Source organism: Mesorhizobium sp. M0244 (genome assembly GCF_040321795.1).
GTDB lineage: Bacteria > Pseudomonadota > Alphaproteobacteria > Rhizobiales > Rhizobiaceae > Mesorhizobium.
On the sequence record NZ_JAMYSE010000011.1, the window covers coordinates 1 to 113306 of the forward strand.

General features: G+C 63.5%; 104 protein-coding genes, 2 tRNA genes and 1 pseudogene (1 of these 107 running past the window's edge). 55 read left to right on the forward strand and 52 right to left on the reverse strand.

The genetic code is table 11. The annotated features are described in order from the left end of the window. Positions 1-277 precede the first annotated feature (277 nt). Together NKJ08_RS10680 and NKJ08_RS10685 are read left to right on the forward strand one after the other, a co-directional pair. Positions 278-1267 (forward strand): BMP family lipoprotein, encoded by a 990-nt coding sequence (locus NKJ08_RS10680; RefSeq protein ID WP_352532749.1) that lies wholly within the window; start codon positions 278-280, stop codon positions 1265-1267. Positions 1268-1360: 93 nt separating this feature from the next. Continuing rightward, positions 1361-1822 carry a GNAT family N-acetyltransferase gene (locus tag NKJ08_RS10685; protein ID WP_352781722.1) on the forward strand — a complete coding sequence of 154 codons (462 nt, stop codon included), beginning with the start codon at positions 1361-1363 and terminating at the stop codon, positions 1820-1822. A gap of 14 nt (positions 1823-1836) precedes the next feature. On the opposite strand, the gene NKJ08_RS10690 is transcribed toward NKJ08_RS10685, so the two are convergent. After that, positions 1837-2046 (reverse strand): SlyX family protein, encoded by a 210-nt coding sequence (locus NKJ08_RS10690; RefSeq protein ID WP_352781723.1) that lies wholly within the window; start codon positions 2044-2046, stop codon positions 1837-1839. Positions 2047-2212: 166 nt separating this feature from the next. On the opposite strand from NKJ08_RS10690, the gene NKJ08_RS10695 reads away from it, so the two are divergent. From NKJ08_RS10695 to deoA, 6 genes are read left to right on the forward strand one after another with little or no spacing between them, the layout of a single operon-like run. Continuing rightward, on the forward strand, positions 2213-3745 hold the full coding sequence (locus NKJ08_RS10695) for an ABC transporter ATP-binding protein (protein WP_352781724.1): 1533 nt from the start codon (positions 2213-2215) through the stop codon (positions 3743-3745). Then, complete coding sequence (locus tag NKJ08_RS10700; protein ID WP_352781725.1) at positions 3742-4881, forward strand: ABC transporter permease; 1140 nt, start codon at positions 3742-3744, stop codon at positions 4879-4881. Before NKJ08_RS10695 ends, NKJ08_RS10700 begins: the two co-directional genes overlap by 4 nt. A gap of 1 nt (position 4882) precedes the next feature. Then, on the forward strand, positions 4883-5854 hold the full coding sequence (locus NKJ08_RS10705; RefSeq protein WP_352509889.1) for an ABC transporter permease: 972 nt from the start codon (positions 4883-4885) through the stop codon (positions 5852-5854). Positions 5855-5860: 6 nt separating this feature from the next. After that, positions 5861-6253: a cytidine deaminase gene (gene cdd / locus NKJ08_RS10710; protein ID WP_352524692.1), complete on the forward strand. Its 393-nt coding sequence runs from the start codon at positions 5861-5863 to the stop codon at positions 6251-6253. Then, on the forward strand, positions 6250-7068 hold the full coding sequence (locus NKJ08_RS10715; protein ID WP_352781726.1) for a purine-nucleoside phosphorylase: 819 nt from the start codon (positions 6250-6252) through the stop codon (positions 7066-7068). The genes cdd and NKJ08_RS10715 overlap by 4 nt, the downstream gene beginning before the upstream one ends. Continuing rightward, complete coding sequence (deoA, locus tag NKJ08_RS10720; protein ID WP_352781727.1) at positions 7068-8387, forward strand: thymidine phosphorylase; 1320 nt, start codon at positions 7068-7070, stop codon at positions 8385-8387. Before NKJ08_RS10715 ends, deoA begins: the two co-directional genes overlap by 1 nt. 109 nt (positions 8388-8496) lie before the next feature. Here deoA and NKJ08_RS10725 read toward each other — a convergent pair whose 3' ends face one another. The 3 genes from NKJ08_RS10725 to NKJ08_RS10735 all read right to left on the reverse strand — a co-directional run bounded on the left by NKJ08_RS10725 (position 8497) and on the right by NKJ08_RS10735 (position 10984). Then, positions 8497-9057 (reverse strand): TIGR02281 family clan AA aspartic protease, encoded by a 561-nt coding sequence (locus NKJ08_RS10725; RefSeq protein ID WP_352781728.1) that lies wholly within the window; start codon positions 9055-9057, stop codon positions 8497-8499. Between the two features lie 203 nt (positions 9058-9260). Then, positions 9261-9890 (reverse strand): uracil phosphoribosyltransferase, encoded by a 630-nt coding sequence (gene upp, locus NKJ08_RS10730; protein ID WP_352524688.1) that lies wholly within the window; start codon positions 9888-9890, stop codon positions 9261-9263. A gap of 119 nt (positions 9891-10009) precedes the next feature. Beyond that, positions 10010-10984 (reverse strand): adenosine deaminase, encoded by a 975-nt coding sequence (locus tag NKJ08_RS10735; protein WP_352524687.1) that lies wholly within the window; start codon positions 10982-10984, stop codon positions 10010-10012. 103 nt (positions 10985-11087) lie between these two features. On the opposite strand from NKJ08_RS10735, the gene ubiE reads away from it, so the two are divergent. From ubiE to coaBC, 3 genes are all read left to right on the forward strand, one after another. Next, a complete protein-coding gene (ubiE, locus tag NKJ08_RS10740; protein ID WP_352781729.1) occupies positions 11088-11864 on the forward strand; it encodes a bifunctional demethylmenaquinone methyltransferase/2-methoxy-6-polyprenyl-1,4-benzoquinol methylase UbiE in 777 nt (258 codons plus the stop codon). 13 nt (positions 11865-11877) lie between these two features. Continuing rightward, a complete protein-coding gene (gene ubiB / locus NKJ08_RS10745; protein WP_352524685.1) occupies positions 11878-13452 on the forward strand; it encodes a 2-polyprenylphenol 6-hydroxylase in 1575 nt (524 codons plus the stop codon). Between the two features lie 65 nt (positions 13453-13517). After that, on the forward strand, positions 13518-14975 hold the full coding sequence (coaBC, locus tag NKJ08_RS10750) for a bifunctional phosphopantothenoylcysteine decarboxylase/phosphopantothenate--cysteine ligase CoaBC (RefSeq protein ID WP_352781730.1): 1458 nt from the start codon (positions 13518-13520) through the stop codon (positions 14973-14975). Positions 14976-15126: 151 nt separating this feature from the next. Here coaBC and NKJ08_RS10755 read toward each other — a convergent pair whose 3' ends face one another. The 6 genes from NKJ08_RS10755 to NKJ08_RS10780 form a co-directional block, all read right to left on the reverse strand. Further along, positions 15127-16617, reverse strand: a complete 1491-nt coding sequence (locus NKJ08_RS10755) for an MFS transporter (protein WP_352781731.1) — start codon at positions 16615-16617, stop codon at positions 15127-15129. Positions 16618-17046: 429 nt separating this feature from the next. Next, positions 17047-17520, reverse strand: a complete 474-nt coding sequence (locus tag NKJ08_RS10760; RefSeq protein ID WP_352776732.1) for a DUF992 domain-containing protein — start codon at positions 17518-17520, stop codon at positions 17047-17049. A gap of 135 nt (positions 17521-17655) precedes the next feature. Then, complete coding sequence (locus NKJ08_RS10765) at positions 17656-18501, reverse strand: tetratricopeptide repeat protein (protein ID WP_352781732.1); 846 nt, start codon at positions 18499-18501, stop codon at positions 17656-17658. A gap of 159 nt (positions 18502-18660) precedes the next feature. Continuing rightward, a complete protein-coding gene (gene rpsU / locus NKJ08_RS10770; protein ID WP_023797519.1) occupies positions 18661-18927 on the reverse strand; it encodes a 30S ribosomal protein S21 in 267 nt (88 codons plus the stop codon). A gap of 266 nt (positions 18928-19193) precedes the next feature. Then, a complete protein-coding gene (locus NKJ08_RS10775) occupies positions 19194-19580 on the reverse strand; it encodes an SET domain-containing protein (protein WP_352781733.1) in 387 nt (128 codons plus the stop codon). Between the two features lie 109 nt (positions 19581-19689). Continuing rightward, positions 19690-20448, reverse strand: a complete 759-nt coding sequence (locus tag NKJ08_RS10780) for an SDR family oxidoreductase (RefSeq protein ID WP_352781734.1) — start codon at positions 20446-20448, stop codon at positions 19690-19692. 196 nt (positions 20449-20644) lie between these two features. Here NKJ08_RS10780 and NKJ08_RS10785 point away from each other — a divergent pair, with 196 nt between their 5' ends. The 8 genes from NKJ08_RS10785 (at position 20645) to NKJ08_RS10820 (ending at position 27336) form a co-directional block, all read left to right on the forward strand. Beyond that, a complete protein-coding gene (locus tag NKJ08_RS10785) occupies positions 20645-21199 on the forward strand; it encodes a HEAT repeat domain-containing protein (protein ID WP_352781735.1) in 555 nt (184 codons plus the stop codon). 11 nt (positions 21200-21210) lie between these two features. Further along, positions 21211-21387 (forward strand): hypothetical protein, encoded by a 177-nt coding sequence (locus tag NKJ08_RS10790; RefSeq protein WP_352781736.1) that lies wholly within the window; start codon positions 21211-21213, stop codon positions 21385-21387. Positions 21388-21516: 129 nt separating this feature from the next. Then, a complete protein-coding gene (locus tag NKJ08_RS10795; protein WP_352781737.1) occupies positions 21517-22770 on the forward strand; it encodes a sarcosine oxidase subunit beta in 1254 nt (417 codons plus the stop codon). Next, positions 22770-23192: a hypothetical protein gene (locus NKJ08_RS10800; RefSeq protein WP_352781738.1), complete on the forward strand. Its 423-nt coding sequence runs from the start codon at positions 22770-22772 to the stop codon at positions 23190-23192. Before NKJ08_RS10795 ends, NKJ08_RS10800 begins: the two co-directional genes overlap by 1 nt. Positions 23193-23200: 8 nt before the next feature. Continuing rightward, entirely contained in the window at positions 23201-23497 is a 297-nt protein-coding gene (locus tag NKJ08_RS10805) for a sarcosine oxidase subunit delta (protein WP_352781739.1), read from the forward strand. Continuing rightward, on the forward strand, positions 23494-26487 hold the full coding sequence (locus NKJ08_RS10810; protein ID WP_352781740.1) for a sarcosine oxidase subunit alpha: 2994 nt from the start codon (positions 23494-23496) through the stop codon (positions 26485-26487). Before NKJ08_RS10805 ends, NKJ08_RS10810 begins: the two co-directional genes overlap by 4 nt. Then, positions 26480-27058 carry a sarcosine oxidase subunit gamma gene (locus NKJ08_RS10815; RefSeq protein WP_352781741.1) on the forward strand — a complete coding sequence of 193 codons (579 nt, stop codon included), beginning with the start codon at positions 26480-26482 and terminating at the stop codon, positions 27056-27058. The genes NKJ08_RS10810 and NKJ08_RS10815 overlap by 8 nt, the downstream gene beginning before the upstream one ends. Positions 27059-27111: 53 nt before the next feature. Further along, on the forward strand, positions 27112-27336 hold the full coding sequence (locus NKJ08_RS10820) for a hypothetical protein (RefSeq protein ID WP_352524670.1): 225 nt from the start codon (positions 27112-27114) through the stop codon (positions 27334-27336). Between the two features lie 536 nt (positions 27337-27872). Here the strand turns inward: NKJ08_RS10820 and NKJ08_RS10825 are convergent. Continuing rightward, positions 27873-28514 (reverse strand): TetR/AcrR family transcriptional regulator, encoded by a 642-nt coding sequence (locus tag NKJ08_RS10825; RefSeq protein WP_352781742.1) that lies wholly within the window; start codon positions 28512-28514, stop codon positions 27873-27875. 191 nt (positions 28515-28705) lie between these two features. Between NKJ08_RS10825 and NKJ08_RS10830 the strand changes: the two genes are divergently transcribed. After that, positions 28706-29407, forward strand: a complete 702-nt coding sequence (locus NKJ08_RS10830; protein WP_352781743.1) for a hypothetical protein — start codon at positions 28706-28708, stop codon at positions 29405-29407. 42 nt (positions 29408-29449) lie between these two features. On the opposite strand, the gene NKJ08_RS10835 is transcribed toward NKJ08_RS10830, so the two are convergent. The 3 genes from NKJ08_RS10835 to NKJ08_RS10845 form a co-directional block, all read right to left on the reverse strand. Continuing rightward, positions 29450-29929: a MaoC family dehydratase gene (locus tag NKJ08_RS10835; protein ID WP_502896069.1), complete on the reverse strand. Its 480-nt coding sequence runs from the start codon at positions 29927-29929 to the stop codon at positions 29450-29452. Positions 29930-29969: 40 nt separating this feature from the next. Beyond that, positions 29970-30785 (reverse strand): SDR family oxidoreductase, encoded by an 816-nt coding sequence (locus tag NKJ08_RS10840; RefSeq protein ID WP_352781744.1) that lies wholly within the window; start codon positions 30783-30785, stop codon positions 29970-29972. Positions 30786-31297: 512 nt separating this feature from the next. Further along, positions 31298-32125: a MurR/RpiR family transcriptional regulator gene (locus NKJ08_RS10845; protein WP_352524665.1), complete on the reverse strand. Its 828-nt coding sequence runs from the start codon at positions 32123-32125 to the stop codon at positions 31298-31300. 145 nt (positions 32126-32270) lie between these two features. Between NKJ08_RS10845 and NKJ08_RS10850 the strand changes: the two genes are divergently transcribed. The 15 genes from NKJ08_RS10850 (at position 32271) to NKJ08_RS10920 (ending at position 47971) form a co-directional block, all read left to right on the forward strand. After that, positions 32271-33095, forward strand: a complete 825-nt coding sequence (locus NKJ08_RS10850; protein ID WP_352524664.1) for an N-formylglutamate amidohydrolase — start codon at positions 32271-32273, stop codon at positions 33093-33095. Positions 33096-33117: 22 nt separating this feature from the next. Next, a complete protein-coding gene (locus tag NKJ08_RS10855; protein WP_352524663.1) occupies positions 33118-34680 on the forward strand; it encodes an amino acid permease in 1563 nt (520 codons plus the stop codon). A gap of 93 nt (positions 34681-34773) precedes the next feature. Next, positions 34774-36144, forward strand: coding sequence for a glutamine synthetase family protein (locus tag NKJ08_RS10860; RefSeq protein ID WP_352524662.1), 1371 nt, complete (start codon positions 34774-34776; stop codon positions 36142-36144). Positions 36145-36244: 100 nt separating this feature from the next. After that, positions 36245-36649: a helix-turn-helix domain-containing protein gene (locus tag NKJ08_RS10865; protein ID WP_352524661.1), complete on the forward strand. Its 405-nt coding sequence runs from the start codon at positions 36245-36247 to the stop codon at positions 36647-36649. After that, positions 36639-37058: a type II toxin-antitoxin system VapC family toxin gene (locus NKJ08_RS10870; protein ID WP_352524660.1), complete on the forward strand. Its 420-nt coding sequence runs from the start codon at positions 36639-36641 to the stop codon at positions 37056-37058. Before NKJ08_RS10865 ends, NKJ08_RS10870 begins: the two co-directional genes overlap by 11 nt. Beyond that, complete coding sequence (locus NKJ08_RS10875; protein WP_352781745.1) at positions 37021-38457, forward strand: aldehyde dehydrogenase family protein; 1437 nt, start codon at positions 37021-37023, stop codon at positions 38455-38457. The genes NKJ08_RS10870 and NKJ08_RS10875 overlap by 38 nt, the downstream gene beginning before the upstream one ends. Positions 38458-38502: 45 nt before the next feature. Further along, positions 38503-38994: a DUF2569 domain-containing protein gene (locus NKJ08_RS10880; protein ID WP_352524656.1), complete on the forward strand. Its 492-nt coding sequence runs from the start codon at positions 38503-38505 to the stop codon at positions 38992-38994. Between the two features lie 38 nt (positions 38995-39032). After that, positions 39033-40205 (forward strand): iron-containing alcohol dehydrogenase, encoded by a 1173-nt coding sequence (locus NKJ08_RS10885; protein WP_352454040.1) that lies wholly within the window; start codon positions 39033-39035, stop codon positions 40203-40205. A 241-nt stretch (positions 40206-40446) separates the two neighbouring features. Continuing rightward, positions 40447-41553, forward strand: a complete 1107-nt coding sequence (locus NKJ08_RS10890; protein WP_352781746.1) for an ABC transporter substrate-binding protein — start codon at positions 40447-40449, stop codon at positions 41551-41553. 64 nt (positions 41554-41617) lie between these two features. Beyond that, entirely contained in the window at positions 41618-42532 is a 915-nt protein-coding gene (locus NKJ08_RS10895; RefSeq protein ID WP_023675356.1) for an ABC transporter permease, read from the forward strand. Then, positions 42529-43320 (forward strand): ABC transporter permease, encoded by a 792-nt coding sequence (locus tag NKJ08_RS10900; protein WP_023675357.1) that lies wholly within the window; start codon positions 42529-42531, stop codon positions 43318-43320. The genes NKJ08_RS10895 and NKJ08_RS10900 overlap by 4 nt, the downstream gene beginning before the upstream one ends. 23 nt (positions 43321-43343) lie before the next feature. Continuing rightward, the gene (locus tag NKJ08_RS10905) at positions 43344-44408 is read left to right on the forward strand and encodes an ABC transporter ATP-binding protein (protein WP_352781747.1); all 1065 of its coding nucleotides are present in this window, start codon (positions 43344-43346) and stop codon (positions 44406-44408) included. Between the two features lie 142 nt (positions 44409-44550). Further along, a complete protein-coding gene (locus NKJ08_RS10910; RefSeq protein ID WP_352781748.1) occupies positions 44551-46101 on the forward strand; it encodes a cation:proton antiporter in 1551 nt (516 codons plus the stop codon). A gap of 102 nt (positions 46102-46203) precedes the next feature. Further along, entirely contained in the window at positions 46204-47118 is a 915-nt protein-coding gene (locus NKJ08_RS10915; RefSeq protein ID WP_352781749.1) for an endonuclease/exonuclease/phosphatase family protein, read from the forward strand. A 7-nt stretch (positions 47119-47125) separates the two neighbouring features. Next, entirely contained in the window at positions 47126-47971 is an 846-nt protein-coding gene (locus NKJ08_RS10920) for an EamA family transporter (RefSeq protein WP_352781750.1), read from the forward strand. Here NKJ08_RS10920 and NKJ08_RS10925 read toward each other — a convergent pair whose 3' ends face one another. From NKJ08_RS10925 to NKJ08_RS10985, 13 genes and pseudogenes are all read right to left on the reverse strand, one after another. After that, the gene (locus tag NKJ08_RS10925) at positions 47972-48283 is read right to left on the reverse strand and encodes a Dabb family protein (RefSeq protein ID WP_352781751.1); all 312 of its coding nucleotides are present in this window, start codon (positions 48281-48283) and stop codon (positions 47972-47974) included. A 14-nt stretch (positions 48284-48297) separates the two neighbouring features. Beyond that, on the reverse strand, positions 48298-49962 hold the full coding sequence (locus NKJ08_RS10930) for a GMC family oxidoreductase (protein WP_352781752.1): 1665 nt from the start codon (positions 49960-49962) through the stop codon (positions 48298-48300). A 12-nt stretch (positions 49963-49974) separates the two neighbouring features. Beyond that, positions 49975-50736 (reverse strand): 3-ketoacyl-ACP reductase, encoded by a 762-nt coding sequence (locus NKJ08_RS10935; RefSeq protein WP_352524648.1) that lies wholly within the window; start codon positions 50734-50736, stop codon positions 49975-49977. Continuing rightward, positions 50733-52253 carry a GMC oxidoreductase gene (locus NKJ08_RS10940; RefSeq protein ID WP_352776737.1) on the reverse strand — a complete coding sequence of 507 codons (1521 nt, stop codon included), beginning with the start codon at positions 52251-52253 and terminating at the stop codon, positions 50733-50735. Before NKJ08_RS10940 ends, NKJ08_RS10935 begins: the two co-directional genes overlap by 4 nt. 5 nt (positions 52254-52258) lie before the next feature. Beyond that, positions 52259-53374 (reverse strand): ABC transporter ATP-binding protein, encoded by a 1116-nt coding sequence (locus NKJ08_RS10945; RefSeq protein WP_352524646.1) that lies wholly within the window; start codon positions 53372-53374, stop codon positions 52259-52261. 4 nt (positions 53375-53378) lie between these two features. Further along, a complete protein-coding gene (locus NKJ08_RS10950; protein WP_352524645.1) occupies positions 53379-54323 on the reverse strand; it encodes a carbohydrate ABC transporter permease in 945 nt (314 codons plus the stop codon). After that, positions 54320-55279, reverse strand: coding sequence for a carbohydrate ABC transporter permease (locus NKJ08_RS10955; RefSeq protein ID WP_352524644.1), 960 nt, complete (start codon positions 55277-55279; stop codon positions 54320-54322). The genes NKJ08_RS10950 and NKJ08_RS10955 overlap by 4 nt, the downstream gene beginning before the upstream one ends. 152 nt (positions 55280-55431) lie before the next feature. After that, positions 55432-56685 (reverse strand): ABC transporter substrate-binding protein, encoded by a 1254-nt coding sequence (locus NKJ08_RS10960; protein WP_352781753.1) that lies wholly within the window; start codon positions 56683-56685, stop codon positions 55432-55434. 59 nt (positions 56686-56744) lie between these two features. Next, positions 56745-58256, reverse strand: coding sequence for an aldehyde dehydrogenase family protein (locus tag NKJ08_RS10965; protein ID WP_352781754.1), 1512 nt, complete (start codon positions 58254-58256; stop codon positions 56745-56747). Between the two features lie 25 nt (positions 58257-58281). Next, a complete protein-coding gene (locus NKJ08_RS10970) occupies positions 58282-59058 on the reverse strand; it encodes an enoyl-CoA hydratase/isomerase family protein (protein ID WP_352781755.1) in 777 nt (258 codons plus the stop codon). Continuing rightward, complete coding sequence (locus NKJ08_RS10975; RefSeq protein WP_352781756.1) at positions 59051-60652, reverse strand: acyl CoA:acetate/3-ketoacid CoA transferase; 1602 nt, start codon at positions 60650-60652, stop codon at positions 59051-59053. Before NKJ08_RS10975 ends, NKJ08_RS10970 begins: the two co-directional genes overlap by 8 nt. After that, entirely contained in the window at positions 60649-61665 is a 1017-nt protein-coding gene (locus NKJ08_RS10980; RefSeq protein WP_352781757.1) for a Gfo/Idh/MocA family protein, read from the reverse strand. The genes NKJ08_RS10975 and NKJ08_RS10980 overlap by 4 nt, the downstream gene beginning before the upstream one ends. Further along, positions 61662-62717: pseudogene (locus NKJ08_RS10985) on the reverse strand (LacI family DNA-binding transcriptional regulator). The gene NKJ08_RS10980 and the pseudogene NKJ08_RS10985 overlap by 4 nt, the downstream one beginning before the upstream one ends. A gap of 242 nt (positions 62718-62959) precedes the next feature. On the opposite strand from NKJ08_RS10985, the gene NKJ08_RS10990 reads away from it, so the two are divergent. Both NKJ08_RS10990 and fcl read left to right on the forward strand, forming a co-directional pair. Next, positions 62960-64114, forward strand: a complete 1155-nt coding sequence (locus NKJ08_RS10990) for a dihydrodipicolinate synthase family protein (RefSeq protein ID WP_352781758.1) — start codon at positions 62960-62962, stop codon at positions 64112-64114. Positions 64115-64279: 165 nt separating this feature from the next. Then, on the forward strand, positions 64280-65242 hold the full coding sequence (gene fcl, locus NKJ08_RS10995) for a GDP-L-fucose synthase (RefSeq protein WP_352524635.1): 963 nt from the start codon (positions 64280-64282) through the stop codon (positions 65240-65242). Positions 65243-65332: 90 nt separating this feature from the next. Here the strand turns inward: fcl and NKJ08_RS11000 are convergent. Both NKJ08_RS11000 and cpdR read right to left on the reverse strand, forming a co-directional pair. Then, positions 65333-65407 (reverse strand) — tRNA-Val (locus NKJ08_RS11000). A 104-nt stretch (positions 65408-65511) separates the two neighbouring features. After that, positions 65512-65874 carry a cell cycle two-component system response regulator CpdR gene (gene cpdR / locus NKJ08_RS11005; protein ID WP_006199474.1) on the reverse strand — a complete coding sequence of 121 codons (363 nt, stop codon included), beginning with the start codon at positions 65872-65874 and terminating at the stop codon, positions 65512-65514. Positions 65875-66027: 153 nt separating this feature from the next. On the opposite strand from cpdR, the gene NKJ08_RS11010 reads away from it, so the two are divergent. The 3 genes from NKJ08_RS11010 to NKJ08_RS11020 all read left to right on the forward strand — a co-directional run bounded on the left by NKJ08_RS11010 (position 66028) and on the right by NKJ08_RS11020 (position 68701). Next, on the forward strand, positions 66028-66969 hold the full coding sequence (locus NKJ08_RS11010) for an N-formylglutamate amidohydrolase (RefSeq protein ID WP_352524634.1): 942 nt from the start codon (positions 66028-66030) through the stop codon (positions 66967-66969). Positions 66970-67316: 347 nt separating this feature from the next. Further along, positions 67317-68090, forward strand: coding sequence for a histidinol-phosphatase (hisN, locus tag NKJ08_RS11015; protein ID WP_352524633.1), 774 nt, complete (start codon positions 67317-67319; stop codon positions 68088-68090). Positions 68091-68191: 101 nt separating this feature from the next. Next, positions 68192-68701, forward strand: coding sequence for a DUF1579 domain-containing protein (locus tag NKJ08_RS11020; protein ID WP_352524631.1), 510 nt, complete (start codon positions 68192-68194; stop codon positions 68699-68701). Between the two features lie 20 nt (positions 68702-68721). Here the strand turns inward: NKJ08_RS11020 and NKJ08_RS11025 are convergent, their stop codons facing one another. Beyond that, complete coding sequence (locus NKJ08_RS11025) at positions 68722-69693, reverse strand: alpha/beta fold hydrolase (protein ID WP_352781759.1); 972 nt, start codon at positions 69691-69693, stop codon at positions 68722-68724. 477 nt (positions 69694-70170) lie between these two features. Between NKJ08_RS11025 and NKJ08_RS11030 the strand changes: the two genes are divergently transcribed. Beyond that, positions 70171-70635: an Hsp20 family protein gene (locus NKJ08_RS11030; protein WP_352524628.1), complete on the forward strand. Its 465-nt coding sequence runs from the start codon at positions 70171-70173 to the stop codon at positions 70633-70635. Positions 70636-70730: 95 nt separating this feature from the next. Here the strand turns inward: NKJ08_RS11030 and NKJ08_RS11035 are convergent, their stop codons facing one another. Further along, positions 70731-71783, reverse strand: coding sequence for a threonine aldolase family protein (locus NKJ08_RS11035; protein ID WP_352524626.1), 1053 nt, complete (start codon positions 71781-71783; stop codon positions 70731-70733). A gap of 475 nt (positions 71784-72258) precedes the next feature. Here NKJ08_RS11035 and gltB point away from each other — a divergent pair, with 475 nt between their 5' ends. Beyond that, positions 72259-76971 (forward strand): glutamate synthase large subunit, encoded by a 4713-nt coding sequence (gene gltB, locus NKJ08_RS11040; RefSeq protein ID WP_352524625.1) that lies wholly within the window; start codon positions 72259-72261, stop codon positions 76969-76971. A 143-nt stretch (positions 76972-77114) separates the two neighbouring features. Beyond that, a complete protein-coding gene (locus NKJ08_RS11045) occupies positions 77115-78569 on the forward strand; it encodes a glutamate synthase subunit beta (RefSeq protein ID WP_352524624.1) in 1455 nt (484 codons plus the stop codon). Positions 78570-78663: 94 nt separating this feature from the next. On the opposite strand, the gene NKJ08_RS11050 is transcribed toward NKJ08_RS11045, so the two are convergent. Both NKJ08_RS11050 and NKJ08_RS11055 read right to left on the reverse strand, forming a co-directional pair. Next, a complete protein-coding gene (locus NKJ08_RS11050; protein WP_352524622.1) occupies positions 78664-79914 on the reverse strand; it encodes an SGNH/GDSL hydrolase family protein in 1251 nt (416 codons plus the stop codon). Positions 79915-79940: 26 nt separating this feature from the next. After that, positions 79941-81167 (reverse strand): lytic murein transglycosylase, encoded by a 1227-nt coding sequence (locus tag NKJ08_RS11055; RefSeq protein WP_352781760.1) that lies wholly within the window; start codon positions 81165-81167, stop codon positions 79941-79943. 208 nt (positions 81168-81375) lie between these two features. Between NKJ08_RS11055 and galU the strand changes: the two genes are divergently transcribed. Beyond that, entirely contained in the window at positions 81376-82281 is a 906-nt protein-coding gene (gene galU / locus NKJ08_RS11060) for a UTP--glucose-1-phosphate uridylyltransferase GalU (RefSeq protein ID WP_352524619.1), read from the forward strand. 22 nt (positions 82282-82303) lie between these two features. On the opposite strand, the gene NKJ08_RS11065 is transcribed toward galU, so the two are convergent. Next, positions 82304-84067, reverse strand: a complete 1764-nt coding sequence (locus NKJ08_RS11065; protein ID WP_352524617.1) for an outer membrane beta-barrel protein — start codon at positions 84065-84067, stop codon at positions 82304-82306. A 150-nt stretch (positions 84068-84217) separates the two neighbouring features. Between NKJ08_RS11065 and NKJ08_RS11070 the strand changes: the two genes are divergently transcribed. Then, entirely contained in the window at positions 84218-85219 is a 1002-nt protein-coding gene (locus NKJ08_RS11070; protein WP_352524616.1) for a KpsF/GutQ family sugar-phosphate isomerase, read from the forward strand. A gap of 6 nt (positions 85220-85225) precedes the next feature. Here NKJ08_RS11070 and NKJ08_RS11075 read toward each other — a convergent pair whose 3' ends face one another. From NKJ08_RS11075 to NKJ08_RS11135, 13 genes are all read right to left on the reverse strand, one after another. Next, positions 85226-85690 (reverse strand): NfeD family protein, encoded by a 465-nt coding sequence (locus NKJ08_RS11075; RefSeq protein WP_352524615.1) that lies wholly within the window; start codon positions 85688-85690, stop codon positions 85226-85228. A 10-nt stretch (positions 85691-85700) separates the two neighbouring features. Continuing rightward, positions 85701-86651, reverse strand: a complete 951-nt coding sequence (locus NKJ08_RS11080; protein WP_352776741.1) for an SPFH domain-containing protein — start codon at positions 86649-86651, stop codon at positions 85701-85703. A 135-nt stretch (positions 86652-86786) separates the two neighbouring features. Beyond that, positions 86787-87851 carry a ferrochelatase gene (gene hemH / locus NKJ08_RS11085; RefSeq protein WP_352781761.1) on the reverse strand — a complete coding sequence of 355 codons (1065 nt, stop codon included), beginning with the start codon at positions 87849-87851 and terminating at the stop codon, positions 86787-86789. A 152-nt stretch (positions 87852-88003) separates the two neighbouring features. Beyond that, positions 88004-90103 carry a 5'-nucleotidase C-terminal domain-containing protein gene (locus NKJ08_RS11090; RefSeq protein WP_352781762.1) on the reverse strand — a complete coding sequence of 700 codons (2100 nt, stop codon included), beginning with the start codon at positions 90101-90103 and terminating at the stop codon, positions 88004-88006. Positions 90104-90397: 294 nt separating this feature from the next. After that, positions 90398-90772: an outer membrane lipoprotein Omp10 gene (omp10, locus tag NKJ08_RS11095; RefSeq protein ID WP_352524705.1), complete on the reverse strand. Its 375-nt coding sequence runs from the start codon at positions 90770-90772 to the stop codon at positions 90398-90400. 187 nt (positions 90773-90959) lie between these two features. Beyond that, entirely contained in the window at positions 90960-92405 is a 1446-nt protein-coding gene (locus NKJ08_RS11100) for a homospermidine synthase (RefSeq protein ID WP_352524609.1), read from the reverse strand. Positions 92406-92527: 122 nt separating this feature from the next. Next, positions 92528-93766: a hypothetical protein gene (locus NKJ08_RS11105; RefSeq protein ID WP_352524608.1), complete on the reverse strand. Its 1239-nt coding sequence runs from the start codon at positions 93764-93766 to the stop codon at positions 92528-92530. Beyond that, complete coding sequence (locus NKJ08_RS11110; RefSeq protein WP_352776744.1) at positions 93750-94706, reverse strand: heme-dependent oxidative N-demethylase family protein; 957 nt, start codon at positions 94704-94706, stop codon at positions 93750-93752. Before NKJ08_RS11110 ends, NKJ08_RS11105 begins: the two co-directional genes overlap by 17 nt. Continuing rightward, entirely contained in the window at positions 94703-94990 is a 288-nt protein-coding gene (locus NKJ08_RS11115; RefSeq protein ID WP_352524605.1) for a YciI family protein, read from the reverse strand. Before NKJ08_RS11115 ends, NKJ08_RS11110 begins: the two co-directional genes overlap by 4 nt. A gap of 19 nt (positions 94991-95009) precedes the next feature. Beyond that, positions 95010-95672 (reverse strand): aminotransferase class IV family protein, encoded by a 663-nt coding sequence (locus NKJ08_RS11120; RefSeq protein ID WP_352524604.1) that lies wholly within the window; start codon positions 95670-95672, stop codon positions 95010-95012. Beyond that, positions 95621-96781 carry an aminodeoxychorismate synthase component I gene (locus NKJ08_RS11125; RefSeq protein WP_352524602.1) on the reverse strand — a complete coding sequence of 387 codons (1161 nt, stop codon included), beginning with the start codon at positions 96779-96781 and terminating at the stop codon, positions 95621-95623. The genes NKJ08_RS11120 and NKJ08_RS11125 overlap by 52 nt, the downstream gene beginning before the upstream one ends. A 170-nt stretch (positions 96782-96951) precedes the next feature. Further along, positions 96952-97758 carry a helix-hairpin-helix domain-containing protein gene (locus NKJ08_RS11130; protein ID WP_352524600.1) on the reverse strand — a complete coding sequence of 269 codons (807 nt, stop codon included), beginning with the start codon at positions 97756-97758 and terminating at the stop codon, positions 96952-96954. 372 nt (positions 97759-98130) lie between these two features. Then, positions 98131-99966, reverse strand: coding sequence for a M3 family oligoendopeptidase (locus tag NKJ08_RS11135; RefSeq protein WP_352524598.1), 1836 nt, complete (start codon positions 99964-99966; stop codon positions 98131-98133). 152 nt (positions 99967-100118) lie between these two features. Here NKJ08_RS11135 and NKJ08_RS11140 point away from each other — a divergent pair, with 152 nt between their 5' ends. The 3 genes from NKJ08_RS11140 to NKJ08_RS11150 all read left to right on the forward strand — a co-directional run bounded on the left by NKJ08_RS11140 (position 100119) and on the right by NKJ08_RS11150 (position 104065). Further along, positions 100119-101681, forward strand: coding sequence for a sigma-54-dependent transcriptional regulator (locus NKJ08_RS11140; RefSeq protein WP_352524597.1), 1563 nt, complete (start codon positions 100119-100121; stop codon positions 101679-101681). Between the two features lie 359 nt (positions 101682-102040). Beyond that, entirely contained in the window at positions 102041-103879 is a 1839-nt protein-coding gene (gene mepK / locus NKJ08_RS11145) for a peptidoglycan L,D-endopeptidase MepK (RefSeq protein ID WP_352781763.1), read from the forward strand. 112 nt (positions 103880-103991) lie between these two features. Beyond that, positions 103992-104065, forward strand: a tRNA-Gln gene (locus NKJ08_RS11150). A gap of 59 nt (positions 104066-104124) precedes the next feature. On the opposite strand, the gene NKJ08_RS11155 is transcribed toward NKJ08_RS11150, so the two are convergent. Further along, positions 104125-104763 (reverse strand): 2-dehydro-3-deoxy-phosphogluconate aldolase, encoded by a 639-nt coding sequence (locus NKJ08_RS11155; protein ID WP_352524594.1) that lies wholly within the window; start codon positions 104761-104763, stop codon positions 104125-104127. 169 nt (positions 104764-104932) lie between these two features. Here NKJ08_RS11155 and trhO point away from each other — a divergent pair, with 169 nt between their 5' ends. Further along, positions 104933-105853 carry an oxygen-dependent tRNA uridine(34) hydroxylase TrhO gene (gene trhO / locus NKJ08_RS11160; RefSeq protein ID WP_352524592.1) on the forward strand — a complete coding sequence of 307 codons (921 nt, stop codon included), beginning with the start codon at positions 104933-104935 and terminating at the stop codon, positions 105851-105853. Positions 105854-105876: 23 nt separating this feature from the next. Here trhO and NKJ08_RS11165 read toward each other — a convergent pair whose 3' ends face one another. Further along, positions 105877-106236: a YybH family protein gene (locus NKJ08_RS11165; protein ID WP_352524590.1), complete on the reverse strand. Its 360-nt coding sequence runs from the start codon at positions 106234-106236 to the stop codon at positions 105877-105879. A gap of 276 nt (positions 106237-106512) precedes the next feature. Between NKJ08_RS11165 and NKJ08_RS11170 the strand changes: the two genes are divergently transcribed. Together NKJ08_RS11170 and NKJ08_RS11175 are read left to right on the forward strand one after the other, a co-directional pair. Further along, complete coding sequence (locus NKJ08_RS11170; protein WP_352524589.1) at positions 106513-107259, forward strand: tellurite resistance TerB family protein; 747 nt, start codon at positions 106513-106515, stop codon at positions 107257-107259. Positions 107260-107480: 221 nt separating this feature from the next. Further along, positions 107481-108236: an SDR family oxidoreductase gene (locus NKJ08_RS11175; RefSeq protein WP_352524587.1), complete on the forward strand. Its 756-nt coding sequence runs from the start codon at positions 107481-107483 to the stop codon at positions 108234-108236. Between the two features lie 12 nt (positions 108237-108248). On the opposite strand, the gene NKJ08_RS11180 is transcribed toward NKJ08_RS11175, so the two are convergent. Both NKJ08_RS11180 and NKJ08_RS11185 read right to left on the reverse strand, forming a co-directional pair. Then, positions 108249-108629 (reverse strand): YciI family protein, encoded by a 381-nt coding sequence (locus NKJ08_RS11180; RefSeq protein WP_352524585.1) that lies wholly within the window; start codon positions 108627-108629, stop codon positions 108249-108251. Positions 108630-108663: 34 nt separating this feature from the next. Next, positions 108664-109848: a pyridoxal phosphate-dependent aminotransferase gene (locus NKJ08_RS11185; RefSeq protein WP_352524583.1), complete on the reverse strand. Its 1185-nt coding sequence runs from the start codon at positions 109846-109848 to the stop codon at positions 108664-108666. Positions 109849-109931: 83 nt separating this feature from the next. Between NKJ08_RS11185 and NKJ08_RS11190 the strand changes: the two genes are divergently transcribed. The 4 genes from NKJ08_RS11190 to denD all read left to right on the forward strand — a co-directional run bounded on the left by NKJ08_RS11190 (position 109932) and on the right by denD (position 112874). Further along, positions 109932-110618, forward strand: a complete 687-nt coding sequence (locus NKJ08_RS11190; protein WP_352524581.1) for a GNAT family N-acetyltransferase — start codon at positions 109932-109934, stop codon at positions 110616-110618. Positions 110619-110631: 13 nt separating this feature from the next. Continuing rightward, a complete protein-coding gene (locus NKJ08_RS11195; RefSeq protein WP_352524580.1) occupies positions 110632-111627 on the forward strand; it encodes a cation diffusion facilitator family transporter in 996 nt (331 codons plus the stop codon). A gap of 61 nt (positions 111628-111688) precedes the next feature. Beyond that, positions 111689-111895 (forward strand): hypothetical protein, encoded by a 207-nt coding sequence (locus NKJ08_RS11200; protein ID WP_352524703.1) that lies wholly within the window; start codon positions 111689-111691, stop codon positions 111893-111895. 1 nt (position 111896) lies between these two features. Beyond that, on the forward strand, positions 111897-112874 hold the full coding sequence (gene denD / locus NKJ08_RS11205; RefSeq protein ID WP_352524578.1) for a D-erythronate dehydrogenase: 978 nt from the start codon (positions 111897-111899) through the stop codon (positions 112872-112874). Positions 112875-112899: 25 nt separating this feature from the next. On the opposite strand, the gene NKJ08_RS11210 is transcribed toward denD, so the two are convergent. Further along, positions 112900-113306: the 3' portion of a nickel/cobalt transporter gene (locus NKJ08_RS11210; RefSeq protein WP_352524702.1), read on the reverse strand. The gene runs 757 nt beyond the window's last position; only the last 407 of its 1164 coding nucleotides appear in the window; its start codon lies off the right edge, out of view — the gene reads right to left on this strand; its stop codon occupies positions 112900-112902.

Genomic DNA, 113306 nt, shown 5'->3' on the forward strand with positions numbered 1-113306 from the left:
CGCGCGGGCCGCCCCCCCCCCGGCCCCCCCCGCCCCCCCCCGCGCCCCCGCCGCGCCCGTAACCCCCCCCCCCCCCCCAACGAACGGGGGGGGCCCGCCCCGCCCCCCCCCCACGCCTTTCCAAAAGGTCAAAATTCCACGTGAATTTTGTTTCGGGCCGTGCCAGATTGGCCCGAAGCGGGAGGAAGACACTCCTGCCTGACGCCGTGTGCCTGCCGGAGAACCGGGCCGGCATGCGGTGCATAATGGACAAATAACCGACAGGGGTGTGGATCACATGAAACGTATCGTTCTCGGCCTCATGGCCGCAGCTGCAATGGTTCTTCCGGCCTTCGCCGCGGACATTCAACCCGCGATCCTCTATGATCTCGGCGGCAAGTTCGACAAGTCGTTCAACGAGGCGTCTTTCAACGGCGCCGAAAAGTTCAAGACCGAGACCGGCATCCCTTATGTGGAATTCGAGGTCAGCAACGCCACCCAGCGCGAGCAGGCGCTGCGCCGCTTCGCCGAGGACGGCCGCAATCCGATCGTCATGGCGGGCTTCTCCTGGGCGGATGCGCTGGACAAGATCGCGGTCGAGTTCCCCGACACCAAATTCGCCATCATCGACATGGTCGTCGACAAGCCCAATGTCCGCTCCCTGGTCTACAAGGAGCAGGAAGGCTCCTATCTCGTCGGCGTGATGGCGGCGATGGCTTCCAAGACCAAGAAGGTCGGCTTCATCGGCGGCATGGATATTCCGCTGATCCGCAGGTTCGGCTGCGGCTATGTCGGCGGCGCCAAGGCGGCCGGCGCCACCGACGTCATCCAGAACATGACCGGCGATACGCCGGCAGCCTGGAATGATCCGGCCAAGGGCGGCGAGATCGCCAAGACGCAGATCGACCAGGGCGCCGACGTGGTCTACGCGGCGGCAGGCGGCACCGGTGTCGGCGTGCTGCAGGCAGCGGCCGACGCCGGCAAGCTCGGCATCGGTGTCGATTCCAACCAGAACGGCCTGCAGCCCGGCAAGGTGCTGACCTCCATGGTCAAGCGCGTCGACGTTGCCGTCTACAACACCTTCATGGATGCCAAGGACGGCAAGTTCACCGCCGGCGTCAACGATCTCGGCCTCAAGGAAGGCGGCGTCGACTACGCCATGGACGACAACAACAAGGCGCTTGTCGACGATGCGATGAAGGCGGCGGTCGAAAAAGCCAAGGCCGACATCATCGCCGGCACCATCAAGGTGCACGACTACATGTCGGACAATGCCTGCCCGTATTGATCGACAGACACTGCTGAGCTGACGAGCCGCCGGGTGAAGGCCCGGCGGTTTTGTTTGTGGCCGGCAGGTTCTTGCTCCAGAGACAAGTTGCTGATGCAACCGATAACCGAACCCATACGCGAGCAAGATATCGAGGCAGTCGCAAGACTGCGCCATGCCGCATTCTTCGAGGGAAGCGGGAGGAGTCTCGCAGACGACGTTGCCGACCTGCGCAAACTGCTGGCCGGCGACGGGTTCGAGACTGCGCTGATCGTCCGGGTCGGCGGGGTGCCGGCCGGAACCTGTCTGCTGGTCCGCAATGAACTTGAGCCGGCGCACGATCTGACGCCGTGGCTGGCCGGGCTGGCCGTCGCTCCGGATCATCAGCGCCGAGGGATCGGGACGGCACTGGCCAGGGCGATCGAAGCGCATGCCGCATCGGCCGATGTCAGCGAACTCTATGTCTATACCTGGCAGGCGCGCGACTTTTACGCCACGCTGGGCTGGGTGGCCGTCGAGGAGTTTGAACAGCACGGCGCGCCCATGTTGCTGATGTCGCGCAAACTGCGCCTATAGGCGTTGCTCGCCCCTCACCAGTGCGGCGGCTTGGTTACCGGCACGTCGGGCGCCGCCTGTTCCTCCAGCGCCAGGAAGCGCTCGGCCAACGCGTCGAGCTTGCGCTGCATGCGCTCGATCACCTTCCACTGTTCGGCGATCTGGCCGGACAGTTCCTCGATGGTCTTCTCCTGCTCGGCGGCGCGGATTTCCAGCGTCGTCAGCCGGTCGGTGGGCATGGTCATTTGAAATCCTCGATCAGGCGATTGTGCAGGCTGCGGCCACGTTGGAAATTGACAAGCATGGCGGGATTTGTCGAGAGTGAACCCTGCTCCGGCCAATTGGCACAGACGGGGCGTCATGCTAGGCGTTTGACCAAGCGGTAAAAAAATAACAGTGGGAACAGGCTGCATGGCGCAAGCCGCAATCGAGCTGATCGGCATCGACAAGAGCTTTGGCGCCGTGCGCGCCAACCGCGACATCAATCTGGAAATTATGCGCGGCACCATCCACGGCATCGTCGGCGAAAACGGCGCCGGCAAGTCGACGCTGATGTCGATCCTCTATGGTTTCTACCAGGCCGACGCCGGCGAAATCCGTGTCGGCGGCCAGCCGGCGTCGATCAAGACGCCGAACGATGCGATCGCGCTCGGTATCGGCATGGTGCATCAGCACTTTATGCTGGTCGATAATTTCTCGGTGCTGGAAAACGTCATTCTCGGCGCCGAAAGCGATGCGCTGCTGAAGAAGAGTATCGCCAAGGCGCGTTCCGAGCTGGAGCGGCTCGAACGCGAATACGGGCTCGAGGTCGATCCGGACGCGATCATCGAGGAACTGCCGGTCGGCCTTCAGCAGCGCGTCGAAATCCTCAAGGCGCTCTATCGCGGCGCCGAGATCCTGATCCTCGACGAGCCGACGGGCGTGCTCACGCCGGCCGAGGCCGACCATCTGTTCCGCATCCTCAGGCAGCTGAAGGAGCAGGGCAAAACGATAGTGCTGATCACCCACAAGCTGCGCGAGATCATGGCGATCACCGACACGGTCTCGGTGATGCGCCAGGGCACGATGGTGGCGACACGCGAAACCAGGAAGACCACGGTCGAGGAGTTGGCCGAGCTGATGGTCGGGCGGCGCGTGCTGCTGCGCGTCGAAAAGGGTGAAGCGAAGGCCGGCGGCGTCAAGCTCGCGGTCAAGAACCTGACGGTCAAGGATTCCCGCGGCGTCACCATGGTCGACGACGTCTCCTTCGACGTCCATGCCGGCGAGATCGTCGGCATTGCCGGCGTCGCCGGCAACGGGCAATCCGAACTGCTCGAAGCGATTTCCGGCATCAGGCGCGCCGTGTCGGGCTCGGTCACGTTGGACGGCAAGCCGATCGACCTTACCGGGGCCGCCGATCCCGGCGAGCTGCGCGAGCGCGGCCTCGCCCATGTGCCGGAGGACCGCCATCATGTCGGGCTGGTGCTGGCCTTCGAGGAGAACGAGAATTCGATCCTCGGCTACCAGGACGACGAGCGCTATCTCAAGGGGCCATTCCTCAACATCGACGCGATCCGTAACGATGCCAGGGACAAGATCGTCAAGTACGACATCCGCCCGGCCGACTGCCGTCTCAAGACCGCCAATTTCTCCGGCGGCAATCAGCAGAAGATCGTGCTCGCGCGCGAAATGGAACAAGACCCGGGCGTGCTGATCGTCGGCCAGCCGACGCGCGGCGTCGATGTCGGCGCCATCGAATTCATCCACAAGCGCCTCATCGCCATGCGCGACCAGGGCAAGGCGGTGCTGGTGGTTTCGGTCGAGCTCGACGAGATCCGCTCGCTTTCCGACCGCATCCTGGTGATGTTCGCCGGCCGCATCGTCGGCGAGCGCGGCCCCGAGGCGACCGAGGGCGAGCTTGGCCTGCTGATGGCCGGCGTCGAGCACCGGGAGGCCGCCGAGTGAGCACTCCCTACGCCAAGCTGCCGGCCTGGGCCGACTATGTGCTGATCCCGCTGATCAATCTGTTCGTCGCCTTCGTCGTCGCCGGCTTCGTCGTCATATTGGTCGGCGAGAACCCGCTGCGTGCAGCCGTCATCCTGGTCGAGGGTGCCTTCGGCCGTGGCCAAGGCATCGCGTTCACGCTTTTCTATGCCACCACCTTCATCTTCAGCGGGCTTTCGGTGGCGGTTGCGGCGCATTGCGGCCTGTTCAACATCGGTGGCGAGGGCCAGGGCTATATCGCCGGTCTCGGCATCGGCATCGTTTGCCTGGCCTTCGACAGCGTGCTGCCGTGGTGGCTGACCTTCCCGATTGCCATTGTCGCGGCCGCGACGATGGGCGCGCTGTGGGCGCTGATCCCGGCCTATCTGCAGGCCAAGCGCGGCTCGCACATCGTCATCACCACCATCATGTTCAATTTCATCGCCGCCAGCGTGATGGTCTATGCGCTGGTGGGCATGCTGAAGCCGCCCGGCTCGATGGCGCCGCAGACGCGCACCTTCCTCGAAGGCGCACAATTGCCGAAGCTCAACTGGATCATCGAATTGTTCGGCGCGAAAATTCGTTCGGCGCCGTTCAACGTCAGCTCCCTGCTGGCGCTGGCCATGGCCTTTCTGGTGTGGGTGCTGATCTGGCGCACGAAGCTAGGCTACGAGATGCGCACCTATGGCCACAGCCCAAAAGCGGCGCGCTATGCCGGCATTTCGGAGATACGCATCATCATCATTGCGATGATGATCTCGGGCGCACTGGCCGGCATGATGGCGCTCAACCCGACAATGGGCGACCAGCACAACGTCGCGCTGGAATTCGTTTCGGGCGCCGGTTTCGTCGGCATCGCGGTGGCCCTGATGGGACGCCTGCACCCGGTCGGCATCGTGCTCGCGGCAATATTGTTCGGCATGCTCTACCAGGGCGGCGCCGAGCTCGCCTTCGAGATGCCGGCGATCAGCCGCGACATGATCGTCATCATCCAGGGCCTCGTCATCCTGTTCGCCGGCGCGCTCGAGCATATGTTCCGGCCTTATGTCCAGGCGCTGTTCGCCTCGCTCAGCCCGAGATCGGTCGGCATGGAAGCGATTAAGGGGAAGGGTGCCTGAGATGGATTTCTTCAACGCCATCGTACAGGTTCTGGACTCGACCATCCGTCTGTCGGTCCCCTTGCTGCTCGCCTGCCTCGCCGGCCTCTATTCGGAGCGGGCCGGCGTCTTCGACATCGGGCTTGAAGGCAAGATGCTGGTCGGCGCCTTTGCCGGCGCCGCCGCCGCCTCGGTCTTTCACTCCGCTTATCTAGGCCTCGGCATGGCCATCCTCATTTCGGTCGCCTTCGCGCTGATCCATGGTTTTGCCTCGATCACCCACCGCGGCAACCAGATCGTCTCCGGCGTGGCGATCAATTTCATTGCCGCCGGATCGACGATCATGCTCGGCCAGGCCTGGTTCCAGCAAGGCGGGCGCACGCCGGCACTGGCCGCCGGCGAACGCTTCGAGGCGATCATCTGGCCGGGCGCGGATGCGCTCAGGGGCGTGCCGATCCTCGGGCCGATTTATTCGGAGCTCATCTCCGGCCATTCCGTGCTGGTCTATCTCGCCTTCCTCGCCGTGCCGTTCACCTGGTGGGTGCTGTTCCGCACCCGCTTCGGGCTCCGCCTGCGCGCCGTCGGCGAGAACCCGGCCGCGGTCGATACCGCCGGCATCTCGGTCGCGTGGCTGCGCTACCGGGCACTGATCTGCACCGGCGTGCTCACCGGCATTGCCGGTGCCTATCTGTCGATGGTGCAGAATGGCGGCTTCGTGAAGGACATGACCGCCGGCAAGGGCTACATCGCGCTGGCCGCGCTGATCTTCGCCAAATGGAAGCCGGTCAACGCCATGTTCGCCTGCCTGCTGTTCGGCTTCCTCGACGCGGCGTCGATCCGCCTGCAAGGCACGCCGCTGCCGCTGATCGGCAAGGTGCCGGTGCAGTTCATGCAGGCGCTGCCCTATGTGCTGACCGTCATCCTGCTTGCCGGCTTCATCGGCAAGGCAATCCCGCCGCGCGCCGGCGGCGTGCCGTATGTCAAGGAACGCTGATCTATCATGGCTCATGATCTGTTCGAAGCGGCGAAAGCCGCCATGGCCAAGGCCTATGCGCCCTATTCGAAATTTCCGGTCGGGGCGGCGCTGCGCACCGAGGACGGCCGTGTCTTTGCCGGCGCCAATGTCGAGATCGCGTCTTACCCGGAGGGCTGGTGCGCCGAAACCACCGCGCTCGGCCATTTCATCATGGGCGGCGGCGGCAAGATCACGGAAGTCGCCGTGATCGCCGAACGCGTGGCAAAATGCTCGCCCTGCGGCGGCTGCCGGCAGCGGCTGGCCGAGTTCTGCCGGCCGGAAACGAAGTTCTATCTCTGCGACGATGGCGGCGTGGTCGAGACCGTGACCATGGGCGAGTTGCTGCCATACGGATTCAAAGGCGATGTGCTGAAATGAAGGAAGCGCTCGATCATCTCGTCGAGAAGCTGGATGGGCTGGCGCCGACCACCGCTTTGGTGCTGGGATCGGGGCTTGGCGGGCTTGTCGACAAGGTCGAGGATGCGGTGCGCATCTCCTACGCCGACTTGCCGGGCTTCCCCAGAAGCGGCGTCAGCGGCCACGCCGGCGAGGCGGTGGCGGGGCTCTTTGCCGGCGCCCCGGTGCTGATGCTGTCCGGCCGCGCGCATTATTACGAGCACGGCAACGCAGCGGCGATGCGGCCGGTACTTGAGGTGCTCGCCGGTCTCGGCATCTCCAAGCTGATCCTCACCAACGCCGCCGGGTCGGTCGATCCCGGGATGGGCCCGGGCTCGGTGATGCTGATCACCGACCACATCAATTTCTCGGGCTCCAACCCGCTGATCGGCGAACCGAGCGACCGCCGTTTCGTCGGCCTGACCGAAGCCTACGACGCCAGCCTGCGCGCGGCGATCGAGCGGGCGGCGAAGGCCACCGGTACCGCGCTGCACAAGGGCGTCTACATGTGGTTCTCCGGCCCATGCTTCGAGACGCCTGCCGAGATCCGCATGGCGCGCATCATGGGCGCCAACGCGGTCGGCATGTCGACGGTGCCGGAGGTCATTCTCGCCCGCTTCCTCGGCCTGCGCGTCGCCGCCTGTTCGGTCGTCACCAACCTTGCCGCCGGCATGACCGGAGCCGAGCTGTCGCACCAGGAGACCAAGGACATGGCGCCAGTCGGCGGCGCGCGGCTGGCGACCATTCTGCAGCGTGTTTTTCAGGACGGGTTTCCGGAGCACAAGGTCGACGCCTGATGCTTCCCCAGGAAATCATCCGCCGCAAGCGCGACGGTCAAAAACTGTCGGCTGAGGAGATGGCGGTCTTCATCGAGGGCCTGACCGCCGGCACCGTCACCGACGCGCAGGTCGGCGCCTTCGCCATGGCGGTGTTCTTCAACGGCATGAGCCGCGACGAGGCGGTGGCCTTGACAATGGCGATGCGCGATTCCGGCGATGTGCTCGACTGGTCGGATCTGCCCGGCCCGGTCACCGACAAGCATTCGACGGGCGGGGTCGGCGACAATGTCTCCTTGATGCTGGCGCCGATCGTCGCTGCCTGCGGCGCCTATGTGCCGATGATTTCCGGCAGGGGCCTTGGCCACACCGGCGGCACGCTCGACAAGATGGATGCCATCCCCGGCTACATCAGCCAGCCGGATGTTGCGCGCTTCCGCAAAACGGTGCTCGAAACCGGCTGCGCCATCATCGGCCAGACCGCCGATCTCGCACCCGCCGATGCCAGGCTCTACGCCATCCGCGATGTGACGGGAACGGTGGAATCGGTACCGCTGATCACCGCCTCGATCCTGTCGAAGAAGCTGGCGGCCGGCCTCAATTCGCTGGTGCTCGACGTCAAGGTCGGCAACGGCGCCTTCATGGAGAAATCGCGCGACGCAACCGCGCTGGCCAACAGCCTGGTCGACGTCGCCAACGGCGCCGGCCTGAAGGCCTCGGCGCTGGTCACCGGCATGAACGAACCGCTGGCGTCCGCCGCCGGCAACGCGGTCGAGGTTCGCAATGCCGTCGACTTTCTCACCGGCCGCTTCCGCGACCGGCGGCTGGAGGACGTGACGCTGGCGCGGGCCGCCGAGATGCTGCAATCGGCAGGCTTGGTGTCGTCCAACCAGGACGGCCTGCGCCGCGCCGCCGAGACGCTGGCCGGCGGCCGCGCCGCTTCCATCTTCGCGCGCATGGTGGCGGCACTGGGTGGTCCCGTCGACTTTGTCGACAATCCGGAAAAATATTTGCCGAAAGCGGCAACGGAATTCGCGGTCAAGGCGAGCGCGAACGGCTTTGTCACCGGCATCGCGACCCGCGAGATCGGGCTTGCCGTGGTCGGGCTTGGCGGCGGGCGGACGCGGCCCGACGACAGGATCGATTACGCCGTCGGCATCACCAGGCTGTTGCCGGTCGGCGCTGAAGTGCGGGCCGGCGAAGCGCTGGCGCTGGTCCATGCCCGCAATACCGGGGATGCCGAAGCGGCCGCGGCCGCCGTGCTTTCGGCCTATACGATCGGGGCTTCCAAACCGGCAACGGAGAAAACCGTCATCCGGCGGATCCTGCCGCGCGGGTAGAGCCATTCCGATGGTATCGGATGGGCTCTATCTTTCTTTGGACCACGATCTTGTCCGAAAACCGGTCCCCACTTTTCGCTGACGCGGAGCTGCGGTTCGAGATCACCGTCTACTGAACCAGCAGAAGCGTGCCGTCTTCGACCTGGTATTTTTCGAGCCGCTGAAGAAAGCTCATGCCGATCAGATTGGTGTGCAGCGCCTTGTCGTCGAGCACGACGGCCTGGACGCCCTCGACGGTGATCCTGCCGATCTGCAGGCGGTCGATCGTCACCACGGCGGCTTTGATCGCGCCATTGGCGGTGTTGACCTGATGGCTGAAGTCCGCCGAATTGAGCGAAATGCCGATCCTGCGCGCGGTCGAGCTGTTCAAGGCGACGAGCGTCGCGCCGGTGTCGATCATGCCGTCGACCTGACGGCCGTTCAATTTGAAGGCCGACATGAAATGCCCGCGCGCGTCCGCGGTGACGACGACCTTGCGGCCGAGCGGCTGCGGCGTTGCCGGCCTGTCCGGAACGGCGGCAAGGTTCAGGTCGGTTTGTGTGTCCGCCGGCCTGGCCCCGATGGCGGATTTCAACAGGCGCTCGATCACCTGTGGATTCGACTGATAGACGATCGGAAGCGATGCCGACGTTCCGGCAAACACGCCAAGGATGAGAAGCTTGCGCAGCATGGACCGGCCTTTGTGATTGCCGATCCTTAGTCCGACATAGTGATTGCCGCTTTAACGAATGCGGAAACCAGCCGTTTGCGTAAACAATCGGTAAACGGCGCATGATCCTCTCCGGAACGCAGTCGGTTCTGGAAAGGATAAGGCGCAGATTAGAAGCGTTGGAGCGTCCTTTGCGCGTCCAATCGGACGCGCGGCGCTCTAAACTATTTGGTTCCGTACATGCGGTCGCCGGCATCGCCGAGGCCCGGCATGATATAGCCCTTCTCGTTGAGCTGGCGGTCGATGGAGGCGGTGAAGACGGGGACGTCCGGATGCGCCTGGATGAACCGCTCGAGGCCCTCTGGTGCCGCCAAAAGGCAAAGGAAGCGGATGTTGGTGGCGCCGCGGCCTTTCAGCTTGTCGATCGCCGCGATCGCCGAATTGGCGGTGGCCAGCATCGGATCGACGACGATCACCAGCCGGTCGGCGAGGTCGCCCGGCGCCTTGAAGAAATATTCGACCGCCTCCAGCGTCTCGTGGTCGCGGTAGAGCCCGATATGGGCGACACGCGCCGCCGGCACCAGATCGAGCAGCCCCTCGAGCAAGCCGTTGCCGGCGCGCAGCACCGAGGCGAAGACCAGCTTCTTGCCCTCCAGCGTCGGCGCCTCCATCGTCTCGATCGGCGTCTCGATCGTCGTTGTGGTCAGTTCGAGGTTGCGGGTGACCTCGTAGCCGAGCAGCAGCGAGATCTCGCGCAGCAGCCGCCGGAAACCGGCCGTCGAGGTTTCCTTCTTGCGCATGATGGTCAGCTTGTGCTGGACAAGCGGATGGTCGACGACGGTGACGCCCTTCATGGTGCTCTCCAACTGCGCAGGTGAATAGTGAATAGTGAATAGTGAATAGGTTTGCGAGTCCTGGTTGAGCGGAAAACTCGCGGTTGACGGGCCGAAGCGCCGGGTGAACCATTCACCATTCACCTGCCCTTGACGTCGAGCCTGCCCAGCAGCGCCGCCCTCGTCTTCCTGTCGACGAAGGCTGCATCGATGGCCGTCCTGGTGACGGCGGTGAGCGCCTTGTCGTCCATCGCAAAATGCTCGGCGGCGATGTCGTATTCACGCTTCAGCGACGTCCAGAAATAGGGCGGGTCGTCGGAGTTGAGCGTTACTTTGCAGCTCGCCGCTTTCAGTGCGGGAAAGGGATGGTCGGCGAAACTGTCAAAGATTTTTAGGGCGATGTTGGAGCCGGGGCAGCATTCGAGCACGACGCCTTCGTCGGCGATGCGCCGGACGAGATCGGGGTTTTCGATGGCGCGCACGCCATGGCCGATGCGAGACGGGCGGATGTGGTCGAGTGCCGCCTCGACGCTCTCCCAGCCCATCAATTCGCCGGCATGGACAGTTATGCCGAGGCCGGCCTCGCGGGCGATTTCGAAGGCCCGGACATAGTCTTCCAGATCGCCTATCCGCTCGTCGCCGGCGACGCCGAAGCCGGTGACCAGCGGATGCCCGCTGCGGGCGGCGAAACGCGCCGCCCGCTCGATCGATTCGACACCGAAATTGCGCACGCCAGTGACGATCATGCGGCCTTCGATGCCGGTCTTCGCCTTCGCGCGGGCCATGCCTTCGCCGAGCGCGTCGGTATAGGCCTTCGGCGACAGCCCGGCCTTGCTGGCATGGTCGGGCGAGGTGAAAACCTCGGAATAGATGGCGCCGTCCCGGGCGAGGCTGGTCAGGTAGTGATCGGCCAGCCGCGCATAGTCTTCTTCGGTGCGGAACAGGTCGGAGGAGAAGTCGTAGGCCGCGAGGAAAGAGGTGAAATCGTGCCAGACGAAGGAGCCGTTCTGGATGTAGGGCGAGGCATCCTTGCCGTATTTCTCAGCCTGGCGGAGGACGAGTTCAGGCGCTGCTGCCCCTTCGATGTGGCAGTGCAGTTCTGCTTTCAAAGGCATTCAATTATCCCGTCAGAAGCGCGGCCGAACACCGCGCCTTAAACAATAGCGCCCACACCATCGATCGGCTATGGTCCCGCCGATTTTATGGCGGATCAAAACGATGTCGGTTGAAAGAACCACGGCTGCGGGCGGCATGGAAACCTCCTATGGTTTCAGGCGGGTAGGGTCAGGCGACAAGCAGTCCCTGGTCAATGATGTTTTCCACAAGGTGGCGAACCGCTACGACCTGATGAACGACCTGACGTCGGCCGGGTTGCATCGGTTGTGGAAGGACGCCATGGTCGCCTGGCTCAATCCACCGAAGCGGCCGGGCTGGAGCGTTCTCGACGTTGCCGGCGGCACCGGCGACGTCGCCTTCCGCATCGTTGAGGCGAGCGGCAGGCACGCCCATGCAACGGTTCTCGATATCAACGGCTCGATGCTCGCCGTCGGCCGCGACCGGGCCGAGAAAAAGGGCCTGTCGGCAAATACTGATTTCGTCGAAGCCAATGCCGAGGAACTGCCTTTTGCCGACGCTACTTTCGATGCCTACACCATTGCTTTCGGCATCCGCAACGTGCCGCGCATCGATGTGGCGCTTGCCGAAGCCTATCGCGTGCTGAAGCCCGGCGGACGCTTTCTCTGCCTTGAATTCTCCGAGGTCGACATGCCGCTGCTCGACAAGGTCTATGAGGCATGGTCGTTCAACGCGATCCCCAGGATCGGCAAGGTGGTGACCGGCGACGGCGAGCCCTATTCCTATCTCGTCGAATCGATCCGCAAATTTCCCAATCAGCAGAATTTCGCAGCGATGATTTCCCGCGCCGGCTTCGACCGCGCCTCGTTCCGCAACTACTCCGGCGGCATCGCCGCGCTCCATTCGGGCTGGAAGCTTTGAGGCAACCCCAGCCATGAGCAGCATCGGCGCTGGTTTAAGGCTCGTTCGGGCCGGCTGGGTGCTGGTCCGCGAGGGCGTCATCGCGGCGTTACCCGGCGACGAGCTCTCCGGTCTGCCGAGATTCGGCTGGCGGATGGCCCGGCTGTTCACCCGCCGCCGCGCGCTTGCCTATGAGCGCGGCGACCGGCTGGCCAAGGCGGTCGTGCGGCTCGGCCCATCCTACGTCAAGCTCGGCCAGTTCCTGGCGACGCGGCCGGACGTCGTCGGCAACGATATAGCGCTTGATCTCGCCATGCTGCAGGACAAGATGCAGACGTTTCCGAAGGCCGAGGCCGTTGCCGCGGTAGAAGCCTCGCTCGGACGCAAGGTCGGCGAGCTCTATGTCGGTTTCGGCGAGGCGGTCGCCGCCGCCTCGATCGCCCAGGTCCATACCGCCGAAACCCTGCAGGACGGCGTCGTTACCCGGGTGGCGGTGAAGGTCATCCGGCCGGGCGTGCGCCGCCGCTTCTTTCGCGATCTCGAGAGCTATTTCCTCGCCGCCCGGCTGCAGGAAAAATACATCCCGTCGTCGCGCCGGCTGCGGCCGGTCGAGGTGACCGAGACACTCGCCCAGACCACCAAGATCGAAATGGACCTGAGGCTGGAGGCGGCAGCTTTTTCGGAGCTCGGCGAAAACACCAAGGACGATCCCGGCTTTCGCGTGCCGTCGGTCGACTGGGAGCGCACCGGTCGCGACGTGCTGACCATGGAATGGGTCGACGGCATCAAGATGAACGATATCGCCGGCCTCGCTGCCGCCGGCCATGATCTGAAGGCGATCGCCGCCAATCTGGTCCAGTCGTTCCTGCGCCATACGCTGCGTGACGGGTTCTTCCATGCCGACATGCATCCGGGGAACCTGTTCGTCGAGGCCGACGGCACCATCGTTGCCGTCGATCTCGGCATTGCCGGCCGGCTCGGCAGGAAGGAGCGCCGGTTCCTCGCTGAAATCCTCTACGGCTTCATCACCCGCGACTATCTGCGCGTGGCCGAGGTGCATTTCGAGGCCGGCTACGTGCCGCGCCAGCACAATGTCGCGGCGTTCGCCCAGGCGATCCGGGCGATCGGCGAGCCGATCCACGGCCAGCCGGCCGAGACCATCTCGATGGCCAAGCTGTTGACGCTTCTGTTCGAGGTGACCGACCTGTTCGACATGGCGACGCGATCCGAGCTAGTGCTGCTGCAGAAAACCATGGTCGTTGTCGAGGGCGTCGCCCGCACGCTCGACCCGGCCTTCAACATGTGGAAGACGTCGGAACCGGTGGTCAGCGGCTGGATTGCCCGCAATCTCGGCCCGCGCGCCCTGCTGGCCGACGCGCGCGACGGCGCCAGCGCGCTGCTGGCGCTGGCCCGTCAGGCGCCGGACCTCGCAGCCCGTACCGAGCGGCTGTCGCGTGAGATCGACCTGATGGCCGAAAACGGCCTGCGCTTCGACGAGGGGACGGCGGACGCGATCGGCAAGGCCGAGGCGCGCCACACCCGCTCCGGCCGGTTGGCGCTGTGGGTGATCGCTCTGACGATGGTGTATATTGCCTGGCGTATATTCTAGCGCTTGTTCCAAAGTGATTGCATTGCTATCGTTGCTTTCACCGATTTCGGGCAAAGTGCAATCAGATGGCCAGCATCACGATCCGCAACCTTGATGACGAGGTCAAGGACCTGCTGCGCCGACTTGCGGCGGAGAATGGCCGGTCGATGGAAGACCAGGCGCGGGTGATGATCCGCGCAGCGGTCGAAGGTCAGCTCGGTCCGGTCGGCCGCATCGACCAGATCGAGAAAACACTGCGCGAGCTGACGAGTTCGCAAAGTCCGGCAACGCCGATGGTTGCCGTCTCCAGCGTGCGAGGCATCCTCTCTGGCAAGCGCATCCTGCTAATCATCGGCGGCGGCATCGCCGCCTACAAGGCGCTCGACCTGATCCGCCGGCTGCGCGAACGCGGCGCTGCGGTGCGCGTGGTGATGACCGCCGCGGCGCAGGAATTCGTCACCGCGCTGTCGGCCGGAGCGCTGTCCGCCGACCATGTCTTCACCGGACTCTTCGACCGGCAGGACGAGCACGATATCGGCCACATCAGATTGTCGCGCGAGGCCGCTCTTGTGGTCGTGGCACCCGCCACCGCCGACCTGATGGCAAAGCTCGCCAATGGCCATGCCAACGACCTTGCCTCGACCGTCCTCATAGCCACCGACAAACCGGTGCTGATGGCGCCGGCGATGAACCCGAAAATGTGGTCGCATCCGGCGGTCCGCCGCAACCGTGCGACGCTGAGCAAGGACGGCGTCGGATTCGTCGGCCCGGCGAAGGGCGAGATGGCCGAAAGCAACGAAGCGGGCGAGGGCCGCATGGCCGAGCCGCTGGAGATCGTCGCCGCGATCGAGGCGCTGCTCGACAGCCGGCCAAAGCCGCTGGCGGGCAGGAAGATCATCGTCACCTCCGGGCCGACGCATGAACCGATCGATCCGGTCCGCTATATCGCCAATCGCTCGTCGGGCAAGCAGGGCCATGCGATCGCGGCGGCGCTGGCGAAGCTTGGCGCCGACGTTCGCCTCGTCTCCGGCCCGGTCGGCATTGCCGATCCGGCCGGCGTCGCTACGCTGCACGTCGAAACCGCCGTCGAGATGAAGGACGCGGTCGAGCAGTTGCTGCCGGCCGACGCGGCGGTGTTCGTCGCCGCTGTCGCCGACTGGCGCACTCAAAGTTCAGCCGGGGAAAAGATCAAGAAGGTGGCCGGCGAGGGGCCGCCGGCGCTGCAGATGCTGGAAAATCCTGATATCCTTGCCGGTGTCGGGCATCACAAAAAGCGGCCGATGCTGGTGGTCGGTTTCGCTGCGGAGACACAGGATCTGGTCAGGAATGCCGAGGCCAAGCTTGCGAGAAAGGGTGCCGATCTCATCGTCGCCAATGACGTCTCGCATGAACGCGGTTCCCCCGGCGTGATGGGTGGCGATCGCAACAAGGTGCGGATCGTTTCGAAATCCGGTGTCGAAGAATGGCCCGAGATGAGCAAGGACGAAGTAGCTGCGCGCCTTGCGGCATTGATCACCGAGCGGCTGAAGACGGTTGTGGTTTAGCGATCTCCCCCCTCGTGGGGAGATGCCAAGTGGTGGCAAAGAGGGCAGGCCAGAGGGGGGCGCTGTCCCGCCGACGTTTCGAAGGATCGTCTGCCGCCGCGCTCGAAACAAACAGGATCCCGGGAATCTGCGCGCTCTCGTATCGGGTAGCTTAAGTCCACGTTTGGCGATCCGTCGCGCCCCCCTCTGCCCTGCCGGGCATCTCCCCCACGAGGGGGGAGATCGGCAGCTTCGCCGCCCCGGAAATCCTGAGCGCGGCAAGGCACCCCAGGATGCCGAGCGGTATGAAGGCGAGGAAGAGCCAGGCGGCGACATTTGCCGCGGCCTCGCGGTTCAGGCCCTCGGAAAAGCCGCTGGCGTTGGCGACGATGCCGGTCAGCGCCGCACCCACGGCATAGCCGATGCGCTGCATGGTCGGCACGGCGGCCGAGGCGATCGTCTGCTCGCCCTCCCGCGCCGATGCCACGATGACGCGCGTGACGAACGGCCAGGCAATGCCGAAGCCGCCGCCTTGCAACAGGGCACAAAGCAGGATTAACGGGATCGAGCCAGCCGGAACCGTATAGGCGAAACCGGCGACGCCTGTGGCGATCATCAGCGCACCGCCGACGATGATCAGCCGCTCGCGTTCCGGCGGCGCATTGGCGACGAGGATCGACAGGATCGACCAGGCGATCGATTCGGCGGCGATGATATAGCCGGTGGTCAGGATCGGAATGCCGTGCAGGCTGGTCAGGAGCAGCGGTCCGTAGACGGTAAAGGAGCAGGTCGCCACCGAGAACGCCGCGACCATGGTCATGCCCGCGCCGACCGGCGAGCGCCACGAGAACAGCCGCGACGGGAACAGCCGCGAGCGTGGCTTCAGCGCGTCGATATAGATGAACAGCATCAGGCCGATCAGGCCGAGGGTGAGCAGCAGCGACGAGCGCAGCAGGGCGATGTCGACGCCGGCGGTGGCAATCAGCACGACGCTGACGGCGAGGCAGCCAAGGGCCGCAAACGGGAAGGGCGGCGCCGAGCCGCTGGCCGCCTGTGGCCTTGTCGCCTCCGGCGTGTCGAGCACGATGAAGCTTGCCAGCGCCATGGCCGCGCCGCCGAGGGTGAAGACGCCGAAGGCCCAGCGCCAGGACGAGAATTCGGTCATGGCCGCGCCGAGCACCGGCCCGCTGAAGGCGGCGACGCCCCAGATCGCCGACATGACGCCGAAGAGCTGCGGCCAGATGGCGCGGGCAAACAGCCGCTCGACCGAGACGAAGGCCAGCGACACCAGTGCACCGCCGCCGAGCCCTTCGATCAGACGGCCGGCGAGGAACAGCGGCATCGAAGGCGCGGTGGCGCAGACCAGCGCACCGGCGGCATAGCGCAGGGCCGCGACCATCATGTTGGTGAGCAGCGCGACATAGCTCACCAGCCGTCCCGCCGCAGCACCGGCGACGATGGCGCCGAGCTCGTAGATCGCCAGCGACCAGCCGACCAGCTGCACGCCGGCGAGCTCGCCGACCATGGCCGGCATGACCGTTGCCACCATCGTCTCGTTGGTGGCGTGCAGCAGGATGCCGAGGCTGATGAAGCAGAAGCGCGCCAGGTCGCCGCTCGCCCACAACGCGCGCCAGTCGACCTTGTTCGTGCCGGTCTTGGTCACCCCGTCCTCCCGAATTTCCCATAGCCCAAAATGTTGGAGCGTTCTTCGCGTCCAATGACGCGTGCCGCGGTATCGGGAGGGCTTGTAGAACCTCAACCGTAGTTGAGTTCAAGCGGTTTTTGTTCGCCGTTGGTAGCGGATCCAAAAATCATGCGGGTGAGACGCAAGCAAAACTGGGCTGCTGCACTCCTCAGCCACCGTAACGGTATGGATCTAGGGCGGAGCAGGAGCGGAGCGACGTAGCGGAGACCCTGGGATGCCGTGACTTCCTGAGCGCTGCAACTTTGAACATCAGGGCAGCACATCCTCTGCGGAGTGGGCTTGCCGGAATCCATGGGCTTTCGGCTTCGGCAGCTATTCGCAGGCCGCTTCACCTGAATATCAGCACACCTAGGCTGCCCCGCCGCGCGCGGAGCCACGCTATGCCGCCTATTTGAACGAGTGGATCAGGTCCAGCGAGGTGACGGCGACTGCCAGGTTGACGCCGGTCTGTGCCTGGACGCTGAGCGGCTGCAGCGAAAAGGCGCTGCCGAGGCCGCCGACCAGGAGATTGGCGCCGCCGCCGGTGACCACGCTGGCCTCGGCATTCACGCCATAGTAGGCGCCGGCAAGATCGCCTTCATCGTGGTTGCGGGTTGCCGCCAGAACCGCCCATACCAGCTGGCCCTGATGCGTCCGGCCGACATCGACGCCAAGCTTGGAAATCACCCCGGTATAGACTTCGGAAGGGCCGCCACGATGCGGACGAAAGACACAGGAAACACCCTTGTTGGAGGTGACCAGATAGGCCGTGCCGCCGTCGATGGTGCAGTCGAGCACGCCGAGCTGAAGCTTGCCGGCGCTGGCGGGAGCGGCAAGAACCGTCGTGGCGAGAGCGGCGGCACAGGCGAGTTGCTTGATCATGGGAAGGTCCTTTCGAAACTGCTTTGAACAACGGCTGAGCACGCCGAGCGTTCCGCCGAAACCTTGGCGCCAACAAGGCAAGGGTAAACCAGGGTTGTCGAAGTGCGGAAACGGACGCCCGATAAACCGGCCCGGTCAGCCGGCGCTGGTGCGGGCCAGACCGTCCTTGGCCGGTTGGTAGGTCGGATTGAGGTGCACTGCCTCGCGGTAGGATTTCGAGGCCCTGACCTTGTCGCCGCGCCGCTCGTAGATCAGCGCCTGGTTGGACCAGGCCTCGGCGTTCTTGCCGTCGAGCTTGATCGCCATGTTGAAGTCGGCGAAGGCATTGTCCTCGTCGTTCATGGCAAGGTAGGAGAGGCCGCGTCCGTTGTAGGGCTCGGAGGCGTCCGGCGCCAACGAAATGGCTGTCGAGAAATCCTCGATGGCAAAGGCGTGCTGGCCCTGACTCTGATAGATCAGGCCGCGATTGTGATAGGCGCGCGCGTCGGTCGTGTCGAGCTGGATCGCCTTCTGGAAATCGTTGAACGCGTCCTGGATCCGGCCGGCCCTGCGGTAGAGATTGCCGCGGCCGATATAGGCGGCGTCATAGTTGGAATTGATCTGGATCGAGCGGTTGTAGTCGGCGAGCGCGCTCGCCTGGTCACCAAGGAAGCGCTGGATGAGCGCGCGGTTCGAATAGGCCTGGTAGAAATTCGGATTGAGCTGGATGGCGGTGTTGAAGTCCTTCAGCGCCGCCTGGTACTGGCCGCCGCGGCCATAGGCCGAACCGCGCACATTGTAGGCTTCCGGATCCTGGGGGTTGCGCTGGATCACCGCCGACAGCGAGGAGATGTTCTCGCTCGAGCCTTGCGCCTTGTCGATGTTGTTGAACTCGCCGGTAGGAACCGTCTGGCAGCCGACAAGCGCCAACCCGGAAAGCAGGGCTGCCGTCAGGACGAAGCCGCGCCACGCGGTTCTGCGCTCTACGGTGATTGCGTCCATGTCTGCCCTGCCTCACTGCGCCGTCAGGTCCGGTCCCCCTCCGAACCGGCATCTCTCCGCACCGGCCCTCTCGACCGGGTCGAACTCAAAACAAAAAGGTGGCGGCGATTCCGCATCGCGCCACCTTGGATATCCTTGGAAAAGGACGAAAAATTGGCGTCAGAACCGCGGCGGACGCGGAGCACCGGCAGCACCGGCTGCGACCGGACGCGGCGTCATCGGCAGCAGGCCTTCGCGCTGGGCGCGCTTGCGGGCCAGCTTGCGGGCGCGGCGCACGGCTTCCGCCTTCTCGCGGGCGCGCTTCTCGGAAGGCTTCTCGTAATGTCCGCGCATCTTCATTTCGCGGAAGATGCCTTCGCGCTGCATCTTTTTCTTGAGCGCGCGAAGCGCCTGATCAACATTGTTGTCGCGGACGAGTACCTGCACGGGCAATCCTGTCTTTCGGGTTTGAAATCAACAGGCAAGCGGCCATAGCCACAAGCCTCCGCGGCGCGTTACACCACGAATTGGGGCGGCTGATAGCAGAATCAGGGCGCTCTGTCCACAGCCGATTGAGAGGCGGTGCCGACCCTGAAACGAAAAACCCGCCTCGACGGCGGGTCGTCGGTGTGAATCAGCACCATACGCAAATTACTAGCATAGCTGCCGGCACAAAGCAAGAACAAAATTCGTCTTGGGTCAGATAGGCGCCGCTACGCCGTGGCCAGGTGCAGCTGCTCGAAACCCTCGAAGAACTCGCCGTAGTCGCAGGTTATTTCCTCGCCGGCGGCGATGTCGCGGATGGCGGTGGCTCCGCCATATTGTGAAAAATCGGTGTTCGGCTTGTTGGCATGGTTCATGAAGCGGCCATTGTCGACCTCATAGACCATGAAGCCCGGCCGGTCCGGACTGGGATAGGCATATCTGTCGAGCAATTCCCTGAGATGCGGCGGCGCCGTCTCATATTTTGCCATCGGGATCAGCCGGTCGAGGTCCAGATCGAGCCGCCAGATCGGCGTCCCTTTCCGGACCGGCTCGGCGGCGAATACGCCGACGCCTTCGATTGCGCTCGCAGCGATATAAGTCCTGATCAGCAGCATGTTTCCAACCCGTCTTCGAATGGAAAACGGAATCGTCAAATCGCACCGAAAAGCAAGCCCGGTTTTGCGACATTTTGGTTCACGAGCCTGCGCGCGATCGGGAAACAGGTCACGTCCGGTTGATCGAGACGCCACCATCGGCAAACAGCGCCGTTCCGGTGGTAAAGCTCGACGCATCCGAAGCCAGATAGAGCGCGGACCGAGCGATCTCTTCGGGCTGCGCCATACGCTTCAGGGCATGAATGCCTTCGACGAAAGCCCTGGCCTCCGGCGTGGTCGTCGTCGCGCCCGGCGTGTCGGTGCCGCCGGGCAACAGCGCATTGACGCGCAGCCCTCGCGGTCCGAATTCAGCGGCCAGAACCTGCGTCAATCCAATGAGGCCGGCCTTGGCCGCGGCATAGGCCGCCATGCCCGGCATGCCGGCGGTTCGGCCGACGAAGCTGGAGGTGAAGATCAGTGAGCCGCCACCGCGCTCCAGCATCGCTGGAATCTGGTATTTGGCGCCGAGGAAGGCGCTAGTCAGGTTGGTGTCCATCGTCTCATGCCATGTCGTCGGCAACATGTCGGGAACCGGACCCATCAAACCCACGGCTCCGGCATTGTTGAAGGCGATATCGAGCCCACCGAACCTCTCCAGCGCCAGATCGACAAGTCCTTTCGAATAGGCCTCTTCGGTGACGTCGCCGGCAAGTGCTGCGGCCATCCCGCCGGCCCCGAGGATTTCATCAACGAGGATGTCGAGCTCCGCCTGGCGGCGGGCTGCGACGACGAGCTTGGCGCCTTGCTCGGCAAAGAGCTTTGCGGTGGCGCGGCCGATGCCGGAACTGGCGCCAGTGACGATGGCGATCTTGTTGGCAAGTGCGAGCATTTTTTGCATCCTTTTTTCGCGCCGGCTCTTGCCGGCAATCGGGATGCTTGGTCGCAAATCGGGGCGGTGCGAGCCACCCGATACCTGCGCTCCCTCGATGGTGCTTCTTGACGTCCGCTGGCCACCAGGCTACGGCTCGTCATCCAAAACTCGCGGGTGGACGCGCCACCCATTTGCAATGACCCCCCAAGACATGATGAGCAAGTTGCTGGAGCCCGGCTTCGAGGGCGACGGTGAGTTGACGTGGGCTCTTCGTTCGGAATTTGCCAAAGGCTTTCCGGTAGAAAATCTCCGACCGTTGCTGGTCTCCAGCAATGCCCGGACACAAGCTGCAGCGGTGTTCATAGCGGTCGAAATAGGTTCCAGGCTCCTGAGCTTCAGGCTGAACTGTGTTGTTGCAGAGATAGCCGAACTGCTCGACAGTAAAGAGTCGCGCACCCGGTTCGATGCCATCGAGGCGCTCGGGCGCTGCACCACGCCAGCCGATGGCGCCATTCTCGGTCGCGTGATGCTGCGGCTGGATGACGAACATGCCGGCGTTCGATGGAAGGTCGTTGAGTTCATCTGCATTGCGGAGCGCTGGCAGCTGCGGCTCGCGGTGGAAAATGCCGCCGCGTTGCGTCCGGACTCGGCTTTTGGGGCGTTGGTCAACGCTTACGGCCAGCATTTCATGCCGAGCCCAGGGACCTGCCGAGGTTGCTCAACCACCCGGATGCACTTTTACGGCGCTTTGCAGCCGCAGTGGCTATAAGGCCGCGCGATGTGATCGTCGAGCGCTTCGTGGCCATGGCGGAGCAGTCGGACGATGCTGAAGTTCGTAAAATCGCCGCCGATTGCCGTCAAGGTTATTTGCGGCCGACCTATGCAATCGGGCCGTCAATCTTGAAGCGTGCGTCGTCTGAAACGTCAAAAGGCGAAACTCAGAACAACGGCCGTTGAAGGCACGGCGCAAAACGGCAAGCGCCGTCGCAAACAGTGCAAGGCTGGCAGCGTCGTTTCGCTAGTGATACAGCTTCGCGCGCCGGGGTTCGAGTGGATGCCCGGCCGTCATTTGCGAGGCCTGCGACGTTGAAGAAATACTCGGTATTCGCCATCGCCCGTGAGGCCATGCGCGGGCATAAGGGCTGGGAGGAACAATGGTCCTCGCCGGAGCCGAAGAAGGACTACGACGTCATCATCGTCGGCGCCGGCGGCCACGGCCTAGCCACCGCCTATTATCTCGCCACGGTACACGGCATCACCAACGTAGCGGTATTGGAAAAAGGCTGGCTCGGCGGCGGCAATACCGGCCGCAACACAACCATCATCCGCTCAAACTATCTCTATGACGAGAGCGCCGGCATCTACGACCACGCGCTGAAGCTGTGGGACGGGCTCAGCCAGGAGCTCAACTACAACGTCATGTATTCGCCGCGCGGCGTCATGATGCTCGCCCACAACATCCACGACATCCAGGTCTTGAAACGCCACGTCCATGCCAACCGGCTGAACGGCATCGACAATGAATGGCTGACGCCGGAGCAGGCCAAGGAATTTTGCCCGCCGCTCAACATTTCGCGTGATGCGCGCTATCCGGTGATGGGTGCCGCGCTGCAACGCCGCGGCGGCACGGCGCGGCACGATGCGGTCGCCTGGGGCTATGCGCGCGGCGCCTCGGCGCGCGGCGTCCACATCATCCAGAATTGCGAGGTCACCGGCGTCAAGCGCGCGCCGAACGGCGCGGTCAGCGGCGTCGAGACGACGCGCGGCTTCATCGGCGCCAAGAAAGTCGGCGTTGTGGCCGCCGGCCACTCTTCGGTGATCATGAACATGGCCGGCGTGCGCATGCCGCTGGAAAGCTATCCGCTGCAGGCGTTGGTGTCGGAGCCGGTCAAGCCGGTGGTGCCTTGCGTGGTTATGTCGAACACGGTGCATGCCTACATCTCGCAGTCCGACAAGGGCGAGCTGGTCATCGGCGCCGGCACCGACCAGTACGTCTCCTATTCGCAGACCGGTGGGCTGCACATATTGCAGCACACGCTCGACGCCATCTGCGAGATGTTCCCGATCTTCACGCGCATGAAGATGCTGCGCTCGTGGGGCGGCATCGTCGACGTGACGCCCGACCGCTCGCCGATCCTGGCCAAGACGCCGGTGCCCGGCCTCTATGTCAATTGCGGCTGGGGTACCGGCGGCTTCAAGGCAACGCCGGGCTCGGGCCATGTCTTTGCCCATACGATCGCCAAAGACGATCCGCATCCGATCAACGCGCCCTTCACCATCGAGCGCTTCCGCACCGGCCGCCTGATAGACGAGGCGGCAGCGGCAGCGGTGGCGCACTGATGATGACCGAGATGGCCGTCGCCATGCCGCTGATGCTCGCCGGCGAGCAAGGCCTGTTCCATTTTCCGTCGCCGGACGAGGTGCGCGCGCAGCCGATCAGTCGCGCCGGGAACGAGACCGAATGGCCGTTTTCCATCGACGACGGCATGCTGACCTGCGTCTGGAGCGGCGGGCGAAAGATCGTCGTCTTCTTCGAGGCGCGTCCGTCCGGTCTGGACCCGGACGAACCGTTCCAGCCGCGCGGCGTCATCGTCACTACCAATCCGGTCCAACTGATCCTGGGCAACATGGCCAACCGCGACCTTTTCAGCCCTGCGGCAAGCATCGAGGAGCGCATCCGGCTTGTCGCGCCCTTCGTGGCGATGGGCGAGAGGCTTTGCGACCAACCGGCCGGCGCCCGCGTCGGCCACGGCGAACTGTAGGACCAACCATGCTTCTCATCCGCTGCCCCTATTGCGAGGAAGAGCGCCCTGAGCTCGAATTCCGCAACGCCGGCGAGGCGCATATTGCGCGTTCTCCCAACATCGCCGGCGAGACCGACGACGACTTCGAAAAGTTCTTCTTCATCCGCTCCAACCCAAAAGGCATCATTTATGAGCGCTGGCGGCACATGCATGGCTGCGCGCGGTTCTTCAACGCCGTGCGCGACACCGTCAGCGACAGGTTCCTGATGACCTACAAGGCCGGCGAGCCGAAGCCGGCGAAGCTGCCGGGAGCCGCCAAATGAGCGTGACGTTCCGCATTGCCGGCGCTGGACGGCTCAAACAGGCAAAGATGGCTGGCTTCAGCTTCGACGGCCGCCCCTATACCGGCATCGAGGGCGACACGCTGGCTTCCGCACTGCTTGCCAATGGCGTCCATCTCGTCGGCCGCTCGTTCAAATACCACCGGCCGCGCGGCTTCCTGTCCGCCGGCGCGGAAGAGCCGAACGCACTGGTCGAAATCAAGCGCGATTCCGCCAGGAAGACACCAAATGTCCGCGCCACGGTGCAGGAGCTTTACGACGGGCTGACGGCACAGTCGCAGAACCGCTGGCCGTCGCTCGCTTTCGATATCGGTGCGGTCAGCAACATCGCCTCGCCGATGCTTTCGGCCGGCTTCTACTACAAGACCTTCATGTGGCCGAAGGCGGCGTGGAAAAACCTCTACGAGCCCAAGATCCGGGCCGCCGCCGGCCTTGGCGTCGCCCCCGACCAGCCGGACCCCGACCATTATTCGGCGCGCTTCGCCCATTGCGATGTGCTGGTGCTTGGCGGCGGTGCCGCGGGCATAGCCGCGGCATTGGCCGCGGCCGAGACCGGCGCGCGCGTCATCCTTGCCGACGAGCAGGCGGAATTCGGCGGCAGCCTGCGGTTCGAGAGCGGTGCCAGGATCGACGGCCAGGACGGTTTTGCCTGGGCGCAATCGGCAGTGGCCAAGCTTAAGGCCATGGACAATGTTCGCGTGCTGCCGCGCGCCACCGCTTTCGGCTATTACGCGCAGAATTTCGTCGGGCTGGTCGAGCGCGTCAGCGACCATCTGCAGAACCCCGGCCGCGACCTGCCGCGCGAGCGGCTGTGGCAGGTTCGCGCCAGGCGCGTCGTGCTGGCGACCGGCGCCATCGAGCGGCACATGGTGTTTGCCGACAACGACCGCCCCGGCATCATGCTGGCATCGGCGGCGCGCGCCTATCTCAACCATTATGGCGTCGCCGTCGGCAGGAATGTCGGGGTCTATACGGCGAACGATTCCGCCTATGCGGCGGCGATCGACCTGAAGAAGGCCGGTCTCAATGTGGCGGCCATCGTCGATCTGCGCGACAACCCGACCGGGCCGGTGATCGACGAGGCAAGGGCGCTCGGCATCGAGATCAATTTCGGCCGTGCGGTGATCCGCGCCGGCGGCAAATTGCGGGTGTCGTCGATGACGGTGCAGCCGAAGAACGGCGGCGGCGAGCGCACCATCCCGGTGGACGCCATCCTGATGTCGGCCGGCTGGACGCCGTCGGTGCATCTGTTCTCGCAATCGCGCGGCAAGGTTGCCTTCAACGACGAGACCAAGCGCTTCGTGCCCGGAACTTATGCGCAGGATTGCATCTCGGTCGGCGCCTGCAACGGCACCGACGGGCTGTCGGCGACCATCGACGAAGCCTATGCCGCCGGCGCCAAGGCGGCCAAGGATGCCGGTAGCAAGCCAGCCAAGAGCACCAAGCCGAAGGTTGATGCCGGCGAAAGCTGGTCGCGCGGCATGCTGGGTGCTGCGCCAGGCGCCGGAGCGGACACAACGGTGAAGGCGTTCGTCGATTTCCAGAACGACGTCACCGCCAAGGACATTCGCCAGGCGGTGCATGAGGGCATGCGCTCGATCGAGCACGTCAAACGCTTCACCACCAACGGCATGGCGACCGACCAGGGCAAGACCTCCAATATGCACGGCCTGGCGATTGCCGCCGATACGCTGGGCAAGCCGATCCCGCAGGTCGGCTTAACGACGTTCCGCGCGCCCTACACGCCGGTAACATTCGGCTCGATCGTCGGCCACGCGCGGGGTCCACTGTTCGACCCGACCCGCAAGACGGCGATCCATCCCTGGGCAGAGCGCCAAGGCGCGGTGTTCGAGGATGTCGGCCAGTGGAAGCGCGCCTGGTATTTTCCGAAGGCTGGCGAGGACATACATGCCGCCGTCGATCGCGAATGCGTCACGGTGCGCAAGACGGCCGGCCTGTTCGATGCCTCGACGCTGGGCAAGATCGAGGTGGTCGGGCCGGATGCGGCCAAATTCATGGAACTTCTCTACACCAATCCGTGGGAGAAGCTCGAGCCCGGCCGCTGCCGCTACGGCATCATGCTGCGCGAGGACGGTTTCATCTATGACGACGGTGTCGTCGGCAGGCTGGCGCCGGACCGTTTTCATGTGACAACGACGACCGGCGGTGCGCCGCGCGTCATGAACCATATGGAGGATTACCTCCAGACCGAGTTTCCGCATCTCAACGTCTGGCTGACCTCGATCACCGAGCAATGGGCGGTGATTGCCGTTCAGGGACCGAGCGCGCGGAAGATCATAGAACCCTTGGTCGAGGGCATCGACATGTCGGACGAGGCGCTGCCGCACATGTCGGTGCGCGAAGGCAAGATCTGCGGCGTGCCGACAAGGCTGTTCCGCATGTCGTTCAGCGGCGAGCGCGGCTTCGAGGTCAATGTGCCGGTCGATTACGGCGAGGCGGTCTGGGAAGCGCTATGGGTCGAGGGCCAGAAACACGGCGCTTGTGCCTACGGCACCGAGTCGATGCATGTGCTGCGCGCCGAAAAGGGCTACATCATCGTCGGCCAGGACACCGACGGCACCGTGACGCCGAACGATGCCGGGCTCGACTGGGCGGTCGGCAAGAAGAAGACCGACTTCGTCGGCATTCGCGGCATGGCGCGGCCGGACCTGGTCGCCAAAGGCCGCAAGCAGCTCGTCGGACTGAAGACCAGGGACCCGAAAGTGGTGCTGGAAGAGGGCGCCCAAATCGTCGATGACCCCAAGCAGGCGATCCCGATGAAGATGGTCGGTCATGTCACTTCGAGCTACTGGTCGGAAAATTGCGGCCGCTCCATCGCGCTGGCGCTGGTCGCCGGCGGCCGCGACCGCATGGGCGAGACGCTCTACGTACCGATGCCGAACGGGGTGGTCGAGGTGGAGGTCACCGGCATGGTGTTCTTCGACGAGAAGGGGGAGCGCCTCAATGGCTAAGGCCGCTTTGAAAACTGCCGCCGCCGGGCCGTCGGTCGAACGCCGTCCGGCGCTCGCCGGCCAATCGCTTTCCGCCACCGGTGTCACACTTGCCGGGCTGCCGCCGGCCGAGCGCATTTCGCTGCGCGCGCCGGACGCCTCGATCGCGGCACTCTCGAAAGCACTCGGCGTCGCCCTGCCGCAAAGGCCGAAAACCTCGGCGGCAAAGGCTGGACGCACGGCCTTGTGGCTCGGGCCGGACGAATGGCTGGTCATCGACGAGAGCGGCAAAGATCCGCTCGCCGATTGCGCCAAGATTTCCGTACCGCATTCGGCGGTCGGCATCTCGCATCGCAATGTCGCCATATCGGTCACCGGTCCGGCTGCTGCTGCGACGATCAATGCCGGCTGCCCGCAGGATCTGTCGCTCGACGCCTTTCCGGTCGGGGCGGCGTCGCGCACCATTCTTGGCAAGGTCGAGATCGTGCTGTTGCGCACTGCGGCCGACGCGTTCCGCGTCGAATGCTGGCGTTCCTTCTCCGACTATGTCTTTACTTTTCTGTCGGAGGCAGCGCGCGACGCGGCAGCATAGGAATGTTCGCCGCGCCTGACCGTTCTGCGACAGCGAGCCGAGGGAGAATGCCGATGCCGTCGAAACCCGCGCCGAAGGCGCCGGCTAAGACGCCGGCCGTGCGCTCTTTCGAAGACGAGCAGCGCACTGGAACGGATATTGAAGAGGAACTCGAGGAAGGACTCGAGGATACGTTTCCGGCCAGCGATCCGGTGTCGATCACCGGGACGGCGATTCCCGGCGCGCCGGCAAGACCCGGCAAGCCCAAAAACGTGGTGGGACAGAAGCGCAAGAAGTGATCTGCACGGCGTGATAAAGCAGGGCTGAGGCCGGCAAGAAGGGCGGCCGGAAATTCCTGCCGCCCGTTCGGTTTGTCACCGCGTACTATCGCCCGGTCGGCTCAGAAGCTGCTGGGCACGATCCACGGATCGATGCCGATGCCGAGCCTCGGACCCTTGCTGTCGGACGAGCCCTTGTGGGTCGCGGCACCCGCCTTTCAAGCGATCCGGTCGCGGCGCAATCGAGCTTAGCACCGGTCTTGCTGTCAACGCAGGCCGCTTCTTGCTTGGCTGGCTGACTGCTGCCGGCAAATGAAGCGCCTGAGAGCGCCAGCAGGGCGGCGAGCGCGAGGATTGCCTTCTTCATCGTCTGTCTCCGGTTCATCTACTGCATCTCGTACACGTACGACACTGCGTACAGATATGCCCAGGATTCACGGAGTTCAAGCGAAATCGTACATGTACGGAGAAATTGCGCGCAGGAATTGCCGAACGCTCGGCGCCGGAGCGCGGATCGTTCGGAGAAAGATTTTACAGATCGGGAGGAGCGCCGCTCCTCAGCAGTTGATCGGCGGGGTGAGCGGCGCAATCTCGTGTGCGGCGATGGCTTCGAGCATAATGTCGCCGACCCGCGTGATGAACGTCTTCTGGTCGCCGAACGGGTAGAACGGGAAGGTGATCAGCAGCGAGATGGCGCCGTGGCCGACCGCCCACAGCATGGTGGCGATGGCACGCGGATCGCCTTTGAGCCTACCGGCGGCAACGCAGGCTTCGACCCTGTCGATCAGCACTTTCATCGCCGGGTTGCCGCTCTCCATTTCCGCGAAGGTCTTGCCGGTCGGCGGCTTGACTTTTTCGGTCATGAAAACGGTGCGGTACTCGTTGGGATTTTCCAGCCCGAAGGCGGCGTATTCGACAAGCACAGCCTTGAGTGCCTCGATCGGGTCGTCGGCCGTATGATTTTCGATGCGCCTGGCCAAGGTCTCGAATGCGTCTTCGGCCAGCGCGAACAGGATGTCCTGCTTGTCGGCGAAATAGGAGTAGACCGACATCGGTGCATAGCCGACGCGCTTGGCCAGCTTCCGAATAGTGAGGCCGTCATAGCCTTCTTCCTGGACAAGTTTGTGGGCGGCGTCGACAAGCTCGGAACGCAGTTCGGCCTTTTGTTTTTCGCGGCGCTCCTGGACGCTTAGTTGCAATTTTTCGACTGCCTTATGACTGATGGCTGGGTAAGTCATATATACGCTGTACGGTGTCGGGCAAGGGCGGTGTGGAGCAGAGGCTTGACCTCACAAAACGATGTAACCCGGCAATAAAGCCGGCAACATTGGACTGTTACAGACAAAGGCTAATTCGCGGCTCTGCAAAAATTTCGTTTCGGGAGGCCGTTATGACCGGAACTGAGCTTTCGTCCGGTGTGCCGGACGTGGACCCGCTTTCCCATCGCGCCAGGATGGCGCTCAGGCGCGTCGTCATGGTTGCATGGCTGGCGATCGCGCTCGGCTTCGCCATGGAGGCTCTCATTCTGACCGTCAGATTTGCGGCAGGTTCCTACCCGGCGACGACGCAGATTCTGATCGAACTGGCGCAAGGCGTGACCTGGTCGTTCTTCGTCTGCGCCGGCGTCAGCCTCGGCACGGCGCTCGCGAAGGTGCGAGCCTCGCTCGGCGGCCTGATCGCCGCGATCTCGGCGCCGCTGGCCATGGGCATCGCCAAGGGCACGCAAAAGGTCATGGTCAGCGCGCTGGACGCGGCGGCAAAGCCGGCCATCCTCTCGCTCACGACGCTCGGTGTGCTGCGGGCGATCGAATACGGGCTGCTCGGCTGGATACTGGCGTCGCTGGCGTCGAAGGAAGAACCCCGTCCGCTCCATTTCGCGCTGGCAGGCGCCCTGATAGGCGCGGTATTCGGTGGCGGCATCACGGTGCTGACGATCGAGACGGCCGCGGCGAACGACGCTGCTCTCGCAATGCCACAGGCTATCGCAACCGGTCTCAACGAGATCGTGTTCCCAATCGGTTGCTCACTGGTCGTCTACATTGCGCTGCAGGTCAGCCGGCACATGAAGCTCATCGCCGCCGAAGCCAGATAGATTTGGGCCAGATAGATTTGGGGGTTGTCGGCCTGACGAGAGTCAAACCGCTTCCGGTTGGCGTTCGATCAGCGTCAGCGTCAGCCAGCGCGCAGTCAGCGCCGGTTTTTTCGAACCCTCGATCTCGATGGTCACGTCGTGCGCGGTCTGCACCCAGCCCGACGGCCTGACCTTGACGTCGGCCAGCACGAAGCGGGTGCGGATGCGCGAGCCGGTCTTCACCGGCGCCAGGAAGCGCAGCGAATCGAAGCCGTGATTGACGCCCATCTTGCTGTTTTCAAGCGGCGGCATGGTTTCGAAGGTCATCGCCGACAACAGCGAAAGCGACAGGAAGCCATGCGCGATGGTGCCGCCGAACGGCGTCTCGCGCCTGGCGCGCTCCGGATCGCAATGGATGAATTGATGGTCGTCGGTGGCGTCGGCGAACTGATCGATCATGCGCTGGGTGACCACCCGCCACGGCGACACGCCGACTTCCTTGCCGACGCTGGCCAGAAGCACATCGAGACTGATCGGTTCCACGCTGATGTCCTCCGTTTCGCCCGCCGGATGGCGAGCGGTCTCATTCCTTGAACAATGTCAGCCCGTGCTGCACCGACTGCCCGCCATCGATCGGCAGGATGGCGCCGGTGACATAGCCGCCGGCACGGCTGCACAAATAGAGCGTTGCGCCGGCAATGTCATCCGGTGCGCCGATGCGGCCGATCGGAACATGGTTGCCGACGTGCCTCGCCAGGTCCTCGGTGCCGGTGGCAAAGGCAGTCATCCGGCTCTGGAAAGGGCCGGGCGCAAAGGCGTTGACGGTAATGCGGCGGGCGGCGAACTCGATCGCCAGGATGCGAGTCAGATGGTGAACCGCGGCCTTCGAGGCCGAGTAGGAGTAAGCGTCGTCGGCCAGCGGCTGCGTGCCCATCACCGATCCAAGATTGATCACCCGGGCCGGGTCGGCGTCGCTGGCGGCGGCTTCGAGCAGAGGCAGCAATTCGCGCGTCAGATGGAAGACCGCGGTGACGTTGACGCCGAACACCTTGGCCCAGGCATGATAGGGGAAGCCTTCCAGCGGCGCGCCCCAGGAGATGCCGGCGTTGTTGACCAGGATGTGCAGCCGCTCGGTCCTAGTTTTGACCTCGTCGACGAGCGCCGCAATGCCGGCTTCGCTGGAGACATCGCCGGCGAAGCCCTCGGCCCGGCCGCATGCGCCAAGTCCGTTCAACTCGCCGGCTACCTTGACGCAGTCCTCGCCCTTGCGCGAGGCGATCATCACGGCGGCGCCGGCTTTGACCAGAGCAGTCGCTGCCATGCGGCCGATGCCGGTCGCGGCGCCGGTGACCAGCGCTGTCTTGCCGGCGACTGAGAACAGCTCGTCCAGATAGCTCATCGTACCCTCCGCGCAGTTCACCGCGCTTTTGACTAGTTGTTCAAGCGAGCGGCGTCACGTCGACAAGGCTAGCCGAACTACGATCATCCTTGCCACGGGTAAAATAGCTGGACCGAGGCGATGGTGCGCTTTGCGGCTGAAATGGTTAAGCCCGAACGGCAAGGCGTCCATTTGGGCGTGACATGGGTCGGATGAATGATGCAGCCGTCCCCCTATGCGAGCACCTTGGCTAGCGGTTCATTCGCGCGTGAAGCAAGTCGTCATTACTCCTCCGCCCAAGCCGCAGGCGGGTCTTGAGGAGTTGGGAGGTGGCCGAGCAGTGAGGCGGGACTGACGTTCGTATCGTGGACTATGCTTTCGGGGGAAAGCTATGGGTAAGAAACAACGCACCGTCCTGCTGGCAGCGGTTTTTGCGACTGTCTTTGGCGTCTTTATGCTGATCCTGATCCTGCAGATGATCAGTTTTTTAGTGGACTAGACCGAAGCGAAGAGCGTCTGTTTCCGAATGGGCTCTACCGCAGGCTTTCCAGTTCGCGGATGCGTTTGGCGCCGTCAGCCTCGAGCTGCCTTGTGACGGCGCCGATCAGCGCTTCGGCAACGACGAAAAGCGCAGCAGATGAATCCCAGGCCGACGGAACGGCGGTGCGTCCGGCGATGACATGGCGGGCGAAGCGGGCGATCGGCGATAGCCATTGGTCGGTAAAGAGCACGATCTGCACGCCACGCTGGTTGGCCGTCTCGGCGAAACGGACCAGGCTGTCCTGGTAGCGCCTGATGTCGAAGATCACCAGCACGTCGCGCTTGCCCATGTCGATCAGCCGGTCGCGCCAGACGCTTTCCTGTCCGCCGAGGTGAAAGACGTTGGGCTGGACGATGGCGAGGTGGGCGGCCATGTAGCGCGCCAGCGGGTCGGTGAAGCGGCCACCGATCAGGAATGTCTTGCCGCGCCGGTCGGCCAGCTTGGCGACGATGTCGGCAAGCTGCTTGTCGGAGAGATGTCGGAACGTCTCGCGCATATTGTCGAGCGTCGCCTCCAGCATCGGCGACACGGCACTGCCGCCCTGCGACGAGGAATTGAGCGTCCGTGACGCCGGCGACTGCAATTGCGCCGCCAGCTCGTCTTGCAGCGCCGACTGGAATTCCGGATAGTTCTGGAAGCCGAGCCGGGCGACGAAACGCAGGATCGTCGGCGACGACACGCCGGCCGCGGCCGAGAATTCGGCGACCGTCTTCAGCCCGATCAGCGGATAGCTGGCGATCAGCGTTTGCGCGGCGCGCCGTTCGCCGGCCGGCATCGTGCCGATGCGGTCGGAGATCAGTTCGGCAATGCTGGAAACCATGTTTTTCCCCACCCTGGCCGGGCCGTTACCGCGTTATCCAAATCGCGTTTGACAAAGCCGGCCAAACTGTATGAAATCATCCGCAGGGACGCAATGAGGCAAAATACGTAACATACGGTACAGAGCTCCCCGGGGACGGCAGACAATGGAGACAGCACGGCCCGCCAGCCTTGCATCGTCAAATTCCGTCAGGGTGACGAACCCCGGCGGATCAAGCCCCTTCGTGCTGACCTGCGATCACGCCTCCAATTTCCTGCCGCCGGAATTCGGAACGCTCGGCCTTGCCGCCGAGGATCTTTCCCGCCACATCGCCTGGGATCCCGGCGCCTTGCCGGTGGCGCGCCGCATGGCCGAGGCGCTCGATGCGACGCTGGTCGAAACCTGCATCTCGCGGCTTGTCATCGACTGCAACCGGCCGCTCGATGCGCCGGACCTGATACTGACGGTCAGCGCCAGCGAAAAAACCGTGGTCCCGGCCAACCAGGGACTTTCCGCCGACCAGCGAGAGGCGCGCATCGCGCTGGCGTGGCGGCCGTTTCACGAGCGGATCGCAACGATCATCGACGAGCGCCTGGCGGCCGGGCGCGAGACGCGGCTGGTCTCGATCCATTCCTTCACGCCGCTCTACAAGGGCATGAGCCGGCCCTGGCACATCGGCATCATCCATGACGAGGACCGCCGGCTGGCGGCGCCGCTGATTGCGGCGCTGAAGCCGCTTGCCGGCGTCACCGTCGGCGTCAACGAACCCTATTCGCCGGCCGACCGGGTCTATTTCACGCTGGAACGCCATGCGCGCTCACGCGGGCTGCCTTGCGCGATGATCGAAATCCGCAACGACGAGATCTCCGGCGCAGCCGGGCAGCGGAAATGGGCGGATATGCTCACCGGCATTTTTCTCAATCTGGAGCCCGAGGCGGCCAAGGGCTCCAGACCAAGCGCAGTCGGAAAGTCAGTTCAATCGGCCAGCTAAGAAACCAAAAGGGGACTTCAAAATGGTAGCACCGGGTTACAGCGAAGGTGACAAGAAGGAGGACCTGAAAGTTCTCCACGGAATGGGCTATGCTCAGGAACTGTCGCGAAGCATGAGCCGCTTCTCGAATTTCGCGATCTCGTTCTCGATCATCTGCATCCTCTCAGGCGGCATCAATTCCTTCGCGCAAGCGACATCGTCCATCGGTGGCGCGGGCGCTGGTATCGGCTGGATCGTCGGGTGCATGGTTTCGGGATTTTTCGCGCTCGCCATGGCCCAGATCGCCTCTGCATTTCCGACCGCGGGCGGCCTCTATCACTGGGCATCCATTCTAGGGAACCGGTTCACGGGCTGGCTCACCGCATGGCTCAACCTGCTCGGCCTGATCACCGTGCTCGGCGCGATCAACATCGGCACTGCGTTCTTCTTCGTCGGCACTTTCGGCGGAGCCTTCGGCATGACTGGTACGCCTGGTGAGATCGTCGGGTTTGTCGCGTTCATCACCGTGTTGCAGGCGCTGCTCAACCATTTCGGCATCAAATTGACGGCTATGTTGACGGACGCGTCCGGCTTCCTGATCCTGGCAACGACAGCCGTGCTGATCGTCGCCTGCCTGGTGTTTGCGCCAGCGATCGACATCACGCGGCTGTGGACGTTCACCAACTATTCGGGTGACGCGGGCGGCGGTGTTTTCCCGCAGTCCGATTCCATGACCTATCTCTTCCTGCTCTGCCTGCTGCTGCCGGTTTACACTATCACTGGCTATGACGCGTCGGCGCATACTTCGGAAGAAACGTTGAGGGCGGCGCACTCGGTTCCGCGGGCAATCGTTTCGTCCGTGCTCTGGTCGTCGCTGATCGGCTGGGTGATGCTGTGCGCGATCGTACTGGCGATTCCGGATCTGGCGGCCGGCGCCAAGCAGGGCTGGGGCGTGTTCTTCGCCACGATGGACGCGATCTTGCCGGCGTGGCTGAAGACACTGCTGTATCTGGCCATCCTGATCGCGCAGTTCCTCTGCGGTCTCGCGACAGTCACCTCTGCCTCGCGCATGCTTTTCGCCTTCTCGCGTGACGGTGGCATGCCGGTCGGCTCGGCCTCGCTAGCCAAGGTCAGCCCGGCCTGGCGCACGCCGGTCAATGCGATTTGGACGGCTGCGGTGCTCGAGATCATCTATGTCTTTCTTGCCCAGTTCATCTCGGTCGGTGGCACGAACATCTATACCATCGTCGTCAATTCGACATTGGTGTTCCTGTTCCTGTCCTTCATCATTCCGATCGTGCTCGGCATGATGGCTTTCGGAACGGCGAAATGGCCGAACCCCGGCCCATGGAATCTCGGCGCCGGCCTGTTCAAGTTGTTTTGCATACTGTCGGTCATCGGCATGGCGATCATCTTCTACATCGCCATCCAGCCGCCGAACGACAAAGTGCTCTATATCACCCTGGGCTTCATTGTGCTGACCGCGGTGCTTTGGTTCGGTTTCGAGAACCGCCGCTTCCAGGGTCCGCCCATTGGCGACCAGATCGCAAAGCGCCAGGCGGCGATCAAGGCAGCCGAGCTAGCCATAGGCGAAGCCGGCGCCTGACCCCCTCTCATGACCATGGCCGGCATTGGCGCCGGCCGTGGTTTCCTTTTCAAGTGACAAGCCCGAAACGACAAGCGCTGGAGTGCCGTAAGAATGGCCGGAAATTTCTCGTTCGATCAGTTGAAGCAAGCGGTCTCCAGCGGCGAGGTCGACACGGTGCTGGCCTGCATCGTCGACATGCAGGGGCGGCTCGCGGGAAAGCGGTTCCTGGCCCGGTATTTCGTCGATTCCGCGCATGACGAGACGCATGGCTGCAACTATCTCTTGGCCGCCGACATCGATATGGAACCGGTGCCCGGCTACAAGGCGGCGAGCTGGTCGAAAGGCTATGGCGATTTCGTCATGAAACCGGACCTTGCGACGCTGCGGCGTATCCCGTGGCTGGAGAACACGGCGCTCGTGATCTGCGACGTGCTCGACCACCATACTCATGACGACCTGGCGCATTCGCCGCGCGCCATGCTGAAGAAGCAGGTCAAGCGGCTGCAGGAACGCGGCTATATCGGCTATTTCGCTTCCGAGCTCGAATTCTATCTGTTCAGCGAAACCTATGATTCCGCCCGCAAGAAGCACTGGCAGGGCCTCGACACCGCATCGCCCTATATCGGCGACTACCAGATCGGCATCACCACCAAGGAAGAAGGCGTCATGCGCCGGCTGCGCAACGAGATGGAAGCGGCCGGCATCCCGATCGAGAATTCGAAGGGCGAGTGGGGTCCCGGCCAGGAAGAGATCAACGTGCGCTATGCCGAGGCGCTCGACATGGCCGACCGCCACGTCATCCTGAAGAACGGCGCCAAGGAAATCGCCGAGTCCGAAGGCAAGGCGATCTCGTTCATGGCCAAGTACAATTACGGGCTCGCCGGCAATTCCAGCCACATCCATAATTCGCTGTGGAGCGCCGACGGCAAGACGCCGTTGTTCTACGACAAGAATGCCGAGTGGACGCTGTCGACACTCGGCCAGCAATGGGCGGCGGGCCAGCTCAAATATGCCAAGGAATTCACCTGGTTCCTGGCGCCCTACATCAACTCCTACAAGCGCTTCCAGGCCGGCACGTTTGCGCCGACCAAGATCATGTGGAGCGAGGACAACCGCACCGCCGGTTTCCGTCTTTGCGGCGAGGGCACCAAGGGCATCCGCATGGAATGCCGCGTCGGCGGCGCCGATTTGAACCCCTATCTCGCTTTCGCCGCGCTGATCGCGGCCGGGCTTGCCGGCATCGATGAAAAGCTTGAACTGCAGAAGCCCTTCGTCGGCGACGCCTACCAGGCCTCGCAGCTGCCTGAAATTCCAAAGACATTGCGCGACGCCACCGCGACGCTGGCGGAATCGAAGATGCTGAGGCAGGCGCTCGGCGACGATGTGCTGGAACACTATGTCCACACGGCACACTGGGAACAGTTCGAATACGACCGCCGGATTACGGACTGGGAACTGCACAGGGGGTTCGAGCGGTATTGACGGCGTTGTACTTTATGCAATATCGTTGCGATTATTGCACCGCAACACCTGGGAGGCAGCGTTGCCCAAAGGTAGAGCCCACGTCGATAAGGCGTGGTTCATGAGTCGGATGAAGGAGCGCAAGCTCACGGTACGCAGCATGGCCAGCCGCATGAACATACACTACAGCGCCTTGTCGCGGACACTTAACGGTGAGCGGCGTATGCAGGTCGACGAGATACGCAAGATCGCTGAAATTCTCGACCGGCAGGAAAGCGAGATATTGATGCATCTCGGCAGTTCCAATGATGCGGCGAGGCTGTCGGAGGGTGGCCCCCGGTCTGGTTTCAGGGAGGAGCGAATGGATTTCAACAATGCGCCCGACATGACCGGCGAAGAATACGTCGTGCCGCCTCGGGGTGCCGATCCGTTGTTTGGATGCATGGCCGGGACGCTCACCCTGCTTCCGGATATCGATTACACCGCACCCGCCGATCCGGATTGGGGCAATGTCTATGACGACTGATGGAGTGCTGCTCGACACATGCTTCATGCTGTGGCTGTCAACGGAGCAGCCTGTCACGAGGACTGCGGTCGAGAAGGTGACCAGCGCGCGCAAAAATGGGAGCGTGATCGCCGTTTCCGTGATGTCCGCCTGGGAAATCGGCATGCTTGTCGCCAAGGGTCGATTGCCATTCATCAAGTCGCCGCTCGCATGGTTCGAACGGTTCGTGCAAACCGGGGCAGCGAGCGTCCAAGGGGTCGACAGTGAGCTTTTGGTCGAGTCTTCGTTCCTGCCCGGCGTCGTTCACAACGATCCGACGGACCGGATCATCATAGCCACGGCGCGTTCGAAAAACCTCGAGATCATCACCCGCGATCGCGCAATCCTTGCCTATGGCGCGGCCGGTTACGTCAAAACAGTGCCTTGTTGATTTGGAGACCTTCTTGGAAACCGTGAAAATAAAATCCCCCATCGACGGTTCGATCTATGCGGAACGGCCTCTGGCCACGGACCAGGCGATCGGTGCCGCGGTCGAGCGCGCCAGGGCGGCGCAAGAGAAATGGGCCGAGACGCCGGTCGTCGAACGCGGCAAATACATGCTTGCCATGCTGGAAGCGCTGGTCGTCATGACTGACGAGATCGTGCCGGAGATCGCCTGGCAGATGGGCCGGCCGGTGCGCTATGGCGGCGAGTTCGGCGGCGTCAGGGAACGCGTCAGCTACATGGTCGAGATCGCCGAGGCGGCACTGAAGCCGGTGATGGCCTCCAATCCCAAGGACGGCTTTCGCCGCTACGTGAAGAAGGTGCCGCTCGGCGTGGTCATGGTGATCGCACCGTGGAACTACCCCTATCTCACCGCCGTCAACACCATCGTCCCGGCGCTGATGGCGGGCAGCGCCGTCATCCTCAAACACGCGGCGCAGACATTGTTGGTCGGCGAACGTTTTCAGCAGGCGTTCGACAGAGCGGGCCTGCCCAAGGGCCTGTTCCAGAACCTCATCATGAACCATGCGCAGACCGAAAGGCTGCTCGGCTCGGGCAAGATCGACCACGTCAACTTCACCGGATCGGTCGCCGGCGGCCGCGCCATCGAAAAGGCGGCGGCGGGCACCTTCATGACGCTCGGCCTCGAGCTCGGCGGCAAGGATCCGGCCTATGTCCTGCCCGACGCCAAGATGGACCATGCCGTTGCCAATCTCGTCGACGGCGCCTTCTACAATTCCGGCCAATGCTGCTGCGGCATCGAGCGCGTCTATGTCCACGAGAAGGTCTACGACGAATTCGTCGAAGGCTTCATCGCCGAGACCAGGAACTACGTCGTCGGCAATCCGCTCGACCAGGCAACCACCATGGGGCCGATGGCGCAGGCGCGCTTCGCCGACCTGATCCGCGAGCAGAAGGCCGAGGCGATGCGCAAGGGCGCCGAGGCGCACATCAATATGAAGGTGACTAACGACAAAGAAGGTTCGCCCTATCTGGCGCCGGAAGTGCTGACCCAGGTCGATCACCAGATGAGCGTCATGCGCGAGGAAAGTTTTGGCCCGATCGTCGGCATCATGAAGGTGCACAACGACGAGGAGGCGATCGCGCTGATGAACGACAGCCCCTATGGGCTTACGGCCTCGATCTGGACGCGCGACGCCGAGCATGCGGCGGCGATCGGCGATCGCGTCGAGACCGGCACGGTGTTCATGAACCGCTGCGACTATCTCGATCCGGCACTGGTCTGGACCGGCGTCAAGGACACCGGCAAAGGCGCGGCGCTATCGGCCATCGGCTACGACAATCTGACCCGGCCGAAATCATACCATTTGCGCGAGGCGATTTAACTCGGTGGCGATCGGCAAGCATACGATCGCTTTTGTGGGGGAGTAATGGCGGATACGCAACAATCGGCCCTGCCAGATCGTGAAGGTCCCGAGGGTATCGGCGGATGGCTTGTCCTGCCGATGCTAGGGTTGATTCTCACGCCTATATTAGGGTTGGTACAAATGTATGATGCCGATTATCTCGGCATGGTACAGAACTGGCAAGCTTTCAGCCTTTCTCAAGGTGTGCTGCTTGTTGCCGAACTGGTGATATCCGGCATCCTAAGCCTTACAGTCCCGACCCTATTATTATTCTTCATGTTCAAGCGCTGGCAGATATTCCCCGGCTGGTACATGATTTGGGCAGTCGCGATGCCGGTATTCGCCATTCTCGATTTATGGGCCGTGTATCTAGCTTTTCCCGACGCCTTTCCGACGCTGGATGATGCGTTCGACGGAGAAACGATGCGCGACATTTACCGTTCGGTCTGGGCCGCAGCCATCTGGATTCCGTACATGATGCGGTCAGACCGTGTGGCCAATACCTTTGTGAACTAATGACATCCGAGAGCACGAAAGCAGTCAAGAAGGTCGAAATGACAAAACTCGTTTCCAAATGGAATTACCCGACGACCGTCCGCTTCGGCGCCGGACGCATCAAGGAGCTGCCGGAGGTGCTGGCGGCGACCGGCATCAAGCGGCCGCTGTTCGTCACCGATCCGGGACTGGCCAGGCTGCCGGTGGTGGCCTCGACGCTGAAGATCCTCGACGACGCCAAGGTGCCGTATGGCGTATTTTCCGAGGTCAAGCCGAACCCGGTGGATTCCAACCTGACCGCCGGCATTGCCGTGTTCAAGAAGGGCAAGCATGACGGCGTCATTGCCTTTGGCGGCGGCTCGGCGCTCGACCTCGGCAAGCTGATCGCCTTCCAGGCCGGGCAGACACGGCCGGTCTGGGATTTCGAGGATGTCGGCGACTGGTGGACACGCGCCGATGCCGATGCGATCGCGCCGATCATCGCCGTGCCGACCACGGCCGGCACCGGCTCGGAAGTCGGCCGCGCCGGCGTCATCACCAATGAAGCGACCCATACCAAGAAGGTCATCTTCCATCCAAAGCTTTTGCCGGCGATCGTCATTGCCGATCCGGAGCTGTCGGTCGGCATGCCGGGCTTCATCACCGCCGGCACCGGCATGGATGCGCTTGCCCATTGCCTCGAAGCCTATTGCGCGCCGGGCTATCACCCGATGGCCGACGGCATCGCCGTGGAAGGCATAAGGCTGGTCTTCGAAAACCTGCCGAAAGCCTATGCCAACGGCAAGGATCTGGTCGCCCGCGCTAACATGATGAGCGCCGCTGCCATGGGAGCGGCCGCCTTCCAGAAAGGGCTTGGCGCCATCCATTCGCTGTCGCATCCCATCGGCGCGCTCTACGACACCCACCATGGCATGACCAACGCCGTGTTCATGCCCTATGTGCTGGCCTTCAACCGCGAGGCGATCGAGCCGCGCATCGCCCGGCTTGCCGCCTATTGCGGCATCAAGGGCGGCTTCGACGGTTTTGCCAAGGCGATCATCAAGCTGCGCAAGGAGCTCAAGGTGCCGCATGCGCTGCCCAGCCTGATCAAGGGGCTCGACATGGACAAGAAACGCAAGGGCCTGATCGCCGACATGGCGGTGGTCGATCCGACCGCCGGCGGCAACCCGGTCAAGCTGACCAAAAAGGCGGCGCTGACGCTGCTCGAAAATGCCATCGCCGGCACCGTCTGAGACAATTTTCGCATCGGAAATCGACTTGGGAAAAGAGGCAAGGAAAGGGGGAAAGATGAAAGGCAAGATCGAAACTAGTTAGCCGGAAAAAGAATCGCGAAGCGATTGCTACAGCCGGTTAAAAAGAGTTTACTTTTTCATACTGCGGGGCATCGCTTTCACAAAGCTTTCATCTGGCTGTCACACGAAAACGATACCGCATCGCAGGCGTCCAACGGCGTCAGTTCAACGGAGAGAACACATGTTCAAATTCACGGGAAAACTGCTTTCCCTTTCGGCCGTCGCCCTGATGGCGACCTCTGCCACCTCGTCGGCCCAGTCCATGGATGAACTGGTCGCCGCAGCCAAAGCTGAAGGCCAGCTCACCACCATCGCGCTGCCCCATGACTGGTGCGGCTACGGCGCGGTCATCGACGGCTTCAAGGCGAAATATCCGGAAATCACAATCAACGAACTCAACCCCGATGCCGGCTCCGGCGACGAGGTCGAGGCGATCAAGGCCAACAAGGACAACAAGGGCCCGCAAGCGCCCGACGTCATCGACGTCGGCCTGAGCTTCGGCCCGACCGCAAAGAAGGATGGCCTGATCCAGGCCTATAAAGTATCAACCTGGGACTCGATCCCGGACAGCGCCAAGGATGCCCAAGGCTTTTGGACCGGCGACTATTACGGCGTGCTTTCGTTTCTGGTGAACAAGGACCTGGTCAAGGAAGCGCCGGCCGACTGGGCCGACCTACTGAAGCCGGAATTCGCCAATACCGTGGCGCTCGCCGGTGACCCGCGCGCCTCGAACCAGGCCATCCAGGCAGTCTATGCCGCCGGCCTTTCCGGCGGTGCGGCTGCCGGCGAAGCCGCCGGCACGGCTGGTCTCGACTTCTTCAAGAAGCTCAACGCCGCCGGCAATTTCGTGCCGGTCATCGGCAAGCCCGCGACGCTTGCCCAAGGCCAGACGCCAATCCTGGTGACCTGGGATTATAACGCGCTTGCCGGCCGTGATACGCTGAAGGGCAATCCGCCGGTCGACGTCGTCGTGCCGAAGACCGGTGTCGTCGCCGGCGTCTATGTTCAGGCGATCAGCGCCTACGCGCCGCACCCGAATGCTGCCAAGCTCTGGCTGGAATATCTCTATTCCGACGAAGGCCAGATCGGCTGGCTGAAGGGCTATTGTCACCCGATCCGCTTCAACGACCTCGCCAAGAATGGCAAGCTCCCGGCTGACGTGATGGCCAAGCTGCCGCCGGCCGAGTCCTATGCAGCCGCGGTGTTCCCGACGCTCGACGAGCAGGGCAAGGCCAAGGAAGCCATCACCAAGAACTGGGATGCCGTCGTCGGCGCCAACGTCAAGTAAGACTTGAGATCAGCCGGGCGGCTTAGATCGCCGCCCGGCATACCTCCAGGACGGTAGCCGGCGCATGACCGATATCTCGTTGTCCGATCACGCTGTTGCCGGGAAGACCGCGCCTCCTGCCGACGCCCGCAGCATGAGGCTGCCGACGCAATGGCTTGGCGTTGCGCCTTTCTTCATCTTCGCCATCATGTTCCTGATCCTGCCCACGCTCTATCTGATGCTGGGCGCATTCCGGAACGATGCCGGCGAATTCACTTTCGAAAACATAGCGGCCTTGGCGCAGCCGTCGATCGTTGCCGCCTACTGGATCTCAATCAAGGTCAGCCTCGCCTCGTCGCTGATCGGTGCTTTCGCGGGACTTGCCATTGCCATCGCCATCGTGCGCGGCGGGCTGCCGGAGTGGATACGCTCGGCGACACTGACCTTTTCCGGCGTGGCCTCCAATTTTGCCGGCGTGCCGCTGGCCTTCGCCTTTCTCGCGACGCTCGGCCGGCTCGGGCTCGCCACGGTGCTGCTCAACGTCTTGGTCGGCTTCAACATTTATGCCCATGGTTTCAACATCCTGTCGTTCTGGGGCCTGACGCTGACCTATGTCTATTTCCAGATCCCGCTGATGGTGGTGATCATCGTGCCGGCGATCGATGGGCTGAAGAAGGAATGGGGCGAAGCGGCGGCAACGCTTGGCGCGACCCAGGCGCAGTTCTGGCGCATGGTCGTCATTCCGGTGATCTGGCCAAGTTTCCTCGGCACCGTCATCCTCTTGTTCGCCAACGCCTTCGGTGCCATCGCCACCGCTTACGCTCTGACCGGCTCCTCGCTTAACATCGTCCCTATCCTGCTCTACGCGCAGATCCGCGGTGACGTGCTGCACAATGCCCATCTCGGCTACGCCATCGCCTTCGGCATGATCGTCATCACCGGGCTGGCCAATGTCTTCTACATCTGGTTCCGGACGCGCTCTGAGAGGTGGCTCAAATGAAGTCCGGCAGATTCTGGGCCTGGATCGTCTTCGCGCTGGGCGCGGCCTATTTCTTCATTCCGCTGATCGCGACCGTGGAATTCTCCATGCGCATGCGGCGCGGCGCGTATTCCTTCGATGCCTATCAGGTCGTGCTCGGCGATCCCCGCTTCCAGGCGACCTTCATCTATTCGGTGGTCGCCGCCATCTTCACCATCGTCCTTGGCGTGCTGGTGGTGGTGCCGGCGGCGTACTGGATTCGTCTGCGGCTGCCGCAGCTCAGGCCCGTCGTCGAGTTCATCACGCTGCTGCCGCTGGTCATTCCGGCCATCGTTATCGTCTTCGGCTACATCAGAATGTACGGGTCGAACTCACCGCTGCCGTTCCTGGCCAGCGAGACGGGAGCCAATGCCTTGCTGGTCATCGGTTATGCGACACTGGCGCTGCCCTATATGTATCGCGCCGTCGACACCGGGCTTCGCACAATCGACGTGCGGACACTGACTGAGGCGGCGCAGATCCTCGGCGCCGGCTGGGGCACGATCATCACTCGGGTCATCCTGCCCAACGTGCTGATCGCGGTGCTGTCGGGCGCCTTCCTGACCTTCGCCATCGTTATTGGTGAATTCACCATGGCCAGCCTGCTCAACCGGCCTGCCTTCGGACCCTATCTGCAGAACGTCGGCGCCAACCGCGCCTACGAGCCGGCGGCGCTTGCCATCATCGCCTTCGCCATCACCTGGGGCTGCATGTCGCTGATCCAGATCCTGTCGCGCTTCGCGCCGCGATCGGCGAACCGCCCGAACTGATCGAAAAGCCGAAAGAGAAAGCCATGGCCGAGCCATTCCTCTCCATCCAGCATGTGCAGAAATCCTTCGGCGCCACCACCGTGGTCCAGGATTTCAACCTCGACGTCGAGCCTGGCGAATTCGTCTCTTTCCTTGGGCCATCGGGCTGCGGCAAGACGACGGTGCTGCGCATGGTCGCCGGTTTCGAGGAGCCATCCGCCGGCAAGATCGTGGTGGCCGGCAAGGACATCACCCGGCTGAAGCCCAATCAGCGCAAGGTCGGCATGGTGTTCCAGGCCTATGCGCTGTTTCCGAACCTCACCGTGGCGCAGAATATCGGCTTCGGGCTGAAGGTCGCCGGCATGCCAAAGGCCGATGCCGACAGGCGCATTGCCGAAATGCTCGACATCATCAAGCTGCCGCAGATGGGCGACCGCTATCCCTACCAGCTTTCCGGCGGCCAGCAGCAGCGCATTGCGCTGGCGCGGGCGATTGCGCCGAAGCCGAAGCTGTTGCTGCTCGACGAGCCGCTGTCGGCGCTCGACGCCAAGGTGCGCGTGTCGCTGCGCGAGGAAATCCGCTCGATCCAGAAGAAGCTCGGCATCACCACCATCTTCGTCACCCACGACCAGGAAGAGGCGCTGTCGATTTCCGATCGTATCGCGGTGATGTATGGCGGCAAGGCCGAGCAGGTCGGCACGCCTTTCGAGATCTACAACCGGCCGGCAACCAAATTCGTCGCCAATTTCGTCGGCACGCTGAACGTGCTCGAAGGCACCGTCACCGACGCGGCTTCGGGCAAGGTTCGCGTCAATTCACAAGAGGTCTCGCTCAAGGGCAAGCTCAACGGCTCGAAGTCCGGCGACACGCTGTCGCTGGCGCTGCGGCCCGAGGCGATCTCGCTCGGCCGCCACCCCGGCCGCGACTCCAGCCTTTCGGGCGAAATCGCCGAGGTGCATTTCCTCGGCTCGGTCATCCGGGTTCGCGTCGGCATCGGCGGCAGCACGGTCTCGCTCGACACGTTCAACAGTCCGGCCACACCGCCGCCGGCCGTCGGCGAAAAGGCCGAGATCTCCTTCTCGTCGGGCGATATGCTGGTGCTGCATTAAGGGAAGAGTGAATGGTGAATAGTGAATAGTGAATGGAACAAGCGGAAGAATGCGCTTTACGTACTCAAACTCTTCTGAAGATAGCCATTCACCATTCACCATTCACCATTCACCATTCACCATTCCGCCGCTACGATAGGGCATGGCGCTTTTCGAACTGACCCTTGTTCTTCTCCTGGCTGCCGTTGCTTTGACGGCGGTGTCGCGGCGTCTGCAGATTCCCTATCCTTCGTTGCTGGCGCTGGCCGGCGCCGGCATCGCCTTCCTGCCGTTTGCACCGACCATCGAGATCGACCCGGAACTGGCGCTCGCTCTGTTCATCGCGCCGGTGCTGCTCGACGCGGCCTACGACACGTCACTGCGCGATCTCAACCGCTACAAGGTTTCGCTCATCCTGCTGGCGCTCGGCGCCGTCGTCTTCACCACCGTGACCGTGGCGTTGGTCGGCTGGACGATGGCAGGCCTGCCGCTTGCCGCGGCCATAGCTCTTGGGGCGATCGTGGCGCCGCCGGATGCCGTGGCAGCGGCGGCCGTGCTCGGACAATTCAAGGTGCCGTACCGCATTACCGCCATCCTGCAAGGCGAGAGCCTGCTCAATGATGCGACCGCGCTGCTGATCTACAGGATGTCGGTTTCCGCCGCCGCCGGCTCCATTCTGCTGAGCAGTGCCGTTCCGATGATCCTTCTGTCGACGGTCGGCAGCCTTGCAGCCGGCTATGTGCTCGGCCGGCTGTCTCACGCCATGCTCAGCCGCATCGACGACCCGGCGAGCGGCACCGTGGTGCAATTCGCCACGACGTTCGGCGTCTGGATCCTGGCCGACAAGATAGGACTTTCCGCGATCATCACGATCGTCGTCTATGCGATGACCATCGCCCGCACTGCGCCGCGCCGCATGCTGGCGAGAAACCGCATCAGCTCCTACTCGGTGTGGGAGACGGCGGTGTTCGTGCTCAATGTCCTGGCCTTCGTCCTGATGGGTCTGCAGGCGCGATCGATCGTCGGCAGGCTTGCCCAGCAAGGGCAGAACGAGGCGTTCGTCTTTGCCCTGGCTGTGCTGGCCGTCGTCATCGTCTCGCGGCTTGTCTGGGTGTTGGGCTGCGGTGCGGCGCTGAGACGGCTGGCACGCTCCGGCGATGAGGAGAGGCGCAAAGACGCCCCGACATTTCGCGGCGGTGTGCTCATCGGCTGGTGCGGCATGCGCGGCCTGGTGACGCTCGCGGCAGCATTCGCGCTACCTGCCGACTTTCCGGGCCGTGACCCGATCGTGCTCGCTGCTTTTACGGTCGTGCTCGGCACGTTGGTGCTGCAAGGCGTCAGCCTGAAGCCGTTGCTGCGCTTGCTCAATCTCGACCCCGACCAGACCGTCGACCGGGAGGTGGCGCAGGCGCGTGTCGCCGTCATGCAGGCCGCGCTGGACGTGCTCAGCGGCAAGACGTCGAGTGCCGCTGGGGCGGTGCGCGAACAATATGCCGCCCAGCGCGCGATCGCCGAAAATCCGGAGGATGCCCAGGCGGCGACCGAGTATGACAGGCTGCGCCTTTATGCCATCAAGAGCCAGCGCGATGCGCTGGAGCAGCTGCGCGTCGACGGAACGATCGGCGACGAGGCCTATCACCGCCTCGAGGAAGAGATCGACTGGTCGGAACTGGCTGCATCCCCACCCGGACGGTTCCAGCCGCTGACGACTTAGCGCGCCCTAAGCGCCGCTGGCCCAAGCCCGCTGCGTCTCGCTGCACATTGCAAGGCTGTCAGTGAACCGCTACTGCCACTAGGAAATTGAGCCGGATAAGCAATGAAGCTGGTCAGCTACAACATCCAATACGGCTTCGGCAGCGATGGCCGCTACGACCTAGCGCGCTGTGCCAATGTCGTCGCCGGCGCCGACATCATCGCCTTGCAGGAAGTCGAGCGCCACTGGCTGCGCAGCAACGAGGACGACCAGCCGGAACTTCTTTCGCAATTGCTGCCCGATTATTATTGGGTCTATGGGCCGGCCTTCGACATGGAAGCCAGCCAACGGCATGAAGGCCGCATCGTCAACCGGCGGCGGCAATTCGGCACCATGGTGCTGTCGAAGCTGCCGGTCGTCTGGTTGCGGCTGCACACGCTGCCGCTCAGGCGCACGCTGCGTCCGCTCAACACCCGCAATGCCGCACTCGAATGCATGATCAGCACCCCTGCCGGCCCGGTGCGGTTCTTCTCGCTGCATCTGGCGCATATCGCCGCCGAGGAGCGGCTTGAGCAGATCGACTACCTGCTCGCCGAGCATCGCCGCGCGCCGTCCGAAGGCGGCCCGTGGAGCGGCACCGACGATGAGCCGGCGCGCAACTGGAGCAATGGCGAGCCGGAGCCGGAAAACCCGCTGGCGGCGATCTGGATGGGCGACTTCAACATGGAGCCGGACAGCGCCGAATACCGGCGCATCGTCGGCAGCACGCCCTATCATCGTGGTGCCGCCTATCTCGACGGTTTCGTCGATGCCGCCGCCGTCGCCATCGAACCGACGTCGGATTTCCACACCCATGTGAAGACCATCGACGGCAGGCTGGCAAAGCGCCGGCTCGACCACTGCTTCGTCGGCGGCATTTTTGCCGGGCGCGTGCGCTCGGTCAGTGCCGATATTGGCGAAATCGCCTCCGACCATTTTCCGCTCAGGGTCGACATCGACCTGGAAACGCCGATCGCCGTCGGGACCGGCAGCGGATGAACCGGCGATGAGCCTATTTGTCTTTTTCGCGGTGCTTGCCGCCGCTTCCATGCATGCGATCTGGAACGCGCTGGTCAAGGTCCATCTCGACCGGTTCCTGTCGATCACCCTGATGACGCTCGGCATGGGCGCCGTGGCACTTGTGGCATTGCCTTTTGTCGAGGTGCCGAAGGCGGAGGTGTGGCCCTTTATCCTCGCCTCGGTGATCTTCCACATGGGCTACAGGACGTTCCTGATCGGCGCCTACAAGGCCGGCGATTTCGCCCAGACCTATCCGCTGGCGCGCGGCACCGCGCCGTTGCTGGCCGCTTTGGGAGGCATTGTGGTGGTTGCCGAAATGCCGGCGCCGCTCGCCATCGTCGGCATCGTTTTGTTGTCGGCGGGCACGCTGGTGCTGTCGTTTCGCGGCGGCGCACATCTGGAGAGATTGAACCTGCGCGCCGTCGGCTTCGCGCTGGGCACATCGATCTTCATCGCCAGCTACACGCTGTCGGACGGCAGTGGCGCGCGGCTCGCCGCCACCGCGTCGAGCTATGCGGCGTGGTTGTTCGTCTGCGATGCGCTGTGGGCGCTGGTGCTGTGCGTCATCTTTCGCGGCCCATACGCGTTGCCGGTGCTGGCGCGCGACTGGAGAGCGGGAGCCTATACCGGCGTACTCAGTGGCGCCGCCTACTGGATCGTGATGTGGGCGATGACCAAGGCGCCGATCGCCTCGGTGGCGTCGCTGCGCGAAACATCGATCCTGTTCGCCATGATGATCTCGGTGTTCGCGCTGGGCGAGAAGATGACGGGATGGCGAGGGGCGGCGGTGCTCAGCATCGTCGCCGGCGTGGTCGCGCTCAGGCTCGGGTAGTTACGCAATCTCCAGGTCGAACACCATCAGCCCGTCCGTGCCGCCTTGAAGCGCCGCGACCAGTCTTGCGCCGGCTTGCTGGTGCGCCTCATGCACGAGATAGGCGTCGCGCGCCGCGGCCTCGCGGAAATCGATGGTGAAGCCGTGCGTGAAGCCGCGGGCGAACGGTTCGGGACTGGCATTGGCGCTGAATTCGACCTTGCCCATGCCGTCGACCAGCCGCCGCAGCGCTTCGAGATCGGCATGGATCGCCGCGCGCTCGGCGTTAGCGACATCGTTGCGGAATCTGACGAAAACACAGTGCCTGATCATTCTTTGTCCCTCAATCAAAGTTCCGCAACATCCCTTGCACGGCCAGCCGACGCGGCGCTGTAGTTGCCTGAGAACACCGCCGGCGGCAGCGGCTCGCGGCCAAGGATCAGATCGGCGCCCTTTTCGCCGACCATGATCGTCGGCGCATTGGTGTTGGAGGAGGGGATGCGCGGCATCACCGAGGCGTCGCAGACGCGCAGGCCCTCGATACCAGGTAGCCTGAGATCCGGCGTCACCACGCTCATCGCATCGTAGCCCATGCGGCAGGTGCCGACCGGGTGGTGGTCGGTCTTGGAACTGCGGCAGGCGTAGTCGAACAGCTCGTCGCCGCTCTGCAGGTCGGATCCCGGCAGTACCTCGCGCAACACATAGGGCTGCAGCGCCTTCTGCCGCATGATCTCGCGCGCCAGCCTCAGCCCTTTGATCGACATGTCGCGGTCATAAGGATCGGACCAATAGTTCGGATCGATCAGCGGGCGGTCGGCCGGGTCGGCACTGTGCAGCCGCACCGTGCCGCGCGAGCGCGGACGCAGGAAGGCCGAGTTCAGTGTCACGCCCGGATTGTTCAGCTTCTCGACGCCGGCCTCAATGCCGGAGCCGAGGCCGAGATGCAACTGGATATCGGGAGAGGCGGCAGTCGGATCGGCGTACCAGAAGCCGCCGGTCTCAAACAGGCTGGAAGCCACCGGGCCTTTCTTCAGGAGCAGATATTGCAGGCCGGCCCACGCCGTCCAGTGCAGCTTGGCATAGTTGTCGTAGGTGTGGTCTCCGGTGCATTCGGCGATGACGAACAGGTCGAGGTGATCCTGCAGGTTGGAGCCGACACCGGGCAAATCGTGCACCGGTGTCACGCCGATCGACTTCAGATGGTCGGCCGGGCCGATGCCCGACTGCAGCAAAAGCTTCGGCGAGCCGATGGCGCCGGACGAGACGATCACCTCGCGTTCGGCGCGCAGGATCGCCAGCTGGCCGCCCGGCCTGTCGACGATCTCGACGCCGACGGCGCGGCCTTTGTCGATGACGATGCGCGTCACCAGCACGCCTGTCTTGACCGTCAGGTTCTTGCGTTCGCGGATCGGCCTGAGATAGGCGACCGAGGCCGAAGAGCGTTTTGCGTCCTTCTGCGTCAATTGGTAATAGCCGACACCCTCCTGGGTGGCGCCGTTGAAGTCGGGATTGAAGGGAATGCCCAGCTCCTGCCCGGCGCGGAAATAGGCCTCGCAGATCGGCAGCGGCGCGATCGGGTTTGACACGCCAAGCAGGCCCTGGTCGCCGTGAAAATCGTTGGCGTAACGTTGGTTGTTCTCGGCGCGCTTGAAGTAGGGCAGCACGTCGCGATAGCCCCAGCCGGCAAGGCCGTCTTCCTTTTCCCAGGCGTCGTAGTCGCGGGCGTTGCCGCGCGTGTAGATCTGGGCGTTGATCGATGAGCCGCCGCCGATCACCTTGGCCTGCGTGTACCGGAAGACGCGGTCCTGCATGTGCTTTTGCGGCACGGTCGACCAGCCCCAGGAGGCGATCCCCTTAGTCATCTTGGCAAAACCGGCCGGCATGTGGATCAGCGGATGCCAGTCCTTGCCGCCGGCTTCGAGCAGCAGCACCGAATTTGACGGATCTTCGCTCAGCCGGTTGGCAAGCACGCAGCCGGCCGGACCGGCGCCGACAATGATGTAGTCGGTCATGGCGTCACCTGTTCATAGCCTCGGCACCGACAGCGCGCCGTCGACATTGATGATCGAGCCGGTCGAAAAGCCGAGCTTGCCGCTGGCGAGCGCCGCCACGGCGGCACCGATATCTTCGCTTTCGCCCCAGCGCATTGCCGGCACCAGGCCGCCGTCGATCAGCCCGTCATATTTGGCGGTGACACCCGCGGTCATGTCGGTGCGGATGATGCCCGGCCGCACTTCGAACACGGCGATGTTTTCGATGGCAAGGCGCAGCGCCAGGTTCTTCACCCACATCGAAAGCCCGGCCTTGGAAATGCAGTAATCGGAACGTTCTGGCGAAGCCATCGCGGCGCTGACCGAGGTGATGGTGATGATCGATCTCGCACCAACGCTCGGCTGGCCGAGCATCGCTTTGGCAACGGCCTGGCTGAGGAACACGGTGCCGCGCAGGTTGATGCCGAGCACCCGGTCGAAATTTTCCGGCTTGAGCTCCAGCAGGTCGCCGCGTTCGACGGCGCCGATGCCGGCATTGTTGACCAGGCAGTCAATGCGACCGAAGGCGCCTGTTGCAGCATCGACCAGCGCGGCGTGGTCGTCGAGTTTGGCGATGTCGCTGCTGACATAGGCGAATTTCGCGCCGCGCGCGGTGATGTCGGCGGCGAGCCCGTCGGCGGCTTCGTCGGCAAGGTCGGCCACCAGAATATCGAAGCCGGCGCTGGCCAGCGCCTCGGCGCAGGCAAGGCCGATGCCGCGCGCACCGCCGGTGACGATCGCTGCCGGGCGGTTCATGTTGCGAACTCCGTCTTGCGGATGTGGTCGGCGACGCGCAGCGCCTGTGCGGCGATCGACAGCGCCGGATTGACCGCGGCCGAGTTCGTCAGGAAGCCGCCATCGACGACGAAAAGGTTGGTGTGGTCGAAAGAGCGGCAGAACGGATCGAGTGGCGAGGTCGCCGGATCGTTACCCATCTTTACCGTGCCGCACTGATGCGAGGGCGTGCGCTTGTCGAACGGCCGCGACAGCACGATCGGATAGCCGCAGGCGCGGAAATTCTCGCGCATCACCTTGGTCAGCCCGTCGAGCGACTGCATGTTGGAGCGCCGCCACTGCATGACGATGTCCGTGCCATCGACCATGATGCGGCTTTCGGCATCGGGCAGGTCCTCGCACATCAAATACCAGTCGACGGCGTGGCCGGCCATGAAATCCAGCGCGAATTTGGGCGCGCGCCTGACATTGGCCTTGAGGATGTTGCCGTCGATCTTGCCTAGAAGCTGGACGTTGCCGAGCGGTTTGCCGCCCTTGCCGTCGGATAGATAATAGTCGTTCAGCATCAGCGTCTTCTGGTAGACGGATTTGTTCCTGCGGCGCGGATCGATCGCCAGCATGGCGCTCGAATTGTGGTTCATGAAGTTGCGGCCGACCTGGTCGGAACGGTTGGCCAAGCCTTTGCCACCTCCTTTGCCCTTGGAAGAAGGGGAAGGCGAACGCAGCAGGATGGCGGCGGAATTGACCGCGCCGGCCGACAGGATGACCAGCTTCGGCGCGACTTTCTTCAGCGCACCGTTCTGGCGGTAATGGACGGTCTCGATCGTCCTGGCGTCCGGCGATGCCTCGAGATATTCGACATGGGCGCCGGTCTCGAGCCTGATGTCCTTGTCGGCAAGGGCAGCCGCCAACGGCCCGGATTGCGCGTCGATCTTCCCGGTCCCGGTGTTAGGAAACGCGTCCCACGGCGTGCTGCCGTCTTTCAGCCAGGCTTCGATGTCGACGCCGAGCGGCAGCGATGCCGGATGCAGGCCCAGGCTCTTCAACTCGGCGCGCGCACGCGCGATCGGCGGCTCGTCGGGTACCGGCCCGAAAGGGTAGGGCGTCGAGTGGAACGGCTCGGTCGGGTCTTCGCCGAGTGCACCGCGCACGCGGAAAAGCTGCTCGGCCTTGGAATACCAGGGTTCGAATTCCTCATAGGAGAACGGCCAGGCCGGCGAGATGCCGCCATAGTGCTCCATCTCCGAAAAGTCTTCCCTGCGGTAGCGGATCAGCACAGCGCCGTAGAATTTCGAATTGCCGCCGACATAGTAGTAATTGCCCGGGTTGAAAGGCGCTCCGCCGGCCTCGAGCCACATCTCCTTCGGCCGATAATGACCATCGACGAAGATGGCTCGGGTGTCGCGCGTGTGCGGCGTCGCCGGCAGCGGTTCGCCGCGCTCCAGCATCAGGATCGAGGCGCCGCTGCCGGCAAGGCCGGAGGCGATCGTGGCGCCGCCTATGCCGGAGCCGATGATGACGATGTCTGGATTTGTCATGGTCGTCAGACGATGCGTTTCTCGGTCGCCGGATCGAAGAACACCGCCTTGGTCAGGTTGAAGGCGAGCGGGGTGACCGTGCCCGGCTGGATATTGGCGTCGGCGCGCAGCCGCGCCACCACCGCCTTGCCGCCGAGATTGGTGACCGCGAAAGTATCCGAGCCGGCCGGCTCGATGACCTCGATGTGACAGTCGGCGCTGGCGATGTTCGAGGCGTTGCGTTCGGCGCCCTCGGGATCGGTCAGTGCTTCGGGGCGGACGCCGAAGATGATCGGTTTTCCCTGGAATGCCGACAGGCCGGCCGGCGCATTGGCCAGCGGCAGCGAGATCGGCTGGCGAGCCTCACGCTCCAGGACGACGGAGAAGCCGCTGCCGTTGCTGCCGATCGTCGCCGGGATCAGGTTCATCGCCGGCGAGCCCATGAAGTCGGCAACAAACAGGTTGGTCGGATTGTTATAGATTTCGGCCGGCGTGCCGAACTGCTGTACCTCACCGTCGCGCATCACCGCGATCTTGGTGGCCAGCGTCATCGCCTCGATCTGGTCGTGGGTGACGTAGACGATGGTGGTGCCGGTGGTGGCGTGCAGGCGCTTGATCTCGATGCGCATGTCGACGCGCAGCTTGGCGTCGAGATTGGACAGCGGCTCGTCGAACAGGAACAGCTTGGGATCGCGCACCAGCGCCCGGCCCATGGCGACGCGCTGGCGCTGGCCGCCGGAAAGCTGGCTTGGCTTGCGCTTCAGCAAATGGCCGATCTGCAGGACCTTCGCCACCTTGTCGATCGCCTTCTGGCGCTCGCCGGCCGGCACGCCGCGCATCTCCATGCCGAAGGCGATATTCCCGGCGACCGTCATGTTCGGATAGAGAGCGTAGCTCTGGAAGACCATGGCGATATCGCGCTTGGAGGGGTGGAGATCGTTGATCGTGCGTCCGTCGACGCGAATTTCGCCTTCGGTGATGGTTTCCAGGCCGGCAATGGTGTTGAGCAACGTGGACTTGCCGCAGCCGGAAGGCCCGACCAGCACGAGGAAGCCGCCCTTTTCGAGGTCGAGGTCGATGCCTTTCAGGATCTCGACCGATCCGAAGCGCTTCTTCAGCCCATCAATTTCCAGAAAAGCCATCCGATTATCCTTTAACGGCGCCAGCCATCAGGCCGCGCACGAAATAGCGGCCGGCGAGCACATAGACGAGGAGCGTCGGCAGCGCGGCGATCATGGCCGCCGCCATGTTGACGTTGTATTCGACGACGCCGGTCGAGGTGTTGACGACGTTGTTCAGCGCCACCGTCATCGGCATCACGTCGCCGGAGCCGGCATAGGCGGAGGCGAAGAGGAAGTCGTTCCAGATGTTGGTGAACTGATAGATCACCGTCACCACGATGATCGGCAGCGAGTTGGGCAGCATGATGCGCCGGAAGATCTGGAAGAAGCTGGCGCCGTCGATCTGCGCCGCCTTCACCAGCTCGTTCGGAAACGCTTCGTAATAATTGCGGAAGAACAGGGTCGTGAAGCCGATGCCGTAGACGACGTGGACGAACACCAGGTTCACGGTCGGATTGCCGAAGCCGAAGGTAAGGCCGGTCGCATTCTGCAGCTTGACGCCGAACCGGCCGAAGCTGCCGAGGATCGTTGCCATCGGCAAGAGGACCGACTGGAACGGGATGAAGCAGGCAAACAGCATCAGCCCAAACACCAGCGTCGCCCCGCGAAAGCGCCACTTCGTCAGCACATAGCCGTTGAGCGCGCCGAGCAGGGTCGAGATGATGACGGCCGGAACCACCATCTTGATCGAGTTCCAGAAATAGCCCTTCATGCCGACGCAGGTGAGACCCGAGCAAACTTCGCTCCACGCCCTTATCCAGGGTGCGAAGGTCGGCGCTTGCGGCAGCGCCAGCATGTTGCCGTTCTGTATCTCGTCCATGGTCTTGAACGAGGTCACCAGCATGACGAACAGCGGCATCAGGTAGAACAGCGCAAACAGCGCCAGCAGCCCGTAGATGACGATGCGATTAATAGTCCTGGCGCTGATACCGCCAGTGCCCTGGCGGGCAGGCGTTGCCAAGGCGCTCATCGCGGCTTCTCCCTGAGCTCGGAGTAGAGGTAGGGAACGATGATCGCGGTTATGGTCATCAGCATGATCACGGCGCTGGCCGAGCCGACGGCCATTTCGTTGCGTTTGAAGGTGTATTCATACATGAAGTTCGACGGCAGCCAGGCCGAGCCGCCAGGCCCGCCGCTGGTCAGCGCGACGACCAGATCGTAGGACTTGATGGCGAGATGCGCGAGCACGATCAAGGCCGAAAGGAAAATGGGCCGCAGCAGCGGGATGACGATGCGGCGGTAGAGCTGGAAGGTAGTGGCGCCGTCGATCTGCGCCGCTTTCATGATCTCGCCGTCGATGCCGCGCAGACCGGCCAGGAACATCGCCATGATGAAGCCCGACGCCTGCCAGACGCCGGCGATGACCACGGTGTAGATGACGAAATCCTTGTTCTTGATCCAGTCGAAATGGAAGCTCGTCCAGCCCCATTGGTGCAGCGTCTGCTCGAGGCCAAGGCCGGGGTCGAGGAACCATTTCCAGGCAACGCCGGTGACGATGAAGGACAGTGCCATTGGGTAGAGATAGATCGGCCGCAACATGCCTTCGCCGCGGATCTTCTGGTCGAGCAGGATGGCCAGGAACAGGCCGAGCGCCAGGCAGATGAAGATGTAGAGAAAGCCGAAAATGCCCATATTGGTGATCGACGTGTACCAGCTCGATGGCGGGTCGATGTCGAAGGTCCAACGCCACAGCCGCTGGTAGGCGCGCGGGCCGGTGATGGCATAGGACGGGAAGGTCTTGGAATTGGTGAAGGACAGATAGATCGTCCACAGGATGAAGCCGTAGACGAAGACGATGGTGATGGCGAAACTCGGCGCCAGCACGATCTTCGGCAGCGCATCCTGCAGGCGCGAACGCACCGAGGCGCGCGGACGAGCATTGTGCTCCGGCGTCAGCTTGATCTGGCTTGTCGCAACCGTACTCATGAGCTCCTCCCGTTCTGGGTCGTCCGTGCTTTCACCGCCAAGCGGGAAGACGGCCCGGTGCAGACGGGGTTTTGATCGACCGCGTGGTCGACCATATCTGCGGATTGGAACCTTCCCCGCCGGAGCGGGGAAGGTCTTTTTCGTGCGTGGCCTTACCTGGCGTCGTCGATCGCCTTGACCAGTTCGGTCACGGCCTCGTCCGAGGTCTTGATCTGGCCGTGGACGAACTTGGTCACGATATCCTTGTAGGCATTGGCGATCGCGGGCGGGGCGCCATAGCCCTGGGCCAGCGAACCGAACAACGTGCCCTTCTCGTTGGCGGCCTTAAGGTCGGCGATGCCCTTCTTGCCGCAGGCGTCGAAGTCGGTGTCCGGTACGTCGGTGCGGGCCGGAACCGAGCCCTTGACGACGTTGAAGGCCGACTGGAAGCTCTTCGACAAAGTGGCGGTGGCAAGTGCGGCTTGGGCGGCCTTGCGGTCGTCAGATACGTCGAACATGCCGAACACGTCGGAATTGTAGACGACGCTGCCGTCGGTGCCCGGGAAGCGGTAGCACAGGAAATCGGTACCCGGGATCTTGTTGGCGGCGTGGAACTCGCCTTTGGCCCAGTCGCCCATGACTTGAACCAGGGCATCCCCCTTGATGACCATGGCGGTGGCGAGGTTCCAGTCGCGGCCCGAGAAGTTCGGGTCGACATAGGTGACCAGCTTGGCGAGGTTGTCGAACGACTTCTTCATCGTGTCGGACTTGAGCGATGCGTCGTCGAGGTCGTTGAAGGCCTTCTTGTAGAACTCAGGTCCGCCGGTCGACAGCACGACCGAGTCGAACATGGTGGCTTCCTGCCAGTTCTGGCCACCGAGGGCGAGCGGAATGACGCCGGCCGCCTTGGCCTTGTCGAGCAGCGCAATAAGGTCGTCGAAGGTCTTCGGCTCGGTGCCGCCGATCTTGTCCATCACAGCCTTGTTGATCCACAACCAGTTGACCGAATGGACGTTGACAGGCACCGCGACCCATTTGCCGTCATAGACGGTAAACTTCTGCAGCGCCGCGGGAACAGCCTTGTCCCAGCCCTCCTTGACGGCGATAGCGGTGATATCGCCCATCTTGCCGGCCGCCGCATAGTCGAGCGCGGTGTAGCCGAGCATCTGCGAGGCGGTCGGCGGATTGCCTGCAGCCACCATTGCCTTCAGCGCAACCATTGCGGGGTCACCGCCACCGCCGGCCACCGGCACGTCCTTCCAGGCAAAGCCTTCCTTGGCCAGATCCTGCTTGAGCACGTTCAGAGCGGCAGCTTCGCCGCCCGACGTCCACCAATGCAGCATCTGGACTTCCTTGACGTCCTCGGCATGGGCCGCGAACGCAACGCCCGATGCGAGAGCCGTCCCGATAAGCAGTTTGCGCAACATGTACTTCCTCCCTTGTTGAACTTACACGACCGGCGGATGCCCACCGGGTTCTTCCCAACTCAGCCGACCCACCATCCGGTGCGCTGGCCGCGATGAAACTGGATTGTCTTTTCCTCGGTATAATCCTCGACGGCGCGCTTGCCGAGTTCGCGTCCGAGACCGGACTGCTTGTAGCCGCCGAAAGGCAGCTCGGGATAACCCTCCATGAACGTGTTCACCCAAACGGTTCCCGAACGCACATTCCGCGCCACCGACATGCAGGTATCGATGCTGGCGCTCCACACGCCCGCCGACAGACCATAGGGCGTGTTGTTGGCGATGTGCAACGCCCTTTCAATCGATTCAAAAGTCAGCACCGAGAGCACCGGACCGAACACTTCCTCGCGCGCAATGGCCATGTCTTCGGTGACGTCGCGAACGATGGTCGGATCAAGATACTGGCCGGCGCTCGAAGCAAGCTGCTTGCCGCCGCTATAGATCCGGCTGCCCTCGTTTTCCGCTGCCGTCACGTAGCCGGTGACCTTGGCCACATGGTCGGCGGAGATCATCGCGCCGACCTTGGTGCGATCGTCGAGCGGGTCGCCGACGGTCACCTTGGCAGTCAGCGCCTTTACTGCGCCGAGGAACTCGTCGGCGATCGCCTCATGGACGATCAGCCGGCTGCCGGCATTGCAGCATTCGCCGGCGTTGAAGAAGCCGCCGAATACCGCCGCGTCGGCGGCGGCTTCGAGGTCGGCATCGGGAAAGACGATCTGGCCGTTCTTGCCGCCGAGCTCCATCGAGACTTTCTTCAGCGAGTTGGCGGCAGACGCCATGGTCATCTTGCCGACGCGGGTGGAGCCGGTGAACGACACCATCTCGACCAGCGGGTGGCTGACCATCGGTGCGCCGACATCGGTGCCCAGCCCGGCAAGGATGTTGACGACGCCGTCCGGCAGACCGGCCTGCATCAGGATCTCGCCGAGAACGAACGTCGAGGCCGACGTCATTTCGCTCGGCTTGACCACCGCCGTGCAGCCGGCAGCGAGCGCGAAGGGCAGTTTCTGGCTGACGATCAGGAAGGGAAAATTCCACGGCGTGATGATCGAGACGACGCCGATCGGTTCGCGCAGCACGACACCGAGCATCGCATCGCCGAGATTGGCGTAGCTTTCGCCGTGAAGCGTGCGGGCGAGTGCCGCGGCATAGCGCCAGATGTCGACGGCGCCGCCGATCTCGCCGCGCGCCTGGGCGATCGGCTTGCCGGATTCCAGTGCATCGAGCCGGGCAATGTCCTCGAGCCGCGCCTCGATCAGGTCTGCCGTTTTGAGCAGGATCGCGGCGCGCTCGCCGGCCTTCACGCGCGGCCACGGGCCGGTCTCGAAGGCCTTGTGCGCGGCCTGTACCGCCGCCTCGACGTCCGCCGCGCCGGCTTGCGCATAGCGCGAAACGGTGAAGCTGTGGCCGGGGCTGCTGCGCTCCAGCGTGCGGCCGTCCTGGGCATCGACGAACTTGCCGTCGATCAGCAACCGGTAGCTTTTCGGCGCTGCGGCTGCCTCGGCGGGCATAGCAATGTTGAGGGGCGCGTTCATGTGATTTCCAGGTTCTGCTCGCATTTTATGATCTCGAGAACGGCGGCTTCTGCTTGGCTTTGAAAGCCTCGACGCCGGCCCTGAGATCGCTTGTCAGCGCGATGAAGCCGCTGGCCAGCGCTTCGGTCGCGGCAGCACTCTCTTCGCCTTCGGCAATGGCAATCATCAGCTTGGCGGCCTCGGTCGCCAGCGGCCCGCGCTCGGCGATCTTGCCGGCCCAGGCCCTGGCTTCGGCGAACGCCTTACCGGTCTCAACCACCCGGTCGACGATCCCCAGAGTCATCGCCTCGCTTGCCAGAAACACCTCGCCGCCGAGCGCCATCCGCCGCACCGCCTGGGCGCCGAAGCGGCGCACGGCGCGCTGTGTGCCGGACCAGCCGGGAACGACGCCGATCGAGGTCTCGGGGAAACCCAGCTTCACCTGTGTTTCCGCTACGCGGAAGTCGCATGCAGCCGCCAGTTCCAGCCCACCGCCCAGCGCATGGCCGGCAAGCACGGCGATCGTCGGCTGCCGCAGCCGCGCCAGCCGATCGAAGACGCGGTGACCGTAGCGCACCCATTGCACCTGGAAATCGACAGCGCTCATGGCTGCCCAAGCCTCGACGTCGCCACCGGCGCAAAAGCCCTTGCCCTCGCCGCAGATCAGCACGACGCGGACGCCTTCCGCCGTCTCGGCCTCGTCGAGTGCTTCTTCGAGCGCCCGCAGCATCGGGATGTCGAGCGCGTTGAATTTCTCCGGCCGGCGCAGCGTGACAATGCCGATGGCGCCGTCAGTTTCAAAGGTGACGAGACGCTCAGCCATGCGCGCCTCCAAGCGAGGCGCCGCCATTGAGCGACAGGCCGATCGGCCGGTCCCGGTAGAGCGCCTCCGGCGTCGTCTTCAGATCGTTGGCGACGGCGAGTGGGATCTCGGCCTGCGCCAGCACATCGCGCTCCAAGTCTACACCTGGCGCCAGCTCGGTCACCATCAGCCCTGCCGGCGTCAGCTTCATCACGCAGCGCTCGGTGACATAGGTGATGTCCTGTCCCTGGGCGACGGCACGCTTCCCGGAGAATGAGATGTGCTCGACCTCGCCGACGACTTTCTTGACCTTGCCTTCCTGGTCGATGCGGATGCCGCCATCGGCTAGCGACAGCTTGGCGCCGGCATTGAAGAAACCAGAAAAGACGATCTTCTTCGCCCGCGCGGTGATGTCGACGAAGCCGCCGGCGCCGGCGGTGACATGCGGCCGCGCCGAAAGCCTGGAGACGTTGACCGAGCCGTGGCGGTCGATCTGCAGGAAGGACAGCAGCGAGGCGTCGAAGCCGCCAGCCTGGAAATAGATGAACTGGTGTGGCGAGGGCATGAAGGCGTCGGCGTTCGACGAGCAGCCGAACTTGAAGTCGAGCAGCGGCACGCCGCCGACCGCGCCCTGTTCGATGACCCAGGTGACCTTGCCGTGCTGGCCTTCCTCGAGCAGGATGCGCGGCACATTGGCCGAGATGCCGAAGCCGATATTGACCGCCATGCCGTCGGCAAGCTCCATGGCGACGCGCCGGGCAATGACCTTCTGGACATTCATTTCGGCGTTGCGAAAGCTCGACAGCGGCCGGAAGATCTCGCCGGAGATGGCCGGATCGTAGGGCGTCAGCGTCGTCTGCAACTGGTCGGGTGCCACGACGATATGGTCGACCAGCACGCCGGGCACGCGCACATCGTGCGGCTTCAGCGTGCCGTTCTCGACGACGCGCTTGACCTGCGCGATGACGATACCGCCATTGTTGCGGGCGGCCAGCGCCTGTTCGAGGCCGCCGAGATAGGCGCCTTCATGCTCATAGGTGAGGTTGCCGCGCTCGTCGGCGGTGGTGGCGCGAATGATCGCGACCTGAGGTACGATCGAGCGGAAATAGAGCCACTCCTCGCCATCGAACTGCTGCACCGAAACGATCGGCTCGCTGGCGGCAGCATTCATGCCGCAGCCCTGGTGGCGCGGGTCGGCAAAGGTGTCGAGCCCGACCTTGGTCAGCACGCCGGGGCGCTTGGCGGCGGCCTCACGATGCATGTCGAACAGGATACCGGACGGCACGTTGTAGGCGGCGACCGTATTGTTGCCGATCATCTTCCAGATCTGCGGCGGTTCGGACGATGACGGGCCGGACGGATAGGAACCGCACAAAGTGCGCTTCAAAAGGCCGGGCTTGGCCAGGTGATCAATGCCCTTGATGCCGTACATGTCGCCAGCGGCGATCGGGTGCAGCGTCGTGATATCCTTGGGATGGCCTTCGACGTTGAAGCGCTCGCCGATCGCGGCAAGCACTGCATCCGGGCAGCCGAGGCCGCTCGATGACGACACGGAAACGATCATGCCATCTTTGATCAGGCCGGCAGCGTCAGCCGCGGAGACGAGCTTGCTCACGCGGCGCTCCCGAGCTTCGGGTCGGTGGCGACGGCCTTGCCGGACCTGGCCGACTGCAATGCCGCTTCGGCCGCGGTCAGCGACCAGACGCCGTCCGCGCCGGTGGCGGACGGCTGGCCCTCGCCGCGGATCGCCGCGTGGAATTGGCGCAGCGAACGGGCATAGAGGTCTTCGCGGTCGAAGCTCAATTCCTCCTCGCCCGTTGCCGTTCGCAGCAACACCGAGCCGACCGGCTTCTGCGTCATCACGTCCCTGGCGATCAGCGAGCCTTCGCTGCCATGCACCTCGAAGCCGGTGCCGGCGAATTTGGTGGTGAAGCCCTCATGCGACTGGGCAATGACGCCCGATGCGAAGCGCCAGAGGCACATGGCACCGTCTTCCAGCCCGCCGGCGGCCATGCCGGCCGATTGCGTGAAGGCCGAAATCTCCACCGGATCGTCGCCGAGCACGAAGCGCAGCGTGTCGGCATCGTGGACGGTGATGTCGAGCACCACGCCGCCGCCGGCGTCCGGCCTGGTGATGCGCCAGCCCTGCAGGTTTTCCGGCAGATAGACAGAGTGGAAGACGCGTGCGGCGATCGGCCCGCCGATGCGGCCGGCGGCGATCGCTGCGCGCATCGCCCGATGCGAGCCGGCATTGCGCAGATGGTGATTGGTGCCGAGCACGACGCCGGCAGCCCTGGCGGCGGCGACCATCTTGCGGGCGTCGGCGCTGGTCAGCGCCAGTGGTTTTTCGCAAAGCACATGCTTTCCCGCCTCGATGGCGGCGAGTGCCTGTTCGAGATGCAATTCGTTGGTGGTCGAGATGTAGACGGCGTCGATATCGGATTTGAGCAGGGTGTCGAGCGCCGAGACCGCCGCCGGAATGCGGTTTTCGCTGGCGTAGGTGGCGGCGCGCTCCGGGCTGGAGCTCATCACCGCGGCGATCTCGCCGTCCGGCTGCGCGCGGATGGCGCCGATCATGAATTGCCTTGCGATCGTGCTGGCGCCGATCAATCCCCATCGGACGGTCATGCCGCGTCTCCCATTCCCGCACGCCGAGTTCCATCGCGATCGGGGCCGCAGCTTTCCCTGACCACGAGGTTGACGGCGCCGATATGATCCTCGGCGCGCGTGGTGCGCGACTGGATCATCTTCAGCACGACATGGGCGGCGCGCTCGCCGAGCCCGGCGGTGTTCACCGAGACGCTGGTCAGCGCCGGCATATAGTGCTCGGCCTCGGCGACGTCGTCGAAGCCGACGACGGCAAAATCCACACCGGGTTCCAGGCCACGCTTGCGCAGGGCCAGCAAGACGCCGAAGGCGACCGCATCGTTGAAGCAAAGCGCCGCGGTCGGCGGCTCGGCCATGGCGAGCGCGGTTTCCAGGCAGGCAATGCCGCCCTTGCGGCTGGTTTCGCCCTCGAAGACGAGCCTGTCGGCCGGTGCGATGCCGAGCGCTTCACAGGCCTCGCGAAAGCCGCCCAGCCGCTCGTGATAGACGACAAGATCGGGCGAGCCGCCGAAGAAGGCCAGCCGGCGATGCCCCTTGCCAATCAAATGGGCGGTGGCAAGATAGGCGCCGCGATGGTTGTCGGGCGCGATCACCGGAATGCGGCTTTCAGGAAGCCGGCGCATGACGAAGACGACCGGAACGCCCGCGGTCTCAAGCCGGCGGAAGGCGCCAGGCGCGGTGCCGCGCGCCGGCGACACGACGAGCCCGGCGCCACCTTGCTCCATCAGCTATTTCAACACCTCTTCCTGGCGCACCGGGCTCTCCGCCGTGTTGGCGATGAAAGGCACGATGCCGGCCGACTGGAAGACGCGCTCCATGCCGACCGCCATCTCGGCGAAAAACGGATTGGTGAGGTCGTTGATGACCATGCCGATGACATTGGAATGGGCCTTGCGCAGATTGGCGGCGCCGCGATTATAGACATAGCCGACATCCTCGATCGCCTTGCGAACCTTGAGCGCGGTTTCGGGCCGGATCAGTCCGCTGCCTTGCAGCACGAGCGAGACCGTCGATTTGGACACGCCCGCCTCGCGAGCGATGTCGAGTATCGTTGCCTTGGCCCGGCTGGCCATCCAGATCTGTCCTCCCGGTGGTTTCTTGTATGAATTTATTGGAACGTTCTAATCCCTGCTATGGATTTGAGTCAATCGCGTTTTTGGGAATTCGGAGAAATGCGTAATCTGCAGCGGGATTCGGCGCAGCACGGGGCTTCTCCTGCTGCAATGCAGCAATCCAGCCCGTGCGAGACAGGGCGACAAAATATCTTGATTTATTGGAACGTTCCATTTAAGGCAGCCGTGAAGGGAGAGGAGCCATGGACATCACCTTGCCCGGGGAGGGCGGCCGCCGCACCCGCTACCGGCTCGTCGGCCAGCCGGTGCAGCCCGTGGCCGGCGCGCGGTTCTCGCGCATCGCCTACGCTGCCGCCCATGTTGTCGCCGATCCGCTCGCCATGACCGATCCGTGGTCCAGGCCCGCGGTCGACTGGGACAAGACGATGGCGTTTCGCCATCATTTGTGGCGGCTCGGCTTCCGCGTCGCCGAAGCGATGGACACCTCACAGCGCGGCATGGGTTTCGACTGGGCAAACGCCAGGGAATTGATCCGCCGCTCGATTATCGCGGCGCAAAGCGTCGAGGGCGCCGATCTCGCGTCGGGCGCCGGCACCGACCATCTGGTGCCGGGGGCCGCGAGCACGCTCGACGATGTCGTCGCGGCCTATGAAGAGCAGTTCGGCTTCATCGAAGGCCTTGGCGGCAAGGCGATCATGATGGCCAGCCGGGCGCTGGCGGCGGTCGCCAAAGGCCCCGACGATTATATCGGCGTCTACGACCGAATCCTGTCCCAGGCGTCCGGCAAGGTCATCCTGCACTGGCTGGGCGACATGTTCGACCCGGCGCTGAAAGGCTACTGGGGGAGCAAGAATTTCGAGACCGCGCTCGATACGGTGGTCGCGCTCGTCGGACACCATGCCGGCAAGGTCGAAGGCATAAAGATATCGCTGCTCGATGCCGGCAAGGAGATCGCGCTCAGGGACCGGCTGCCCGACGGCGTGGTGATGTTCACCGGCGACGACTTCAATTACCCCGAGCTGATCGCCGGGGACGGCGAGAGACATTCGCACGCGCTGCTCGGCATTTTCGATGCCATCGCGCCGGTCGCCAATGCGGCGCTGGCAAAGCTGGCCGCCGGCGACCGCGCCGGCTATGACGCGCTGATGGCCCCGACAGTGCCGCTGTCGCGCAAAATCTTCGAGGCGCCGACCGAATATTACAAGGCCGGCATCGTCTTCATGGCATGGCTGAACGGCCACCAGGAGCATTTTTCGATGGTCGGCGGCATGCAATCGGCGCGCGGCATCCGTCACTATGCCGATGTCTTTCGACTTGCCGATCAGGCGGGGTTGCTGGCCGAGCCGGAACTCGCCATCGCCAGAATGACAAGCCTCTGCGCGGTAGCGGGCGTCTGATTGCAAGACGTTGCAGCGTGCGATCCATAAGCCTGGTTTGGGTGGTTTTGCGATTTGCCTTGTCTGGGCAAATCTGTATGCGGTATGCGTCCGGCAGGCAGAGAAGCCGATCCGGCGCTCTGCCGGCCAACTGGCATAGCTGCCGTTCTGCATTGGGGTAAGCTGATGACCTTCGACCTTCAGGGCAAGCGCGTTTTCGTGGCCGGACATCGCGGCATGGTCGGCTCGGCCATCCTGCGCAGATTGGCCGACGAGGATTGCGAGGTCTTGACCGCCTCGCGCGCCGAGCTCGATCTTCTCGACCAGGCCGGCGTGCGGCGCTGGATGGCCGACCACAAGCCGGATGCGGTGGTGATGGCGGCGGCCAAGGTCGGCGGTATCCTGGCCAACAACAGGCTTCCTGTCGATTTTCTGCAGGACAACCTCGTCATGCAGAACAATGTCATCGAGAGCGCCTTTCGTAACGAGGTGCAGAAGCTGCTGTTTCTCGGTTCCTCCTGCATCTATCCCAAATTCGCAGCGCAGCCGATCTCCGAGGACGCCTTGCTAACCGGCCCGCTCGAACCCACCAACGAATGGTATGCGATCGCCAAGATCGCCGGGCTGAAACTGTGCCAGGCCTATCGGCGCCAATACGGCGTCGACTACATCTCGGCGATGCCGACCAATCTCTACGGTCCGGGCGACAATTTCGACCTCAATTCCAGCCATGTCGTGCCCGCTCTGATGCGCAAGGCGCACGAGGCCAGGCGCGCCGGCCGCAAGACCTTGGAGGTGTGGGGCTCGGGCACGCCGATGCGCGAGTTCCTGCATGTCGACGACGCTGCCGACGCTCTGGTCTGGCTGCTGAAGAATTATGCGGGCGACAGCCACATCAATGTCGGTTCGGGGCAAGACATCACCATTGCCGACCTTGCCCGCACCATCGTGTCGGTCGCCGGCGCCGATGCCACAATCACATTCGATCCGACGAAGCCGGACGGCACGCCGCGCAAGCTGATGGACGTGTCGCGCCTGTTCGCCACCGGCTGGCGCCCGCGCCACTCACTGCGCAGCGGATTGGAACAGACCTATGCCTGGTTTCTTGAGCACGTCGAAACCGGCGATCTCCGCCTCGGCGCTGCCTGAGGCTGGTATTGGCGAGCTCGGCATCAGGACTGATGAGCCGGAAACGCCCGCCGATGAGAATACTGACGGCCAATTGACGGATTATCTGGATGGTGGGCGTGACAGGGATTGAACCTGTGACCCCTGCAATGTCAATGCAGTGCTCTCCCGCTGAGCTACACGCCCATCCGAAGCCGCGCATACACCATTTTTGGTTCAGCGCGTCAATAGCGGGAAAAGGGAAAGAATGACCGGCTTGTCGCGTCGGTTAAAGACGCGACAAAAGCGCGTCAGGCGGCCTGCAGCATCTTTTCGACTTCGTTGACGAGGTCGCGCAGATGGAACGGCTTCGATAGTACCTTGGCGTCTTTCGGCGCCTTGGAATCGGGGTTCAGCGCAACGGCGGCAAAGCCGGTGATGAACATCACCTTGAGGTCGGGATCGATCTCGGTGGCGCGGCGGGCGAGCTCGATGCCATCCATCTCCGGCATGACGATGTCGGTCAGAAGCAACGAAAAGGGTTCCTCGCGCAGCCGCTCATAGGCGCTGGCGCCATTGTCGAAATCGCTGACCTGATAACCGGCGCGCTCCAGCGCCTTGACGAGGAACCGGCGCATGTCGTCGTCGTCTTCCGCCAGCAGAATGCGTGCCATCTTGTCCCGTCCGAATCACCCAACCGACAATGCCGTTCGGCAAGCCCGTTAACCATGCTGTATATGAGGAGGCGACGGTAAACATCAAGTGAACGTTGGGCGCACAATCCTGTTTTGGCTTGCGCTTCGGCGGCTGGACATGCGGGCGGCGAGGTGGCACTTTCCTATCATGATGCATTGGTATTTCCGGGTTCGTTCAAATTGAAAACGGCAGCCGAGGATTTTTCGGTCGTTCCACCCTTCGAAATCCGATCGGGCGCCGAACAGCGCGTTCCCTTCCTCTTCAACTCGCCGCATAGCGGCCGCTACTATCCGGACCGGTTCATGGCGATGGCCAAGCTGGACCGCAACGCCATCCGCCGCTCCGAGGACTGCTATGTCGAGGAATTATTCGGCGGTGCCGTCGCGCTCGGGGCGCCGATGCTGGCGGCAAACTTCCCGCGCGCCTATCTCGACGTCAACCGGGAGCCGTGGGAACTCGACCCGCGCATGTTCGCCGAACCGGTGCCATCCTTCTGCAACATCCGCTCGGCGCGGGTGGCCGGCGGGCTCGGCACCGTGCCCAAGCTGGTCGGCGAGGGGCTTGACATCTATTCCGGCCGCTTGCCGCTGGCAGAAGCCGTCGCGCGCATCGAAGCGGTCTACAAGCCCTATCACGAGACGCTGAAGCGGCTCTTGACCAGAACGCATGCGCGCTTCGGCTACGCCGTGCTGATAGACTGCCACTCGATGCCGGCAAGCATAAGAGTTGGCGACAGCGGATTGCGGCCGGACTTCATCGTCGGCGACCGTTTCGGCATCTCCGCCGCGGCGGCGTTGACCGAGACGGCGATCGGCCTGCTCACCGGCATGGGCTACAGCGTCGCCCACAACAAGCCCTACGCCGGCGGCTTCATCACCGAGCATTATGGCCGTCCGGTGCGGCATCTGCATGCGCTGCAGATCGAGGTCAATCGCGGGCTCTACATGAACGAGCGGACGTTCCAAAAGTCGGCCGGGTTCGATGCGCTCGCCGACGACCTGGCACGGTTTTCGGCCGAGCTGATGGCGATGCCGGATCACCATTTCGTCGATCTGCCGTTGGCTGCCGAATAGCGCCGAATCGCGGCATTCGCCGCTCATGAGGCAGCGTAAAAAAAGACCGTATCGTTTGCACGACACGGTCGAAGTCTAGGGAGGAAACGCCCAAGGAGGGCATGGACAGGAACCCCTGTCCGAGAACAAACGTATTGTGCGCTGCACAAATGTCAAGGCGCGTTCCGGCTTTTTAATTCACTGTGAAGTGGAAATTGCATTTCCGTGATGACTGCGTTGCATTTGAGCAACAGTTGACACTGCGCGAAAGTCTCTGAACGCCCTTGTTTCGGCAAAAAACCCCCTTGTTTCGGCATAAAACCATGGGGCAAACGGGCATCTCAGACATGCTGGAGCGGGAGAATCAGTTGGACATCAGCATCGAGTTCATGCGGCGCATTGCGCGTGCCGCCGCAGCCGAGACCTTGCCGCGCTTCCGCAATCAGGGCGCGGTCGCCAACAAGGAGCATGGCAGCTTCGACCCGGTCACCGAGGCCGACCGTGAGGCCGAGCGCGCCATCCGGGCGCTGATCAACGCGCAATACCCCGATCACGGAATTCTCGGCGAGGAACATGGCAGCGAAAACATCTCCAGCCGGCATGTCTGGGTGATCGATCCGATCGATGGCACACGCGCCTTTATTTCCGGCCTGCCGGTATGGGGCACGCTGGTCGGGCTGACGGTCGACGGCGATGCCGTCGCCGGCATGATGTCGCAGCCCTTCACCGGCGAGCTGTTCTACGCCAATGCCTCCGGCTCGCATTATGAGGGCCCGGGCGGCCCGCGAAAACTCACGACGCGCAAGACGACAAATCTCGCCGAGGCGACGCTGTTCACCACCACGCCGGCTCTGTTCAAGGGCGACGCGCGTCTGCGCTATGACCTGTTCGAGAAACAGGTCCAACTCGCCCGCTACGGCACCGACTGCTACGCCTTCGCCATGGTGGCGGCGGGCAGCGTCGATATCGTCGCCGATCCCGGATTGAAGCCCTACGACATCGTGGCGCTGATCCCGATCATCGAGAAGGCGGGCGGCGTTGTCACCACCTTCGAAGGCGGGCCGGCGGAAAAGGGCGGCGACATCCTGGCGGCGGCGACACCGGAGCTGCACGCGGCAGCAATGGCGGCGCTGCGCGGCTGAGATTGGGCATTGCTGCCCAGGCGAGATCGTTGCCATACCTCCTAACAGGATGATGTCAGTTGGCATGCGCTATGGAACGCTGTCAGCGGGGAGGACAATAGATGCCGAGGCAGCCAGCAGCCAGCCATTCCGATGCTCCGGCGGACGGGCGGAGCGATTTCGACTTCTTCTTCGGGCGCTGGACCGTCGGCCATCGAAGGTTGCAGAAGCGGCTGCAGGGCGACAGCAACTGGGATGTGTTTGGCGGCACGTGCGACGTGCGGGCGATCCTTGGCGGCCTCGGCAATGTCGACGACAATTGGATTGAATTGCCCGGCGGGCCCTATCGCGCCGCCACCCTGCGGACCTTCGACCCGGCGGCGAGGCAATGGTCGATCTGGTGGATCGACGGCCGCAATCCGTCGACCATCGATGTTCCGATGCGCGGCACTTTCGTGGCGGGCGTCGGCACGTTCCTGTGCGAAGATGTCTTCGACGGCCAGCCGATCCAGGTCCGCTTCCTGTGGTCGCGGATCACGGACAGGTCGGCACGCTGGGAGCAGGCCTTTTCGCCGGACGGCGGCAAGACATGGGAGACCAACTGGATCATGGATTTTGCCCGCATGGCCTGAAGCCGGACAAGGTATGTGGCTCAGACGTCCCCGGTTCCGGGGATGAAGGCGTCAAATGCCGCAAGCAGCTGCTCGCGATAGAGGTCGGCTTCCTGGAGGATCTCATGGCGGGCGCCGTCGATCATCAGCAACGAGCCGACACGCAGACGTCTGGCATAGGCTTCGACTGCCCTGGTCGAGACGACCTGGTCGGCGCCGGCGGCGATCATCAGCAAGGGAACCTGGATCTTGGCCATGAAATTCGGGTCGCTGACGATTAAGGACGCCTCCGTCGCCGCCCTCAGCCAGCGGATCGTCGGCCCGCCGAGCGCCAGCTGCGGATAGGTTTCATAGATCAGCGTGTTGCGCCGATAGCGCGCCGGGTCGCTGGTCAGCTTGTTTATGGCGAAGGGCACTGTTTCCTTCGGCCGCGGACCCCATGCGGCATAGAGTCGGCCAAGGCCGAGCAGACAGAACAGCGAACAGATGCGGCGAACGGTTTTTATCGAAGCCGGCAGGTCGGGTACGGTGAAGAACGGCGCGATCAGCACCATGCGGCGCACGCGGTTCGCCATTGAGGGCGCAGCGAGTAGCGCAATCACCGCCCCGGCCGAATGGGCCAGTATGTAGTAGGGTCCCCGGCAATCGGGCAGCACGATCTCCTCGAAGAACTGCTCCAGATCGCCGGTATAGTCGAAGAAGCTCCTGACGTAGCCGCGCTGGCGGTCGCCGATCAGCCGGTCGGAAGCGCCCTGGCCGCGCCAGTCAAGGCTCGCCACGCCGAAGCCCCGGTCGGCAAGGTTGCGAATAGTCTCGAAATGCTTCTCGATGCACTCGTTGCGGCCGGTCAGGACGACCACGGTGCCCTTCATCGGACGGCTGACCGCGGCAAACAGCCCATAGCGGATCTTCTTGCCGTCGCGCGTGGTGAAGAAGCCGCCGACTGCGTTTTCCGGCAGCGGATTGCCTGGAGTCTCATGGAAGGGCGGGGTCTGGTGGAAGAGATCGGTCATACGGTGTTTGGTTTGGGGTCGGTGCCGGCATGGGCGCAAGTTAGGCATAGACGCCCATGCGCCAAAAGCAAAGGAATTCGGGACGCCGGGGAGGTCGACCCAGGCAGCAAACAAGTTAGACCGGAAGCAGCCTTGGGCATGCTTCCGGCCTCTGTCGACCCGGGAGGAAGGGACGTTACACCCGGTTCGGCCTCGTCGCGTCGCTTTCTCCGGCGACCTGTTCCTGATCTCGAGAACAGTTTTAGTGCCGCCTGGCTGAACGCTCGCCGAAGCCGCGGTTCATCTGCCGTTCATCGGCTTCGGGACGGTCCGGGAGCGCGATCCGGTTCGGTCGCTCGAAAATCTTGAAATGCCTTCGCCCGCTTCCCAAATTTATCGTGCGGCCGCCAATGTCGGGGCCGCTGGCCTATCCGGAACGCCGTCACGGGTTTCGCACCGGCCATACGCAAACCTTGTTGCTCAACAGGAGAACACACTATGCGTCACGTTGATTTTTCCCCACTCTACCGTTCGACCGTCGGTTTCGACCGGCTGTTCACAATGCTCGATTCGCTTGCGCAGCCGGAAGGCCAAACCTATCCGCCCTACAATATCGAACGCACGGGCGAGGATGCCTATCGCATCTCGATGGCTGTGGCCGGCTTCTCGGAAGATGAGATTTCGATCGAAGCTCACCGCAATGTGCTGACCGTCAAGGGTGAGCGCAAGGAGGAAGGCAATGGCGAAGGTTCCGAACTGCTCTATCGCGGTATCGCCAGCCGAGCCTTCGAGCGCCGCTTCCAGCTTGCCGATCACGTCGAGGTCATCGGCGCCGCGCTGAAGAACGGCCTGCTCTTCGTCGACCTCAAGCGCAACATTCCCGAAGAGCTGAAGCCGCGCAAGATCGCGATCACCTCGGCTCCGGCCAAGGCCAAGCAGATCGAGGCTAAGACCGCCGCCTAAGTCAGGCAGCTAAACTCCTCCTGGGACGCCAACTCCCCGGGAAAAAGGGGCGGTGCAGCAATGCACCGCCCTTTTTTGCTGGCGGGTAAGGCTTGCTATCCGGCGAGCAGGTAGCCGAAACGGTCGACCTCATCGGCCGTGGTCGCGAAGCTGGTGACGAAGCGATAGAGCGCTTCGTCCTCGCCGATATGGCCGTCGTAGCCGAGCGGCCTGTGCCAGTCGTAGAAAGCCGCGCCTGCCGCTTGCACTCTTTCGGCCTCGGACTTTTTCATGACCGCGAAGACCTCGTTTGCCTGCGGCAGCCAAGCCAGACGCGCTGAAGGGGAATCCTCGATCGCCGCGGCAAGCCGTGCCGCCATGGCATTGCCGTGCCGTGCCGTGTTGAGCCATAGCCCACCCCTAAAATAAGCATCGAATTGCGCGGCGATGAAGCGCGATTTCGAGAAGAGCTGGGCGGCGCGCTTCCGCAAAAAGGCCAATTCCTTGGCTCGCTCGAGATCGAACAGCACGATCGCCTCGGCGCACCAGCAGCCATTCTTGGTGCCGCCGAAGGAGAGGATGTCGACGCCGTGCTTCCAGGTCATCTCCGCTGGCGTTGTTTCCAGAGCGACGAGCGCATTGGCAAAGCGAGCACCGTCCATATGTAGCGGCAGCCTGTGCTGCTTTGCGATCGCCGAAATCCTGGTGATTTCGTCAAGTGTGTAGACGGTGCCGACCTCGGTCGACTGGGTGATCGAAACAGCCATCGGCCGCCCGGAATGGACGTTTTCGGATGCGAAACGGTCCACCGCCCTTTCCAGATTGCCGGCATCGATCTTGCCGAGTGCGCCGTCGACTGTATAAAGCCGCGAACCGCCCGTGAAATATTCCGGTGCACCGCATTCGTCCTCGATGACATGCGCTTCGCGATGGCAGAAGGAAATGCCGCCTGGCTTGTGGTAGGCGGTCAGCGACAGCGAATTGGCAGCGGTGCCGGTGGCCACAAAAAACACCGCGACCTCGCGTTCGAAGATTTCATTGAAGCGCTGGTGAACTGCCGTGTCGAGGGCACCGTCGCCATAGGCGGTGGAGAAGCCGTCGGCATGGGCCGACAGGCCGGCAGCGATACGGGGATGGGCGCCTGCCCAATTGTCGGAAGCGAAAATCATGCGTCTGCCTATGCTGGGGAAATCAGTGCGAGCTTGGCCGCTTTCGCATGCCGGCCGCAAGGGGCAGATACCGAAAATCCGCTAAAGCCTGCGAAACGCATGAGCGTACATGCAGCGCCTGAAGCTTACGCTGTCGCCGCGTTTTGCGCAATTTTCTGTCGCCAAAGCCTCAAGAATTTTGTGAATCGGTCTTGTATGCGCCGCAGATTTCTGTCATAAAAATTTAGGACAGTAGTGCTGTCTTATTTTGTCGCACAAAACTGGCCGCATTGGCATATGATTGGCCTCTGCGGCCGTTGCTGCGAGCGACAGCTAGACAGCCTGGCTCTGGCCTGTACGAATACCATATGCGAACCATGCGGAAAGCCGCACGGTCGGCAAGAATTTCGCAAGACGTGCCGCAAGATTGAAAAGGAAGCCACGCGCTTCCCGACGGAAACCAGCGCCCGAAGGGGACGGAACGGAGGACAGGACGATGACGGACATGACGCCATCTGCGACGAAGGCCGCGCAGACGAAAGCGGCAGCCGTCAAAAATCTGCGAACCAACACCGGCTATGCCGCGCACGGCCTCTACGATCCGCGCAACGAGCACGATGCCTGCGGCGTCGGCTTCATCGTTAACATGAAGGGCGTGAAGTCGCATCAGATCGTGGAGGACGGCCTTGCCGTGCTCGAAAACCTGACGCATCGCGGCGCCGTCGGCGCCGATCCGCTGATGGGCGACGGCGCCGGCGTGCTGGTGCAACTGCCGGACCGCTTCTTCCGCGAGGAGATGGCCAAGCAAGGGGTCGAACTGCCGAAGCCCGGCCACTACGCCGTCGGCCATGTGTTCATGCCGCGCGACCCGGAGCTGCAGGCGCATATCGAAGGCATCATCGCCGAGGTGGCACAGCTCGAGGGCCAGCCGCTGCTCGGTTTTCGCGACGTGCCGGTCGACAATTCGTCGCTGTCCAAGGCGGCCGACATCGCCGCTTCCGAGCCGGTGCACCGGCAGGTGTTCCTGGGCCGCGGCGCCGAGATCGAGAACGACGATGATTACGAGCGGCGGCTCTACATTCTGCGCAAGGTCATTTCCGGCCGTATCCACGAGGAGACCAAAGGCGTCGACAACGGCTTCTATGTCGTCTCGATGTCGTCGCGGACCATCGTCTACAAGGGCATGTTCCTGGCCTATCAGGTCGGCGCCTATTACAAGGACCTGACCGACCCGCGTTTCGAGACGGCGCTGATCCTGGTCCACCAGCGCTTCTCGACCAACACGTTCCCGTCGTGGAAGCTGGCGCATCCCTACCGCATGGTCGCCCATAATGGCGAGATCAACACGCTGCGCGGCAACGTCAACTGGATGGCGGCGCGCCAGGCCTCGGTCGATTCCGAACTGTTCGGCAACGACATCTCGAAGCTGTGGCCGATCTCCTATGAAGGGCAGTCGGACACTGCCTGCTTCGACAATGCGCTCGAATTCCTGACGCAGGGCGGCTATTCGCTCGCCCATGCCATGATGATGCTGATCCCGGAAGCCTGGGCCGGCAACAAGCTGATGGGGCAGGACCGCAAGGCCTTCTACGAGTATCACGCAGCACTGATGGAGCCGTGGGACGGGCCGGCGGCGGTTGCGTTCACCGACGGCCGCCAGATCGGCGCCACGCTCGACCGCAACGGGCTGCGGCCGGCGCGCTACATTGTCACCGACGACGACCGCGTCATCATGGCCTCGGAAGCCGGCGTGCTGCCGGTGCCGGAGGAAAAGATCGTCAAAAAGTGGCGGCTGCAGCCCGGCCGCATGCTGCTGATCGACCTGGACAAGGGCCGCATCGTTTCCGACGAGGAGATCAAGTCGGAGATCGCGACCAGGCACCCCTACAAGAGCTGGCTCGCCAACACCCAGCTCATCCTCGAAGATCTGAAGCCGGTCGAGCCGCGCGCCCTGCGCAGGGACGTCAGCCTGCTCGACCGTCAGCAGGCGTTCGGCTACACTCAGGAAGACACCAAGCTGTTGATGTCGCCGATGGCGACCACCGGCCAGGAAGCGGTCGGCTCGATGGGTACCGACACCCCGATTTCGGCAATGTCGGACAGATCGAAGCTGCTCTACACCTATTTCAAGCAGAATTTCGCACAGGTCACCAACCCGCCGATCGACCCGATCCGCGAGGAGCTGGTGATGAGCCTCGTGTCCTTCATCGGGCCAAGGCCGAACATCTTCGACCTGGTCGGCAATTCGCGCCGCAAGCGGCTCGAAGTGCGCCAGCCGATCCTGACCAATGGCGATCTGGAGAAGCTGCGCTCGGTCGGCCACACCGAAGACCGCTTCGACACCAAGACGATCGACATCACCTATGCTTCGAGCGAGAGTGCTGCCGGCATGCTGGGCGCCATCGACCGGCTGTGCGAGCGCGCCGAGGCGGCGGTCGCCGGCGGCTACAACATCATCATCCTGTCCGATCGTCAGCTTGGTGCGGACCGCATCGCCATTCCGGCACTGCTGGCGACGGCCGCCGTGCACCATCATTTGATCCGCAAGGGATTGCGCACGTCGGTTGGGCTCGTCGTCGAATCCGGCGAGCCGCGCGAGGTGCATCATTTCTGCTGTCTCGCCGGCTACGGCGCCGAGGCGATCAATCCCTATCTCGCTTTCGATACGCTGCTCGACATGCACAAGCGTGGCGAATTGCCGGCGGAGGTCGATGCGTACGAAGTCGTCTCCCGCTACATCAAGTCGATCGGCAAGGGCATCCTCAAGGTCATGTCCAAGATGGGCATCTCGACCTACCAGTCCTATTGCGGCGCGCAGATATTCGATGCCATCGGGCTGAAGTCGGACTTCGTGCAGAAGTACTTCACCGGCACGGCGACGCTGATCGAAGGCGTCGGGCTGGACGAGATCGCCGCCGAAACGGTCAGCCGCCATACCGACGGCTTCGGCAACGACCCGGTGCTGCGCAACAGCCTCGAGGTCGGCGGCGAATACATGTTCCGCATGCGCGGCGAGGCCCACATCTGGTCGCCCGACGCAGTGGCGACCTTGCAGCACGCCGTGCGCCAAGGCTCGTGGGAGACGTTCAAGGACTATTCCGCCCAGATCGACAGCGACACGGCGCAGGCGCAGACCATTCGCGGCCTGTTCAAGATCAAGCTTGCCGAAGAGACCGGGCGCAAGAAGGTCAAGCTCGACGAGGTGATGCCGGCGGCCGATATCGTCAAGCGCTTCTCGACCGGGGCGATGTCCTTCGGCTCGATCTCAAGGGAAGCGCACACGACGCTGGCGCGGGCCATGAACGCCATCGGCGGCAAGTCGAACACCGGCGAGGGCGGCGAAGAGGCCGACCGCTATCTGCCACTGCCGGGCGGCGGCAAGAACCCCGAACGCTCGGCGATCAAGCAGGTCGCCTCGGGACGCTTTGGCGTCACGGCGGAATATCTGGTCAATTCCGACATGATGCAGATCAAGGTCGCGCAAGGGGCAAAGCCCGGCGAGGGCGGCCAGCTGCCGGGCCACAAGGTTGATGCGACCATCGCCAAGGTCAGGCATTCGACGCCCGGCGTCGGCCTGATCTCGCCGCCGCCGCATCATGACATCTATTCGATCGAGGATCTGGCGCAGCTCATCTACGACCTGAAGAACGTCAATCCGGCGGCGGACGTATCGGTCAAGCTGGTCTCGGAAGTCGGCGTCGGCACGGTTGCGGCCGGCGTCGCCAAGGCGCGTGCTGACCACATCACCATTTCCGGCTATGACGGCGGCACCGGCGCCTCGCCGCTGACCTCGCTCAAGCATGCCGGCAGCCCGTGGGAAATGGGTCTTGCCGAAACGCACCAGACGCTGGTGCTCAACGGCCTCCGGTCGCGCGTGGCGCTGCAGGTTGATGGCGGCCTGCGCACCGGACGCGATGTCGTCATCGGCGCACTGCTCGGCGCCGACGAGTTCGGTTTCTCGACCGCGCCGCTGATCGCGGCCGGTTGCATCATGATGCGCAAGTGCCATCTCAACACCTGCCCGGTCGGTGTCGCGACGCAGGACCCGGTGCTGCGTAAGCGCTTCAAGGGCACGCCCGAGCACGTCATCAACTTCTTCTTCTATGTGGCGGAAGAAGTGCGGGCGCTGCTTGCCGAGATGGGCTTTACTCATCTCGACCAGATCATCGGTGACACCGACCTTCTGGAAAAACGCGAACTGATCCAGCACTGGAAGGCGCGCGGGCTCGACTTTAGCAAGATGTTCTACAAGCCCGATGCGCCACACGAGGCGGTGCACTGGACCGAGCGGCAGAAGCATCCGATCGACGACGTGCTCGACCGCAAGCTGATCGAACTGGCAAAGCCGGCGCTCGAAGCCAGGCAGCCGGTCAGCATCGAATTGCCGATCCGCAACGTCGATCGTTCGACGGGCGCCATGCTGTCGGGTGAAGTGGCAAAGCGCTTCAGGCACAAGGGCCTGCGCGAGGACACGATCTCGGTGAAACTCACCGGCACGGCCGGCCAATCCTTCGGCGCCTTCCTGGCGCGTGGGGTTTCGTTCGAACTGGTGGGCGCCGCCAATGACTATGTCGGCAAAGGTCTGTCGGGCGGCCGCATCGTCATCCGCCCGCCGGAGAACACGAAAATCGTTGCTGCCGAGTCCATTATTGTCGGCAATACCGTGCTCTACGGCGCAACCGAGGGCGAGGCCTATTTCTGCGGCGTTGCCGGCGAGCGTTTTGCCGTGCGCAATTCGGGTGTCGCCGCCGTCGTTGAAGGCGTCGGCGACCATGGCTGCGAATACATGACCGGCGGGATCGTCGTCGTCATCGGCCAGACCGGCCGCAACTTCGCTGCCGGCATGTCGGGCGGCGTCGCCTACGTGCTCGACGAGGCGGGTGATTTCGCCGAGCGCTGCAACATGGCGATGGTCGAGCTGGAGCCGGTTCCGGAAGAGGACGACCTGATGGAAAAGCTGCTCCACCACGGCGGCGATCTCGACCACAAGGGCCGTGTCGACGTATCCGGCGATATGACCAGCCATGACGAGGAGCGGCTCTATCAGCTGATCTCCAACCACGTCCACTACACGGGCTCGGTACGAGGTCGCGAGATCCTCGACGATTGGGCGATTTTCCGGCCGAAATTCCGGAAGATCATGCCGGTCGAATACCGCCGCGCGCTGATCGAGATGGAACGGATGCGCATGAACGTGGCGGCGGAATAGATTTGGAAATTGCCGGGCAGCCATGCGTCCCGGCAACCATCTTCATCAACAATCCTGACCTCGGACTGACGGTTGCCACGGCTGCCTTATGAGGTTAACGGGTGCGTCGCCAGGCGTGCCTTCCGGACAGCAGGGACTGGACTATGGGCAAGGTAACAGGGTTTCTCGAGATCGACCGGCAGGTGCACAAGTACCAGCCGGCTTCCGACCGCATCCGGCATTTCCGCGAGTTCACCCTGCCGATGTCGGACAAGGAGGTCGAGAAACAGGCCGCGCGCTGTATGGATTGCGGCATTCCGTATTGCCATGGGCCGACCGGCTGCCCGATCCACAACCAGATCCCGGACTGGAACGACCTCGTCTACAATGGCGACTGGGACAACGCGATCCGCAACCTGCATTCGACCAACAATTTTCCGGAATTCACCGGCCGCATCTGTCCTGCACCTTGCGAGGAAGCTTGCACGCTGAACCTCGAGGACATTCCGGTCGCCATCAAGACGATCGAGCAGGCGATTGCCGACAAGGCCTATGAAACCGGCCATATCCGGCCCTATCCGCCGGAAAGGAAGACCGGCAAGCGCGTCGCGATCATCGGCTCGGGACCGGCCGGCATGGCGGCTGCCCAGCAGCTCGGCCGCGCCGGCCACGACGTTCATGTCTATGAGCGCGAGAGCCGGCCGGGCGGGCTGATGCGCTACGGCATCCCCGATTTCAAGATCGAGAAGCACTATATCGACCGGCGCATCGAGCAGATGCAGGGCGAGGGCGTTAGCTTCCTTTGCGGCGTCAATGTCGGCGTCGATAAGCCGGTCGCCGAACTGCTCGCCGAATATGACGCGGTGCTCTATTGCGGCGGTTCTGAAACACCGCGTCCGGCCAACATCCCCGGCGACGATCTCGACGGCGTGCATGACGCAATGCCCTATCTGGTGCAGCAGAACAAGCGCATCGGCGGCGAGCCAATCCAGTCGGTGGCATGGCCGTCGCGCCCAATCGTCGCCGGCGGCCAGCACGTCGTCGTCGTCGGTGGCGGCGACACTGCCTCCGACTGCGTCGGCACCGCCTTCCGCCAGGGCGCCGTGCGCGTCACTCAGCTCGACATCCGGCCGCAGCCGCCGGAAAAGGAAGACAAGCTTTCGGTCTGGCCCTATTGGGCGACCAAGATGCGCACTTCGTCGTCACAGGCCGAAGGCGCCGAGCGCGAATTCCAGGTGGCGACGCTTGAATTCATCGGCGAAGACGACCAGCTGACCGGGGTCAAGTGCTGCGAGGTCGACGAGAAGCGCAAGCCGATCGCCGGCACCGAATTCGTCATTCGTGCCGATCTGGCCTTCATCGCCATCGGCTTTGCCGGGCCAGCCAGTCGAGGGCCGGTGTCGGAACTCGACGGGCAGATGAAGATCGTCACCGACAGCCGCCGTTCGAAGAACGTCGAGGCCAATGATCGCGACTACAGGACCAGCGTCGAAAGGCTCTATGCGGCGGGCGACGTGCGGCGCGGCCAGTCGCTGGTCGTCTGGGCGATCCGCGAGGGCCGCCAGGCGGCGCGCGCCATCGACGAGGCACTGATGGGGTCGAGCGTGCTGCCGCGCTGAGGCCGCTCCGAAACTCTACTCCTGCGGCCGTCTGAAGGCGTTTTCTGCGCCTCCGGTGCTCGCGGTCTCTGGCTCCAGAGAAAGAGGTTCTGGTTTACGGCCGGATCGCCGTCGTCGTGTCGGATGCGGCCGCCGCCGTCGCAGGCTGTGTCTTGGGCGGCCACGAGAAATCGTCGGCGCGGCCGGGCGAGGCGTCGGGCGACTTGCCTTCGACGATGAGCTTTTCGCCAGGCAAATTCTTGTCCGCCTTTGCCAGTGGTGCGGCGCCGAGCAGTTCCGAGCCGCCGTCCAGCGCCGGATCGCTCAGTAGCATCGGCACGGTGCGATCGACGGCTATCGGTGCGGCAGCAGGTGCCGGCGCCTCGACGGGAGCGCCGGCCGGGGCAGAAGCCGTCACTACGCTTCCCGGCGCGGCCAGCCCAAGGATCTTCATCAGCGGCTTTTCGGTATAGAAGGCGAGCTTGCGCTTGCCGGCCTTCGACATGTTGATGCCGTCGTCGGAGCGCAGGCGCACCGATTGGCCATTGATGTCCGGTCCGCTGGTGACAAAGGCGCCGTTCTCGTCGACGAACCCGTCCCAGACGTCGACGAATTCGCCGCCATGGCTTTCGGCGGACGAGCGGTAGATATCGTTGAAGGCCAACATGTCGGAGGTCATTTTCGAGACCCGGAAGGCCGGCATGCCAACCCACAGATACGGCACTTTGGCCGAGGCGATGGCCTTGCCGAGCGCTTCGGTCCGGCGCTCGTATTCCTTGGTCCAGTTTTCGGATCGCGGCTGCTCGCGCACATCGCCGACACGCATCTGCTGCCGATCGTTGGATCCCAGCATGACGACGACGGCTGCCGGTTGTTCGGTCGCGATCAGCGACTTGACCTGTTCGGGCCAGTTGTAGACGTCGTCACGCACGAAACCGGACGAGCCGTTGGCGCGGACGACGATCCTGACGCCGGTGTTTTCGGCAAAGGCGGCGTCGAGCCCCTCGGCCAACCCAGACGCCATGAAATCACCGACCACCAGAACGACGCGGGCATCCGGCGCCTTCTCGGCCACCGGGGTTGTCGGCTCGGCCGGCGGCGGCCGGCGAACAGATCGGGGCTTCCTCAGCTTGGGCCTGGGCTTTGCTCTCTGGAATTCTCTCTGGAATTCGGGCGGCGGCTGCTCAAACCGCTCGCTTCTGCGCGGAAACAACAGGTCACGCAGCGACCAGCCACGACTTTCCGGCTCCTGCGCCATGGCCGAGGTGTGAAAGGCGCCGGCGGCGCCGACAGCTAGAACGACGATCGCCAGAACCAGGATCGGCGCGCGACGAACGATCACCCAGATGCGCGCAGCCGAAACCAATCACCCCCTCCATCCCGTAACCGGCTCTAGTTCTGTCTGAGCCATTTGAGCACTTCCTTGCTCGGATACCCGTCCTGGGTCAAGCCGGCCTTTGCCTGGAAGGCCATGATGGCGGTTTTCGATCCATCACCGATCTTGCCGTCGAACTTGCCGTCGTAATAGCCGTGCTCGGAAAGCCGCTTTTGAAGCTCCTGCCTTTCCTCGAAGGAGAGCTTGGTGAAGGGCCGCTTCCAGTCCTGCACAAGCCCACCATAACCGGCGATTTCGTCGGCAAGGAGGCCGACGGCGAGCGCATATTTGTCGGCATTGTTGTAGCGCTTGATCACCGAGAAATTCTTGATCATCAGGAAAGCCGGCCCGCCGCGGCCGCCGGGCAGCTTCAACGTCGCCTTATCCGCACCGTTCTTGAACGGCTTGCCGTTGGCACGGGTGACGCCCAGCGCCTGCCATTGCGACAGCGACTTCGAGCCCCCAGGCAACGTCTTGCCGTCCGGAAGGCTGACCTCATAACCCCAGGTCTTGCCGGCCTGCCAGCCGTTCTTCCTCAGCAAATTGGCGGCTGTCGCCAGTGCGTCGGGAATCGAATTCCAGATGTCGCGCTTGCCGTCGCCGTCCATATCGACCGCATAGGACTGGTAGCTGGTGGGGATGAACTGGGTATGACCCATCGCGCCGGCCCATGAGCCGCTGAGATGGCTTTCGTCGATGTCGCCGGTCTGCAGGATCTTCAGTGCCGCGATCAGCTGGGTGCGGGCAAATTTCGCGCGCTTCGGGTCGGCATAACCAAGCGTCGCCAGCGAGCGCACGACATTGCGCATGATGTCATCCCGTTTGAGGGTTTCGCCGTAGTTCGATTCCATCGACCAGATAGCCAGCAGGATGTAGCGGTCGACGCCGTATCTTGCCTCGATCCGGTCCAGCCACGGCTTCCATTTCCTTGCCATCTGCTGGCCGACAGCGACCGACTGGTCATGGACGCGGTTGTCGAAATAATCCCAGGCGGGGGCGGTGAATTCGGGTTGAGTACGGGCCTTTTCCAGCACCACCGGGTCAGCATCGTTGATGCCCTTGAATGCTTGGTCGTAGACGGAGCCGGAAACGCCGCTCGCCACGGCGTTAGCACGGAAGCTGGCGACCCATTGGCGGAAGTCGGCATCGGCAAAAGCCGGCCCGCTGGGCATGAGCAAAGCAAGCGAGAGGCTGGCGGCCGTCAGGACGCTGGTGAAGCGCCTTGCGACGTTGCGAGCGGACATCTTTTCCTCCTTCTTCATCTCAGGAAGACTATTCATCGCCGAACCCGGTTAGGATTTGGTTTACCATAGGTGCCGTCCGGGATGAAAAAGATGCGTCAATGCTTTACCAGCCGAGATTTCTGTCCCGCCGTTCAGTAATCCTCGATTTCGGCATGAAAATGTCTCGAATCGGGATTGCCGAACCGGCATGCAAATGGATAATTGGCACATGAAGAGAGTTCGCAAGGCAGTATTCCCGGTTGCCGGTCTCGGCACGCGGTTTCTCCCAGCTACCAAGGCCATTCCCAAGGAAATGCTGACGGTCGTCGACAGGCCGGTCATCCAGTATGTGGTTGATGAGGCGCGCGAGGCCGGCATTGAGCATTTCATCTTCGTGACCGGCCGCAACAAGGCGGTCATCGAGGATCACTTCGATGTCCAGTTCGAACTCTACGACACACTTGCACAGCGCGGCAAGAACGACCAGCTCGCTCGCCTGCAGCGGCTGCAGCCGGCGCCGGGGCAGACCAGCTTCACCCGCCAGCAGGTGCCGCTCGGCCTTGGCCACGCCGTCTGGTGCGCGCGCGAGCTTGTCGGCGACGAGCCCTTTGCGCTGCTGTTGCCCGACATGATCATGCAGTCGGAAAAAAGCTGCATGAAGGATATGGTCGAGCTCTACGCCGAGACCGGCAACAACATCGTAGCGGTGCAGGAATGCGATCCCGCCGAGGCGCACAAATACGGCATTGTCGGACGCGGCGAGGATGCCCATCACGGTTTCCGCATCGCCGGTATGGTGGAAAAGCCGAAGACCGGCACGGCGCCGTCGAACCTCTACATCAACGGGCGCTACATCCTGCAGCCGGAGATATTTGGGATACTCGAAGGCCAGGAAAAAGGCGCCGGCAACGAGATCCAGCTCACAGATGCAATGCTGAAGCTGCAGAAACAACAGCCCTTCTACGGCTATCATTACCGCGGGCGCACGTTCGACTGCGGCTCGCCCGAAGGCTTCGTCGAGGCCAACGTTGCCTTCGCGCTGTGGCGCAGCGACATGAATGCAAGTATGGCCGGGGTCATTCGCACGCTTCTCGACGAGCTCACGCCGTCAGAGCACCGCGGCGCGGCCTTTTAGCTTAAACACCGGATTTTGCTGACTACCGCTGCAGCTTCAAGCCGACGAAAATGCTGTTGGCCGTGTAGTCGCGTCCAACAAGGTTGCTGGTCAGTTTTTCAGTCCTGGCGCGGGTGGTGAGCCCGGCATAGCGGTTCAGCCACCATGTCAGCCCAGCCTCGGCGCTCAGCGTCAAATCATGGCTGTCGGAACCGGTATAGTCGCGCCATTCAACGCCGAGAGCGGCATTTCCGGTCAGGTTGGCGCGGATTTGCCGCTCACCGGTGAGGCTGCCGGAATAGAGCATATCGCCGCTTTCGCCCGCGTTCGTCGTGTTCTCGGCGGTCGTCTGTGCGGTGAGGCCGATCGTGGTGCCGCGTTCCGGCGACCATTTGAGATCGGCATTGACCGTCGCGCCCGAAATCGCCGGCAGGGCGTCGTCGTCGATAGCTTCGCGCAGCCAGCCGGCCGAGAACTCGCCGGCAAGCTTCTCACCGAGGTCGAGCTCGACGCCGGCCCGTGCGCCAAGCCGCGTCGAGGAGCGCTGGAAGCCGTTTGGATCGACGCGCAAATCATAAACGCGCCGGCCGATCTCGATTTCGGTGAACGGAGTGATGGCAGGCGAGATTTCATAGCCGGTGCGCAAGGTGGCCGTATAGAGCGTCGAGTCGCGGCCCTTCTGGGACAGCGATCCACCCGACGAAAGCTTGGCGTCGCCAAAGATGTCATGCTCGACCGCGCCGGTCAGCGCGAAGCGCATCTTGCCGGCGTCCTTCTCGACGGCGAGGCTGCCGTTCACGGTCTGACGCACGGGCTGCCCAACGGCGCCGACGATGGCGCCCGGCGACGAGGCCGATTCGGGCACGGCCTCATAGCCCAGCTTGGCGATAGCGCGCAGCTCATTGTCGAGATCGATGTTGAGTGTGCCGTCGACGCGGCCTTGCGCCTCGTGAACGTCATAGCCGGACAAGGTTTCGCGGAAGATGCCATAGCCCTCAATCGTCGCCGAATTCTCCCGCCAGTCGGAGACGGCGTTGAAGCGCAGCGTCGTTTCCGACAGCAATGCCGGCTTGCCGAGGCTGCTCGAATCGGCATTCGACGAAGACGTCAGGCCCTGCTCGAGCGTCGGCCGGATCACGAAGGAGCCGAGCTGGATGCCGGTGGCGGCGAATGGGTCGTCCTCGCTCTTCTTGTCCTGACCTTCGATGGCTTCGGTGCGCTCGGCGCCGGGGTCAAGCTTGAGCCTCTCGGCGGAATCGACAGTAACGGCCCGGCGGTTGGCCGTATCCTGCTCGTCCGCGGCGTCGGTGTCTGTGTCCCCGGCCGCCGCGGCCGCTGCAGTCGCGGTTCTCTTGCTCTTCTTGTTGTCCGCGGCCTCGTCTTCGGCCTTGGCCTTGTCCGCATCGGCGGCGCGTTGCGTTGCGCTCGGCCGCCGTCGTGGCGGGGGAGCAGGGTTGTCGGCAAACGGATCGTCGGTGGCTGCCGGCGGATCGAAAATGCCGCCGGTTGCGGCGGCTTCGCCCGTGCCGTCGTCAGGCAACGCGCCGGGGCTGGCCGGACGATAGGTAGGTAGCGGCGTATTGTCATTGGCGGTTGCGGCAGCCTGGGTTCCAGCCATGCTCAACTGCCCGGTCTTGCGCTGCTGGTCGTCCAGGATTGTCGATTCCGAAACCTCGCCGCGCAGCTCGGTTTCTTGGGCGCAAAGCAGTGCCGGACGCGACAACGCAAAGACACTGGTTGCCAGCAGCAAGGCGCAGACCGCCTTGCCTTTTCGTCCCATTTTGTTTTCAGGCTGAAACCCGGACATCGCCACCACTGCTTGCGCGGCACACGCGCGCCATACTTACGAAACCGTAAATGGGGATGGTTAACGGAGCGTTGAGGGATAGCCCGTCAGGGCGTTCAGGGCGGCAATTCCGTTGGACAGGCGCGCGCCGAAGCGCTAATCGCATCGTCCATGGACGTGAAATCCCCAGACAGGAAACGGCTCGACCGGCAGGCCGCGATTGCCTCGGCGCTGAGAACGGTGGCGACAGAGCAGGCCGGCGTCGCGGCACTGGCAGGCGCGCTCGAAAACGGGCTGGCTGAGCCGTTCGCACGGGCCGTCGACATGGTGTCCCAGATCGATGGCCGCGTCATCGTCACCGGGGTCGGCAAAAGCGGCCATATCGGCTCGAAGATTGCCGCGACGCTCGCCTCGACCGGCACGCCGGCCTTCTTCGTCCACCCTGCCGAAGCCAATCACGGCGACCTCGGCATGATCGCCAGGAACGACGCCATCATTGCCCTGTCGTGGTCGGGGGAAAGCCTCGAGCTCAAGGGCATCATCGCCTATTCGAGGCGCTTCTCGATCCCGCTGATTGCGGTCACCGCCGGTGAAAAATCGGCTCTGGCGCGCGCGGCGGACGTGGTGCTTCTGCTGCCGCGAGCACCGGAAGCCTGTCCGCACGGGCTTGCGCCGACGACCTCGACGCTGCTGCAAATGGTGATGGGCGATGCGCTGGCCGTCGCGCTGCTCGAGGCGCGGGGCTTCACCCCGGACCATTTCCGCACTTTCCATCCGGGCGGCCAGCTCGGAGCCAACCTGACGCAAATCCGCGAGATCATGCATGTCGGCGACAGGCTGCCGCTGGTGGCGTCCGGCACCGGCATGCGCGAGGCGATCCTCGAATTGTCGCGCAAGGGATTTGGCTGCGTGGCGGTCACTGCCGCGGACGGCAAGCTGATCGGCATCATCACCGACGGTGACATCAGGCGCCATATCGGCAGCGATCTCCTGGCCATGAGCGTCGATCAGGTGATGACCAGAGAACCAAAAATGGCCGCGCCCGACACGCTGGTTGCCACGGCGCTGCAGACGATCAACGATTCGGCCATCACCAGCCTGATGGTGGTCGAGGGCAGACGGCCGATCGGGCTCGTCCATCTCCACGACCTGCTGCGCATCGGTGCCGCCTAGCGGGTTTTAGACCGCCTCGACCGTCAGTTCCAGGTCCGTATCGGCAGCACCGGTTACGCGCACCTGCGTGCCGGCCGGCAGGTCAGGGCCGGAGACGCGCCACAACGTGTCGCCCAGCTTGATGCGGCCGCGTCCGTCCTTGATCGGCTCGGCAAGCGTCGCCATCCGGCCGACCATCTGCGCGCCGCGGCGGTTGAGCAGCGGCTGGTCGGTTGGATCATGGCGCCCGCCCACCAGCCGCTTGCCGACATAGGCAGAGACCAACGACAATGCGAGGAAAGCGAGGACCTGGACCTGCCAGACCCAGAAATCGGCGTTCCAGACGAGCAGCGAGACAACACCGATCAAAAGCGCGGCAATGCCGATCCACAGCATGAAAATGCCCGGCGCGATGACCTCCATCACCAGGAGGACGAAGCCGAGAACCATCCAGTTCCACGGGCCGAGTTCGGAAACGATGCGGTCGAGCATGGCGGCGGCCTCAGGTCTCGCTCGGGCGAACCACCGGCGGGCGCGCCGCCTGACGTGCAGCACCGGCGGTGCCTTCGCTCCTGAAAACTTCCTTGGCGATTTCCCCTATGCCGCCGAGCGTGCCGATCAGCGAGGAGGCTTCGAACGGCATCAGCACGACCTTCGAATTCCCGGCCGAGCCGATCTTGGCCAGCGCCTCGGTGTATTTCTGTGCAACGAAGTAGTTGAGCGCCTGCACGTCGCCCTTGGCGATCGCCTCCGACACCACTTGCGTGGCGCGCGCTTCGGCCTCGGCCGAGCGCTCGCGCGCCTCGGCGTCGCGGAAAGCGGCTTCCTTGCGGCCCTCGGCCTCCAGGATCTGCGATTGCTTGAGGCCTTCGGCGGCGAGGATCTGGGCGCGCTTGTTGCGTTCCGCCGTCATCTGGCGGCCCATCGATTCGATGAGATTGGCGGGCGGATTAATGTCCTTGATCTCGACGCGGGTGATCTTGATGCCCCAGGGATGGGCCGCCTCGTCGACGACGCGCAGCAGGCGCTCGTTAATGGCGTCGCGGTTCGACAATAGCTCGTCGAGGTCCATCGAACCCATCACGGTGCGGATGTTGGTCATCGTCAGGTTGAGGATGGCATTCTGCAGGCCGGCGACCTGATAGGCTGCCTGCGCCGCATTGAGAATCTGGAAGAAGGCAATGCCGTCGACACCCACTATGGCGTTGTCGCGGGTGATGATTTCCTGGCTCGGGACATCGAGGACCTGCTCCATCATGTTCATCTTGGCGCCGATACGGTCGACGAAGGGCACGATGAGGTTGAGGCCCGGGCTCAATGTCTTGGTGTAACGACCAAAGCGTTCGACGGTATAATTGTAGCCTTGCGGAATTGTCCGGATGCCTTTGAACAGCACCAGCATGACAAGGGCGACAAGAACAAGCAGCGCGATATCGAAACCACCGAAACCCATTTGGCTCTCCCTCAAAGGCCGGCCGCATAGGACATTCCCACGCGGCCGACTTCAACAAACACTTAAGTGTGTTTCAGCAATGTTACAATCAGGTGATCATGCATTGGCGGTGCATAGACGGCTGCGGCGATCCGTTCAGGCCCAGCCGGACAGTTCGCGCCGCACCATTGCCTCGATCACCGCCATGCCCTCGGGACTGTCGTTGAGGCAGGGGATGTGCGCGAACTTCTCGCCGCCGGCATGATGGAAAATCTCTGCCGCCTCCCTGCCGATCTCGTCCAGCGTCTCGATGCAGTCGACGGAAAAGCCCGGATTGACGATGGCTAGCGATTTCACGCCTTCGCGTCCCAGTCGTTCGACCGTCTTGTCGGTGTAGGGCTGCAGCCATTCCTGCGCGCCGAAGCGCGACTGGAAGGTGGTGATCAGCTTCTTCTCGTCCCAGCCGAGCTTTTCGCGCAACAGCCGCGTCGTCTCGAGGCAATGGGCTTGGTAGGGATCTCCTTTGTCGGAATAGGGTCTCGGAATGCCGTGATAGGAGGCGATGACAATTTCCGGTTCGAAGTCGAGGCTCGCCAGATGCTGTTCGATCGAACGGGCGAGCGCTTCGATATAGGCCGGCTCGTCGTAATAGGGCGGTACGCTGCGGATGGCCGGGGCGCGGCGCATCTTCATCAGCACGCGAAACAGCTGGTCGTTGGCGGTTGCAGTCGTCGTCGCCGAATATTGCGGATAGAGCGGGAAAGAAAGAATGCGGTCGCAGCCCTGTTCGACCAGTCTCTTGGCCACGCTTTCGGTCGACGGGTTGCCGTAGCGCATCGCCCAGTCGACGACGACGTTGGGTAGATCGCCGAGCGCAAGCCCGAGCTTCTCGGCCTGGGCGCGGGTATAGGTGCGCAGCGGCGACTCGTTGCGCTCCCGATTCCAGATCCTGGCATAGTTGGCGCCAGACTTCTTCGGCCGGGTGGTGAGGACCAGGCCATAGAGGATCGGATACCAGACCGCCTTGTTGAGCTCGATGACGCGCGGGTCCGACAGGAATTCCCGGAGATAGCGCCACATCGGCTTGAAGTCGGTGCCGTCGGGGGTGCCGAGATTGATCAGCATGACACCGACCTTACCTGTCTTGACCGGAGAGTGTCCTGCCGACAGCGAGGCGGCGGTCTTCTCAGCATTGATCTCGACGGGGCCGGCAAGCGTCATGGGGTTCTCCAACACCGCAAAACCAGCGGTGCCGCGGCGAAAGTAGCGATGCCGCGCCGGTTTTCAAATGCAGCGTCTAGCCGCACCTTATCCCGGAAATGCAGCACCCGCCCGGTTTGCCGGGCGGGTGCATTGAATTCCTGCGGCATGAACTACTTCGAGGCCGCGGGGATGGTCAAGGTTGCACCGACCGGAAGCCGGCGTGGCTCGTATCCCTTGTTGGCGTCGGAGATCACCTTCCATTTGGTGCCGTCGCCATAGGCCTTCACCGCAAGATCCCAGTAGGTATCGCCGGCGACGATCACATGGCTGCTTTCGGCCGGTGCTGCCTCAGCCGGCTTGGCGGGTTCGGCTGGTTTTGCCGGCTCACTTGGGACCGGCTTGGCCGGTTCCCCAGCCGGAGCGGGGGTAGCCGGAGCAGGGGTTGCCGGAGCCGGTGTGGCCGGAGCAGCAGGTGCCGCTGGCTGGACCGGCTCGGCGGGTGCGGGTGTTGCCGGCGCGGTTTCAGCCGGGACGGCCGGCGGCGTTTTGGAAATGTCGCCCGAACCGGCCGGCAGTTCGGGCATTGCCGGCTCAGCAGGTTTTGCCGGCGCTGCCTCGACAGGTTGGGCCGGTTTGGCGGGTTCTGCGGCCGGGGCTGCCGCTGCTGCGACTTCGGTGATGCGGCCGTCGAGCTTCGGCGTATAGGGCCGGTGCGCGCCGAGATAATCGGCGACGACCTGTTCCAGCCCCGGGCCGTAATCATAGGCGTTCTTGGCCTTCTCGGCGAACACCTTGTAGCCGTCGCCGCCTTGGCGGACATAGTTGTTGGTGGCGACCAGGTAATCCTTGTCCGGCTTGATCGGCGTCCAGGCGCCGCCTTCCATGACTTCGACCGATTTGACGCGTCCATTAGGTGGCGCCGATTTGTCGAACGCATATTTCAAGCCGGCAACCTGTGGGAAGCGTCCGGCGCCGTCCTCGACCTGGCTGAGGCCGCTTTCGAGGCCGGCAACCAGATCCTTGCCGGAGATCTGGAAGGTCGCCAGCGTGTTCTGAAACGGCAGCACGGTGAGAACCTCGCCCATGGTGACGGTGCCCTGGTCGATCGAGGCGCGCAAGCCGCCGCCATTCGAGATGACGATCTCGACACCCTGGCCCTTGACCCGGTCGAGGACGGCGTCGGAGACCAGATTGCCCATCTCGCATTCGCGGGCGCGGCAATTCTCGCGGCTGCCGTCGATCGCCTTGGTGGTCTCGGCGACTTCCTTGTTCTTCAAGGCCTCGATCGGCGCGCCGAGTTCCTTGATGCGGGCAAGCACGGCGGGGTCGGGCGTGATCGATTTGTCGAGATGGATGGGATCGCCGCTGGCCTCCTTGACGACGCCATTGTCGTCGAACACGACCTTAAACTCGCCGAGATATTTCGAATAGGACGCCGCCTGCACGACCGGAACTTTGTAGCCGTCCGGATTGTCGACCATCGTCGGATAAGGGCCTTCCGCCTTGGGGTCGGTGTTGGACAGCAGCGAATGGCTGTGGCCGCCGACCACCACGTCGACGCCCGGGATCTTGGCGATCACGTCGCGCTCGCGCTTGTAGCCGATATGGGTGACCGCGATGATCTTGTTGACGCCCTGCGCCTTCAGTTTCTCGACCTCGGCGGTGATCGACTTGACGTCGTCCTGAATGGCGATGTTCGGGCCCGGGGAGGCAAGCTCCGGCGTGTCGTTGGTGACTGCGCCGACGATGCCGATCTTCTGGCCGCCGACCTCGACCACGATCGACGGCTTGACGCGGTCGCCCAGCTTGGATTGTGCATTGGCCTTCACATTGGCGCCGAGCACCGGAAACTGAATCATGTCGAGGAACGGCGCCAGCGCCGACTCGCCATCGTCGAACTCATGGTTGCCGAGCGCCTCGGCATCGAATTTCATCTGGTTGAGGAATTCGCCTTCCGTCTTGCCCTTGTAGGTCGTGTAGAAGAGCGAGCCCTGGAAATTGTCGCCGGCGCTGAGCAGCAGCACGTTCTGGCCTTCCAGCTTCTTACGCTCCTGGGTGATCGCGGTGATCAGGCGGGCGGCGCCGCCGACGCATTCGCCCTTGGTCTCCTCCTCGGCCGAGCAGGTCGATTCGTATTTGTTGTTGCTTTCGATGCGGCTGTGCCAGTCGTTGATATGCAGGATGTTCAGCGTGTAGTCGGCAAAGGATACCCCTGCCGACAGGCCAAGCGCCGATGCCGACAGCGCGGCGATGGCAGCGATCTTCTTCATTCTCGTCTCCCGGGTGACCTGAGTACAGCGCCGCGCGTCATTTGGGACGCGCAAAGGACGCTGTACCAATTTTTGATTTTGCGCATGATCCTTTCCGAAAATCGACTCCGATTTTCGGGGTCATGCGCACACGCGTTTAACGCTCTTGTTTGACTGGGATGTAACAGCCCTCTCGGGCCATGTTCACATCGCGTTTCAATCGATGCAAGCGGAAATCGGCATCAGCTTTGCCGGCGCAAAAAGACGGCGGCTTGAAGCCGCCGGCCTTTTGCAAAGTCAATTCGGAATCGAATTTCAGGTGCGCCTGGTCAGCACAAAATTCTGCCCGCTCGCGCTGGTGCAATTGAGCTGGCTGGTGGAGACCATCAGGCAGTTGAAGCTGATCGGCGTCTGGCGGATCAGCGAAGTGCCATGGATCTCGACCGAGGTGCCGCCGGTCATGGTGTAGCTGCCATCGGCAAGCTTCTGGCCGGTGTCGGTGGCGACGGTCGCGAAACTGCCGGCTTTGAAGGTGGACAAACCCGTGCCCTGCGCGTCGATCCAGGAGCCTTCGACCCCATTGGCCGTGATCACCGGCGGCTCGCTCGGGCCGGTGGTGGTGCAGGCCGCCAACGCGACCGTAGCGGCCGCGGCAATGCCAGCCGAAAGCAGTCTTTGCGCAATCGTCATCATCAAAATCCTCTCCTCTCACATCGGCCCGAAAATCGATCCGATTTTCGGAAAGCACGATGCGCACATTCGAAGTGCTAGAGCGTACTTTGTGCGTCCAAATGGACGCACGTCGCTCTAGGCCGCCCCTCTTCAATCGCTCGATTTCCGGGCGATTGCAAGCTGGCGGAGCGTCGAGGCAAAGCTGCTATCGAACGAGGATGTTGCGGAATTGCCACGGGTCTTTGGTGTCGAGGTCCTCGGGAAACAGACCAGGCCGATTGTCGAGCGGTGTCCAGTCGGTATAATAGCTCCTGATCGGCCCGAGATAGGGGCCCTGCACGTCGAGGCAGCGCTTGTAATCCATCTCGTCGGCCTCGACGATGCCGGCCTCGGGATTTTCCAGCGCCCAGACCATGCCGGCCAGCACCGCCGACGTGACCTGCATGCCGGTGGCGTTCTGGTAGGGCGCCAGCTTGCGCGCCTCGGCCAACGACAGTTGCGAGCCATACCAGTAGGCGTTCTTGGCGTGGCCGTAGAGCAGCACGCCCAGTTCGTCGATGCCATCGACCAGTTCGTTTTCGTCGAGCACGTGATGCACGGGTTGAGCCTTGCCGGCGACACCGAACATCTCGTGCAGCGACAGCACGGCGTCGTTGCAGGGATGATAGGCGTAATGGCAGGTCGGCCGGTATTGCACCTTGCCCTTCTTGCCGCGCAGCGTGAAAAAATCGGCAATCGAGATCGCTTCGTTGTGTGTCACCAGGAAACCGTATTGCGGGCCGGGCGTCGGACACCATGTGCGCACGCGTGTATTGGCGCCGGGCTGCTCCAGATAGATCGCCGCCTTCGAACCGTTCTTGTGGCTTTTGGCGTTCTTCGGCATCCACGCCTCATGCGTGCCCCAGCCGAGCTCGGCCGGCTGCAGCCCTTCCGAAATGAAGCCTTCGACCGACCAGGTGTTCCAGAACACGTTCATCGGCTTGGGCTTCTTGGTGCGCTGGGTGTCGCGCTCGGCGATATGGATGCCCTTGACGCCGGCCTTCTTCATCAGCCTGGCCCAGCCTTCGCGATCGTGCTGGGCGGGTTCCGAGAAGTCGAGGCCAAGATCTGTGGCGAGGTTGACCAGCGCCTGCTTGACGAACCACGAGACCATGCCCGGATTGGCGCCGCAGCACGAGATCGCCGTGGTGCCGCCCGGGTTCTTCGCGATTTCGGCGCGGACGGTCTCGCGCAGCGCATAATTGGTGCGTGAGGCGTTGTCGGCCTTGTCGTCGAAATAAAAGCCGAGCCAAGGCTCGACCACGGTATCGACATAGAGGACGCCAAGCTTGCGGCAGAGCTTCATCAGCTCGAGCGAGGAGGTGTCGACCGACAGGTTGACGCAAAAGCCCTGGCCGCCGCCATTGGTCAAAAGCGGCGTCAGTAGCTTCTTGTAGTTCTTTTTGGTCACTGCATCCTGCATGAAGGTGATGCCGCGCTCGTCGAGCAATTTGCGGTCGGTATCGCGCGGGTCGATGACCGTCATGCGCGACTTGTCGAATTTGAAATGGCGTTCGATCAGCGGCAGCGTTCCCCGTCCGATCGAGCCGAAGCCGATCATCACGACAGGGCCGGTAATCTCACCGTAAACGGGCCAGTTTTCATTCGCCATTTGTCGATTACTCCCTCAAAAAACGCTTTGGAACAGCGGCTTGGCCGCGGCGCGACAAACCATAGATCATTGTCACAATAAAGCGAAAAGCGGGACGGCCGGCATTGCGCCGCGCCATGCGGCTACGGCTCGACCAGTCTTGCGAATTCCGGCTTGAAGAGGTCACGTACCTCTGAGACCGGCAGTTCCAGCACATCGTCGCCGCAGGCCTGGATGGCATGCGGCAACCCCTGCAGTCCGAACACCAGGACCTGCTTGTCGCCCTCACGCCAGAGGCTGGCCGCCAAATTTTCGCCGATGAGATCGTCCATGCCGCATTCGGCTTCGTGATCAATATCGCTCTGATTGGTCGGTTTCTTGCGCCGTTGCTTGACGAAGGACACGAGGGAAGGACCGGGCTTGCCATCTACCGTATCCGAGAATATGTCCTGAAGGCCAAGCAGAACCCCGCGGCGCACATCCATGATGTAGGCGTCCGAATAATTGGTCGGATGTGCCCCGCCGCAAAAGAGACTGCCGGACTCCTGCCAGCTCATCAGCCGCGGTGTCAGCGAGGTCACTTGGGATTGGCTGTCTTCATAGCCGCCGAGCGTGTCGTCATCCCCGCCGTCGATCGGGCCGACTTCGTTAAAACCGGCATATTGCCTCGCCGCGCAGCTCAGCGCGCCGAGATTTGCGCGCCGGCGTCTGTCTTCCAGCAAAGCATTCGCGGCCGTGACCGGAACATTGCCGGACAGTTGGACGATCCATGGCGTGGCAAATTTGGTGCGCGGGTCGACGACGTAGTGGTAGGTCGCATCCGGCCAACCGGCCGTCTCGCCGGTATCGAGCGGAGTATCCAGCCGCAGGTAGTCATAGGGGGACGTTTCCATGGTGATCGGCGTGTCATCGGCGAAGAACGTCATATCGCTGAAGTCATGGAGGTCGAACGGGCTGCCGGGCTCGCTGTCGGTCGCCTCCCGACTTGCGACCCGCTTCAATCTGAGCGACAGCGCCTGCTTTCCGTTCCAGCTGCCTTCGAGGGTTTTGCCCCTATCGGAAGAGGCCAGGCGCCAGACGGCGGCAATCGGCGCGACCTTTCCGTCGCCGCAATTGTCGGCGCCGCATTCCTCCTCCTCGGCCAGTTCGAACTTGCTGCCCTTTTGCGACCTGGCCTGCAGCGGGATGTCGACGCCCTTCGAGCGGTAGAAATAGCGGCCGGCCAGCGGGCCGTCGGGCGCCGCGGGATCGCCGGTGAACTCGACGACGATATCGCTCTTTCCGAGCTTGCCGGAATAAGTCACCGGCTCGGCCTCGGCTGCCGTCGATAGTCCGAGGATGGCAGCCACGAGAGCGACCTGTCTGCTAAGATACTGAATCATCGTTCCCCCGAGCCATGATTTTCAGTCGTTCCGTCAGCCGGTCACGGTCGGCTGTCAGGCCCTTATAGTCGAGCTGTGCCTCGTCCAACGCCAGAAGCTGTTCGGCCAAGGACGCTGCGAGCGCCGCGCGGTCGCGGTGGCGCCCCAGCACGGCGAGCGGGTCGAGATGGATGCGGATGGTGAAGAGTATGTCGCCCGAGACGGGGAGCTTTCTCAGCGTCTGCCGCTCGACGCGGATAAAGGCATGGGCGTCGATGTCGCCGTCCGGGAATCTCGACGGACGATTGCTGGCGCGGTCGATGCGTTCGAGGTTGGAGAGCGGATGGTAGAGTGCGTCGCCCGCCTGGATCGACCAGTTGTAGCGCTCGACGGCTTGGCCCTGGAGGCCGTCGAACATGCGGTTGATGAGATCGGCCGGGCGTGTGCCTGGACCGAAACCCGGTGCCGGCGCGTGGATCTGCTGCAGCGGCTTGCCGAATTTTTCGATCAGCGACCATGACGACGGGAAGCAGAGCGAGCCGGCGGTCAGACGCCAGCCGCTCTCGTCGCGGCGCATCAGGATCAAATCCTCCTGGACAAGCAGCGAGGCCGCGACAAGCGGCGCATCGCTGAAAGGACCTGCGGTGCCTGCACGCTCGAAATTGTCGGTGCCGCCGATCACCTCGATCCCCTCGTCGGTGCGCCTGTAGGCCCCGGGAAAGTTCGCCGCCAGATGCGCACCGAGCAGATCGAGCACTTCGCGCTGAGCGTCGCGTGTTCCTTGCTCCTCGACAAAAACCTTGTCGGGAATTTCCGCATAAAGCCGGCGTTTCTCGGCCAAGTAGGGCAGCAGATATTCGTCGGCTTCGATCCACGCGGCCGGGTCCAGCGGCTTCAGCCCGATGGTGAAGAGTTTCGACGAGCCGTCATAGGGTGTGTGGGTCGGGGGGCGGAAACTCATGCTTCTTTGTAGGCTTCCAGCGCGGCAGCGGCCATTCTCGCCGTGAATTCGGTGATTTCGTAGTCGGCGGCACCTGCCTTGGCGAAGGGATCGTCCGCCAGTCTGGCATCGAGCACCTCGCGTGAACCGCGCGCGATGATGATGCCGCCGGTCCTTGGCCGCTTCGGCCCGGAGGCGACAAGGATGCCTTCCGCGTAGCAGGCCTTCAGCCATTCGACATGCGCTTGCTGCAGGCGGTCGATCTCGGTCAGCGGCACTTTGTAGTTCAGCGAAACGACGAACATTCAATTCTCCCGCTTTGCATCATGCCAGTCTTGCCGGGATCAATCCGCGCAGCGAGTTGCCGACGAACAACGCCTTGGCCGATTTCAGATCGTTCCATGTGTAGACCGCTTCACGGGCGCGGCCTTGATCCAGCAGTTCGCCGCGCAGGACGCCAGGCAGCAGACCGCAATCGAGCCGCGGCGTCGCCAGCACGCCGTCGCCGAAATCGGCAAAGACATTGGTGATCGTGCCCTCGCAGATTTCGCCGCGCTCATTGGCCAACAGCACCTCGTCGGCCCGGCTGACGAGATATTCGGCGCGGGCGCGCGTATAGGTTTGTCGGCGGCTGGTCTTGTGGCGCAGCAGCATGTCGCTCGAAGCGAGCCGCACCCGCGCCAGCTGCAGGGTCCAGACCTTGTCGGCGGCGAGCGGCTCGTAGGGCTGCACCGAAACCGCTACTTCGCCACTGCGCGACAGGGCCAAGCGGGTGCGCAACACGATCTGCTGGCGGCCGACCGCATTCATCAGTGCTTCGCCGACCCTTTGCGGGTCGCAGGCGAAGCCGAGCTCGCTTGCTGAGCCGTAAAGCCGCGCGAGATGGCGATCGAAACGGAGGAAACCCGAGCCGGGTTCCCAGCGCATGGTTTCGATCAGTTCGAAATCGGCGGTGTTCCCGTCGCGAAACGGGCTTTCAGCAGACACTCCTGGTACTCCTCCTCGGCCGTCGAATCGAAGACGACACCACCGCCGACATTGTAGACGGCCTCGCCATCGGCAAAGAGCGAGATGGTGCGGATCGCCACGGAAAAGCGCATCCGGCCGCCGGGCGCGATCCAGCCTATGGCGCCGCAATAGACGTCGCGCGGCCCACCTTCCAGATCACGCAGGATCTCCATGGCGCGGATTTTCGGTGCGCCGGTAATCGAGCCGCAGGGAAACAGCGCAGCGAAGATCTGGCGGATGGAGAGGCCGGGCAAAAGCGTCGCCCGTACACGGCTCACCATCTGGTGGACGGTCGGGTAGCTCTCGATGCGGAAAAGCTCCGGAACGTCGAGCGTGCCAACCTCGCTGATCAGCGAAATGTCATTACGCAGGAGATCGACGATCATCCGGTTCTCGGCCTGGTTCTTCTCGTCGTTGCGCAAGAACGTTTTCAGGCGATCGTCCTCTGCCTTGGTGGCGCCGCGCGGCGCGGTGCCTTTCATCGGATGCGTCTCGATCATGCCTTCGGCGTCGACCTCGAAAAACAGTTCCGGCGAACGCGACAAGACGATCGGCTCGCCGAGTGCGACCAGCGCGCCATACTTCACCGGCTGGCGTTCGGTCAGCGCATCGAAGGCGGCCAGCGGATCGCCGGACCAGTGCGCGTGGACCGGAAAGGTGAGATTGCCCTGGTAGCAGTCGCCCTTGCGAATATGATCGTGCAGCCTGGCAAAGCGTTTGGCGTAGTCGTCCGAGGACCAGACCGCCTTGGCGTCAAAGATTGGGGCATCGAAGATCGGGCCGTTGGTCGCCGGCAGATCACCTGGCGCGACCGTCTCTTCGACCGGCGCGTCGAACACGCCCAGGCAGAAAAGCGGAGCGCGGCGGCCGGCCGGCAGCAGCGGAACGAGCTTCGGCTCAAGCAGGTAGCCGGCCTCGTAGGAGAAATAGCCGGCCAGCCATTTGCCGCCGTCATGTGCGGCCTGCGCGGCTTCCAGCGCCGGCAAAAAGTCCCGCTCGCTATGCGCCGCGATGATCTCGGCCGGCCGGTCGAAAACGAGCTGACGCGCGCTCTCGTCGTTCCGGAATATTGCAGAAGGCAGGGACATGGGGCAGGGACATTAGGCTCGGATGCTGCGGTCGCCAGCGATCGATCTATATGGGGGCTCGACCGTGCGCAATCGAGGGAACGGCGTCTCAAGACGCAAAGGCGCGGCTGCAAAAACAAAAGCGACGCCCGAGGGGCGCCGCCTTGTTCCAAATGCCGTCCCGGGATGGATCAGGTGTTGCTGGCTTCCCCCGCGGTCGGGAAGCGGCGCACAAATTCCTTTTCGTCGCCGGCGGCAAGCAGTTTCGCCTGCTCGATCCAGCGTTCACGTTCGATGCGGCCGTCGAAATTCAACGTCGCCTCGATCCGCCTGACGTCGTCGGGCGTCCAGGCGGCGATCTGGGCGTAGGTCGTGACCCCAAGCCCTTTGAGCAGCCGCTCGTTGGTCGGGCCGATGCCGATCAGGCGACGCAGATCGTTGGCGTTGCCGGCTGCTGCGGCTGTTACCTTGCCGGTCGCGGCTTTCTTTGCCGCTGGCGCAGCTTTGTTTGCCGCTGGCGCAGTCTTTTTTGCCGCTGGCGCGATCTTGGGTGCGGCGCTCGCTTTCGATGCAGGCGGTTTCGGCGTTGCCGGTTTCGCGGCACTTGCGCGTGGCATGGTCGCGGCCGCCGCGGATTTCTTCGGCGCCGGTTTGGCCGGCGCGGATGTCGACATCAGGGTTGACGGCGCCTGGATCGCTGCTTTGGTCGCGCCGGCCTTGGCGGTGGTCTGCGTCTTGGCGGGTTGCATCTTGGCGCTTGGCGCTTGGGCGGCTGGCGCCTCGCCCAGCCGGCGCTCGAGGTCGGCGCGGGCGCGGCCGCATGCATCCAACTCACCGGTCAGACGGTCGCTATCGGCCCGCAATCTGTCGCGTTCGCTGCGCGTGCGGTCGAGATCGCCGCGCAAACTGTCGAGCTCGCCACGCAGGCGTCCCCAAATGAACCAGCCAACCAACACACCTACCAGGAACGCCAGGAGCATGTAGAAAAAAGTGCTCATTGTCTTTCTCTCTCCAGTCCGATCCGTCCGCCCTGGCCTGGAGCCATGACCTCAGCGAAGGACCATTCGATGGTGGTTCCGCAATTTGCAGAACAGCCGGCTTCGATCGAGCTGTCGGCGACCGGTTTGCCCCTAGCCAACAGCCGTTGTCGCATCCGCCGACACGCCATGACCGGTCGGGATTTTCCGACCTGACCCATTCGTGCCCGGCTGAGCTTGAGGGCGGACGCTATCATACAGCTTACGGGAATCTAACGGAAAACTTCCATGGAAAGTTATTTAAGAACAAATATCCAAGACAAGAATAGAACCATCGCCAATATGCATTGCAGCTAAACTGTTCTGGAAAACCCGGTCACCCGGTGTTGCGCATCAATTGTCCAGTGCTTCCAGCTCGTCGATCAGTCCGCTGATCACGCCAAGCCCGATCTGCCAGAAGGCAGGGTCGGCCGCGTCAAGGCCGAACGGCGCCAGAAGCTCGGAATGATGCTTGGTGCCGCCGGCGCGCAGCATGGCAAAATATTTCTCCTGAAAGCCGCGCTCCGCGTTCTGGTAGACCGCGTAGAGTGAGTTCACCAGACAATCGCCGAATGCATAGGCATAGACATAAAAAGGCGAGTGGATGAAGTGCGGGATATAGGTCCAGAAAACCTCATACCCCTCGCGCAGCTTGATCGCCGGCCCGAGGCTTTCCGCCTGCACTTCCAGCCAGAACTGGCCGAGCCTGTCGGAGGTCAATTCGCCGCTCTTGCGCTCGGCATGCACCTTGCGCTCGAACTCATAGAAGGCGATCTGGCGCACGACCGTGTTGATCATGTCCTCGACCTTCTGCGCGAGCATGGCCTTGCGCTCGCGTTTGTCGGTGGTCTGCTCGAGCAGCGAGCGGAAGGTCAGCATCTCGCCGAAGACCGATGCGGTTTCGGCCAATGTCAGCGGCGTCGACGCCATCAAGGCACCCTGGCCGCCGGCCAGCACCTGATGCACGCCATGGCCGAGCTCGTGCGCCAGCGTCATCACGTCGCGCGGCTTGCCCATATAGTTCAACAGCACATAGGGATGCGCCGAAGGCACGGTCGGATGCGCGAAGGCGCCGGGCGATTTGCCGGGTCTCACCGGTGCATCGATCCAGTTGCGGTCGAAGAAAGTTCTCGCGATCTCCGCCATGTCGGGCGAAAAGCGCTGGTAGGCGGAAAGCACGGTGTTCTTGGCCTCGTCCCAGCCGATGACTGCCTGCGGGGTCTCCGGCAGGGGCGCGTTGCGGTCCCAATGGTTCATCACCTCCATGCCGAGCCAGCGCGCCTTCATCGCGTAATAGCGATGCGACAGGCGCGGATAGGCGTCGCGAACGGCGGCGGCGAGTGCATCCACGACGCTGCGTTCGACGCGATTGGCGAGGTGGCGGGAATCGGCAATGTCCTCGAAGCCGCGCCAGCGGTCGGAGATCTCCTTGTCCTTGGCCAGCGTGTTGGTGACCAGCGTGAAGACGCGCAAATTCTGCCGAAAGGTGGCGGCCAGCGCCTCGGACGCCCGGCGGCGAACCTCGCCATCGGCGTCCTGCAGGCGATTGAGCGCCGGCTCCAGCGTCAGCTCCTCGCCGTCGACGTCGAAGCGCAAGTCGGTCATCGTCTCGTCGAACAGGCGGTTCCAGGCCCCGCGCCCGGTAATCGACTTCTCATGGAAGAGTTGCTCGATGCGGTCTTCGAGCTGATAGGGCTTGTCCTTGCGCAGATCGAGCACCCAAGGCCGGTAGTGGGCGAAGGCCGGATCGGCGGCGAGTGCGTTTTCGATCGCGCTATCGTCGATGAGGTTCAGCTCGAGCGCGAAAAACAGCAGGTGCGCGCTGGCATCGGTCATCTTTTCCTGGATATCGCCATAGAGCTTGGCGCGCTGCGGATCCGACGTGTTGCCGGCATAGATAAGCCCGGCATAGGAGACGATCCGGCCGATCAGCTCCTCCAGCGCTTCATAGGCCTGAAGCGCCTCGCCCAGCCTGCCGGTGCTGCCACGCCCGGCCTCGGCGGCGAGCGTGCCTTTCCAACGGCTCTCGAAGGCGATGGCATCGGCGGCGGCCTTGGCGATGTCGCGCTTCAGTTCGGGCGCTTCCATGCCCGAATAGAGATCGGCCAGATTCCATTCCGGCAGATCGCCAAGCTCCGCCACGCCCTGACCGGACGCCGCCGCCAGCTTTCGAGCAAAAACCATGCGCATTGCCGATCCTTCCAGACACGAAAATTCGAGGAAACGAGAAGCCGGTCAAATCCTAAGGAATTCGTTCACCGGGTTTTTTGAAACCTTATTTAGAACCCTGTGCCAAGATGATCCATAGGGCGCATTCTCGGGCGGGCACGGTCGGATCAGTCATGGCAGCTTCCATACTCATAGTCGATGACGATCCGGTGCAGCGCAGGCTGCTCGAGGCGGCGGTGACGAAATTCGGCCACACGGCGATCGTCGCCGATGGCGGGGAGGCCGGTCTCGATCTCGTCGACGGGCCCAATGCGCGCGACGTCTCGGTGGTCATCCTCGACCTGATGATGCCCGGCCTCGACGGCATCGGCGTGCTGAAGGCGATGCGCGAGCGCGGCATCCACATTCCCGTCATCGTGCAGACCGCGCAGGGCGGCATCGAAACCGTCGTTTCGGCAATGCGCCACGGCGCCTTCGACTTCGTCGTCAAGCCGGCCTCGCCCGACAGGCTGCAGGCGTCGATCGGCAACGCGCTCAAGGTCGAAGCGCTCGAAGGCGAAGTGAAGCGCTCGTCACGGCAGCGCGGCGGCCATCTGACGTTCAAGGACATGATCACCCACAGCCCGGCGATGGACCGGGTGATCCGGCTCGGCCGCAAGGCGGCGGCGTCCAACATCCCGATCCTGATCGAGGGCGAATCCGGAGTCGGCAAGGAGCTGGTGGCGCGCGCCATCCAGGGCAGCGGCGACCGCCGCTCGAGACCCTTCGTCACCGTCAATTGCGGCGCCATTCCCGACAATCTGGTCGAATCGATCCTGTTCGGTCACGAGAAGGGCTCGTTCACCGGCGCCACCGAAAAACACACCGGCAAGTTCGTCGAAGCGCATTCCGGCACGCTGTTTCTCGACGAAATCGGCGACCTGCCGCTTGATGTGCAGGTCAAGCTGTTGCGCGCCGTGCAGGACGGCGAGGTCGATCCGGTCGGCGGGCGCTCGACCGTCAGGGTCGACATCAGGCTGATCTCGGCAACCCATCGCAACCTGCTGCAGCAGGTCAAGGACGGCAAGTTTCGCGAGGATCTGTTCTATCGGCTGAACGTCTACCCGATCGTCGTGCCGCCATTGCGCGACCGTCGCGACGACATCCCCTATCTGGTCGAGCACTTCATGGAGAAGGTGGCGCCCACTGACCCGCGTCGCCGGCTGCGGGGCATCTCGGCTGCGGCGCTCGCCATGCTGCAGGCCTATGACTGGCCGGGCAATATAAGGCAGCTCGAAAACGCCGTCTTCAGGGCTTCGGTGCTCGCCGAAGGCGACATGCTGACCGAAGAAGAATTCCCGCAGATCCGGGCGCAGGTCGAGGGCACGGTCAATCTCGATGCGGACGTCGCGCTGCCAGCTTCCGGGTTGCCAGCTTCCGGATTGCCAGGTTCGGGATTGCCTGCGGGCAGCCAGTCGCGTGACAGCATACCGGCCGCCTGCGGCATCGCCGCGGCCGAACCCGATGCGCTGGCCAGGCCGCGCTTCGGCACGCTGCGGGCGCTCGACGAGCGCGGCAATGTGCGTGCGCTGGCCGACGTCGAACTCGAAATGATCAAGCTCGCCATCGACCACTATAATGGCCAGATGAGTGAGGTCGCCCGCCGCCTCGGCATCGGCCGGTCGACGCTCTACCGCAAGCTCAAGGAATACGGCATCGACCCGGAAACCGGCCGCGTCGAGCGGCTCGCTTCCTGAGGCACAGGGCCAAGCCGATTGTCATCCGGACATCATTCGAAGCAATTGCGCCTTGAAACGAGGTGTTCGCCGTAGCGTTCACGTATTAAGGCGGACGGTAACAGATCGTGTTTCGGGCAAGCGCCGAAACATGATCTAAACCAGCGGTTTACCAAGATATCCGGCGCAATATTTTTGGCGGGATATCGCCACCGTGTTACCGCATTTCGGCTTCAATAAGCGATGATTAACCATTAGGATCGATATTCGGATGCACACACCACGCATCCGTTTGGTCAAATCCGGGGACAAAACGGCAGCCTGCAAGGCCTTTTGATTTGAACAGAATCGAACGACACAAAAACGGGCGGCATTATCACATGAGCGTCTGGCCGAGATGGCTGGCAGCGGTGATTGTTGCCGTCGGGTTCCTTGCAGCGGCGGCAACCGGCGCCAGCGCCGAGACACGTTCGCTGAAGCTCTATCATCTCCACACGCATGAAAAGGCGGAGATCGTCTACAAGCGCAATGGCCGCTACGACCAGGCGGGCTTGCGAAAGATCAACATCATCCTGCGCGACTGGCGTCGTAACGAGCCGACCAAGATGGATCCGCGCCTGCTGGACCTGGTCTGGGAGGCTTATCGGGAGAGCGGCGCAACCGACTACATCCAGGTCGTTTGCGGCTATCGTTCGCCGTCGACGAATTCGATGCTGCGCAGCCGCAGCAGGGGCGTCGCCGAGAACAGTCAGCACATGCTCGGCAGGGCGATGGATTTCTACATTCCCGGCGTGCCGCTGAAGAAGCTGCGCGACATCGGCCTCAGAATGCAGGGCGGCGGCGTCGGCTACTATCCCAGCTCCGGCTCGCCCTTCGTGCATATGGATGTCGGCAATGTGCGCCACTGGCCCGGCATCAGCCGCCAGGAACTGGCGCGCGTGTTCCCCAACGGCAAGACGCTGCATGTGCCGAGCGACGGCAAGCCGCTGCCTGGCTATCAACAGGCGCTCGCCTCCTACAAGGCCCGCAAGGGCGCCGGCGCGCCGGCCATCGAACTGGCCAGCGCAAGCGGCGGTGGCAAAAAATCCCGCGGTTTCCTGGCGGCCTTCTTCGGCGGCGGCGACGACGAGGCGGACGACAGCGCCGATGTGGCGATGGCCGAGCCAGCGCCAAAGCCTCGCAACGTGAAGCCGGCGCCGGCCGCCAAGAGCAACAACCTGCCTGGCATCGCCATCGTGGCGCCTCAGGATGCCAAGCGCGCCGCGATTCCGGAAGTCGCCGATGCTCCGGCGCCTGCGCCCGAACCGGAGAATGACACGCCGGAGACGATCATCGCGGCATTGCCGGCGCGCAGCATCCCGCTGCCTGATTTTGCTCCGCGCCCGAAGGCCGACATCGGCGCCCAACCGCCTGAAAACATTCCGTTCGGGGTGGCGGACGCGACTGGGTCCACCGAACAGGCGGTGGCAACCGCGCAGGCCCCGGCAAGTGTTCCTTTTGGCTCGGCGGCACCGTCCGCTGTCGCCGATCCGGTGCAGGTCGCGGCCAACAACATTCCCGTGCCGAGTTGGCGGCCCGATCATTCGCTGACGGCCGATCTTACGCCAGCCGCTGCTGCGCCGGCCGATTTTGCGCCGCAGGACAAGCAAGTGTTGCTGGCGCTGGCGAGTGCGACCGAGCGGAGCAACACCGCCACCGACGCATTCTCGGTATTGCCGTCGGCGCGGCCCGACAGTTCCCAGCCCGACGAGGTCAAGGCCGTTCTGGAGCGGGTCAGCGCGACCGACAAATACCAGGTCGCTTCGCTTTCCGAGCAAGCATCGGTGTTCGAGGAACCGGCGAGCGACGATGGCGCATCGCCGCGCGAGGCTATCGTTGCCCGCCCGGCCGGTTCCGATCCGGCTTCCGTCATCGGTGCGGGCGTGAAGACCACACGCAAGGAACCCAGGCCCACCGCCCACGACCTGAAACCTGGCCCCAAGCCGGTGGTGGTCGCTGCCGCGCCGCAGGCTGCCCGTTGGGCGCTGCACAGCGGCGAGTATGTCGCAAGCGTTTCAGATGCCACAACGGCGCCGCGCTACGCCTACGACTTCGTCCGCACGGCGCCGAGTGAGGTCTATACCGTAGGCTTCCAGCCAGGCAACGAGATGGCCGACGCCAATCGGTTCACCGGCAAGGCCGTCAAGTTCATGTCGGTGGCCCGATTCCAGACCAAGTAACGGCTGGGCAAACATCATTAAGGCCGCGCTGGCAACCGCGCGGCGTGTCATCCGTTCCACTGTTGGCACTGGCTTCTATCGCGCTGGGATGCTACCCAACAGGCAGCATTTCTCCCGCTTCGTCTAATGGTAGGACAGCGCCCTTTGAAGGCGTGAATCGTGGTTCGAGCCCATGAGCGGGAACCAGCCGGCGAACCAGATCGGAAGTAGGCCAGATCGGCGGGGGGTTTTTCATGCAGGAGATGCTAGCGCCCGAGCTTGCGCGCCTCGCGTGCCAAGGCTTCGATCTCGTCCCATTTGCCGGCCTTGACCAGATCGTCCGGCGCCACCCAGGAACCGCCGACACAGATGACGTTGGGCAGGCTGAGATAGTCGGCGGCATTCTTGCCGGTGATACCGCCGGTCGGGCAGAATTTCACGTCGGCAAGCGGCGAGGCGAATGCCTTGAGCGAGGCGATGCCGCCCGACTGTTCTGCCGGGAAGAACTTCAGGAAACGCAGGCCGGCTTCGCGAGCGGCCATGACCTCTCCCGGCGTGATGGCGCCGGGCAGCAACGGCACATCGCTGTCCTTGGCTGCCGCGAGAAGCTCGCGGGTGATGCCGGGGCTGACGATGAACTTCGAGCCGGCTGCCGCCGCCTCGCCGAACTGGCGGGCGTCCAAAATGGTGCCGGCGCCGACGACGGCGTCTTCGACCTCGCCCGCCACCCGGCGGATCGCCTCCAGCGCGTCGGCGGTGCGGAGCGTGATCTCAATCGCCGGCAGGCCACCGCGGGCCAGCGCCCGGGCCAGCGGCACCGCGTCGGCGAGATTGGCGATCTTCAGCACTGGGATGACCGGCTGGCCATCGAGGAGCGACAGGAGCTTTTCGGTCGTGCTGGGCATTCGTCGTCTCTCCTCTGTTGATCAATTCGACCGGTTAGCAGAAGGCGGTTTTTCTGTCCACGAAACGCGGCGTGTCGCGATGTCACGCGTGGTGTTCCAAACCGACCGCGGGTAGAACGCTCTCGGCTCTGCCTTGAAACGGCTGTCGTGAGCGTTTAGTGGCTCGGTGATGACACTGTCCAGCCAAGCCTTCCGCGTCGCCGCGCTTTACCGCTTCGCCCGGCTCGACGCCTTCGAGGCACTACGCACGCCGCTCGCCGCCTTCTGCTGTGCACGCGGCATCAAAGGCACGCTGCTTTTGGCGCGTGAGGGCATCAACGGCACGCTCGCCGGCAGTGAAGCGGCAATCGCCGCGCTCATCAATCATCTCGAATCCATCGAAGGTCTCGCCGGCCTCGAGATCAAATACAGCAGCACCGCAGCGATGCCGTTCCACCGCATGAAGGTGCGGCTGAAGCGCGAGATCGTCACCATGGGCGTGGACAATATCGATCCGGCGGCAGGTGCAGGCACCTATGTTGCACCGGCCGACTGGAACGCATTGATCTCAGATACAGGCACCATCGTCATCGACACGCGCAACGCCTACGAGGTGTCGCTCGGCACCTTCAAGGGCGCTGTCGATCCCGCCACCGCCAGCTTCCGCGAATTCCCGGCCTGGGTCGAGCAGCATCGCGACGAGCTCGACGGGCGCAAGGTCGCCATGTTCTGCACCGGTGGCATACGCTGCGAAAAGGCGACGGCCTACGTGAAGTCGCTCGGCTTCGGGGATGTGTTCCACCTCAAGGGCGGCATTCTGAAGTATCTCGAAGACGTGCCCGCCGAACAAAGCCTCTGGCAAGGCGAATGCTTCGTCTTCGACGAGCGCGTTTCGGTATCGCACGGGCTGGTCGAAGGCGACGCGGAACTCTGCCGGGCGTGCCGGCATCCGCTGACAGCAGAAGACCGGCTGTCGCCGAAATACGCCGCCGGCGTTTCATGCCCGCATTGCTTCGATGCCCGCTCGGACGAAGATCGCGCCCGCTACGCCGAGCGCCAGCGCCAGGTCGAGCTGGCGCAAGCGCGCGGCGATCGCCACATCGGAAGTTAGCTTCACGTTAAGCGACCTTCACATTACGCGACAGAGAAGCGGTCGATGACCCACAGCCATGTCCCGTCGCTCTGCCGGCGCGCGATCTCGGTGGTGATCGTGCCATCGGGAAGCCGGGTCGAGGTGAGCGCCAGGTCGCCATTGATGACAGCCGGGCGCTGATCTCCGGACTGAAATTTTCGGCCGGTTGCGGTGATCTTCGCGAACAGCGCCCGTATGGCTTCGCGGCCGAACGTCAGTTGTCCGCTACCGCTGTCGATGACGGCATGCGGCTCAAAAAGCGCTGCCATGCCGTCGATGTCTCCGACCCACTGCCGCGAAATCAGCAGACGCTCCAGTTGTTGGGGATCGCGTGCCGGCTCGCGGTCTGTCTCATCGGTCATGCTAAGCTCCTCCCAAGGGACATGCCGCGACATTCCTCGAAGTCGAGGCTGGTTTCGACACGTCCAATGTCTGCAGCGCCGCGTGTTTTTTGGCGCCGAAGGAGGCTGCAGCAGTTTGATTTCCGCGTGAAATTCCAGCAGACGTCGGTTCGAGGTCATGCGCGGCAGCGGGCAAAAGGATGCACCCCGTCATTGTAATGTCAAACTGCGGGACCTAGGTCTTCGACGTGCAAACCTGCCCGCGCACCTTCGGCCGGGCCAATTCTGGAGGCATAGATGTTCGATCCCAAGAAGCTCCTCGACGATCTGCTCGGCTCGCAACTTCCCGGCACCGGATCGACCGTCCGCGACAAGGCCGGACAGGCGGTGCAGATGGCCAAGGACAATCCGCTTGCCGCCGGTGCGCTGGCTGCGGTGCTGCTCGGAACCGGCCCAGGCCGTCAGGTCACCGGTGCGGCGGTGAAGCTTGGTGGGTTGGCTGCGATCGGTGGCCTCGCCTACAAGGCCTACCAGAACTACAAGAATGGCAATGCGCCGGCCGAGACGCAAGCTGCCGGCGAACCGGAATTGCTGCCGCCGCCGGCCGATACCGCCTTCCATCCGTCGCAGGCGCCGCAGGGCGAAGACGAATTCACGCTGACGCTGGTCAGGGCGATGATCTCGGCGGCGAAGGCCGACGGCCATGTCGATGATGAAGAGCGGCAGAAGATCGCCGGCAAGCTCAGCCTCGCCGGCATCGGCGCCGAAGCGGAGAAATTCCTGATGTCGGAACTGGAGGCGCCGCTCGATCTGGATGTGCTGATCGCCGGCGCCAAGACCGATGCGCAAAAGCTGGAGCTCTACACCGCCTCGCGTCTTGCCATAGATCCGGACACGCGCGCCGAACGCGGCTATCTCGACCTGCTTGCCGGCCGCCTCGGCCTGCCGGACGCGCTGGTCGATCATGTCGAGGCGACGGTGACGGCGGCGAAGGTACCGGCGGCAGGCAGCACCGCCAAGCCGGTGGCCGGTTCGCGTTGGTAGCTTGAGGGAAGAGCCGCGAAGCCCGGCGCTATTCGCGTTAGCTTCTCGTTAACCGAGGAAGCGCATCATTTTAGCCAGTCGGATCGGCTTTCCTCCTCCCAAGCCCGGTTCGGATCAGGGGCGGTCGCCAATGGCCGCCCTTTTTGCGAGCACAGCCTTCAGGCCGGCTTGCCATGGTTCCCGTCATTTGCGATGGCTCATCTCTTCCAGGGAGTACAGCCATGACCGACTACAAAACCGCCATCGTTACCGGCGCCGGCACGGGAATCGGCAAAGGCGTCGCCACGGCACTGCTCAAGGCCGGCTGGAATACGGTGTTCTGCGGCCGCCGCAAGCCGATGCTGGAGGAAGCAATCGCTGCGGCCGGTCCGTCACAGGCCAAGGCATTGGCAGTTGCTTGCGACATCAGCAAGGCCGATCAGGTCGACGATCTGTTCGAGACGGTGGCGGCGGCTTTCGGGCGCGTCGACCTGCTCTTCAACAACGCCGGCACGAGCTACAAATCGACATTGATCGACGACATCCCGGTCGAAGTGTGGGACGAAATCGTCGGGGTCAATCTCACCGGCTCGTTCCTGTGTGCTCGCGCCGCCTTCGGCGCCATGCGCAGGCAGCAGCCGATGGGCGGTCGCATCATCAACAACGGCTCGGTATCGGCCTATGCGCCACGGCCGGGCTCGGTGCCCTATACGGCGACCAAGCACGCTATAACCGGGCTGACCAAAACGCTGGCGCTGGACGGCAGGCCCTTCGACATCGCGTGCGGTCAGATCGACATCGGCAACGCGCTGACGGAGATGGCGCAAGCGATGACGGTCGGCGTGCCGCAAGCCAACGGCACCATCGCTGCCGAAGCGGTGATGGATGTCGAACGCGTCGCCGATGCCGTCCTCCACATGGCCAGCCTGCCGCTCGACGCCAACGTGCTGTTCATGACCGTGATGGCAACCAAGATGCCGTTTGTCGGGCGAGGGTAGTCGCAGTCCGGTCTAGGGCTGCGCGGCCGGAAGCGGCACACCGGGAAGATACAGCGAAATCGGGCGGATTTCGTAGACGGCGGTCGGATTGACGCGGCGAAGGTCGCGCGCAATTTCGATCGCGGCGTCACGGCTGGCGCAGTCGACGACATAGAGCCCCAACAATTGCTCCTTGGTCTCGGCGAAGGGGCCGTCAATAACCATTCCGGCGCCTGGCCCGCGCAAGGTGCAGGCGTCTTGTGTCGCGCCGAGCCGCGCCGCCGGCCCAAGGGTGCCTTCCCGGTAAAGCCGATCGTTGATCTGGAGCAGGTCGGTCATCAGCGCCGCATCCTCCTCCCGCGTCAGCGCCGCAATTGCTTCTTCCTCATGATAGGCAAGGATGGCATAAAACATCCGATGTCACCTTTCTTCAGCCGTGTACCTGTCCTCACTTCGCCAGGAACGCTTCGATCCGTTCCAGCGCGCGCAGGATGTTCTCCTCGGAATTGGCATAGGACAGCCTGACATAGCCCTCGCCGAGAATGCCGAAATCGGGCCCGCCGATCAGCGCCACGCCGGCATCCTCGAGCAGCGCCGAGGCGAGCTTCTTGGCCTTCCAGCCGGTTTTGGAAACATTGGGGAAGGCATAGAAAGCGCCTTTCGGCGTGATGCAGGAAACGCCGGGCAAGGCATTCAGGCCTTCGACCACGACCTTCCTGCGGCGGTCGAAGGCGCGCATCATTTTGTCGACGTCGTCCTGCGGGCCGTCGATGGCCGCGATGCCGGCGTACTGGCTCGGCGCGTTGACGCAGGACCAGCAATTAACCGCCAGCTTGCGCACCTTGTCGTAGAGATGCGCGCCCTTGTCGCCATTCGGCCAGATCGACCAGCCCATGCGCCAGCCGGTCATCGCCCAGGTCTTCGACCAGCCGTTGAGCACGATCAGCCGGTCACGGATTTCGGGGAAGGCGAGCAGCGAACAATGCGTCTCGCCGTCATAGGTCATCACGTCGTAGATCTCGTCGGAGAGGATGGCGACGTCCGGGTGCGCTTCCAGCCCCTTGACGAGCTTCTCGATTTCGGCTCGCGGCGTGACGCCGCCGGTCGGATTGGCCGGCGAGTTGAGGATCAGCAGCCTGGTCTTCGGTGTGATCAGCGCCAGCGTCTCCTCGGCGGAAAAGGCAAAGCCGTTCTCCTCGCGCATCGGCACCGGGATGGGGGCAGCACCAGTGAACTCGATCATCGAGCGGTAGATCGGAAAGCCGGGATCGGGATAGAGGATCTCGGCGCCCGGCTCGCCGAACATCAGGATCGCCGCGAACATGGTCGGCTTGCCGCCGGGCAGGATCATCACCGCCTCGGGCGAGACTTCGACGCCGGTGGTAGCCAGCGTGCGGCGCACCACCGCCTCGCGCGTCGCCAACAGGCCATTGGCCGGCGTATAGCCGTGATGGCCGTCGCGCAGCGCCTTGATCGCGGCCTCGACGATGTGCTGCGGCGTCTTGAAGTCGGGCTGGCCGATGCCGAGATTGACGATGTCGCGGCCTTGATGGGCAAGTGCGGTGGCACGCGCCAGCACCGCGAAGGCATTTTCCTCGCCGAGGCGGTCGAAGGCCGAAATCGTGTGGAGCATTTTTCCCGTCCGTGTGGTTCTTTCAGCGAGCGTGCGTTTTTGTGAGCGTCCTTTCGCAAAAGTCAAACGGATTGGAGCTTCGGGTGTCGGAAAACCTCAAGAATTGGCAGCCGCGTCCGCGGCCGGAACGCAAGGTGCTGGAGGGGCGCTATGTCGGGCTGGAGCCGCTCAATGCCGAAAAACACGGCGATGGCCTGTTCGAGGCATCGGCAGTGCCCGATGTCGACGGCCGCTTTGCCTGGCTGCCAGACTACCCGCCGGAAACCCGCGCCGCCTTCCAGCCGTGGTTGGACAAGGCAGAAGCCAGCGAGGACCCGCTGTTCTTCACGGTCATCGACAAGGCCAGCGGCAAGGTCGCCGGACGCCAGACGCTGATGCGTATCGACCCTGCCTATGGCGTGATCGAGATCGGCAACATCTATTGGGGTCCGCTGATCTCGCGAAAGCCGGCGGCGACGGAAGCACAGTTCCTGTTCATGAAATACATCTTCGACGAACTCGGCTATCGCCGCTATGAATGGAAATGCAACAATCGCAACGAGCCGTCGAAGCGCGCGGCGGAACGTTTCGGCTTCAAGTTCGAAGGCATTTTCCGTCAGCATCTTGTGGTCAAGGGCGAAAACCGCGATACCGCGTGGTATTCGATCATCGACAAGGAATGGCCTGATCTGCGCAGAGCCTATGAGGCGTGGCTCGCTCCGGCCAATTTCGACAGCGACGGCCAGCAGAAGCGGCGGCTCGAGGATTTCCGCGCCGAGTTCGGGGTGTAGCAGGAGCTCATAAATGGCGCATACCCACGACCATGATGCGCAGGGGCATGACCAAAGTCACGGCGCCGGGCATGTGCATGGCTCGACCGACAAGAAGCGCGTGCTGATCGCGGCCTGCCTGACCGCCGGCTTCATGGTCGTGGAAGCGCTCGGTGGCCTGCTGACGGGCTCGCTGGCGCTGCTGGCGGATGCCGGCCACATGCTCGCCGATTGCATCGCGCTCGGCCTTGCCTGGTATGCTTTTCATCTTGCCAGTCGGCCGGCAACCGTTCGCCTTACCTACGGTTTTGGCCGGGTCAAAACCCTGGTCGCCTACACCAACGGCATCGCCATCTTCGCCATTGCGCTGTGGATCGTCTACGAGGCATGGGGCCGCCTGCAAGCACCGGCCCCGGTGCTCGGCGGGCCGATGCTGGTCGTTGCGATCGCCGGCCTGCTGGTCAACATCGGCTCCTTCTTCGTGCTGCATGGCGGCGATCGTGGCAGCCTGAACATGCGTGGCGCCATCCTGCACGTGCTCGGTGACCTGCTCGGCTCGGCAGCGGCGATCGTTGCGGCGCTGGTGATCCTGGCGACGGGCTGGACGCCCATCGATCCCATCCTGTCGGTCCTTGTCGCGCTGCTGATCCTGTCCACGGCCTGGTCGCTGATGCGCGAAGCCGCCCACGTCCTGCTCGAAGGCGTACCGGCAAGCCTCGACCGCGACCTGATCGCCAAGGACATAGAAGGCGCGGTCAAGGGCGTGCGCGAGGTGCACCACATGCATGTCTGGTCGATCGACGGCTCCAGCAATATGGCGACGTTGCACGCCTGCCTGGATGAAGGCGTCGATTCGCATATGGCGGTCAGCGCGATCAAGAAGCGGCTTGCGGCAGAGCATGGCATAGCCCATGCCACCGTCGAACCGGAATTCGGCCAATGTGCCGACAGCCATGACGGCCGTCATGAGCATGAAGGCGAGCACGACGATGCGCATGATGCGGCACCGCATCGCGGCCACTATCACTGACTCGGGAGTTCTTCGTATTGGCAACGATCAACATGAACCCCCGCCTCCCTGGGGCCGCCTGATGGATCGCGATACCCGCAATGCGGCGATCGGCGCCGCCTGGGTTTTGCTGCTGTTCGGCATCGCAGCCTATTATCTTCCAACCGTGATGCTGGCGGTCGGCAAAGTCTCGACCGTTCTTGCCGGCATCGTCGCCGCGGTCTTCATGGTGGCGATTTTCGTCGTGTTCTGGTTGCGTAGCCGCAGCCAGCGCAAAAAGGATCATTGATATGCGCATTCTGATCACCGGCGCGGCAGGCATGGTCGGCCGCAAACTCATCGCCCGGCTGGCCAAGGACGGGACGCTCAGCGGCCGCAAGATCGCCGCGCTCGACCTTCACGACATCGTGCCGCCACAAGCGCCGGTCCTCGAAGGTGTCAGCATTACCCTCCACACCGGCGACCTTGCAGCACCAGGCGCGACGGCAAATCTGGTCGCGTCGCGCCCCGACGTGATCTTCCATCTCGCCGGCGTCGTGTCGGGTGAAGCGGAGGCGAATTTCGATCTCGGCTATCGCGTCAATCTCGACGGCACCAGGGCGCTGTTCGATGCCATAAGGCTGGCGGGGTTTGCGCCGCGCGTCGTCTTCACCTCGTCGATCGCCGTGTTCGGCGCCCCATTCCCGGATGTCATCCCGGACGAGTTCCATCCGACGCCGCTGACCTCCTACGGCACGCAGAAGCTGATCGGCGAGGCGCTGCTTGCCGACTACACGCGGCGCGGCTTCTTCGACGGCATCGGCATCAGGCTGCCGACCATCTGCGTCAGGCCCGGAAAGCCGAACAAGGCGGCCTCAGGCTTCTTTTCCGGCATCATCCGCGAACCGTTGAGCGGCCATGAAGCGATCCTGCCGGTGCCGCGCTCGGTGGTGCACACACACGCCAGCCCGCGCTCGGCGGTCAATTTCTTGATCCATGCCGCCCAGATCGACGGCGCTGCCGTCGGCCCGCGCCGCAATCTGACGATGCCGGGCGTCGCCGTCAGTGTCGGCGAGCAGATCGAAGCGCTGGAACGTGTCGCCGGCGCCAAGGCGGTGAAACTGATCCGCGAGGAGCCCGACGAGACGATCTGGGCGATCGTCAAAGGCTGGCCGACACGCTTCGAGGCGCGACGCTCGATGGAACTTGGCTTTGCCGCCGAAACGAGCTTCGACGACATCATCCGCGTCTACGTCGAGGACGAGTTGGGCGGCAAGATCTCTATTTAAAGCGCCCGATCGGACGCAACGAGGGTCAGGCGCCGGTCAGGCTGGCCGACAGCAGCAGCAGGCCGAACAGGAAGACGAAGGCGGCGCCGCCGATCTCGACGAAGGAATGGATGCGGTTGCCCATGCGGCCGTCGCCGGCGAAGTACACCGCCCAGTTCTTGGCCGTCACCGCAAGCGTCGCCAAGGCCGAAACCGTGATCGCCGTGCCGAGCGCCATGGCCAGCACCGAAAGGATGCCCCCGAACCATAGGCCATTCAGCAAGGCGAAGCTCAGCACGATCAGCGCGCCGGAGCAGGGACGGATGCCGACGGCAGCGACAGCCGACCAGGCGGTGCGCCAGTCGAAACGGTCGCCGGAAAGCAGCGCCGGGTCGGGCGCATGCGAATGTCCGCAGGTGTCGCAGACCTCGCCGACCGCATGGTGATGGTCGT

Coding starts and splice junctions, on each gene's coding strand:
- NKJ08_RS10945 (WP_352524646.1), bottom strand. CDS start 53,374: ATGGCTTTTCTGGAAATTGATGGGCTGAAGAAGCGCTTCGGATCGGTC.
- NKJ08_RS10820 (WP_352524670.1), top strand. CDS start 27,112: ATGCCGTCGAAACCCGCGCCGAAGGCGCCGGCTAAGACGCCGGCCGTG.
- upp (WP_352524688.1), bottom strand. CDS start 9,890: ATGAAGGGCGTCACCGTCGTCGACCATCCGCTTGTCCAGCACAAGCTG.
- NKJ08_RS10680 (WP_352532749.1), top strand. CDS start 278: ATGAAACGTATCGTTCTCGGCCTCATGGCCGCAGCTGCAATGGTTCTT.
- NKJ08_RS10765 (WP_352781732.1), bottom strand. CDS start 18,501: ATGGACGCAATCACCGTAGAGCGCAGAACCGCGTGGCGCGGCTTCGTC.
- NKJ08_RS10705 (WP_352509889.1), top strand. CDS start 4,883: ATGGATTTCTTCAACGCCATCGTACAGGTTCTGGACTCGACCATCCGT.
- NKJ08_RS10860 (WP_352524662.1), top strand. CDS start 34,774: ATGGCCGGAAATTTCTCGTTCGATCAGTTGAAGCAAGCGGTCTCCAGC.
- NKJ08_RS11125 (WP_352524602.1), bottom strand. CDS start 96,781: ATGTCCCTGCCTTCTGCAATATTCCGGAACGACGAGAGCGCGCGTCAG.
- NKJ08_RS10810 (WP_352781740.1), top strand. CDS start 23,494: ATGAGCGTGACGTTCCGCATTGCCGGCGCTGGACGGCTCAAACAGGCA.
- NKJ08_RS11175 (WP_352524587.1), top strand. CDS start 107,481: ATGACCGACTACAAAACCGCCATCGTTACCGGCGCCGGCACGGGAATC.
- NKJ08_RS11110 (WP_352776744.1), bottom strand. CDS start 94,706: ATGAGTTTCCGCCCCCCGACCCACACACCCTATGACGGCTCGTCGAAA.
- NKJ08_RS11130 (WP_352524600.1), bottom strand. CDS start 97,758: ATGAGCACTTTTTTCTACATGCTCCTGGCGTTCCTGGTAGGTGTGTTG.
- denD (WP_352524578.1), top strand. CDS start 111,897: ATGCGCATTCTGATCACCGGCGCGGCAGGCATGGTCGGCCGCAAACTC.
- NKJ08_RS10780 (WP_352781734.1), bottom strand. CDS start 20,448: ATGCTCGCACTTGCCAACAAGATCGCCATCGTCACTGGCGCCAGTTCC.
- NKJ08_RS10735 (WP_352524687.1), bottom strand. CDS start 10,984: ATGCCTTTGAAAGCAGAACTGCACTGCCACATCGAAGGGGCAGCAGCG.
- NKJ08_RS11030 (WP_352524628.1), top strand. CDS start 70,171: ATGCGTCACGTTGATTTTTCCCCACTCTACCGTTCGACCGTCGGTTTC.
- NKJ08_RS11170 (WP_352524589.1), top strand. CDS start 106,513: ATGTTCGATCCCAAGAAGCTCCTCGACGATCTGCTCGGCTCGCAACTT.
- NKJ08_RS11020 (WP_352524631.1), top strand. CDS start 68,192: ATGCCGAGGCAGCCAGCAGCCAGCCATTCCGATGCTCCGGCGGACGGG.
- NKJ08_RS10900 (WP_023675357.1), top strand. CDS start 42,529: ATGAAGTCCGGCAGATTCTGGGCCTGGATCGTCTTCGCGCTGGGCGCG.
- fcl (WP_352524635.1), top strand. CDS start 64,280: ATGACCTTCGACCTTCAGGGCAAGCGCGTTTTCGTGGCCGGACATCGC.
- NKJ08_RS11165 (WP_352524590.1), bottom strand. CDS start 106,236: ATGACCGATGAGACAGACCGCGAGCCGGCACGCGATCCCCAACAACTG.
- NKJ08_RS10910 (WP_352781748.1), top strand. CDS start 44,551: ATGGCGCTTTTCGAACTGACCCTTGTTCTTCTCCTGGCTGCCGTTGCT.
- NKJ08_RS10875 (WP_352781745.1), top strand. CDS start 37,021: ATGGCGCGGCCGGTTACGTCAAAACAGTGCCTTGTTGATTTGGAGACC.
- NKJ08_RS10805 (WP_352781739.1), top strand. CDS start 23,201: ATGCTTCTCATCCGCTGCCCCTATTGCGAGGAAGAGCGCCCTGAGCTC.
- NKJ08_RS10895 (WP_023675356.1), top strand. CDS start 41,618: ATGACCGATATCTCGTTGTCCGATCACGCTGTTGCCGGGAAGACCGCG.
- coaBC (WP_352781730.1), top strand. CDS start 13,518: ATGGCCAGCATCACGATCCGCAACCTTGATGACGAGGTCAAGGACCTG.
- NKJ08_RS10760 (WP_352776732.1), bottom strand. CDS start 17,520: ATGATCAAGCAACTCGCCTGTGCCGCCGCTCTCGCCACGACGGTTCTT.
- gltB (WP_352524625.1), top strand. CDS start 72,259: ATGACGGACATGACGCCATCTGCGACGAAGGCCGCGCAGACGAAAGCG.
- NKJ08_RS11065 (WP_352524617.1), bottom strand. CDS start 84,067: ATGTCCGGGTTTCAGCCTGAAAACAAAATGGGACGAAAAGGCAAGGCG.
- NKJ08_RS10725 (WP_352781728.1), bottom strand. CDS start 9,057: ATGCTGCGCAAGCTTCTCATCCTTGGCGTGTTTGCCGGAACGTCGGCA.
- NKJ08_RS11185 (WP_352524583.1), bottom strand. CDS start 109,848: ATGCTCCACACGATTTCGGCCTTCGACCGCCTCGGCGAGGAAAATGCC.
- NKJ08_RS10815 (WP_352781741.1), top strand. CDS start 26,480: ATGGCTAAGGCCGCTTTGAAAACTGCCGCCGCCGGGCCGTCGGTCGAA.
- NKJ08_RS10915 (WP_352781749.1), top strand. CDS start 46,204: ATGAAGCTGGTCAGCTACAACATCCAATACGGCTTCGGCAGCGATGGC.
- NKJ08_RS10865 (WP_352524661.1), top strand. CDS start 36,245: ATGAGTCGGATGAAGGAGCGCAAGCTCACGGTACGCAGCATGGCCAGC.
- NKJ08_RS11035 (WP_352524626.1), bottom strand. CDS start 71,783: ATGATTTTCGCTTCCGACAATTGGGCAGGCGCCCATCCCCGTATCGCT.
- NKJ08_RS10830 (WP_352781743.1), top strand. CDS start 28,706: ATGACCGGAACTGAGCTTTCGTCCGGTGTGCCGGACGTGGACCCGCTT.
- NKJ08_RS11135 (WP_352524598.1), bottom strand. CDS start 99,966: ATGCGCATGGTTTTTGCTCGAAAGCTGGCGGCGGCGTCCGGTCAGGGC.
- NKJ08_RS10695 (WP_352781724.1), top strand. CDS start 2,213: ATGGCGCAAGCCGCAATCGAGCTGATCGGCATCGACAAGAGCTTTGGC.
- NKJ08_RS10960 (WP_352781753.1), bottom strand. CDS start 56,685: ATGTTGCGCAAACTGCTTATCGGGACGGCTCTCGCATCGGGCGTTGCG.
- NKJ08_RS10905 (WP_352781747.1), top strand. CDS start 43,344: ATGGCCGAGCCATTCCTCTCCATCCAGCATGTGCAGAAATCCTTCGGC.
- NKJ08_RS10890 (WP_352781746.1), top strand. CDS start 40,447: ATGTTCAAATTCACGGGAAAACTGCTTTCCCTTTCGGCCGTCGCCCTG.
- NKJ08_RS10690 (WP_352781723.1), bottom strand. CDS start 2,046: ATGACCATGCCCACCGACCGGCTGACGACGCTGGAAATCCGCGCCGCC.
- NKJ08_RS10990 (WP_352781758.1), top strand. CDS start 62,960: ATGGACATCACCTTGCCCGGGGAGGGCGGCCGCCGCACCCGCTACCGG.
- mepK (WP_352781763.1), top strand. CDS start 102,041: ATGAGCGTCTGGCCGAGATGGCTGGCAGCGGTGATTGTTGCCGTCGGG.
- NKJ08_RS11090 (WP_352781762.1), bottom strand. CDS start 90,103: ATGAAGAAGATCGCTGCCATCGCCGCGCTGTCGGCATCGGCGCTTGGC.
- NKJ08_RS11045 (WP_352524624.1), top strand. CDS start 77,115: ATGGGCAAGGTAACAGGGTTTCTCGAGATCGACCGGCAGGTGCACAAG.
- NKJ08_RS10715 (WP_352781726.1), top strand. CDS start 6,250: ATGAAGGAAGCGCTCGATCATCTCGTCGAGAAGCTGGATGGGCTGGCG.
- NKJ08_RS10840 (WP_352781744.1), bottom strand. CDS start 30,785: ATGAGCTATCTGGACGAGCTGTTCTCAGTCGCCGGCAAGACAGCGCTG.
- NKJ08_RS10845 (WP_352524665.1), bottom strand. CDS start 32,125: ATGGTTTCCAGCATTGCCGAACTGATCTCCGACCGCATCGGCACGATG.
- ubiE (WP_352781729.1), top strand. CDS start 11,088: ATGTCGGTTGAAAGAACCACGGCTGCGGGCGGCATGGAAACCTCCTAT.
- NKJ08_RS10955 (WP_352524644.1), bottom strand. CDS start 55,279: ATGAGTACGGTTGCGACAAGCCAGATCAAGCTGACGCCGGAGCACAAT.
- hemH (WP_352781761.1), bottom strand. CDS start 87,851: ATGACGCTTGCCGGCCCCGTCGAGATCAATGCTGAGAAGACCGCCGCC.
- deoA (WP_352781727.1), top strand. CDS start 7,068: ATGCTTCCCCAGGAAATCATCCGCCGCAAGCGCGACGGTCAAAAACTG.
- ubiB (WP_352524685.1), top strand. CDS start 11,878: ATGAGCAGCATCGGCGCTGGTTTAAGGCTCGTTCGGGCCGGCTGGGTG.
- NKJ08_RS11180 (WP_352524585.1), bottom strand. CDS start 108,629: ATGTTTTATGCCATCCTTGCCTATCATGAGGAAGAAGCAATTGCGGCG.
- galU (WP_352524619.1), top strand. CDS start 81,376: ATGAAGAGAGTTCGCAAGGCAGTATTCCCGGTTGCCGGTCTCGGCACG.
- NKJ08_RS10930 (WP_352781752.1), bottom strand. CDS start 49,962: ATGACCGACTACATCATTGTCGGCGCCGGTCCGGCCGGCTGCGTGCTT.
- NKJ08_RS10980 (WP_352781757.1), bottom strand. CDS start 61,665: ATGACCGTCCGATGGGGATTGATCGGCGCCAGCACGATCGCAAGGCAA.
- NKJ08_RS10935 (WP_352524648.1), bottom strand. CDS start 50,736: ATGAACCGCCCGGCAGCGATCGTCACCGGCGGTGCGCGCGGCATCGGC.
- NKJ08_RS11100 (WP_352524609.1), bottom strand. CDS start 92,405: ATGGCGAATGAAAACTGGCCCGTTTACGGTGAGATTACCGGCCCTGTC.
- NKJ08_RS10870 (WP_352524660.1), top strand. CDS start 36,639: ATGACGACTGATGGAGTGCTGCTCGACACATGCTTCATGCTGTGGCTG.
- NKJ08_RS11200 (WP_352524703.1), top strand. CDS start 111,689: ATGGATCGCGATACCCGCAATGCGGCGATCGGCGCCGCCTGGGTTTTG.
- NKJ08_RS11140 (WP_352524597.1), top strand. CDS start 100,119: ATGGCAGCTTCCATACTCATAGTCGATGACGATCCGGTGCAGCGCAGG.
- trhO (WP_352524592.1), top strand. CDS start 104,933: ATGACACTGTCCAGCCAAGCCTTCCGCGTCGCCGCGCTTTACCGCTTC.
- NKJ08_RS11195 (WP_352524580.1), top strand. CDS start 110,632: ATGGCGCATACCCACGACCATGATGCGCAGGGGCATGACCAAAGTCAC.
- NKJ08_RS11105 (WP_352524608.1), bottom strand. CDS start 93,766: ATGATTCAGTATCTTAGCAGACAGGTCGCTCTCGTGGCTGCCATCCTC.
- NKJ08_RS10970 (WP_352781755.1), bottom strand. CDS start 59,058: ATGGCTGAGCGTCTCGTCACCTTTGAAACTGACGGCGCCATCGGCATT.
- NKJ08_RS11115 (WP_352524605.1), bottom strand. CDS start 94,990: ATGTTCGTCGTTTCGCTGAACTACAAAGTGCCGCTGACCGAGATCGAC.
- NKJ08_RS10800 (WP_352781738.1), top strand. CDS start 22,770: ATGATGACCGAGATGGCCGTCGCCATGCCGCTGATGCTCGCCGGCGAG.
- NKJ08_RS10925 (WP_352781751.1), bottom strand. CDS start 48,283: ATGATCAGGCACTGTGTTTTCGTCAGATTCCGCAACGATGTCGCTAAC.
- cdd (WP_352524692.1), top strand. CDS start 5,861: ATGGCTCATGATCTGTTCGAAGCGGCGAAAGCCGCCATGGCCAAGGCC.
- NKJ08_RS11075 (WP_352524615.1), bottom strand. CDS start 85,690: ATGCTCGACCGCATCGTTTCCGAACTCGGCCCGTGGAACTGGATGGTT.
- NKJ08_RS10880 (WP_352524656.1), top strand. CDS start 38,503: ATGGCGGATACGCAACAATCGGCCCTGCCAGATCGTGAAGGTCCCGAG.
- NKJ08_RS11025 (WP_352781759.1), bottom strand. CDS start 69,693: ATGACCGATCTCTTCCACCAGACCCCGCCCTTCCATGAGACTCCAGGC.
- NKJ08_RS10850 (WP_352524664.1), top strand. CDS start 32,271: ATGGAGACAGCACGGCCCGCCAGCCTTGCATCGTCAAATTCCGTCAGG.
- NKJ08_RS10920 (WP_352781750.1), top strand. CDS start 47,126: ATGAGCCTATTTGTCTTTTTCGCGGTGCTTGCCGCCGCTTCCATGCAT.
- NKJ08_RS11155 (WP_352524594.1), bottom strand. CDS start 104,763: ATGCCCAGCACGACCGAAAAGCTCCTGTCGCTCCTCGATGGCCAGCCG.
- cpdR (WP_006199474.1), bottom strand. CDS start 65,874: ATGGCACGCATTCTGCTGGCGGAAGACGACGACGACATGCGCCGGTTC.
- omp10 (WP_352524705.1), bottom strand. CDS start 90,772: ATGACGATTGCGCAAAGACTGCTTTCGGCTGGCATTGCCGCGGCCGCT.
- NKJ08_RS10785 (WP_352781735.1), top strand. CDS start 20,645: ATGAGCAAGTTGCTGGAGCCCGGCTTCGAGGGCGACGGTGAGTTGACG.
- NKJ08_RS11080 (WP_352776741.1), bottom strand. CDS start 86,651: ATGGGTTTCGGTGGTTTCGATATCGCGCTGCTTGTTCTTGTCGCCCTT.
- NKJ08_RS10940 (WP_352776737.1), bottom strand. CDS start 52,253: ATGACAAATCCAGACATCGTCATCATCGGCTCCGGCATAGGCGGCGCC.
- NKJ08_RS10965 (WP_352781754.1), bottom strand. CDS start 58,256: ATGAACGCGCCCCTCAACATTGCTATGCCCGCCGAGGCAGCCGCAGCG.
- NKJ08_RS10885 (WP_352454040.1), top strand. CDS start 39,033: ATGACAAAACTCGTTTCCAAATGGAATTACCCGACGACCGTCCGCTTC.
- NKJ08_RS11070 (WP_352524616.1), top strand. CDS start 84,218: ATGGACGTGAAATCCCCAGACAGGAAACGGCTCGACCGGCAGGCCGCG.
- NKJ08_RS11055 (WP_352781760.1), bottom strand. CDS start 81,167: ATGTCCGCTCGCAACGTCGCAAGGCGCTTCACCAGCGTCCTGACGGCC.
- NKJ08_RS10855 (WP_352524663.1), top strand. CDS start 33,118: ATGGTAGCACCGGGTTACAGCGAAGGTGACAAGAAGGAGGACCTGAAA.
- NKJ08_RS10950 (WP_352524645.1), bottom strand. CDS start 54,323: ATGAGCGCCTTGGCAACGCCTGCCCGCCAGGGCACTGGCGGTATCAGC.
- NKJ08_RS10685 (WP_352781722.1), top strand. CDS start 1,361: ATGCAACCGATAACCGAACCCATACGCGAGCAAGATATCGAGGCAGTC.
- NKJ08_RS10775 (WP_352781733.1), bottom strand. CDS start 19,580: ATGCTGCTGATCAGGACTTATATCGCTGCGAGCGCAATCGAAGGCGTC.